Origin of the sequence: Pseudomonas sp. BIOMIG1BAC (genome assembly GCF_001705995.2) — a bacterium.
Lineage (GTDB): Bacteria > Pseudomonadota > Gammaproteobacteria > Pseudomonadales > Pseudomonadaceae > Aquipseudomonas > Aquipseudomonas sessilinigenes.
Window position 1 is genome coordinate 3,276,374 of sequence record NZ_CP049045.1, and the last position, 115,343, is coordinate 3,391,716.

Below are 115,343 nucleotides of genomic sequence, written 5' to 3' on the forward strand. Positions count from 1 at the left end.
CATACAAGTGATGCGCGAAATGTTCGGCAAACCGATAGCGACCGAAGTCCATCACCTGCAATTGCAATGGCGCGGTGCTGGACGGCCCGGCCAGTTGCACGTTGACGCCATCGATCAGCAGGGGCCTGTCCCCGTTATCCGCCAGCAGGCGTTGTAGCGTTTGGGCCACCTGGTCACTGACCGGCAGCGCTTGGTCATCGCGTCGTACCTGCAACTCGCCGTCCTCCCGGCAAACCAGGAAACGCACGGCGCCACAGCTGCTGGCGGTCAAGCCATAACGCCGCAGCAGCAGTTCGGCCTGCATCAGCGCCCCGGCCAGTTCGGCGCCTTGCCAGTAGCGTTGCCATTGGCACCGCGGGCGGGTACAGGGGCGGCGCAGTAGCAGCACCGCTGGCTCCGGCGGACGCCCGTCATGCCACAAGGCGTCGAAGCCCAGGTCGATCAGGGCATAGGCCGGCAGCGGTGTGATTGCGCCACCGGCATGCTTCATGGCGGCGAACACCAGGTGTTCCATCAGCACCTCGTGCACCGCTTCGGCCAGCGTCAACAAACCGTTGGAGTTAGGCAGCACGGGGGCTTCGTCCGGCGGTACGCCGATGCCCTTGATGTCGAACAGCACCTGTTCGCTGCCCGGCACGCACAGCACCGCGGCCCGGCCATAGCGAGGCGGGCGCCAGGCCGTGACTTGTCGATTATCGCGGGCGATTGGCGTGTTGATGCCTTGCGCCGACGCTTGGCTAGTGGAGACATAAGCGGCGTTGTGTAGCAGCCAGCGGTCGATGGCGGCGTGCTGGGAAAGGCCCGGAACGGGCTCCCAGAGGGCGTCAAAATCGGCGCGAATGGCCGGGTAGTTGGCGAACACTACGCGCGCATTGGCCACCCCGAGCACCTGTTCTGCCTCCAGCGCCTGGCCACTGCCGGCGTAGTCGGCCAGCTGGCGCACCCGGGGGCCGCCAGCGAAGGGCTGGTCCAGGTCGTGGGATGGTTCAAATGCGACGGGACTGTTCATCGAGAGTCTCCGGCCCAGGCATCAAGGTGCCCGGGGTGATCGAGGGCGGTGAGGGGGTCCAGCAGGACCCAGTTGCGGTGAAGCTCCAGGCTGGTTTGCGGTCCCTGGGCCACCTCGCCCCGGTTGCGCAGCATGGGCAGCTCGCGCAGCGCGGCCGAGGCCGGGGCACAGACACCCAGGGCGTCAGCATGGGGGCTGTAGCGCAGGCGTTCGAACAGCGGCAGCTCACGGGTGCGGATCGGGATGAACTGCCCGTTGAGCGTCGGTGATCCTTCCACGGCCCAGGGTTCCAGGCCGTAATCGCGCAAGCGCGCCAGCAGCCCGGGCATTTGCTGCCGCAGTCGCTGGCTGCGGGCTTGGGCCCGTGCGATGGCGGGCATCAACGCCGGCAAGGCATGAATCGACAAGGCTGGGCTCGACGCTGGAAAAGCGCGGGCTCGCTGGCCCGGCGACCAGACGTCGATATCGCCATCCACCGGTGTGTCACCGAACAGCGCGCCACCGCCGCCAATGTCCAGCGCCTTGCCATGGCCAAGGGAGGTGATCACCCGCGAGGCGCCGGGGCGGTCGAGGTCCCAGGCCCCGGCACTGTCTTCGATGATTGGTAGCTGCTCGCCCAGTAATCGGCGCAAGGCCGGGATGTCACAGGGCAAGCCGTATTGGTGGACCGCAATGACCGCGTCCAGGCCATTGACGTGGGGGGCCAGGGCCTCGCGGCTGAGCAACAGTTCGGCGGCGTTCTCGATAATTACTGGCACTGCGCCGACATTGAGAACGGCGGCGACCACCTGATGGCAGGTGGCCGCGGGAACCGCGACCCGCCAGGTGGTGGTGGCACCCAATTGGCGCAGTGCCAGTTCCAGCGCCGCGGTGCCGGACCCGAGCAAGGCGCCATGGCGTCGCCTATAAAACTGCGCGAGCCAGGACGAGCACGGCAGTCGATCGGCCTCCCGTGCCCGCCACAGGCCATCGGCAGGACCCTGGGCTACTTGCACTTGTCCATGGCGCAGGCGGTCATCGCCTCGACCTTGCATTTATCCATGGCGCAGGCGGTCAGGGCTTCGACCTTGCATTTGTCCATGGCGCACGCGGTCAGGGCTTCGACCTTGCATTTGTCCATAGCGCAGGCGGTGAGGGCTTCGACTTTGCACTTGTCCATGGCGCAGGCGGTCATCGCCTCGACCTTGCATTTGTCCATGGCGCAAGCCGTCAGGGCCTCGGCCCGGGGGCCACCGATGCGCCAGCTGGTGAATTTGCTTTCCGGCAGCGAGCCGCGCTTGACCACGTCCAAATGCAGGGTGCGGGCATCATGGTCGTTGCACTCGAGGAGAATCTCGTCCTCGGCGACCGCAAAGTGATCGTGCAGCAGGCAGAGTCCAAAGCGATCCAGGTTGCCGTGGCGCTCCAGTAGCTCGTGCAGGTCATTGATGAATTGCGCATCAGACGCCCCCAGTGGCATGGCTTCGTCAAAGGAGGGATTGGTGTGTCCGTTCATAAGGTGTACTCCAATATGTTTGATTTGAACTGGTCATCTTCATCAACAGTGCGCGCTAGGTTTGTGCCTCATGTACCTCCTTGTTCCGGTGGAACCTTGCTGGCCGATACCCCAAGGGGCTCAATGCTGAGCAGCGCTGGCCGGTTGTCCGATGCCATCGTGCCCAATGCCAGTTGCGATCATTGGCACTGAAGGCACGCAGGGTCAGGTCGACCCGGGCGTTGCCCTGTACCGAGGCGCTAGTAAAGGCCGGGGGACTGTTCAAAGTGGCCACCGGCAACAGCAGGGCCGCCGCCAGCCTGTCCTTTGCGTATGGGGCATGATTCAGTGGGCTAAACCGAGTGAGAGTCTAGGTCCGCTTCTTCGTCTGTCGAGGTGGGGGAGGAGGCGCCAAGCAGGTGTTTTCTCCACTCTGGTGATGCTCCTGTGGCCGTCTGCTCAGGGCTACAGATCACGTTATTTCAAGGCCTTAGGTCTGATCGCGCGACCAATGCCGAATGCCGCTAATAGCGTTTTGTAATCACCCTTGCGACAAAATGGTTGGTCACACCCGGATGTCACTGGGATCGGACGTGCCTTTCAAGGCATGCAGGTGTGCAGGCAAAGCAGCGCAGTGACAGGCGCAGAATCTCAAAGGGTAGGGGTTAGGAGGCTGCAGATTTGAGGGTTTTGATATAACTCAACTAAATGAATATTTAGTTGAGTTGTTTTTAATATTCAAATTATAGGGGCAGGGTAGTTCACTTGGTGATTCTTACAATGTACTGCAGTGGTTATAGTTGGCTCGGAAGTTGGCATTGAAATTCCATATACGCAGCCTGCAAGCATCTGCTGTCAACCAGCAAGGTGCGAGCTGAAATAAATTTGATAAAGGGCAGATCGAAGCTATCCTCACCAAGGATCATGTTCTTGATCATTTATGAATACGTGCAGGATATATAGGCAGGAGCCAAGGGATATGACAGGGGAAGATCTAATTAAAGCTATAGTCAATAACGATGTTCTCAAATGGTTGAATGATTGTTTTTCTGTGCCGGTTCAAATGGGCTGCGCGGTTTACGGGAAGCCGCAAAATGACAATGACGGGAAAGTGATTGAAAAAAACAATTCCATGGATAAGGCAATCAAAGAGGCGATCGTATTTCTTGGTGCGAACTCGGAGACAGCTGTTTGGCACTTTGCTGTCATGAAACCAAAGGTTCACCACTTTGTCGTTATCCCTTGGTACAAGCAGTCAGCTCCTAACCAGGGGATTGTCTATACGGTATTCATGGCCTACGAAAATGAGTACATGATGGTTAACTATGTCAAGCATAACAGCCCGGCCCCTGGTACTAAAAAAGGCTACAAGGAAGTTTGGACAGCAAACGACCTGAAAACCATGCTCTCTGATTTACTTGTTGAGGGTAACGCCTGGGAAGAGTATTTCGGCAATGTCGGGGCCTCCCAGGCACAAGAAATTAAGTACTACAAATATAAAGAAATAACGTTGAACTCAGCAGTTGCCAGCGTGCAGGAATTTAGAAAGCGTTGTAGCTGATAAGCTACCAGGCCGCCTCATGCTCGGCCTCGGTTACCCAAAGCCCACCTTCAGTAGTGCGATGTGCCGGTGGGTTTTGGCCAGCAGTTTCTTGAGCCAGTTGTTCTCCAGCTCGATCTTTGGCAACGGTTGCGAATGTCGAGAGATGCCGCGACGTGTTCAGCAACGGTCGGTGTCGGTACGGGCCAAGCAGTTGAAAAATTTCCGTCCAGTGCTGGTGGAGCTCCGGATTGGCGGTCACCAGAAACAAGGGGCTCGGGTTTCGTTTGTCCTGGTCACATCGTCTAGGTCCAGGCGTGAGCTGCAGCAGAGTGATCGAGGTGTGGCTTCAAAATCTGCCGCCATTGGCCCTCAAGCCGATATATAAATATGGTGATAATAGGCGAGTTCAGAATCTGTTGCGCTGCCAAAACATACAAATTACCTGTGGATTTATTATCATTACGTAAAATTTGTGTTGCTGGTTTAGACGGGTGGCTGCTGTTGCGTTAGATTTAATTCGAAGACGCAACAAAGACAGCGTGCGAGGAAAAATTGATCACTGCACGCAAATGTCTATCGTTGTGTGACGATTTAACGGAAGTTTGGAGGGTCTTGAGAGGCCCTTGGAAAATCAATGCCTCTGACACAACTACAGTAACACCGACCAGAGCATTGCATGCAGGTAATCAAAGATGTTTGAAAGAAGCTAGCGTGTCGGTTACGTTAGTAATTAAAGCGGCAGCTTAAATTTTATGATATCTAAGGGGTAGCGGCAAAAATCAAAAGGATTTGTGCCGAGTTTCCTCGGCACAGCCTGATTGCAGGTAGAGCTAGTTAAGATATAAAGCAGGGGCGTGAGAATAATTCATCTACTTTTAAATCTCTCAGGCATGCTCTCGTTGGTACTTTTAAATTGCGGCCAGCCTCATGACTTCTGGACTTTCGCTGATAAGCCTTTGCAGTTTCGCGGTTACTGTGCAATTTAATTTTGATGATGATGGTAGCTTTCCACAGATAACAGCTATGATGTATTCCGACAACATATTGCCCTGATCAAGATCGCCCATATCCTTGAGCAATACTTCAAGTGTTTTTTCTTTTTCTACTACTCCGAATTCGATGGCCGCAGTGTTTCTGATTAACGCAGATCTGATTAGTCCTTCTGAGTAACTTGTGAAGTTGGTCGATGCCAATACCTGAGTGTGTGGGAAGCCAGGCGCTAATCGGGCTTTGTCGTCTTGAATTGTCCTCAGCTGCTGTAACGCAGAGGCGACAGCCAAAATTACGCCGCAGATCTCTGTGTCTGTAGGTGCAAGCACTGACTCTGCTCCCAGCTTTACTGTTTCGTCGGTTGCATCAATATGAAAAATGGCATTAATGCCTTTAATCCCATCACTCAAGTTTGAAAGCTTTGATATGCGACGAAAGAAATTCCCTGAGTTCTTGAGTGCCGGCCGAAGGGAGCCTTTGATAGCGGCTAGTTCAAGACACCATGGGCACTCTTTAGGCCCTACATCTGGCAGAACAAGGCATTCAATGTAGTCAAATTGCCTGTGGACGTGAGGATCATTGTAAGCCAGGCTATTTCGGAGTTGATTATGAGTTTTCCATGATGATGTGGGCCTGAAAAGCCCAACCAAGAAAGTTATATCTTTAATTGCAGAGCTAAGCCTTGGGTCTTGCCTACAGAGATTATTGAATTTTGTGAATGCAGTGCCATTAATTGTGACCGAGTCATAAATTACTACTTTGTCTGCCTTGTGAATGGCCTCCAAAGTAGCTTCTTCAAGCATGCTTTCTGGTTTTTGGGTATATCTGCACTGGACTCCAATAGAAGCGGCTGCTAGCTTAATTGCGGGGTCATCTACTAGCGTGAGGATGACTGACTGAAGAGTGAGCTTTTGCGAAAGCCTTTCTTGAAGGCTTTCTTTAAAGTATGTGGTTTTAGAGATTTGATTGTAGTCTAAGAAGTAAGCGTAGTGCTTATTTCCTTTTGATGTGTCACCTTTATGAAAGGTTACTATATCATCTAAATGTGCATGGTATTTTCTAAAGAAGTCGTAACCCATGCGCGCTATTTTCGGTGGTAAGCTGATTCCCGAGTCCTTTGGGTCTTTTACATAATAAGCGCTCGGATGAATTTCAATAGCTTTGCTGCCGTCCTTACAGAATTCACAGTCTTCAAAATTATAGTTTACGATGTTGTAGTCAGCCACGCAGAGGCTGTACGTCTGCTCCGAGAAGGAGTACACCGAAATTGTCGACAGTGTTTTTGAGGAGTAGGCCTCATTGAATATTTCTTGAAATTTATCAACAAGACTACCGCTACTGACAACGCTAACTAGAAGAAGTGGGTTTTTAGCTGACTTGAGAGCTGGTGTTGGTGCGCAAACCACGCTTTTACAATCTACCATTTTTTTGGCTGGGTGCGCAGGTAGAGCATCAAACATTGTCTCCTTGCCGAGAATTTGCAATGCCCGAAGGGGAATTGCGGCAATAGACCAAGAGTCGATGAATATATAGTCAGCATGATCAATACCCAGCGAGTCAAACAGCTTCTCCAGACGCTCCAGGCGCATGCTCAGCAGCCAAAGCATGTCAGGATCGGCATGACTTTTCACCAGGCGCTGAACACAACTTTTGACGAAAGCGTAGGCCACACGCCAGTTGGGATGGTAGTTGGCGGCAGTCTGGGCACCATGATTTCTGGCCGTGATGAAAAACGTCTCAAGACATGCTTCAAGCTCATCGAATTTGAGCTCCGCAATCAAGCAATCAAGGCAGTCAGCCTGGTACAGCCGTCTGGCCGACTGGTACAGCTGTTCGATCACGGACAATTGGTTTCGTAGTGTGGACGGCGCCAAGCTCGCACCGTCCAGTGCAGACCAGACTGTCGACCAATAGCGCGGTCGTCCACGGTCATCGGTCAACAACCAACCAACGAGTCCGGAGGGCACGGAAATGTCTTTCAAATGAACAACAGGCATAAGCGCAACAGCTGAAGCTGCTCCTTATGGTAGGAAGCATTGCAGTTGAGCCTAGGTAATTTCCTGTGTAACGCAACACACACGAACATGCTCGTCTTTCGCATAATGTATATTATGTTAAATTATGTACTATGCCAGATATGTTCATGAGCCTTCTAAGGCACTTTGGAGATGTTTGATAACCTGGCTTCTGCGGCCTACCTCGCGACTTCGGAATTTCGGAACTTTTCCTATGAGACTCGCAAGCAATTGGAGTTTTTTAGCGGAAGTTTAGAACAGTCTCGCCCGAAAATGCTCAATTTCGAAATTCCCTCTCCACGCAGCCAGCCTTCAGCATCCGATCCTTGCGCTTTTAATCCAACTACAATGGACCTACACCCATTCCATCACTAACGTGACAAGTGAACCCTATGGTTTTTCCTCGTGCCAAGATGCCCATTTCACCTCGCGAATTTCGGAACCCAACGGATTGCCTGACTCAGATCAAAACTGAGGATTTGAGCCAGCTCAACATTTTCTTGTTGGTAAAAAATGGTTTCGCGCTGCAAGACGTACGTGCCATGGTCTCCATTTCCAAGCTCTACGCGTCGTCAAAGGTTATTGATCGAATTTTGGGCAAGTCGAAGCCACAAAAGACTGATGACGGCACGTTAAGACTCAACGCTTCACAGAGCGCAATAGCCTTTCAATTCGCCAAGGTTCTTGAGCAGGCTGCCAAGGTTTTCGGCAGTCTGCCGCTTGCCGAAGAATGGCTTCAGAAACCCTGCAGGCACTTGGCAGGTCTAGCTCCTCTCACCCTGGTGGATAACCCACTTGGATTTAGAGCAATTGAAGACTACCTAGGACGAGTCGAACTGGGGGTCTACCAATAGTCCTTTTCTTGCTCCACAGGCTTCAATCGGCTGGTGTGGCCGAACCTAACGGGGAACAGGCAAGGCTCGTCAACAGTGTATTCCGGCACACAAGATCTGGCGGTAGCCAACGATGTACTCCTGCCCTGCCCCTTTTCTGCTCACGCCGAACCTTCAAAGACCTCCATGCCAAGCGATAGCATGGCTCACACATCCCAGGCGCTAGCGCATCATGGAGAGAGGTTCTGGAAAGAGCTCATCTCGGCTAATTCATGTTTGATTTTCTGAAAAAGATCCTCAACGTCCAGGTCGGCGTCCCGCGCGACGTATGTGGCTACGAGGATGGTGAGCGGGTGCACGTCAAGCGTGCCTGCTAGCTGATTGATTTTCTCCAGCGTAGGGCTTTTCAGGCCTCGTTCCAGCGAGCTGAGATACGTGCGGCTGCTCACGGTAGAGAAATCCTCTTGTGTGAGATTTCTACTGTTTCGGACCTTTTTGAGCGCAAGGCCGAACGCGATACTGAGTTCCAAATTTACGTTCCCACAAAGGGAACGATGAAGCGCTATCGAATCCTATAGGGCTACAATCTATAGTGTTCATTTTCGAGGGCGGGCCATGTTTACGACTTACCCAAGGGCAGAGATCACCTTTGACACGCCCGACTACAAAAAAACGCACGCTGAGCAGAGGGTTTGGAGCTTCGTCGAGCAAGAGCTACTACTTCCCTGGATCTACCTTCAGGTCACCCGAAGGTCTGGCCAGGAGGACTATGTCAGCATGCTGATGATCTACCACGCCCATGAGCTGAAGGAGTTCATCGACGCACAGTCAATCCGTATGCGGGTCGAACAGGTTCACCTCGTTACACCTCCTCAGGTAAATGGCCACCCTACATGGCTCATGGAACCGCTTATGATGGCGGGAATCGTGACTGACCCACGAGATGGCTCGCATTTCATTGTCTATCAGGTCGAAGGCGGGATGAGATATTCCCTCAGGGACGATGCTGACGTGCACCTGGAGCCTTTTGAAATTCTGTTTTCCGATGAGCGCGACCTGAAAAATTATGATCCTCTGACTAGACGATCCGTCGGCTGACATTCTGCCGGGTAACCGCTGCTCGCATGTCGATAGCCTGATCATGCGCCGACGCAGCGCTTGATATCGTGTATTATCAATGTGCTTGCTCCGAGACTTGTTGGCAATCTGCCTCCCCTTGGAGACATTTGATAGCCCGCCTTTTAAGGCGGGCTTTATTTTTCAACCGCTGTGCAGGCGCTAAGGCTTGGCGCGAGCTCATACAATCGGAGCTTGCATTCGGCCCACATTACTCAGCAAATTAATCAGTGACCGCAACGTCAGTGCCCAATCAAGCACCCTTTTTGTCGCGTCAGGTCAGAAGCCGGGCCCTAGGTGGCTACTTGAAGTACATAAGCAGCGTTCACAACCTTCACTTTGGGCTGTTCCCCGGTCTTGATGAATTCTCTCTGAGCGAACGTATCGATAGTGCTATGAGGTCAGTACTGGCAACCGCTACGCAGTTGCCGGCTCAGGAGTTTTGGAGAATGCCATCCTGCAACACGTGATCTTTGATGCAGCTATCGACCTGTAAACGGCGGACGCCGAGGAGGTCCTGTGCGCCCTGCCTGCGCCGCCGAAGTAACTCGGGCTGTATCGATCTCTCCGCCCTGCCCCGTCAGGACGTTGAGCATCAAGCCAAGCATCAACTGGTTGAAATGGCCAGCTGCGCTGCCACAGCCGATTTGCTTAGCCTTCTGCCCGTATCACGGCCAAGATCTTCTCCAAAACAGCCGAACGTTCATATGGGGCTGCGCAGTCCAGTAGTTGAACTGTTTGAGTCGTCCCTGCTCTTCTGTAGAACCTCCAACTTCAACGAAGGCTGCTAAATTTGCGACCGGAACAGCCGGGTATGGTTGACCGCTTTCGGCCAGGAGCTGACCTTTGAGGTGCCTATAAAATCAGCAGCGATTCAAATACTTTTGCGGAGCTTCCTCCAGTTGCTCAAGTGAGAGCGGATCAAGCGTAGGATTTACGGTAATCGGGATGAGGCGCGTGACGAGGTGTTCGATTACATCGAGATGTTTTACAACCCCACACAGCGACATGGTTTCACCGAGAAGCTTTTACCGGTAGAGTTTGATCGATGTTATTTTCTGAAGCAGGACGGTCTCTAAAAATCCGGGGCTATTCAGCTGGGCGGTACGCGAAGGTTCAAAACCCTCGATGCTGTTGCTGCTTTGGTTGATTCGCTCCGGGCGGGCGAATTCCCAGTGAGTCTAAAATAGCTGCTTGCAAGCCCCTGTACATCCCATATGCAACGCTACTGACTCAGTCAGCAACGGTTTCCACCCTCTACCAGGCCGTCATTAACATGGAAGTTTTCCACCTCGTCATCGATACGAGCATGCTGCGCCGGATACATTTTAAGCATGCAGACTTCCAACGGCTCTTGCTGCCGTCCCAGATGGGCAAACTCAAGATTTACATTCCATATATTGCGCTCGAAGAAGAGCGGACTGCCTTGCTCAAAAAGCACATGCAGACTGTCGAAGACATGAAGGCGCAGCTCGATAAGCTGGGGCGGGGCATACAAGGCATGCTGGTGGAGGGGCTACCAGATCCACATCTGGAGCTATGGAGTGAAGAGGACGTCGAGCGGAACTCAAAGGATATCTTTGGGAAGTTCATTGCAGCCAACAAGATTGAGGTGATTGATATCTCTCTGGAGCATGCCGCCAAGGCGTGGAACAGATACTTCCAGGTGAAGCCGCCATTCAACCCAAGAGAGCAGCGTGAGGCGCGGCGCAAAGACATTCCCGACTCATGGATTTTGGAGGCTGGGATCGAGATCAAGCCTAGGAAGGGTAGGCACTGTGCCCTAGTCGGAGACACTAAACTTGCTGCTGCGTTTGAGGCAGAAGGCTGTTGCCGCTGACCGAAAACTGACCCAGTAAAGGCTGTTCTGCCGACTGAAAACTGACCCAGGTGTTCAACTGCTTCTGCTCACTTTTCGAGCAGGAGAACACAGGGTGATCAGCATGGAAATGTTGGGAAAAATCCGGCGGATGTACTTCCGCGACAAGCTCTCGCTGCATCAGATAGCCAAGCGTACCGGACTGTCGAGAAACACCATTCGAAAATGGGTCAGAGCACCCGAAGCCACCCAGCCGGCGTACCAACGGTGCGCAACCTTCAACAAACTCAGTCCATTTCACGAGACGCTGGAGCAGGCGCTCAAGGCCGATTCGTTTCGGGCAAAGCACAACCGCAGGAGTGCCAAAGCACTCTTCGAACAGATCAAGGCCGAGGGGTACGACGGCGGCTACAGCCAACTCACCGCCTTTATACGCTCGTGGCGCGGCGAGCAAGGCAAGTCTTTACGAGCCTTTGTGCCGCTGACCTTTGCACTCGGGGAGGCCTTTCAATTCGACTGGAGCGAAGAAGGTCTGCTGATCGGCGGCCTGTTCCGACGCATCCAGGTCTCCCATATGAAGCTGTGCGCCAGTCGCGCATTTTGGTTGGTTGCGTATCCCAGCCAAGGCCACGAGATGTTGTTCGATGCCCATACCCGCTCGTTTGGCGCGTTAGGTGGGGTGCCGCGTCGCGGCATCTACGACAACATGAAGACCGCTGTCGACAAGGTCAACAAGGGTAAGGGCCGCACGGTCAATGCTCGGTTTGCCGTGATGTGTGCGCACTACCTGTTCGACCCGGACTTCTGCAACGTCGCTTCCGGCTGGGAAAAAGGCATCGTTGAAAAGAACGTCCAAGACAGCCGACGGCGCATCTGGCTCGATGCTCAAAACTGCATGTTCCACACCTTCGAGGAATTGAATGCCTGGCTCGGCCAACGCTGCCGTGCGCTCTGGGGCGAACTGCTGCACCCGCAGTACAACGGGCTGACCGTGGCGGACGTCCTGGAGCTGGAACGCGCTGAATTGATGCCGATGCCGACTGCCTTTGATGGCTACGTCGAGCGCACCGTACGGGTCTCCAGCACCTGCCTGATCAGCGTGGCGCGAAATCGCTATTCGGTGCCGTGTGAGCGGGTCGGCCAGTGGGTCAGCAGCCGTTTGTATCCTTCCCGGGTGGTGGTCATCGCCGATGAAACGACGATTGCCAGCCACGAGCGTCTGTTTGATCGAGATCAGGTCAGTTTTGACTGGCAGCATTACATCCCGCTTATCGAGCGCAAGCCTGGAGCGCTGCGCAATGGCGCTCCGTTTGCTGATCTGCCGAAGCCGTTGCAGCTGCTAAAACGCGGTCTGAGGCGTCACGCCAATGGTGATCGAGTCATGACGCAGGTACTGGCGGCTGTTCCCATCGCCGGGCTCGACGCCATATTGGTGGCTGTGGAGTTGGTACTTGAATCAGGCAGCTTGAGTGCTGAGCACATCCTGAATGTCCTGGCTCGACTGACATCGACAGCAGCCCCTCCGTCCGCCGAAACCAGCCTTCAACTCAAGATAGCGCCTGTCGCCAATACGGCACGCTACGACCGGCTCCGTACCACCGATGAGGAGACTCGCAATGCGTGATCTTATGGCGGAACTCAAAGAACTGCGTCTGCATGGCATGGCCAGCGCCTGGGAAGAACTAGCCTCGCAAGGAGAAGCTTCGACGGCATCCTCGAAATGGCTACTTGAGCATCTTCTCCAACAAGAACATGCGGATCGAGCGGTGCGCTCAGTGAACCACCAGATGAACATGGCCAAACTCCCCATGCATCGTGATTTGGCCGGCTTCGACTTCAGCGCTTCCAGCGCAGATGCCCGCCTGATCAGGGATCTGTCCAACCTGGAGTTCACCGATACCGCGCAGAATGTCGTGTTCATCGGCGGGCCTGGAACAGGCAAAACACACCTCGCCACCGCCTTGGCTGTGTCCGGGATCACGACGCATCACAAACGCGTGCGCTTCTACTCCACGGTGGATCTGGTCAATCTGCTGGAACGCGAAAAGTACGACGGCAAGACGGGCCGCATCGCTCAAGGGCTGCTACGAACAGACCTGGTGATACTCGATGAACTGGGGTATTTGCCCTTCAGCCAGAGCGGTGGTGCCCTGTTATTTCACCTGCTGTCCAAGCTGTACGAGCACACCAGCGTGGTGATCACCACCAACCTCAGCTTCTCGGAATGGTCGAGCGTGTTTGGTGACGCCAAGATGACAACGGCGTTGCTGGATCGGCTGACACACCACTGCCACATCGTCGAAACGGGCAACGAGTCCTACCGCCTGCAACACAGCAGCTTGGTCGCCCAGACGAAGATCATGTCACGTGAACGAAAGCGCAAAGACAATGATGGTGCCGAGGACGATGAGCTGTTTTGATCCGCACCAAAAATACCCTGCCGCATGCCCACATGCGGTGGGGGCTTAATGCCTCTTCCACCGGGACACGACTGCTAAGCTTATCCACAATTGCTGATGCCAAAATCAGCAATCCGCCCTGGGTCAATTTTCAATCGGCAGGGTGGGTCAGTTTTCAATCAGCGCCGACAGCCTTACCGCAGGAGTGCTTGCGCAAGCCGGAAATGCTCCTGCCCTACCGCAGATTCTGCAACTTGCTGAACCTGTGCGCGACGCAGTCCGGCAATCCTTTGTTTGGCCTGCAACTCGGGCTTTATCAAGGTGTCGGGGTGTTCGGTGATCTGTTCTACCTGATACGCAACACCAAGACCCTGGGGGAAGCCCTGGCCGAGTTGCGGACGGGCTACTCGCTGTATTTCAACGATGCGGACATTGAACTGGATATTGAAGGTGAACGTGCGATCCTCAGCTACAAATTGAAAGAGCGCGACCTGCCCGGAGTGCAGCAGGTCGAGGAGTCCGCCTGTGGGGTCGCGTTGCAGTTGCTGCGAACCCTTGCCGGCAGCGATTGGCAAGCCAGGACCGTGCGCTTTCGCCATGCCCCGCTGCTGGATGAGTCGGTCTATCTGCAAGGGCTGGGTCTGCAACCCAGGTTCGGTGAAGCCTGTACCGCCCTGGAGTTCGACTCATCTGACCTTGCATTGGCCCTGAGCTCCAAGAATGAAACGCTGCATGGTCTGATTACCAGGCACATAAGCAAGGTCGAACGACTGTCGGCAGAAGAGTTATCCGCCTACATCCAGCAACTGCTGCGTTACCTGTTACCTTGCGGACGTGCAACAACAGAGAAAATAGCCAGCTGCCTGGCGGTTCATCCGCGCACCTTGCAGCATTGGCTCGCCCAGAAAGACACAACTTTCCAGCGGTTGCTCGATGAAACTCGCCAGGAACTGGCCGGCCAATACCTGCTGGACCCGTCCATCAGCATGGCCCAGATGTCGGGGCTGCTTGGCTACTCGAACCCCAGTGCCTTCAACCGTGCATTCATTCGCTGGTTTGGCATGACCCCATCGCAGTGGCAAAAAAGGCATGGCGTGAAAAAGCAGCCACGCCTCTTGCGTAGCGGTCCGTTCAGGGGGTAATGGCAAGCGCCCCTACCCTGCACCGCCCCCCCCCCCCGGCAAAGCCGCCCCGTAGGGCGGAAAAGAGTACGCCCAGGCCTGGCGTACATTCAGAACATGCACCTGTACGGAAGGCCTGAACAACTATTGAACATCGGGCTCTTGCAATCTTGTTGCCAAACCAGGCACAACCTTATCTGGCATTGAGCAGCGACCGGGAAGCTGCACTCTTCGAGCGGTGCAAGGCGTCACAGGCGTAATACAACTGCACAATCAAGTACGACCAGGTGAGAAAGGCAAAGGTCATGAAAATCAGTTTTGTATCATCCCCGGGAATCGGGAAGAAATCATACCGGAGTGCCACGGTCAGCCCCGCCACCGCGCCCAGGACGCTGGCCAGAGCGTGAAAGACGGCTCTTGCACGCAGCAACTGCCAGATGAAGTAGCAAAGGTACAAGGTGTAGACGCACCACATAAGCACATAGAAGTAAGGGAGCCAGGCCTTGGTGAAATCGGACAGGTGGTAGACGGCTGTGGCAGCAAAGCCGGCGACAAACAGGATGATGTCCTTGGCGCGAGATGGCTTGTAGCCGTGGGTGACCGCCATCAGGCCAAGGGTGGCGATGATCGGCACGCCAACCCCTCGGGAAAAGGCGTCGAGAAACAACGCAATGTTGTAGTTAACCTGCCAGCCAGTGGCGATGTAGGTGGTGAAGTTTGACGCGGAGATGCCTACGATCAGGAACTCCAGGCCCAGCAGATAGTTGTTTTTCCTGATAAATCCTATTCCATAGCCCAACCCGGTAAGCACCAGGACAATGCATGAGACCAGTGCCAAAATATCTCTCAATTCCACGATAACTGCCTCTGAAAATGTTCTAGCGCCGATGCCTTGCGGCACCTCTATCAAGGGTGTGGCGACATCCCGCGGTTAAGGCAATCGTCCTTGCCTTCAACCATTGAAGGCGCGCTCTTTGCGCACCTTGTTGTCGGTCCGCTCATCAAACAGCTTGGCCGCTGCAAAAGCCGTTTTCATCGCACACCACTGCAAGGGCTCGGGCAGCGTCGAGGGTACTCGGTGCTCCAATACCGCCAGGCGCGAAGGGTCGTTGCCGGCAATTCGTGCGGCAAGAGTCGCCCCCATGAACGACTGAGTGGCAAGACCATGCCCCGAACAGCCCGCCGAATAGAAGATGTTCTGTTTGACCCCTGTAGTGCCAACAACCGGCAACGCGTCATAGGCAGCGCTGATGTATCCGCTCCAGCAATGCTGGATGCCAAGGTTCTGCAGCGACGGAAAGCGTTCGCGCAGAACGCGCACCAATGCGGCGTAGGCTTGGTTGTCCGGCACATTGGGCGTCTTGGAACCGTAGACATAGCCGAGCTGTTTAACGGTCAAGACCATGGTGTCGTGAGCGGTCAGACGGTGGCTCTCCATGGTGTAATGCGGGGTGATGAGCCCTTCTCGCCCCTTCCAGCCCAGGGACGCCAATTGTTCTGCCGATAGCCGCTGGGTCTCGATCGCCGAAACCCGGATCGGCACCACCTTGTTGCGCAACAACCCCAGTTGCGGGGTATAGGCGTTGGTTGCCAGAACCATGACCGGCGCCGTCACACTTCCATGGGCCGTCTTGCAGGTGATCGCCGAGCCTTCGCTATAGGAAAGCAGTGGCGTGCGCTCGTAGAGCTTCACCCCGGCGCTGAGTGCCGCACGGCGCAAGCCATTTATGTACTTGCCGGGGTTCAGGGTGCCGCCCCGTTGCGCGCTGCCGAACAGAAATGCGGGGGGGATGCCACGGGCACGCATTTCCACCGAGTCGACAAAACGCGTAACCGAACCCAGCTTGTGCCCCAGCTCCATGTTTTCCCGCAGGCGCTTTTCCTGGCTTGGGTGAACCGCGGCGCGGATGACCCCCGAGGGGGTGTAATCGCAGTGGATACCCAGTGCAATCAGGCGCCCTTCCACATAAGTGACGGCCTCGTCGTAGAAACTGACGAATTTTCTGGCCTTCTCCAGGCCTACGCGCTTGACGAAAAGATCGAACTCGATGCCCATGCTGCCCAGCAGGTATCCGGCGTTGCGCCCACTGGCACCGAACCCGGCGAATTCCTGCTCCAGGACTATGACTTTGGCCCCGAGCGCGTTGAGCTCAAGGGCTGTCGACAACCCGGCAAAACCGGCACCCACCACTATGACATCGGCCTGTTCATGGCCTTTGAGTTCCGCTTGCAGATCGGCAGGGCGCTCCAGCCATCCACCAATACTGCGAAACTTCAATGGCTCGGAACTGCTGTAGTGAGCCGCGTTATTCGAAGCATTCATCTGTTTCACTCCCGGGTGCACACAAGTCATTTTTATGCGTATTCGGACATCAGGTCGGACATGACAGCGCTAAATCAGCCTGTCGCGAAGTTTCATGCTGGCCGGCGGCGCCCTGGTCACAGCCCCGGCCACTCTTGCTGCCCCGGGCCTGTGCGCCAGGCCCGTTCGTTTTGCTTAGAAGCCTTTTCCGGCTTCGCAAAAAGACTCCATCTGCAGAAGCTCTTGCGGGTCCCGCATCTGACCATCGACTTCCACCCATCCCAGCAAGGTGCTGCTGGCACTCCAGCCCAGCAGGCGTTGCATTTCATTGGGAAGCTGGCGAACTCGCTCAATGGGTATGGACAGAAAATGGTTCTCTTCCAATCGCAGGAACGCCAGGTCATAGGCCATTGTCAGGCCGGTTCGAGGCCGCTCGGTGGTGTTGGCACCACCGCCGTGGTACACCGACCCCAGCCACAGCAGTGCAGAACCGGCTTTCATTTCTGCCGCAACGGTTTCCTCTTGAGTGGGCATTCGTTCGTCATCCCACTTGTGGCTTTCAGGGATGACACGGGTTGCCCCGTTCTCTTGGGTGAAATCGGAAATCGCCAGCATCAGTTGCAGGCGTGCCTCGCGGCCGTATTGCGGATGACGCCAGAGCGAAGTGGCATCATCGCGGTGCAGGGGTTGTAAGCCTTGCCCTGGACCGATCTGGATCGCCTGAGTAATGCTGAGTTGAATATCGGGCTCAATCTCGACACGGTTGCTTCCCACCCAGACATGGGTTGGGGTCTGCAGGATTTTCCTGGCTGATTCGAGAAATAGCGGGCTCAGTGCAACCTCTATAGCCGTATCGCTGCGGCCGATGATTCGCGCGACGCGTCGAGTCTGGGTGCCGGCAAAATATGGGTCTACACCGCTAGGCGTTACATTCAGGTAACTGTCGAGTTCTGCTTTGAGGGACAGCAGCGTTTGCTCTGAGACGAAGTCCGAGATAATCACGCCGCCATCACGCTTGATGTTTTCAACTACTAGCTCAACCGAGTCGCTACTACTTAGCGTCTTGAGTTGTCGTGTTTCCATTTTCATTTCCTGCCTATCTACTTCAGGTAAGAGAACATGGGAAATCTATGACTGTTCAGGGGCAGATATTCAGGGGTTCATCGAGTCAACTTCCCCGCCGTGCAGCGGGCCATCTTTTCTGAAATCAGGCAAATTGCTATGGCAGGCGATAGACTTGAGAAACACCACTCAATGGGTAATTCGGCGAGCAAGGAGCTAATCAGCTTTCTTGACTCACTCGCTGTTCTAAATAGTCGGCCCCTATACAGAACCCTGTTCGAAAGAGTACAGATCAAACGACATGATCAATTGATCATGTCGTTTGATTAAAAGCAAGTCGTATGCCACCTTAATAGAGCGGCATAAACCGCTGGGTTCGAATAGCCTGCACACCGAAGGCGAATGCAAACGATACCAACCTACCCACTTCGCCCTCGGTTTCGTTTCAGAGCAACGTGACAGTTCGGGTATTTACGAAACACTCGTTATGCACAGGCAGGGGAATCATCGACGCACATGCATTCATGGATTGCCGGGCATCCATGCGTTAGCATCCATCACCGCCGATATTGAACCGGGTTACTGTTGGCAACACCGAAAAAAGGAGACTGGATCCATGGCTAGAATGGGCGCAGAAGTGCGTAGACAAGACTTTATCGAAGCTACCGTGAAGGTAATTGCGCAGTACGGAGTAGCTAACGCAACCACTCGCCGTATCGCTGCCGAGGCAAAATCTCCACTGGCTTCATTGCACTACACCTTTCACACCAAGGACGAGCTGTTCTACGCGGTCTACGAATCCCTGATCAGCACGCCGCAACAGGCTGTGGCCCATGTAACGCCAGGCGCCACTGCCGAGAAGACGGTGGCAGAGCTACTGCGCCAGGTAGCCAACTGGTTCATCACCCACCCCGACCTGGCCATCGCGCAGTCCGAACTCTTTGCCTGGACGCTACGCAACAACCCGGCCATGGCGACCCGGATCTATTCTTATGCCGGTCTTGCAACGGAGCAGGCCATTGAACGGGTGATCGGCTCTCGACTGGATAAGGCGGCACTGACAAAGGTCAGTCGCTTGCTCATCAATCTGCTCGACGGCTTGCTGATCTCCTGGTCCGCCCACCGCAATATCGAGCGTTTGAACGCGGAAACCGATACGGCCTGCCATGCACTGGAACTGCTGGTGACCAGCATTGAAAGCACTCCCGAAACGGCCCCCTCCTCGGCGAAATCCAGTACAGATGCCTGACAGTTTTTTCCAACAAGGAAGTTGCGCTTCTTATCTGTTCCCTACCCGCTTGACAGCAGTATCGCGCTCTTCGTGAACGGTCACGCGATAGAATTTGGCGACTTGCAAGGCGAGAATAAAAATATTAAAAGGCGCTGCAATAACAGTATTGCGCTATAGTTTTCAGCAAAACAGGCAAGCCAGCTGCTGCATGGTTCAAGTATGTAAAAAGAGGGGCGCACAATAGTGCGCCCCTAAAAGAGACAGGGTTTTTACAGCATATGCCCTGCCAAGAGAGACAGTAATGTAGCAGTCAGTACTTGCGGAAAGTCATGCCCCATGCCAGGCAGCAGAACAAACTTTGAGTTGGGAATAGCCGCCGCAGTGGCAAAGCCACCACTGGGGGCAACCATCAGATCTTTATCCCCATGAATGACCAAGGTACTGCATTGAATTTGCACCAACTCCTTGGTGCGATCCCCTGAATTGATAATGGCTCCAACTTGCCTTGATGTTCCTAGGTGATTTAACTCACTCCCTCCCCGCTCCCATGCCTGGGCGGCATAACAACGCAAGCCTTCTTCGTTCCATTCAAGCCTGGAGCCTATGAGACGCATGATGTCGACATAGTCGCGCACACTTTCATTCTGGTTTCTGGGCGGCCGACGCAGAACCTGCAGAATCGCCTTGAACGACGGCTGCCCCACGCGCAGCGACCCAGTGGTGGAGAATATCGAGGTCAGGGTCCTGACCCGCTGCGGGTAACGCGCGGCGAGCGTCTGAGCAATCATGCCGCCCATGGACATCCCGACCAGATGCGCCGATTCCAGCCGCAGGCCATCCATCAGGCCGAGCACATCATCAGCCATGTCGCCTATGTCGTAGCCTGGGGTGGGCTTGCGAAAGAACTGCTGCAAGGTCGTGGGCGGCACCACACCAGTGAAGAACGACCTGCCCGAATCGCGATTGTCCAGGGTGATCACCCGCAAGCCCTTGTTCACCAGGCCATCGATGAGCGATTGCGGCCAATAGGTCAATTGCAACCCCAGGCCCACCACGAAGATCACCGCAGGGTCTGCCTCAGACCCATAACTGCGGTAACAGAGCTCACCCTTGCCCGCCAATGTGCAGTACTGATCCTGGCTCATCGGCCGCTGCTCACGGGCTGCAGCGCAACGCTGTTCTCCAGGCGGACGCTGGGCGCCGCGCTGAACTTGAGACAGTCTTCGGCCACCGTTCCGCGGCGCAACAACTTGACGTCGCGGAAGTAGTCCATCGACATGACCCAGGGTTCGCAGGGCCCCTGGCGCGGCATGCCATCCAGGGCGCGTTGCACGTACCCTGCACCGAAGTCCAGGAGCGGGCGAGTCTCAATGCCCTCGGGCGCCTGTGGTTCGCAGACGCCATGGTTCTGCTCGTCCATGAGGCCCAGCAGGCGACAGAAGTGATCGCACAGCAGGCACACTTTCAGGGTCCAGGAAGAGTTGGTATACCCCAACGCAAAGGCGAAATTCGGCACGCCGGAAAGCATCATGCCCTTGTAGGCGAGGGTCTGGCTGAGGGTCACCGGCTTGCCATCCTTGTACAGGGCAATGCCGCCGAAGAGCTGCACGTTGAGCCCGGTGGCCGTGATGATGATATCGGCCTTGAGTTCCTTTCCGGATTTGAGCTGCACACCCGTCTCGGTAAATCGCTGCACGTGATCGGTCACCACGTTGGCTTTGCCCGAGCTGATCACCTTGAACAGATCCCCTTCGGGAACCGAGCACAGGCGTTGATCCCAGGGGTTGTATGGCGGGTTGAAATGCACATCCACCGGATAGCCCTTGGGCAATTCCTTGCGGGTCAGCCAGATGAGCAACTTGCGGGCAAGTTTCGGGAAACGCTGGCAGAAGGCCCAGAAGCCCAGGGTGATCTTGGCATTCTTGTAGCGCGTCAATGAATAGGCGGCCTGCGCGGGCAGTACCTTGCGCAGGAAGGCGGCAATCGAATCACTGGCAGGCTGATTGATGATGTAGGACGGCGTGCGCTGCAGCATGGTGATGCTGGCGACCTTGTCCGCCATGGCTGGAATCAGGGTCACCGCGGTTGCGCCACTGCCAATCACCACCACCCGTTTACCTGTGTAGTCCAGATCTTCCGGCCAGTGTTGCGGGTGGATGATCTGCCCCTTGAACTGCTCCGAACCTTCAAAGCGCGGGCTGAAGCCCTGGTCATAGCGATAGTAGCCGCCGGCGCTGAACAGCCAGCGGCAATGGACAGTGCGGATTTCGCCAAGCTTGCCGTCTTCGACTTGAACGGTCCACAAGCCTTTCTCGCTGTGCCAGTCTGCCGAAATCACCTTCTGCTGGTACTGGATAAAGGGTTCCAGGGCGTACTCGTCGACGGTCTCGCTGAGGTATTCGAGGATGTCCTTGGCGTCGGCCAGAGACTTGTCCTTGGTCCAGGGCTTGAAGTCGAATCCAAAGGTATAGAGGTCCGAATCAGAACGAATGCCAGGATAGCGAAACAAGTCCCACGTTCCTCCCGCTCGCTCACGGGATTCAAGAATCGCAAAGACCTTGCCAGGCTGGTGGCGCCGCAAATAGGCGGCCAGACCAATGCCCGATACACCAGCACCCATAATGAGAACATCCAGCGGCTCGGTCGGAAGAACTGCGCGAGAAGACATGTCGCCTCCTATTGTTGTGTTATAGAGACCTGATCAGGTGATTTGATCACTAGACCATGTTAAATCCGGCACTACCAGCCTAACAAGGTGCAAAATGCACCACGACCAAAGTGTTTTGAGTTGATTTGCACCTTGTCGCGATTGACCTGAGGCATGAATGCCTGGCGCGACGCAGCAACCCGCGGCCGCACTGCTCGACAGTTGCATCGGTGGGGAAATGAAATGGCTATTGACGCCACTGGCCGCTCGCCCAGCGAGCGTCATCGGCATTCGCCCCCGCTGCAGCAACCTGTTGCGGGTGCGCATCGAGGCACAAGGGGCAAGGTGTGTTTCGAGGAGAAGGCAGGCCGCGTGCCAGGCTGAACCCTTGACCCGCAGCCCTATCGACTTACAGCCGATTCAGAGCAGCCCCCACCAGGGGAATGCGCTTTCCGGTTTCCAGCATTTCCACCGCGTCCAGTTGCTCTTCAATCTGCAGAAAACGCATGGCGGTCACGGCCGACATCTTTTCAGAAACCTCATCAATATAACGGTTCAAAAGTATTTGCCGTTTTATCTGCAGTGCCTTGTACATCTTGATTATCTTAGAGGCATCCTCATTGGTGACCACTCCGGAGCCGTAGGCTCGCCCATACTCAAACAACAACTGGAACGTCTCTCTATTTAAACCATCCATTTCATTGCGATAGAGGGCATAGATTGGCCAGAAGGTTTCGGCCTGCTGACTATCGAGTCCCATGTTGGCTCCCACCACACGTTTGCGGTTGTAATTAATAGTCTCGATCTGGTTGTTGATTTTCTCCTTGTGCTCGCTCATCACCTGTTCCACTGAGGGTAGTGGTTCCTCGGCATGGGCGGCAAGGCCAAAGCCAGCGGCGAAAAGAGCAGCACACAACAGGCGCCTAGACATGGAGTAATTCCTCTTACATTGAGTTGAAAATAATGCGAGCTCACTGTGCGGGCTCCTTGAGCGAAATCTTCGGCGCCCATTGCAGCCACTGTTCGTCGACCGCATCGAACAAGGCGAAGGTCTGGCCCGGCTTGGCCGGTTCACCCATTTGCCCGTTGTTCGGGGTGGCGAACGCGATACCGCCAGCAACCATGGCTTCCAGGGACTCGGTGCGCACCGAAACGCCCTTGAACAAACCGGCCTCGATACCAACGCCGCTGGCATTCCAGAAACGCGTTCCGGTGTGCACCAGAGGCACATAACGCGGCTCGATAAGGATGCTGATCAGCACTCGGTCCGCCTGTTGCCCCAGGCTCATGTCGATGACCTTGCCCACCGGCATCTTGCGGTAGGTCACCGGGCTGCCGAGCTTGATCGAGCCCTTGTCCGCAGCACTCAGGGTCAATCGCAAGCCATTGCCGAGCCCGAGCAGGTTCGGGGCTTCTTCCAGGATCTGGAAGCGCGTCTGGCGGTCTCCCGGACGGCTCGCCGGCAAGGCCTCGATGTAGGGACCGCTGACCAGGGTGCCAAGATTTTCCGTGCGCAACAGCCCCAGTGCCGGCCGTACGACCCAGAAGCGCGTGCCGCTGCGGGCGAACTGCTCGCCGTTGGCCCCCAGGCGCGCCTTGAGCAACACCCCGGACAGGTCATTCTTCAAGCCGATGCCTTCGACCTTGCCGATCACCAACCCCTTGAACCGAATCGGCGTACCTTCGCGCAGGCCTTCGGCATCCTCGACACCCAGCTGGACCTCCACACCGCGGGCCATGGCGGCCTCCTCACTGTCGTAGAGGGCGAACCGGCGATCCTCGCCCGAGGACGACGCCTTGGGGTCCAGAGTGTCGAAGGCGATGCCGCCATTGATCAAGGTCTGCAGCGACTCGCTCTTGACCTTGACCCCGGTGAAGTCGCCGCTCAGGGTCACGCCACTGGCGTTCCAGAAGCGCGTGGAGCTGTTTACCAGGCGCGCGTACTCGGGCTCGACATGCACCCCGATCATCACTTGCTGGTTGTCCGCCGACAGCTGGTAGCTCTGCACGCTGCCGACACGGATCTGCCGGTAGAGCACCGGCGCCCCGACCTCCACCGAACCGCGCCGGTCACTGGTCAGCACCAGGTGCAGGCCCGGTACGTTCATGTCCATGGGCGGCGCCTTGGAGCGGGCGCTGAATTCCCGGCGCGGCGCCCCGCTCTTGGCAAAACGCACGGCGATGTAGTTGCCCTTGACCAGGGCATCCAGGCCAGTGATCCCGGCCAGCGAGATATTCGGTTTTACGGTCCAGAACTCGGTGCCCTCCAGCAGCAGGGCCTCGACCCGCGGGTCCATCGCCAGCTCGGCGGTGGCGCCACTGAAGTCCTGGTTCATGTCGACGGTCTTGACCAGGCCGACCTGCACGCCGTTGTACATGACCGGGGTGCGCCCGGGCTCGATTTCGCTCAGGTCCTTCATCTTCAGCTTCACCCGCAGGCCGACCTGGGCCGCGTCATAGTCCTCATACAGGCGAAACGGCTTGGTCGGATCGGTGGGTGGGCTGTCGCGATGGTTGTCCGCCGTGGCGAAGGAAATACCGCCCGCGGCCAGGGTCAGCAGCGACTCGCTGCGCACCTTGAAGCCCGACAGGCCACCGGAGATCGAGATGCCGCTGGCGTTCCAGAAGCGCGTGTGCTTGCGCACCAGGGCGGCGTAGGCCGGCTCGATATGCACCTTGATCTCGATGGTGCGCTGGTCCTCGCCGAGCTGGAAGCTTTTCACCTGGCCCACCAGGATCTGCTTGTAGAACACCGGGCTACCCTGCTCCAGGGAACCCAGGCGGTCGGCTTTGAGAGTGATGTGCAGTCCGGGCACCTTCTCGGACATCGGTGGCGGTTCAGCCAGGGCTGTATAGGAGCGCACGCCTTGATCGCCCTTGTCACCCTTGGCCGGATCCACCGCGATATAGACCCCGGAGACCAGGGTCTCCAGGCCCGTCACGCCCGCCAGAGACCCCCGTGGCTTGACCAACCAGAAATGGGTATCTTCATTGCCCGTGGGCTTTGTCGCGCAGCTGGGGGTCATCGCCCTAGTGGGCATGATCGTGCGCAACGCGATCATCCTGATCGAGGAGGTCGACATCAACATGCGGCTCGGCCAATCCCCTTCCGAGGCTATAGTGCACGCCTCGATGCACCGGGCCCGGCCGATTTTGTTGACCGCCTGCGCCGCTATCCTCGGCATGATCCCGATCGCCCCGCAGATATTCTGGGGCCCTATGGCTTATGCGGTGATTGGTGGATTGGCCGTGGCGACAATAGTGACCCTGACGGTCCTGCCCTGTGGCATTTCCTTGCTGCTTCAGTGGGAAAACCGACCAAGACATCCACAAGAGCCTTCCTCGGATCAGGCCCATAAAGGCCCAGCAATCGGTACATAAAGATTCCGCTGCTATGCACACTTCTGCATAGTTAAAGGTGGGGCGATAATGAGCATCGCATTGCCTTGATGAGGCAATGCGATGAATATCCCACCTACAGCCGCTCTAAAATATGTCTGAGCATCATTGGGATGTACACTCTTAGATCACTGGAGTTTTATCCGAAAGCGCAAGGGTAGGTATTGGCGACACCTGACCCAAAGCTGCATTTCGGACAAAACCTGCTCCTATCCAGAACTAGTTAGACTCAAGGGTGCAGTATTTCGATAAACTTTTGCAAATCAGCTCATGGGCGACTGCCAAAGTTCTTCTTAGCCTCCACTGCCAAGTCCGGCGGCAGAAAGTCCTTATCCGGATTATAATTAACCTTCAGATACCGCCCCAAGTCACGTAGATCCTGCGGACTCAAAGTGCCTGCCGCTTGTTTCAAACGCAAGTTGTCCAATATGTAGTCGTAGCGGCTATTATTATAATCACGTACAGATGCGTACAACTGGCGCTGAGCATCTAATACGTCAACAATATTACGAGTACCCACCTGATAACCAACTTCGGTTGCCTCCAAAGCACTCTGATTAGACACTATTGACTGTTTGCGCGCCTGAATTTGCTCGACATCAGTATTCACTGCACGATGCAGATTACGAGTACTCTCTACTACCTGACGGCGCAGACTCTCACGCTGCTGTTCGCTCTGGGTCAGCCGCGAGTACGCCTCACGAACCTGCGAACTGGTGAGGCCACCACTGTAGATCGGAATATTCAGTTGTAAGCCAACACTAGTCTGCTCAACATCTCCACCATAACGCACTCCAGTCTGCGAAGGGTTAGTAAAACCAAGACTGTCATTATCACCTTTCTGATACTTAACTACTGCGTCAAGGGTTGGTGCATGGCCAGCCTTTCGCTGTCGCACAGTCTCTTCGGCGGCTGTCACAGCATGGTTGCTAGCTAGCAAGTTGAGGTTCTGGCGTCCTGCAGCTTCGACCCAAGCCTTAGCATCGTTGGGTGTCGGCACCTGCACCGGGAGAGTATGAACAACACCCTGAATTGCAGTGTACTGGCGATTGGTTAGAGTAACTAAGGCTTCAAACGCATCTTGCACCTGACGCTCAGCAACAATTCGGTTGGCTCGGGCCGTGTCGTAACTGGCCTGTGATTGCAAGACATCTGTCTTGTCCGAGAGGCCAACGTCAAAACGCTCATTGGATTGCTCCAATTGATGTTTAAATGCCGACTCTTCAGCCTTGGTTGAAGCAAGATTATCTTGTGCACGTAGCACCGCGAAGTAGGTCTCAGCAGTCTGTCGAATCAAGCTTTGTTCAGTGGCTGAGAGTTGAAGTGCAGCCTGCTCATTGACCGCCTCTGCGGCCTGTAGCTGAAACCAGCGATCAGCACGAAAAATCGGCTGCGCTAAGGTAGCGCTCCAAGAATTACCACTACGATTAGAAGTAACCGAAGGCTCATCAAGCTTAGTACGGGTATTCATCATCTCGGCACCAGCCGAAAGGTTGGGCAGCAGCCCGGCGCGGGCCTGAGGCACGACTTCGCGACGAGCACTGTAGTCGGCGCGAGCAACCGCCAAATCTGCATTGTTATCAACCGCCTCCTCGTAGACGCTGACGAGGTCGTTATTGACTGTTGTGGGTGTGTTAGCAGCGCAGGCCGCACTACTGAATATATAAGAAACAGCCACAATCACTGAGTGTCTGCGCAACATAGAACTACCCTTGGTTATATTAATTTACTGTACTGTCAAGTATCAATAATGAGCCATCATAGCGCACTTGCTTGCATGGATACACCTGACTGAATCGCCCCTGGTTTTCTAGACACTCTCCAAGCTCAGAAAATGGCGTTTCTCATACTCTACTGGCGACAGCTGCATAGCACTGCCGTGTCGGCGTTTAGGGTTATAAAACATCTCGATGTAATCGAAAATATCACTCCGGGCTTCGTCACGTGTCGCGTAGGTCTTTCGTCGAATCCGTTCCCGCTTCAAAAGCTGGGAAAAACTCTCGGCTACGGCATTGTCATGGCAGTTTCCCCGTCGGCTCATGCTGCTGATCACATTGTTGCCTTTCAGAAAGCTTTGCCAATCCGAACTACTAAATTGACTGCCTTGGTCTGAATGTATCATCACTTGCTGCTGTGGCTTGCGGCGCCATAGGGCCATCAGCAATGCGTCAATAGCTAGGTCGCTGCACATCCTGGGCTTCATTGACCAACCAATCACTTGGCGGGAAAACAGATCCAGCACTACCGCCAGGTACAGCCATCCTTCATAGGTGCGAATGTATGTGATGTCTGTCACCCAGACCTTGTTCGGCTCACTCACCTTGAACTGCCGCGCAAGGTTATTCGGCGAGGCTACGGTCGGCTTCCCGCCATAAAATCCTGGGCGCCGCCGATAGCCCGTTTGTGAACGCAACCCCTCTGCCTGCATCAAGCGCCCCACCCGATTTCGCCCGCAGGTTTCTCCCAGCTCACGCAGGTCATCGTGAATTTTGCGATAGCCGTACACACCGCCACTCTCCAGCCAAGCGTGCTTGATCAAGCCAAGTAGCCGTTGGTCTTCTTGGGCTCGGGCAGACTGAGGCTCGGCCAGCCAGGCGTAGTAGCCGCTGGGATGCACCTTGAGGGTTTGGCAAAGGCAACGTACCGGGTAATCCGTCGATAAAGACGTACTTCAGCCGTACTCCTTGGCAAAGTACGCGGCGGCCTTCTTTAAGATGTCTCGCTCTTCCGTCACGCGTTTGAGTTCAGCGCGTAGCTTACACAGCTCAGCCTGCCGATCATCGTCTTGTTGACGCTGTTCTTGGGGCTTGCTGTAGAGCTTGATCCAGGCGTAAAGGCTGTGAACGGACATCCCCAGACGCTGGGCAACATCGGCGACAGGCTTGCCTTTCTCGGTCACTTGCTTGACCGCTTCGATCTTGAATTCTTCGGGATAACGCGGGTTGCTCATGGCACCTCCTGATTGGCCTCATTTTAAGGCATGGAGGTGTCTACGAAATCCGGGGCGATTCACTCCGTTCTCCTGGAAGGCCCTGTGGATGAAGTATCGATTCTGTCAGCAATGGACCGACTAACGTTCCTATCGAAGGAAAAATAATAGTTAGAGGTAACACTCAAAAAAATAAGAAAAGCCACCAGCTTTAGACCCCCTCAATAATCAATCTAAGCATATAAAAAATCATCTAACTGAGCCCTATATTTTCCTTCGAGCATTTTCACAAGGTGTTGTGGATCACGGGAATCAATGACTGCTTTGTATCCACACTCATGTCAATCAAATAGAAGGAACTGTCCTATGCAACTCGTTCAGAGACTCGCCCTGCTGCTGCTTCTCACCTTGGGAGCAGGCCACTTCTCGCTCGCCAATGCCGAACCCGTCATCGATGTGCTGATCACCAACCCGGAGCTGGTCAAGACTGGGCTGGACCTGCTTGACTTTTCAACCATTGTGTTTCTGCAAACGGGATACAACGTCTACAACCTGAAGCAAGCAGCACGACGGTCCTGGCGCATCGGGCAGAAACATCCAGTGCGCGTGATTTTTTTGGGCTATGCCGGCAGCTCGCAAATTACCTGCCTGCAGCTTATGGCCAAGAAGATCGCAGTAGCTCAAAGCACGTCAGGGGATGTGCCGGAATCAGGATTGGACTCTTTAAATCAAGATGGAGACTCGGTTGAAATGGCTCTAGCCAGACAATTCATTGCTGCATAATACAAGCCGCCTTCGGGTGGCTTTTTTAACAATCGACAAACCACTTTAAAATCATAATTTTGACTTTACGCTAAACCTATCACTTAAACTTTTCTCATGCTGCCAAAAACATATAAACCTGAAAACCCAACACTAAAACCCCGCAAAATTCAGCTCAAATAACATTAAATCTTATTGCCAGGTACCAGCACCAAAAGATCACCGAAAAGCAAAACCCTAACCACAAAATAAATCTAATCATATTTTATCATAAACTCTAAAGAAGTTTGAATAAGGTACATTGCTGGCCCAAGCAATGCAGCGATTTCCAACGCCATAACTGTTGGCTCCATATACCTGCAGCGCTGAATAAAAAGCTTATCCCCAAACCTACACCGTAACTCGCGAAGCGTATTACTTACTGCGGGCTGAGTAACACCTAATTGTTTTGCGGCACGCGAAACATTTTTTTCACGATACACCACCATGAATGTAACCAGCGAATTCAAGTCAACTTTCCGCAAAGCTTGCTCATCAAGCATCACTCCCAACCTCTTGTTCAATAAAAAACGTATTGAATCGCATCTCTTTGCAGTGGCTTGAAAACATCTGAATCAAATCAGCTAAATCTTTCTCAAAAAAATAGCTCCTCATGGATTCATTGCTTATCCAATGGCTATTTAACACCCAAACCCCACAATCATCTTTACTACGAGTAAAGCTAAAAGAAGTACAACCTGGTAATGCCCTAAGCCGGACAACTAGCTCGATGACTTCTCTCTTCTTTGCCAAATCGACAACAGAGGACATTAAGATTTTCACAGTACTGACAGCCTTACTCGAAAACATAATTTCACCTCAGGATACTTGGCTCATAGAAACCATGAGCAGCCTCAAAAGCCTTCCTCTGACCAGCAATACTTCATTGATTGGATAGGCGTCTAACTCCCCATCCAGATCAAACCCAATGAGCACATGAAGCCATAAAGATTCCAATGAGTCAACAATGACTCAAAAGAGGTGAAAATAAATCACAGATTGTGAATAATAACCATTTACATATATGGCATTCTTTCCCCCCTCAAGGGCACAAGAATGAAGGTCTTTATCAAATTTCAGGAAGATCCCAAACAGGGATCCAATAGGGTTTCAATCGCAGCAGTTTCGCTGGATACAAGTAGAAGGCAGCACTCGCATCATGTTCAGCGCGCAACCATGAAATACGCCACGGTGCATGACTTATCTAGTCACTGGCCGTCTGAATGCTGGAATTGGCAAGGTGTATTCTCGGAAGGTACAATCGAACAACCACTAGATGCATTCTTGAGGACATGTCTAGCGTGTACAGTGCTTGTTCGAGACGGACTGAAATGTACGGCGCTAACGATGACCTCTCTGTAGGAAACAGAGATACGATTTAGCAACATCCGACGACAGGAAGGCATATCGCAGAAGATGATGAGTCAAACTCTGCGAGCTATGGACGCGGTGGCTTGAGTGAACGCTATATGCACGATGAGCAATCATTAAGCGTGGAGTATGTGTTAAACCCATTGGGGACATACGTTATTGCCATTGGTTATTGCACTAATGGCTTGGGCGGGGGAGCACATACAAGACGATTGAAACACGTAATCATGACTCCACCGTAGTCGTAAAGCGCTCGCACCATCCTGTCAGCACAGAACAGATTTTCTGATGTTTTTCCTGAAACCGCGCAACATAACCCCAGCCCGAGCTACGATTAACAAAGCAGGCTAGTTGAAGCCTATTTGAGTCCACAGTGATGAGCGCTTAAAGATATTCGTCCTCAAGTGTGTCATCAAAGATGGGCTAGGATGGGTACTTCGAGTTCATCAGCGAAGCTAAGATCTTGACACCTAAACCAAAAATCTCTAGCCAATCTAATGCAAGAAAATTTGATTGCCAGCTTAAAATTACATCTTCAATAAGCAAACCCTACAAAAAACAATAGCCTGAAACTAATTAGCCTGCAGTTTCATATCAAGAGTGATATTCCTGTTAAAAACAAGCCGACAACAAGAAAAATTGTAGTCAGCCTCGCATTAACCCTCAAACTAGGTTGATGCTCGACAATTTTCCCGATGGCAAAGTACAGCCGACCAACTATTTGCTGCTCGTCGAGTTCCTTTGACTGAAAGATAGAGTCAATTACAGTTCCGGCAGTCGGAAATGGATCACGCAAAAATGGCGCCACATCAAAAGCACTTTGCTGCAGCGCTCGCGCCGAAAGTAAAGCCGACGTAACAAGTGCACCAAGCGCCATGACAGCACTTATTACCTCTAACAGAGTTATCACTTCAAAATTGGCGGGACTACTAAAGCGAAGTATGGCGCCATATAAAGTTACCACCCCCGCCAAAGTGCCAAGTGACAATGTAAACATCAAGCGAAGATAGACTGTAACTAGTCTTCTTGAAACCGAAACTTGCTCAAGATAGATTTTTACAAGCGTTTCTATCGTCAGACGGCGAGCCTCAAATGCTAATCGACGCTCATCTGTTTGGCTTGCAGACAACATACAAGGCTCCTCGCGAAAAATATTAATACGATTGGCTTCAAGAGGAAAGCAGGCCGCAAGCTAAAATTAACCTATAGGCTTACAAGCGATTCAGAGAGGCTCCAACCAGAGGAATACGCTGCCCGGTCTCCAGCATCTCTACGGCATCGAGTTGCTCTTCAATTTGTAGAAAACGCATAGCAAGCACCGAGGACATTTTTTCAGAAACCTCATCAATATAACGGTTCAAAAGTATTTGCCGTTTTATCTGCAGTGCCTTGTACATCTTGATTATCTTAGGGAAACTCTGAAAAAGACTTTCTGATTTGGCAAAATACCGCGACCCCACCCACCGAGTTTCCCGATGAAGCAGATGACCTTCGCCGACGCCGAGTACGCTGGCAAGCGCAAGCAAACCCGCAAGGAGTTGTTCCTGATCGAGATGGATCGGGTGGTGCCGTGGAAGGGCTTGATTGCTTTGATCGAGCCACATTATCCGAAAGGTGAAGGTGGCCGTCCGGCCTACCCGTTGATGGCGATGCTGCGTGTGCATCTGCTGCAGAACTGGTTCGGCTACAGCGATCCAGCGATGGAGGAAGCGCTGTACGAAACCACGATCCTGCGCCAGTTTGCCGGGCTGAACCTGGAGCGCATCCCCGACGAAACCACCATTCTCAACTTCCGCCGCTTGCTGGAGAAACACGAGCTGGCGGCCGGCATCCTCGCTGTCATCAATGGCTATCTGGGCGACCGCGGCCTGTCGCTGCGCCAGGGCACCATCGTCGATGCAACGCTGATCAATGCGCCCAGTTCGACCAAGAACAAGGACGGCAAGCGCGACCCGGAAATGCACCAGACCAAGAAGGGAAACCAGTATTATTTTGGCATGAAGGCCCACATCGGCGCCGATGACGAATCGGGTCTGGTGCACAGCGTAGTGGGCACGGCGGCCAATGTGGCGGATGTCACCCAGGTGGACAAATTGCTGCATGGCGACGAAAACGTGGTCTGCGCCGATGCAGGCTACACCGGTGTCGAAAAAGCGGCCCGAGCATGAAGGACGTGAAGTTATCTGGCAGGTGGCGGCACGCCGCAGCACCTACAAAACTCGATAAGGCGCAGCGTGCTGTACAAAGCCAAGCGCAAGATTGAAAAGGCCAAGGCTCAGGTGCGCGCCAAGGTCGAGCATCCGTTCCGGGTAATCAAGCGCCAGTTCGGTTACACCAAGGTGCGCTTTCGCGGCTTGGCCAAAAACACGGCGCAACTGGTGACACTGTTCGCTCTGTCGAACCTGTGGATGGCGCGCCGACATTTACTGACGAATGCAGGAGAGGTGCGCCTGTAATGCGGGAAATGGCCACCGGAGTGGGGTCCGGGTGGCGAAAACGTAAGAAATACTCGTCGAATTGATTGTTTTTTGATCATTTGGCGAGTTTAAAAGTTGCGCTAGGTGGTATGCCGGGGAAATACATGGCTACTTCAGACCATCCTTAGAGGCATCCTCATTGGTGACCACTCCGGAGCCGTAGGCTCGCCCATACTCAAACAACAACTGGAACGTCTCTCTATTTAAACCATCCATTTCATTGCGATAGAGGGCATAGATTGGCCAGAAGGTTTCGGCCTGCTGACTATCGAGTCCCATGTTGGCTCCCACCACACGTTTGCGGTTGTAATTAATAGTCTCGATCTGGTTGTTGATTTTCTCCTTGTGCTCGCTCATCACCTGTTCCACTGAGGGTAGTGGTTCCTCGGCATGGGCGGCAAGGCCAAAGCCAGCGGCGAAAAGAGCAGCACACAACAGGCGCCTAGACATGGAGTAATTCCTCTTACATTGAGTTGAAAATAATGCGAGCTCACTGTGCGGGCTCCTTGAGCGAAATCTTCGGCGCCCATTGCAGCCACTGTTCGTCGACCGCATCGAACAAGGCGAAGGTCTGGCCCGGCTTGGCCGGTTCGCCCATTTGCCCGTTGTCTGGCGTGGCGAACGCAATACCGCCGGCGACCATGGCTTCCAGGGACTCGGTGCGTACCGAAACGCCCTTGAACAAACCGGCCTCGATACCGACGCCGCTGGCATTCCAGAAGCGGCTACCGGTACGCACCAGCGGCATGTAGCGCGGCTCGATGAGAATACTGATCAGCACCCGGTCCGCCTGCTGGCCCAGGTTCAGGTCGATGACCTTGCCCACCGGCATCTTGCGATAGGTCACCGGGCTGCCGAGCTTGATCGAGCCCTTGTCCGGAGCGCTCAGGGTCAACCGCAGGCCGTTGCCGCTCCCGAGCAGGTTCGGCGCCTCGGCCAGGGTCTGGAAGCGCATCTGGCGCTCGCCCGGGCGACTGCTGGCCAGGGCCTCGATGTAGGGTCCGCTGACCAGGGTGCCGAGATTTTCCGTGCGCAACAGCCCCAGTGCCGGCCGTACGACCCAGAAGCGCGTGCCGCTGCGGGCGAACTGCTCGCCGTTGGCCCCCAGGCGTGCCTTGAGCAGCACACCGGACAGGTCGGCCTGCAAGTCGATGCCCTCGACCTTGCCGATCACCAGCCCCTTGAAACGAATCGGCGTCCCTTCGCGCAGGCCCTCGGCGTCTTCGACGCTCAGCTGGATCTCCACGCCCCGGGCCATGGCCGCCTCTTCGCTGTCATAGAGAGCGAAGCGGCGATCCTGCCCGAGGACGACGCCTTGGGGTCCAGGGTGTCAAAGGAGATACCGCCATTGATCAAGGTCTGCAGCGACTCGCTCTTGACCTTGAGCCCGGTGAAGTCACCGCTCAGGGTCACGCCGCTGGCGTTCCAGAAGCGCGTGGAGCTGTTCACCAGGCGCGCATACTCGGGCTCGACATGCACGCCGATCAGCACCTGCCGGTTGTCCGCCGACAGTTGGTAGCTCTGCACGCTACCGACGCGGATCTGCCGGTAGAGCACCGGTGCGCCGACCTCCACCGAACCCCGGCGGTCGCTGGTCAGCACCAGGTGCAGGCCCGGCACATTCAGATCCATCGGCGGCGCCTTGGCGCGTGCGCTGAACTCGCGCCGGGGCGCCCTGTTCTTGGCGAAGCGCACGGCAATGTAGTTGCCCTTGACCAGGGCATCTAGGCCGGTGATCCCGGCCAGCGAGATATTCGGCTTCACGGTCCAGAACTCGGTGCCCTCCAGCAACAGGGCTCGACCCGTGGATCCATCGCCAGCTCGGCGGTGGCGCCACTGAAGTCCTGGTTCATGTCGACGGTCTTGACCAGGCCGACCTGCACCCCGTTGTATATCACCGGCGTCTGCCCGGGCTGAATGTCGCTCAGGTCCTTCATCTTCAGCTTCACCCGCAAGCCGACCTGAGCCGCGTCGTAGTCCTCGTACAGGCGGAACGGCTTGGTCGGGTCGGTGGGCGGGCTTTCGCTATAGTTATCTGGAGTGGCGAAAGCAATACCGCCAGCGGCCAGGGTCAGCAACGACTCGCTGCGCACCTTGAAGCCAGACAGACCGCCGGAGATCGAGATGCCGCTAGCGTTCCAAAAACGCGTTTTCTTGCGCACCAGGTCGGCATAGGCCGGCTCGATGTGCACCTTGATCTCGATGGTGCGCTGGTCCTCGCCGAGCTGGAAGCTTTTCACCTGGCCCACCAGGATCTGCTTGTAGAACACCGGGCTGCCCTGCTCCAGGGAACCCAGGCGGTCGGCCTTGAGGGTGATGTGCAGGCCTGGCACCTTCTCGGACATCGATGGAGGCTCCGTCAGGGCGGTATACGCCCTCACCCCTTGGTCACCCTTGTCACCCTTGGCCGGGTCCACGGCGATGTAGACCCCGGACACCAGGGTCTCCAGGCCCGTCACCCCCGCCAGAGACACCCGTGGCTTGACCAACCAGAAATGGGTATCTTCATTTAGGTACTTCTGGGTGTCCTTGCTCAACTCGATGGAGGCGACCACCCCCTTGATGTCCTCGCTGACGCTCAGGTCCACCACCTTGCCGACCGAAATGCCCTTGTACAGCACCTCAGTCTTCTTGGCCTGGATGCCGTCGCCACTCTCGAAGCGCACCTGGATGATCGGGCCAGCCTCGTCGTAGGCGCGCCAGGCCAACCAGGCACCGATCACCAGGGCCAGCAATGGCAGGATCCAGATCGCCGACCAGTTACTGGTCTGGCGTTTTTTCGGGGCAGGCAAGTCACTCATTTTCATTATCCAAGTTAGTGTTGTCCCATATCAGCCGAGGATCGAAAGTCACAGCGGCCAGCATGGTCAGCACCACCACGCTGGCGAAGGCGGCGGCGCCGAGGTTGGCCTCGATGCGCGCCAGGTTGCCGAAGTTCACCAACGCCACCAGGATGGCGATGACGAAGATGTCGAGCATCGACCAGCGCCCTACCCATTCGATGAAGCGGTACATGATGATCCGCTGGCGTGCCGACATCGGTTGGTGGCGCTGCACCGAATAAAGCAGCAGCGCAATGCCCACCAGCTTGAAGGTCGGCACCACGATGCTGGCCACGAACACCACCAGGGCGATGGGGATCATCCCCAGCTGCAGCAGGCTGATCACCCCGCTCATGATGGTGGCCGGCGCGCCCTTGCCGAAAATGCTGACGGTCATGATCGGCAGCAGGTTGGCGGGGATGTACAAAATCATCGCCGTGATCAGTAAGGCCCAAGTGCGCCTGATACTGTTCGGACGGCGCGCATGTAATACCGCACTGCATCGGCTGCAGCGCGCTGATTGCTCCTGGCTGGCCGGGTTGAGTTGATGACATTCACCGCAGACCCAAATACCTGCATCAATTGCCCGCATCGTTACCTTCCTCAAGTGACGCTCGCTGAATTTACCTCGGCAGCATCAACCTCTTATTCAGAGCCGGTCCTGGCGTTGCGCCAGTTGCTGGTCCTGATTGTCCTTCCAGCCACCACCCAGGGAGCGGAACAGGTCTACCAGGGCGATCTGCCGTTGAGTGCTGACTTCGATGAACGCCGTCTCGTTGGCGAAGTTGTTGCGCTGGGCGTCCAGGTAACGCAGATGGCTATCGATACCGCCTTCATAACGAGCCTTGGCCAGCTTCAGCGATTCGTTGCTGGTGTTGGCCAGGGCCCGGCGTGCCTGCTCCTCGCGGCGCAGGGTATCGGTGGCCGCCAGGGCGTCCGCCACTTCGCGGAACGCGGTCTGGATCGTGCCCTCGTAGGCTGCCACCGCCGAGTCCTTGCGCGCCTCGGCCAGGCTCAGCCCGGCGCGGTTGCGCCCGCCATCGAAGATCGGTAGCGACAGGGTCGGAATGAAGCTCCAGGAGCGCGAGCCGCCATCGAACAGGCCGGACATTTGCGCGCTGGACGTGCCGAAGCTGCCGGTCAAGGTGATCCGCGGGAAGAACGCTGCCCGCGCAGCGCCGATATCGGCATTGCGCGCTTGCAGGCGATGTTCGGCGGCGAGGATGTCCGGACGGCGCTCGATCAGCGACGACGGTGAGCCCGCGGCGATGTCTTGCACCAGTAGCGGCTGCTCCGACGGCTTATCGGGAATCGACTTGGCGGCATCGGCGGTGCCCAGCAACAGCACCAGGGCATTGAACGCCTGTTGCTTCTGGCGCAGGGCGGCCTCCTCGTCGGCCCGGGACTGTTCCACCAGGCCCAGGGCTTCCTGGTAGTCCGGCGCGGTGGCGTTACCTACCGCACGGTGCCGGCTGATCAGGGCGAAGGAGTATTCGCGGCTGACCAGTGTCTGCTGGGTCAGGGCCAGGCGGCGCTGGGCGCCGTCATGGGCCAGGTAGGCCTGGGTGACCTCGGCGATCAGTGCAATGCGTGCCGAGCGCCCGGCCTCCTCGGTGGCCAGGTACTGCTGCAATGCGGCATCGCTGAGGCTCTTGACCCGTCCGAACAGGTCGACTTCGTACTCAGGCAGCGACAGGCCGACCTGGTAGGTACTGGCCACGCTGGATTGCCCCTTGCTGGACAGGTCCGCCGGCAGGCGCTGGCGGTTACCCGAAGCCCCGGCGTTCAACCCGGGGATCCGGTCCGCCCGCTGGATGCGGTACTGCGCCCGGGCTTGGTCGATGTCCAGCAAGGTCTGGCGCAACGAACGGTTATTGTCCAGGGCGGTGCCGACCAGGCGGCGCAGCTCGGGATCGACGATGAACGCCTGCCAGTCCAGTTCGCTGGCCTGGCGTCCCTGCTGGGCGGGCGAGTCGCTCCAGCTGTCGGCTACGGGCGCCGTCGGACGCTCGTAGGTCGGAGCCATGGAGCAACCACCCAGGGCCAGGGCGATCAGCAGCGCCGATACGGTAAAAGCTGGGGTACGCATGCTGATCACTCCTGGGCCAGGGCTGGTTGTTCGGTGGCAGGCCGCTTGGTACGCAGCACCGACAGCAACCAGACGAAGCAGATCGGCACGAAAATCACCCCCAGTAAGGTGGCGCTGAGCATCCCGCCGATCACCCCGGTACCGATGGCGCGCTGACTGGCCGCACCGGCGCCGGTGGCGATGGCCAGGGGGACCACGCCGAGGATGAAGGCCATGGACGTCATGATGATCGGGCGAAAGCGCAGGCGAGCGGCCTCGATAGCGGCATCACGCAGGCTATACCCCTTCTCCCACAGTTCCTTGGCGAACTCGACGATGAGGATCGCGTTCTTCGCCGACAGGCCAATGATGGTAATCAGGCCGACCTTGAAGTACACGTCGTTGGGCATGCCCACGACCATTACCGCCAGTACCGCACCCACCGCGCCGATCGGTACGATCAGCATCACCGACAGCGGGATCGACCAGCTCTCGTAGAGGGCCACCAGCAACAGGAACACCACCAGGATCGCCAGGGCGAACAAGCCCGATGCCTGGCCGGCAGAGACCTTCTCCTGGTAGGACAGGCCGGTCCACTCGTAGCCGATGCCCTTGGGCAGTTGCGATGCCAGTTGCTCCAGCTCGGCCATGGCCTGGCCGGTGCTGTAGCCCGGGCCTGCGTCACCGACGATACGGATCGACGGATAGCCGTTGTAGCGCACCAGTTGCACCGGCCCCTCTTCCCACTTGCTGGTCACGAAGGCACTGAGGGGGACCTGATTACCTTTGTTGTTGGGCACGTACAGTTTGAGCACGCTTTCCGGGGTCATCCGCGCGCCCTGCTCGGCCTGGATCACCACCCGTTGCTGGCGACCAGCGTTGGTGAAGTCATTGACCACGTTGGAACCGAAGGCCGAGGACAGGGTGGAGCTAATGCTCTCGAAGTTGACGCCTTGGGCCCGGGCTTTTTCGCGGTCGATCACCAGGCGTAATTGCGGCGCCTCGGCCAGGCCTTCCATCATCCCGTAGAGGAATTTCGGATTGCCGTTGACCTGGCTCAGCAGCGTGTCCCGTGCTTGCAGCAGGGCCTCGCGCCCCAAGCCGCCACGGTCCATCAAGCGCAGGGCGAAACCACCGGAATTGCCCAAGCCATTGATCGGTGGTGGCGAGACCGCCATGACGGTACCGTCGTCGGAGATGGCGAAATGCTCGTTCAGTGCCGCTACTTCAGCCATAGCCGATTGATGCGCATCGCGTTCGGACCAATCCCTAAATGTCGGGAAAGCCAACGCCGCATTATCACCTTGACCAGAAAAAGCTGAAGCCCGAAATCACGAATGCCGAGGAGACGGCCTCGCGGGACTTGAGATAGGTTTCCAGCTGTTCACCGGTGGCGTTTGTGCGCGCACGGCTGGCGCCGGGTGGCAGTTGCACATCAACCAACATGTAACCCAGATCTTCAGTGGGCACAAAAGCTTCCGGTAATCGAAGGTAACTGTAGCCGAGCAGAGCGACAATACCGCCGTAGATCAGCATAAAACGCCCAGCACGTTTGACCAACGCACCGTTGAGCACCGAGTAGCGCTCGGTCACGCGGGTAAAACCACGGTTGAAGGCACCGAAGAAACCACGTTTTTCGTGATGCCCTTCGGGGACCGGCTTGAGCAGCGTGGCGCACAGCGCCGGGGTGAAGGTCAGGGCCAGGAAGCCGGAGAACAGGATCGAGATCGCCAGGGATACCGAGAACTGCTGGTAGATGACGCCCACCGAGCCGCTCATGAAGGCGAGCGGCATGAACACCGCGGACAGTACCAGGGTGATACCGACGATGGCGCCGGATACCTGTTTCATCGCCTTGATCGTCGCGTCGGTCGGGGACAGCCCTCCTCGGCCATGATCCGCTCGACGTTCTCCACCACCACGATGGCGTCGTCCACCAGGATGCCGATGGCCAGCACCATGCCGAACATGGTCATCATGTTCACCGAGAAGCCCAGCAGGTACATCACGGCCAGGGTACCGAGCAGGCACACGGGCACTACGATGGATGGAATCAGGGTATAGCGCACGTTCTGCAGGAACAGGAACATCACCAGGAACACCAGGACCATGGCTTCGATCAGGGTGTGGATCACCTTCTCGATGGCCACGTCGACGAAACGCGAGGTGTCGTAGGGTACGGAGTACTGCACATCACTAGGGAAAAACTGCGACAGTTCGGCCAGGCGCTCCTTGACCAGCGTCGCGGTCTGGATGGCGTTGGCGCCCGGCGATAACTGAATCGCTCCACCGACTGCCGGAGTACCATCCAGACGTGAGGAAATGTTGTAATTTTCCTGGCCTAACTCCAGACGTGCGACGTCGGCAAGCTTGACCATGGAGCCGTCCTGATTGGCCCGCAGGACAATCTCACCAAACTCCTGCGGATTGTCCAGAACCCCCTTGACCGCCAAGGTTGCAGTCAATTCCTGGGCACTGTTGCCCGGTGTGCTGCCGAAGGCGCCGGCCGGAACCTGCACGTTCTGTCCACGGATGGCGCTGCTCACGTCTTCGATGGACAGACCATAGCCCACCAGCTTCTGCGGATCGATCCAGACCCGCATCGCCGCTTCAGAAGAGAAGAACTGCAACTTGCCAACGCCGGGCAAGCGGCGCAGTTCATTGTTGATGTTACGCGCGGCGTAATCACCGAGAGCAATGGTATCGCCGCGCTCGGCACCTTCCTTGTAATTCAGGGCGTAGATCAACAGGAAGCCGGCGCTGGTCTGCTCGACCTGCAAGCCCTGGGTGAGTACGGCCTGGGGCATGCGCGCCTCGGCTTTCTTCAGGCGGTTCTGCACATCAACCTGGGCCAGGTCAGGATCGGTACCAGGTTCAAATGTAACGACGATCTCAGCGGTACCGTTGGAGTTGTTGGTCGATTCGAAATAGAGCAAACCCTTAGTGCCGTTGAGTGACTCCTCAAGAATGCTGGTCACCGACTCAACCAGTACCTTTGCCGAAGCACCCGGATACGTAGCTGTAACTGTGATCTGCGGTGGTGCAACGTTAGGGAACTCTGAAAAAGACTTTCTGATTTGGCAAAATACCGCGACCCCACCCACCGAGTTTCCCGATGAAGCAGATGACCTTCGCCGACGCCGAGTACGCTGGCAAGCGCAAAAAAACCCGCAAGGAGTTGTTCCTGATCGAGATGGATCGGGTGGTGCCGTGGAAGGGCTTGATTGCTTTGATCGAGCCACATTATCCGAAAGGTGAAGGTGGCCGTCCGGCCTACCCGTTGATGGCGATGCTGCGTGTGCATCTGCTGCAGAACTGGTTCGGCTACAGCGATCCAGCGATGGAGGAAGCGCTGTACGAAACCACGATCCTGCGCCAGTTTGCCGGGCTGAACCTGGAGCGCATCCCCGACGAAACCACCATTCTCAACTTCCGCCGCTTGCTGGAGAAACACGAGCTGGCGGCCGGCATCCACGTCCTGTCATCAATGGCTATCTGGGCGACCGCGGCCTGTCGCTGCGCCAGGGCACCATCGTCGATGCAACGCTGATCAATGCGCCCAGTTCGACCAAGGTGTAGCAATTTGCGCAGACCACGTGACAAGGACGGCAAGCGCGACCCGGAAATGCACCAGACCAAGAAGGGAAACCAGTATTATTTTGGCATGAAGGCCCACATCGGCGCCGATGACGAATCGGGTCTGGTGCACAGCGTAGTGGGCACGGCGGCCAATGTGGCGGATGTCACCCAGGTGGACAAATTGCTGCATGGCGACGAAAACGTGGTCTGCGCCGATGCAGGCTACACCGGTGTCGAAAAAGCGGCCCGAGCATGAAGGACGAAGTTATCTGGCAGGTGGCGGCACGCCGCAGCACCTACAAAAACTCGATAAGCGCAGCGTGCTGTACAAAGCCAAGCGCAAGATTGAAAAGGCCAAGGCTCAGGTGCGCGCCAAGGTCGAGCATCCGTTCCGGGTAATCAAGCGCCAGTTCGGTTACACCAAGGTGCGCTTTCGCGGCTTGGCCAAAAACACGGCGCAACTGGTGACACTGTTCGCTCTGTCGAACCTGTGGATGGCGCGCCGACATTTACTGACGAATGCAGGAGAGGTGCGCCTGTAATGCGGGAAATGGCCACCGGAGTGGGGTCCGGGTGGCGAAAACGTAAGAAATACTCGTCGAATTGATTGTTTTTGATCATTTGGCGAGTTTAAAAGTTGCGCTAGGTGGTATGCCGGGGAAATACATGGCTACTTCAGACCATCCTTAGGGTATTGGGCCACCGGTAACTTGGAGATAACTAGCAACCCGAACAGTGAGATAAACAGCGCGACCACCCAAGCAAAGTTAGGACGCCTGATGAAAAAATTCGACATCGAAAAATCCTCGCGGCAATTACGCCCTTACTTCTGCGGCTCTGGGGGTGGCAGTGACACTCTTGGGCTCGACCTTGGCTCCAGGCTGCAGGCCAGCCAAGCCACTTGTGATCACCCGGTCACCGGCTTTCAAGCCATCACGAATCTGCCAACGTGCTCCCTGCATAACACCGGTCTGCACTTGACGTGACTGAGCACGGCCGTCGTCGCCCATCAACAACACGAAGGCACTGCCATCCGGACTACGTTGCACAGCCCGCTGCGGCACTAAAACAGCCTGGCTATCGGTCCCCTGTGGAGTGCTGACACGTACATACATACCTGGCAGCAGATTACCGTCGCGGTTATCAAACTGACCGCGTAGAGTCACTTGGCCCGTACCAGGGTCCACCGCAACATCTGTGAAAAGCAGCTTCCCTCTACGCTCATACGAAGTGCCTTCAATTCTTACAGACAGGCTCTGCTGCGAATCAGTGGCCAAGGTCCCATTCTTAAGGGCTTCACGTAGACGCAACGCATCGGCGGCGGTCTGGGTGAAATCTGCGTAGATCGGGTCCAACTGCTGGATGCGCGCCATCAGGGTCGCTTCGCCCTGGCCAACCAGGGCGCCTTCGGTTACCAGTGCACGTCCGACTCGGCCAGAGATCGGCGCGATGACCGAGGTGTACCCCAGGTTCAGGCGCGCGGTTTCCAGGTCGGCCTGGGCCGAGCGGGTCGCTGCCTGGGCGCTGTGCAAGTCGGCACTGGCTTTGTCGTAGTCCTGCTGGCTGACCGCTTCAATCTTCACCAGTGTCTCATAGCGTTTGGCCCGTGCCTGGGCCTCCTTCATCCCGGCCTGGGCCCGGGCCAGGTCGCCCTCGGCACGGGACACCGCTGCCTTGAGCGGCGCGGGATCGATCTGGAACAACAGATCGCCGGCCTTGACGTCGGCGCCTTCCTCGAAGCGCTTATTCAGCACGATCCCCGCCACCCGTGCCCGCACCTCGGCTACACGCATTGGCTCAACTCGCCCCGGCAATTCCGAAACAAGTGCTAAAGGCTCGCTTACCACCGCCAGCACTTCCACAGGACGCGCCGTTTCCACAACAGGGCTCTGCTCGCTCGCCGGACCACACCCTGCCAATGCGATGGCTACTGCCAATGCCCCTGCCGTTCTTACTGCACGAAAATTGCCCATGACTCACCTAAGGCTTGATTGAAAACGGCCGGGATGGTACTTTTCAATCCACTTTGAGTCAACATTGATTCATATTAACCTGGCAAATAAATAGGGCATATTAGATAATCTGTCTCCATGAAAATAGATGCCCGTAAACTCAGCCCCCAAGAACAACGTGAAAAGCGCTCCACGGCCCTACGCATGCGTGAGCAGGGTTACACCTACAAGGCTATTGGCGAAGCGGTTGGTGTTCACCCCCGCACTATTGCTCACTGGGCGCAGGTCGCAGAACATAAAGGCGAAAAGGCTGCCATTGCCGGCGGCCAGCGTGGTGTGCGCCAGGGTGATCGCCGCAGTTTGAGCTCCAGCCAGGAAGTGCTGATTCGCACCTTGATGACCGATAAGATGCCCGACCAACTCAAGCTCGGCTTTGCGCTCTGGACGCGTGATGCGGTGCGAGAACTGATCCGCCAGCGCTGTGGTTTTCTCATGCCGGTTCGAACGGTTGGTGAATACCTCAAGCGTTGGGGCTACACCCCCGCAGCGCCCACTGCATCGGGCTTATCAGCAGAAACCTGAAGTGGTTCAGCACTGGCTGGATAATGAATATCCACGCATCGCACAGCGGGCCAGGGCTGAGAATGGTGAGATTCAGTGGGGCGACGAAACCGGTATGCGCAGTGACAGCCATGCTGGCCGCAGCTACGCCCCTATTGGCGAAACGCCGGTGCGCCTGGTCAGCGGCAGTCGTTTTTCCACCAACATGATTTCCACCGTGACCAATCGGGGCAAACTGCGCTTCATGCTGTATCGGGAAACGCTGACAGCCCCAGTGCTGATTCGCTTCCTGAGTCGCCTGATTCGCGATGCTCAGGGCCGCAAGGTGTTCCTGATTCTCGACAACCTGCGCGTACACCACAGCAAAAGGTGAGCGCCTGGGTTGGCGACCGCAAAGAGCAAATCGAACTGTTCTTCTTGCCGGCCTACGCCCCGGAGTTGAACCCTGACGAGTATTTGAATTGTGATTTGAAACATCAGGTTCGCACGGGCTTGCCGGCGCGTAATCAGGACGAACTGGAAAGGCGTGTTCGCTCGGTCATGAGACGATTGCAATTACGCCCTCAAAGAATCCGTTCTTATTTCCGGCATCCACGTATCGCCTACGCAGCATGATTTGGTGTATTTGATTGCCGGGTTAATATGATCAAAATAAGATCCAACCTTCATCCTTCCGGAAACCAATCGGCCCTATGCAAGCATCTGGAAAGTTCACTCAAGAAAGGGCAACTTCCCTGTCCCCACAGGAGGAGCGCCTGTTACGCCTGCTAACCACCGCGATAGTTCATCACCCAAGAGCTTCCATGTCCGAACTGGCGCAGGTAGTTGGGGTGAGCAGAGCCACTCTGCATCGCTTCTGTGGCACTCGGGACAACCTTCTGAAAAAACTAGAAAGCCGTGCTAAGGAGGTACTTACGAAGATCATCGACAATGCTCGTTTGCAGCAAGATGAATTTCTCTCTGCCCTTGAGCGCTTAATCAACGAGCACCTGGCACACCGCGAACTGCTAGCATTTTTAGTAGTTCAATATCGGCCCGATTTCCTCGATGAAAGCCCTAACGCCGCGCCTTGGTATTCCTACTTGTATGCTTTGGATACTTTCTTTCTCCGTGGCCAGCAGCAAGGCGTACTACGTATTGATATCACCGCGTCGATTCTTACCGAAATGTTCATCAGTCTGGTGTATGGCATGGTCGATGCTGAGCAACGTGGTCGCGCAGCCAGCGCTAACACCGCCCATATCCTGCCGCAGATGTTCCTTTACGGCGCAGGCTCTCATATTCGGATGGAAACCTAGACTAGGCTCCCTCAGGCCCTATTAAATGCCTAATACCAACCTCAACAATCTGGCGGCCCTTCCCTTGGAGGCATTGGTCGCTTGCCATGAATGCGATCTTTTGATGCGCCGTGAGCAGCTGGAAGCCGGCGAAAAAAGCTGCTGCCCGCGTTGCGGCTTTGAACTGGCCGTGCATCACCACCAATGGCAACGCCGCTGCTTCGCATTGGTGCTAACTGCCTTGCTGCTCTACATCCCGGCCAATTTCTTGCCGATCATGCACCTCACCCTGCTCGGCCAAACCCGCAGCGAAACAGTCTGGAGTGGTGTGCTCGGGCTGTTCGACAGCGGCATGCAGGGAGTGGCCGTGGTGGTGCTGCTCAGCAGCATGGCAATTCCGCTGCTCAAGCTCCTGTGCCAGTTGCTGGTATTGCTGAGCGTGAGGTTCAAGGTGGCGCGCCGCGCCGGCATGCTGCTCTACCGCAGTTATCACCATCTGCGCGAATGGGGCATGCTCGAGGTCTATCTGTTCGGAATCCTGGTGTCCATCGTCAAGCTGATCGACATCGCCGAGCTGAACCTGGGCGTCGGCTTGGCCTGCTTCGTGGCGCTGCTACTGACCCAGATTTGGCTGGAAATGAGTATGCCAGCGCACCAAGTTTGGGAAGCACTGTCAGATGAGTAGTTTCATCCCTCAGTTTTTCTACTAGGTTTGCAATGAGCTATTTGAAACTCAGTCGGAGCATTTCAATTTTATAAATACTCTCCGCAATGCTTCGATCATTGCCTAGAATTTTTATTGCTTGCTTCGCCGCTAAGAATTTTAACTCTGTAATAAGAAGTGTTTCTACTGAAAAGCGAACACATTGACTTGCGTGTGCTATTTGATCGAGGGAAAGATAAAATGAAAGTGCTTATGGCGTTACGGATATGCGGCTATATTTTCGGCTTCAGCCTATTCCTTACTGGCTGCCAGGAGGAGAAGCGATCGGAAGAGGCACCGCGCCCCGTTCGAGTAGTCATCGCAGAGCCTGCTGTTATTGGCGAAGAAGTTGCGCAAACAGGGGAGATTCGCGCGCACATCGAGACCGATCTCGCTTTTCGTATCCCGGGTCGCATTGCGACTCGTAGCGTAGATGTAGGAGCCAATGTTGCCAAGGGCCAAGTTTTAGCAGTCCTCGATCCAAACGATGTGCAAAATGAGGTACGGATTGCCGAAGCAGAAGTGCGTAGTGCAGAAGCGGCAGAAGAGTTTGCCAGGTCGGGACTTGAGCGACAGCGCATGCTATTCGATAAGCAGTTCGTGGCCCGTGCCCGGGTGGATGAGGCCGCGGCCAACTGGCGGGCAGCCAATGCTCGGCTCAATGTTGCGAAGACTGGACTGCTGACTGCGCGCAACAAGTTGAGCTACACCGAGTTGCGGGCACCCGACGCCGCCATCGTCAGCGCGGTGATGGTCAATAACGGCCAGGTGGTCGATGCCGGTCAGTTGGCGTTCAAGCTCGCCTCGACCCAGGAGCGTGACGCAGTCTTCAACGTCTCTGAGCGCCTCTACACATCGGTGGTCTCTGACGTAAAAGTCGAAGTCGCCCTTGTGTCAGACCCCAAGATCAAGGTCATTGGCTCTATTCGTGATGTCAGCCCAACTGCAGATGCCGCCACCCGTACCTATCGGGTGCGCATTGCGCTGCCGCAAACCCCACCCGCCATGACCTTGGGCGCCACCGTGACAGGCCGTCTGCTATTGCCTGGCAAAGCCTTATTCATTCTCCCCGCCTCGTCCTTGACTAGTGAGGATGGCAAGCCGGCAGTCTTCATCGTGCAGCCTTCCGATCACACGCTTATCCGTAAACCTGTCGTTGTCACACGCTTTACAGCGACACAGGCACTGGTAGAGTCCGGATTGACCGAAGGCGATGCCGTGGTAACAGCTGGGGTCAGCAAACTCCGGACAGGACAGAAAGTTGTCTACGATGCCGCCGAGGTGAGCCAATGAAGCCGAACACAACACCTCCAGAAGATCAGCGCGGGTTCAACCTATCCGCCTGGTCGATCGGCCAGATGCCACTGATGTTCTTTCTCATGCTGGTGACCCTAGTGGGGGGGGCGATCAGCTATTCCAAACTGAGTCGCAACGAAGACCCGGCCTTCACCATCAAGACTATGGTTGTATCAGCACGATGGCCTGGGGCAACCATCGATGATACAACAAAACTATTGACTGATCGTCTCGAGAAAAAACTTGAAGAGACGCCTTACCTCGATAGGCTAGATAGTTATACGCGCCCGGGCGAGACCGTGATCATGGTCAATCTGCGCGATGATGCTCCGGCAGGAATAGTCCCTGATGCCTGGTATCAGGTTCGCAAGAAGATGGCTGATGTGAGCACCACTCTGCCCAGTGGCGTGCAGGGCCCGTTTTTCGACGACGAATTCGGCGACACCTACGGGCAGATCTTCGGCTTCACCGCCGAGGGTTTCTCCGACCGTGAACTGCGTGACTACCTCGAAGGCGTGCGTGCGGAGCTGCTACGGATTCCTGGAATCGGCAAGGTTCAGTTGCTAGGGGTACAGGAAGAGCAGATCGTCATTGAGTTCTCCCCTGGCCGGCTGGCAGCCTTCGGGCTTGATGAAGAAGCCGTCCTACGGGCCTTGAAAGCACAGAACGCGGTTATACCGTCTGGCACGGTGCGACTAGCCGAAGACAAGATAGCACTGCGCGTCAGCGGCGGCTTCGCCTCCGAAGAGAGCCTGCGCAATGTGACGCTGCGGGCAAACGAGCGTTTCGTGCCCCTCACCGAGCTGGCCACTGTCCAGCGAATTCCTGCCGACCCGCCAGCCCCGCTGTTCCGGGTCAATGGCGAGAAAGCCCTCGGCCTTGCCATCTCGATGGCCTCGGGCGGCAACCTACTCAATTTCGGCGAAGCGGTTCGCACCCGCATGGATGAGGTCAAGGCCTCCCTGCCCCACGGTATCGAGATGATCCAGGTCGCCGACCAGTCGACAGTCGTGAAGCAGGCTGTCAGTGGTTTTCTGACGGTCCTAGCCGAAGCGGTGGCGATCGTACTGGCCGTATCGTTTGTCTCACTCGGTGTTCGTGCGGGCTTGGTGGTCAGCCTCTCGATCCCTCTGGTTCTGGCCATGACCTTCATCGGTATGGAGTTGACAGGCATCGGCCTGCAACGCATCTCACTTGGCGCGCTGATCATCGCCCTCGGCCTGTTGGTGGATGACGCGATGATCACCGTCGAGGCCATGGTCGGCAAACTCGAAGAAGGCTGGAGCCTCAGACGGGCCGCGAGCTTCGCCTATGAGTCAACCGCATTCCCGATGCTGACAGGTACCCTGGTGATGATCGCCGGGTTCATCCCGGTGGGGTTCGCCGCCTCGAGCGCGGGTGAATACTGCTACTCGATGTTCATGGTTGTACTGATCTCGCTGTCGGCTTCCTGGGTGGTCGCGGTACTGTTCTCTCCTTTGCTCGGAACCCTGATCCTGCCCAAGTCGCTGCCCCATCACGGGCATGACGGCGGACGCCTGATGAACGCCTACGAGCGGGCGCTGGCCTGGGCCCTCAAGCATCGGGCGCTGACCCTGGGCTTTGCCGGCGCGGCCTTCGTGGCGTCGCTCGGCGGGGCAAGCTACCTCGAACAGCAGTTCTTCCCGCCCTCCGACCGCCCCGAGCTGCTAGTCAGCTTGACGCTGCCGCAGAATGCCTCGCTGGATGCAACCATACGCCAGGCCTCAAAACTCGAGGAGTTGCTGAAGAATGACCCGGATGTCGAGCGCTTCTCCACCTACATCGGCTCCGGTGCCATTCGCTTCTATCTGCCCATGGAGGTGCTGCTGCAGAACGAGAACGTCACCCAAACTGTAGTGGTAGCCAAGGGGGTCAAGGAGCGTGATGCGTTGCAGGCCAGGCTGGCTGCGGCATTCAAGACCCAATTCTCCGGGCTTATCGCGCGTGCGACGCCACTGGAACTAGGCCCACCGGTGGGCTGGCCACTTAAGTACCGGGTCACCGGCCCCGACCAGGACAAGGTACGTGATATTGCCGCACGCCTGGCCAATGTGATCTCCACCAACCACGACACCCGAGAGGTGCATCTGCTGTCCGGTGAGCCACAACGCAGCGTCCGGGTCGAAGTCGACCAGACTCAGGCGCGTGCACTGGGGCTTTCCTCGGAAGACATCGCCAGTGCCATGGCAACGATCTTTTCCGGCTCGGCGGTCACCACGGTACGCGACCAGGAGCGGCTCATCGATGTAGTGATCCGCGCACAAATCGGCGAGCGCACTAACTTGGCCACCCTCGCCAATCTCCAGCTGCGCACGGCCGACGGTCATAGCGTTCCCTTGACGCAGATCGCCAAGCTCAGTTTCGGCGTGGAAGACCCCATCGTCTGGCGCCGCCAGCGCCTGCCGCTGATCACCGTACAGAGTGACATTCGCGAAGGGCTCGAGGCGGCCACTGTGGTCCAGGCACTGGCGCCCGCCGTGGCACGGTTCTCTGCCGAGCTGCCCAAGGGCTACAAGGTTGAAGTCGGCGGCGCGGTCGAGGAAGCGGCCAAGGGCAGCAAATCTCTCGCCGCAGTGCTGCCGCTCACAGCACTGGTGATGTGCGTACTGCTGATGGTGCAACTGCGCAGTTTCTCGCGCATGTTTCTGGCGTTGGCAATGGCTCCATTCGGGCTCATCGGTGTGGTTCTGGCCATGTTGCCGACGGCAACGCCCATGGGCTTTGTCGCGCAGCTGGGGGTCATCGCCCTAGTGGGCATGATCGTGCGCAACGCGATCATCCTGATCGAGGAGGTCGACATCAACATGCGGCTCGGCCAATCCCCTTCCGAGGCTATAGTGCACGCCTCGATGCACCGGGCCCGGCCGATTTTGTTGACCGCCTGCGCCGCTATCCTCGGCATGATCCCGATCGCCCCGCAGATATTCTGGGGCCCTATGGCTTATGCGGTGATTGGTGGATTGGCCGTGGCGACAATAGTGACCCTGACGGTCCTGCCCTGTGGCATTTCCTTGCTGCTTCAGTGGGAAAACCGGACCAGGCGAGCACAAGAGCCCCCCCCCGGATACTGTTCATGAAGAACCCGCCACCGGCGCATGAACCTTCCACTGTAGACCCACTGCTGTATGGATGATGGCGCTGGGTCGATCATGAACATCGCATTGCCTTGATGAGGCAATGCGATGAATGTCCCCCTGCTCCTGTGAACCCGATGCAGATTCACAGCCCCCAAAAGCAGCGGTGACGCTCCCCAGGTATCGGCCAGAGCTGGTCAGTGCGCCCCACCAGGGAGCGCTTGTCTCATCCAGCGCGTGCGCGGCAGCGTCACGCAGCCCAGGTAGATCGACCGCGGTACAGGCGTCAGTTACTGCTCTGCTCTTGCAAGGGAGCACTCGTTGCGAACACCTGGGTGGCGGCCGCGATGTCCTGATCACCGTAGCCCATCAATACCCCGCGTTGCGCTACCTGGCACACAGCGTCGAATACCGGCGTCCAAGCGCCTTGTGCCTGTAGGGATTGGGCTATGTAGGCAAAGGCACCCGCATGCACGTCGAACCTGGCCTGATCGCCCGCAAAATCCCCTGTTTCGAGCCGGCGTACTGCTTCCTCGAGTGCGTCGGCGATGAAAAAGCGCGACGTATCGAGCAGGCGTCGGGGCGTCGCCGTGCTGCACAGGCCAAATCGCGCGCTCGCCGCCACGGCCTCGAAAAACGTGACCATGGCGGCGAATGCATGTGCGTGAAGCACGGTTGCAAAGGCGAAGGCCTCTTCCCAGGGAAGGAAGCTTGCATGGCCGGCGAGGACTTCAAGCAGCGCCCGATGCTGTTCGAAGGCTTCACGGTCGCCGGTATGGATGCAGTGACTTTCACGATGACCGACATTGCGCGGGTAGGCCACGATCATCCCTTTGAGATAGTGACCGCCCGCCTGACTGATGAGTGCCTGAAGCTCCCGGCTCTCTTCTTCGGCGCTGGTGGTGTAGTCGACGATCGTGCGCTTGGCCAGTGCACGCGTCACCCCCGCCATCCCCAGCACCTCAAGTGTTGCCTGGTGGTCCAGCAGCACGAAGACCGCCACCGGGCTGGCGTCGAGCGCGGCCTCGACAGAGTCGTAGAGGTGCGCACCAGCGGCCACCAATGCCGTTACCTTGCCGGGTGATCGATTGTAGAGCGCTACGCGTTTGCCTTGCTTGAGAAAAGCTTGCGCCATGATCGTGCCCATGGCGCCCAGTCCGACCACGGAAACCTCAAAGTCGAAGCTTGCTGCATTTTGTTCGTGCACAGCCAGATCCTCATGGTTGTTGTTTTATCTGATCAGTGGAGTTGTCCGGGCAGCCAACGGGGTGGCTGTACAGACCTTGGATCAAAGCAGGTTCTGTGAGCGCGCCCAGTCCGTTGCGTCACTCAAGGTCCGCTCGAATGCGCTGAAGATGGCGTCGACATCGTCCTCTGTCGTAATCAGCGGCGGGCAGAAAGCGACGGTGTCGTATATGGAGCGAATGATCAGCCCATGCTTGTGGGCCTGCTTGAAGATGTAGCTGCCCAGGATTCCCGGCTGGCTGAACGGTTGTTTCTGCGCCTTGTCCGCCACCAGCTCGATCCCGCCCACCAGCCCTACTCCGCGCACATCGCCCACCAGGGGATGGTCTGCGAAGGCTCGCAGCCGACTCTGGAACGCAGGAGCCAAGCGCTGGACATGACCGACCAGATCGCGCTCTTCGATGATGCGGATGTTTTCCAGCGCCACGGCAGTGGCGATCGGATGACCGCTGGTGGTCAAGCCGTGCACGAACGAGCCCAGCCGACCGCTGTGGCTCAGCAGAATGTCGTGGATGGCATCGGACACCAGCAAGGCCGCCAACGGCTGATAGGAGGATGTCAACTGCTTGGAGAGCACCATGATATCGGGCTGGATGCCATACAGTTCGGAGCCGAACATCCTGCCCAGCCGGCCAAAGCCGGTGACGATCTCGTCGATCACCACGAGGATGTCGTAGCGCTTGCACACCGCCTGGATCGCCGCCCAGTAACCCTTGGGAGGGGGCAGCACGCCGCCTGCCGCAATAACCGGCTCGCCAATGAATGCGGCTATGGTTTCCGGCCCTTCAGCCAGGATGTAGCGCTCCAGTTCATCCGCCAGGCGCATCGAGAACGCCTCTTCGCTTTCCCCTGGCCTGGCAAGGCGGTAATAGTTCGGGCAGGTCAGATGGTGTACGGGAATCGCCGGCAGATCGAAGTCGCGATGAATCGACGGAATGCCGGTCAGGCTTGCGGAGGCGACGGTGGTGCCGTGGTAGGCCTGCTGGCGAGAGATGAATTTCTTCTTGGCCGGCCTGCCCAGTGCGTTGTTCAGGTACCAGACCACCTTCACCACCGAATCATTGGCTTCGGAACCTGAGTTGGTGAAGAACACATGGTTCAAGTCACCGGGGGCGAGTTCGGCCAGCTTGGCCGCCAGCGCCGCGGCCGAAGCATGGGTCTTGTGGCTGAAATTGTGATAGTACGGCAGCTGTTTGAACTGCTCCATGGCCGCATCGATCAGGCGTTGTTCGCTGAACCCCAATGCCGTGCTCCAGAGACCCGACATGGCTTCGATATAGGCGTCGCCCTGGTCATCGATGACCCGTATGCCATCCCCCTTGGCAATGACAAAAGGCCCTGTCTCTTGGTGTTGTGCCAAGTTGGTATAGGGATGGATCAGTGAAGACAGATCGTTCTGCACCGTTGCAGTGACATTTTTCATTGGCTCATTTTCCTCCTGCGAGCGATTGGCGATTGAACAGCCCTCATCGCAGCACGGGCATCGGCACGTGCTGCCCTGAGGTCCCGCCCCCTTATTGGCCCAGTGCAGCGGCGACCGATTCGGCGAAAATCCTCAAGCCTTCTGCAAGCTGATCCGCGGGGGTGTTGATCGGTGGCATCAGCTTGATGATTTCGCCGTTCGGGCCGCAGCGGTCCGCCAGGAGGCCGGCCCGAAGCGCACGCTGCTGGGCATCCTTGGTCAGCGCAACCTTGCCACGGCCGAAGTCGATACCGGCCACCATGCCGCGGCAGCGCGCACCGGCAACGCCAGGAATCTCGGCGATATCGGCAACCCCTCGTGCCATGAGCGCGACGTTGTCGGAAAGTGACTTGAGGAATGTTTCATCGTGCCAGTAGCCGAGCGCGATCTGCGCGGTCAGAAACGCCAGCTGGTTGCCGCGGAAGGTGCCGATGTGATCGCCCGGCTGCCACACATCCAGTGCCGAGCGAATCAGTACTATGGCCATCGGCAGCCCGAAGCCGCCGATGGATTTGGCACAGGTCACCAGGTCCGGCTGGATGCCGGAGCGCTCGAAACCGAAGAAATCTCCAGTGCGCCCGCACCCGGCCTGCACCTCATCGCAGATCAGGATCACCCCGTGGTCGGTGGTCCACTGGCGCAGTCGTTGCAACCAACTGTCCGAGGCCGCATATACACCCGCCTGGATCTGGACCGATTCCACGATCACCGCCGCGGGCAGTTCCGATCCGCTGCCCTGGTCATTGGCCAGGCGCTCGAGGAAACCGATGCTGTCGAATTCGCCATACGGGCTGTCTTCGTAGGGAACGAAGATCACCTCGGAGGACAAACCGGCGCCGCGCCGAGTGCGATTTCCGGTGACCGCCAGGGCCCCGGCGGTCATGCCGTGGTAAGCGCCATAGAAGGAGACGACCTTGGTCCGCCCGGTGGCCTTGCGCGCCAGTTTCAGCGCGGCCTCAACGGCATCCGCACCGGTTGGGCCGGTGAACTGGACCTTGTAGTCCCAGCCTCGTGGCACGAACAGGTCGCGCTTGATCGACTCCAGGAAGCGCCGCTTCATGCTGGTGTGCAGGTCCAGGGCATGGGTCACCCCATTGGCCGTCAGGTATTCGATCAAGGCATCGCGCATCCGCGGGTCGTTGTGGCCGTAATTCAAGGCCCCGGCGCCGGCGAAGAAGTCCAGGTATTCGCGGCCATCCTCAGCGTGGACCTTGCTCCCCAGGGCCGTATCGAACACCAGCGGCAAGTCACGGCAATACATCCGGACGTTGGACTCGAGTTCTTCAAAGGTCTCAATGTTGTTCATGCATAGCCTCTTGCAGTTGTCCGGGCGCAGCCGGCAGGCGGCTTGCCCGGGGGTTCACGATGTCTTGGGTCAGTCAGTGCTTGAACATCACATGCCGCACCAGGGTGTAGTCTTCTAGGCCGTACATGGACAGGTCCTTGCCGTATCCGGACAGCTTCACACCGCCATGGGGCATCTCGCTGACCAGCATGAAGTGGGTGTTGACCCAGGTGCAGCCGTACTGCAGGCGAGCGGCCAGCCGATGAGCCCGACCGATATCCGCGGTCCATACCGAAGACGCCAGGCCGTAGTCCGACTCATTGGCCCAGGCCAACGCCTGAGCTTCATCCTCGAACTCGGAAACCGTCACCACCGGGCCGAATATTTCACGACGCACCACCTCATCTTCCTGGGTCGCACCGGCCAACACCGTAGGCTCGAAGAAGAACCCGGCACCCGCTGCGCGCTGGCCGCCGGTCACCACCTCGATATGCGGCAGCTCCAGGGCACGCCTGACAAAGCCCTCGACACGCTCCAGGTGTTCTTGAGTGATCAGCGGGCCCATCTCGGTTGCCGGGTCGTCCTGCAGCCCCGTCTTGATGCTGGAGACTGCTTCCCCGAGCTTGCGCACGAACTGCGGGTACACCGCCTTCTGTACATAGATGCGACAAGCCGCAGTGCAGTCCTGCCCGACGTTGTAGAAACCGAAGGCGCGGATGCCCTCGACGGCGGCATCGATGTCGGCATCATCGAAGATCAGCACCGGTGCCTTGCCGCCCAGCTCCATATGCAGGCGCTTGACGCTGTCGGCCGTGCCTTCGATGATCCGGCTGCCGGTGCTGACCGAACCGGTCAGGGACACCATGCGCACCTGCGGGTGATGGGTCAGCGGCTCGCCCACCGAGGCACCGCGTCCGTGAAGGATATTGACGACGCCAGCGGGGAAGATTTCGGCGAGCAGTTCTCCCAGCTTCAGGCTGGTCAGTGGCGTCTGTTCCGAGGGCTTGAGCACCACGGTATTCCCCGCAGCCAGTGCCGGGCCGAGCTTCCAGGCCGCCATCATCAACGGGTAGTTCCACGGTGCGATGGAGGCCACCACGCCCACCGGATCGCGGCGGATCATCGAGGTGTGGCCCGGCAGGTACTCGCCTGCCGCCGAACCCTGCAGGCAGCGAACCGCACCTGCGAAGAAGCGGAATACGTCGGAGACGGCCGGAAGTTCGTCTTGCAGCACCGCGTTGAACGGCTTGCCGCAGTTGTCCGACTCCAAGCGCGCGAATTCCTGCGCGTGGGCATCGATGCTGTCGGCCAGCTTGAGCAGCAAGGCCGCACGGTCTTTGGGGGGTGTTTGCGACCAGCCGGCAAAAGCGGCGCTGGCACTTTGCACCGCTGCATCGACCTGGGCGCGACTGGCCTCGCGGGTTTGCACCAGCACCTGGCCCAGGGATGGGTTGTACACGGCCAGGCTTTCACCTTCGCCGACCACCAGAGCGCCATTGATCAAAAGTTTGGTTTGCATATCCATTCTCACTATTGAACGGCAAGGCCAGTGGCTGGCCTTGGGTTGATTGATGGTGGGTTCGATGGCAGCGCAGTCCGCAATGCTGCAACTGCGCCATCCACCCGTTCTCTAGGCCAGGGCATCCGGTACGGGGCTGCGGAAAAAGCTGGTGCGACACGCCAGGTAAACCACGCCCACGCCGAGCCAGATGCACCCCATGATCAACGCGTCCTTATCCAGGCTGACCAACATCCAGCCTGTGGTGATCGCACCGATGATCGGCAAGATCACACCGCGAAGAAGCCCGGCGCCGTCCTTGACTGCTGCATCGAAGGTCAGCCGCAGGGCACACAGGTTCACCGCGGTAAAGGCGACGAAAGCCCCGAAGTTCACCAGGGACGTTGCGGTGGCAATCGTCAGCGCGAAACCTACGGTGCCGAAAGCACCGGAAAGCAGGATGTTGAACACCGGTGTCCGGTAGCGAGGGTGCAAGACGCCGAAGAACTTGCGTGGCAGCTGGTTATCCCGACCGAGGGCATACAGCAGTCGGCCCACACTGGCCTGGAACGACAGCCCTGCGGCGAAGTGGGCGATGATGATGCCCGCCAATACCACCGCGAAGAACAGATCCCCGCCGATCATCCGGGCGATCTCGAACGCCGCGCCGTCCACGTTCGCAAACGCCATGGCGGGATGTGCCAGGTACATGAAGTACGAGGAGCCGACGTACAGCACGCCGCCGATCAGGGCGACCAGCAGGATGGCCCACGGAATCGTCCGGCTCGGGTCCCTGGTTTCCTCGCTCAAGGTGGACAGCGCGTCGAAGCCCAGGAAGGAATAGGCGGCAATCGCGGCGCCGGCCATGGTCGTGGTAAAGGGTACGTCCTGATTGAAGAACGGCTTGACCGACAGCAGTCCGCCAGGGCCATTGGCGGCGACGATGTAGTGCCAGCAAAGACTGATGAATACGGCAATGATCGCCAGCTGGATCACCATCAACAGAATGTTGAACCGGTTCGCCACCTGGATGCCCAGCACATTCAGCACCGTGCTGAAGACAATGAACCCAAGGATCCAGACCCACTGCGGCACATCGACAAAGGCCATGCTCAGGTAGCTGGCCCCCAGCAACCAGATCAGCATCGGGATGAAAAAGTAGTCAAGCAAGGCCGCCCAGCCCACCATGAAGCCGAGATTCGGACTCAACATCTTGCGGGTGTAGGTGTAGGCCGAGCCGGCTGCCGGGAACACCTTGACCAGGCGCCCGTAGCTCAACGCAGTGACAATCACGCCGATCGAGGCTATGGCATAGGACAAGGCCGTGGTGTTGCCGCTGGCTTGGGAAATCACGCCATAGGTGCCAAAGACGATCAATGGCGCCAGGAACGCCAATCCGAAGAGCAGAACGGAAAACGGGCCCAGGGTGCGCTTCAACGAGGCGCCGGAGTGTGCTTCGCTCATGATCGACACTCCTCAACCGGCAAAGTCGTAAGCGGCAGTGATGATTGCGTGATAGGTCTCCACGCTCATTTCCTTGGCATTGTTGGCATCCGAGAAATTCTTCTTCGACTTGTCGGCGATTGTCAGGAAGTCTTCTTCACGCACCCCTTTCACCTCGGCAAAGCGAGGAATGCCCAGGGTCTTGCTCATCTGGAACAGGTAGTCGACAGCCGCTTTGGCGGCATTGGCGGGCGAGAGGTTGGGGTCGATGCCGAGCGCGTAGGCGACCTGGGCATGGCGCAGAACATCTGCATCCAGGTTGTGGCCGAATACGAAGGGCAGGAAGATCGCATTGCCCACGCCGTGCGGCGTGTCGTACATGCCGCCTATGGCCTCGGAAATACAGTGCACGCTGCCAACGTCGGCATTGCCGAATGCCATGCCGGCAATCAGGCTGGCCACCAGCATCTGCTCGCGGGCTTGCAGGTTGTCCGGCTCCTGGACGGCCGGCTGCAGGTACTGGCTGATCAGGCGGATGGCATGCAGGGCCAGGCCGTCGCTGATCGGATTCGACACGCGGCAGGTGTAGGCCTCGATGGCGTGAGTCAGGGCGTCCATACCGGTCGCAGCCGCGATCGACGGCGGCAGCGTGTTGGTGATGTGCGAGTCGAGCAGGGCCAGTACCGGGCCGATCCGATAGTCCAGCAGGTTCATCTTGAAGTGGCGCGCGGTATCGGTGATCACCGAGAAGCACGTCACCTCGCTACCGGTGCCCGCGGTGGTAGGGATCGCCACGATGGGCAGCACCCAGTGCTGGAGCTTGAAGGAGCCCTCGTAGTCTTCGATCCGGCCCTCGTGGGTCAGGAGCACACTCAAGGCCTTGGCGGCGTCCATCGCGCTGCCTCCGCCGATGGCCAGCAGGCCATCGATGCCTTTTCCCCGGTAGGCCTCGGCCTGGTGATTGATGTCTTCGCTGCGAGGGTTGGCCTTGACGTCCGAGATCTCCTCGAAGGCGATGCCCGACTGGTCCAGGCTGGCATAGATGCTGGTCAACAACCCTGCGGCTTTGACCCCGGCATCCGTGACGATCAGGATGCGCTCCAGACCGAGTTCACGCAGGTGCTCGCCAGTGCGCTCGCGCAGGCCAGGTTCCATGACGACTTTGGTGGGGAGTAGGAATTGGAATTTCATACAGACCTCTTGCCGGTAAGGCTCAGTTTTTGTCGTTTTTAAAGGTTCTCGGCAGCAACAGCGGTGGGCCATGCAGCTAGCCCAAGCCCCCAGCGATAGCAGCGCTGGGGGCACGTCCTGGGTGATGTCTGCGGCCCGTCAACGCAGACCGGGCAGCCGTTGCACCGCTCACCAAAAGGCATCCGGCTGCTTCTGTGCAACGGCTTGAACATGAACCACTTCGGACGACGTACTTGTTGTTATTCAATGTGCAGGGGTGACGCATCATCAGGGTTCGGCGTCAGCGGTCGTGGCCTCCTGTCGGGCCTGCTCGCGCAGGACGAATTTCTGGATCTTGCCGGTGGCCGTCTTGGGCAGCGCCATCAGCGACACATGTCGGGGGGCCTTGAAGTGCGCCAGATGCTCGCGGCACCAGCGGATCAGGTCATCGCCACTGGTGCTGGCCAGGGCGTCTTCGCGCAGGGTGACGAACGCCTGCGGGGTTTCGCCCCAGCGCGCATCGGGGCGTGCCACCACGGCGGCCTCGACCACCGCGGGGTGCAGGTAGAGCACTTCCTCGATTTCCAGCGAGCTGATGTTCTCGCCGCCGGAAATGATGATGTCCTTGGCCCGGTCCTTGATTTCCACATAGCCGTCCGGGTGCAGCACGGCCAGGTCGCCGGTGTGCAGCCAGCCGTCGGCCAGAGCGCTGCGCGTGGCCTCCGGGTTATGCAGGTAGCCCTTCATCACGGTGTTGCCGCGCACCACCAGCTCGCCCAGGGTGGCGCCATCGGCCGGGACCGCACGGCCCGTGTCCAGGTCCAGCACGCTGGCCTCCTCGAGCATCGGGTGGGCCACGCCCTGGCGGCTCATGAAGCGAGCGCGGGCTTCCAGGGGCAGCTCGTCGATACCCGGTTGCCACAGGCACAGGGTGCTGGGGCCGTAGCTTTCGGTCATGCCGTAGGCATGGGTGATGCTGAAGCCCCGCGCCTCCATCGCGGCGATCACCGCGCTGGGTGGCGCGGCACCACCGGTGATCACCGACACGCTCGCCGCCTTGGGCGCAGTGCCGCCATGCTCGGCGTGGATCAGCATCGACATCACCACCGGTGCCGCGCTCAGGTGGGTCACCGCATGCTCGGCGATGGCCCCGTGGATAGCTTCGGCTTGCACCTTGCGCAGACACACATGCGTGCCACCGGACAAGGTCACCGCCCAGGTGTGGCTCCAGCCATTGCAGTGGAACATCGGCAAGGTCCATAGGTAGACGCTGCGTGGGCCGAGCTGGAAGATCAGCGCCCCGGCACAGGCATTGAGGTAGGCCCCGCGGTGATGCAGGACCACGCCCTTGGGATCGCCGGTGGTGCCAGAGGTGTAGTTGATGGCGATCGATTGCCACTCGTTCTGCGGCGCACTCAGCGGCCGACCGGGGTCGCCCTGGGCCAGGAACGCTTCATAGTCTAGGTCGTGGGCCAGGTCGGCCGATTCGGCCTGATCATCGTCGATCCCCACCAGCAATGGCGGCGACTCGAGCATGGCCAGTACCTGGTGGACCACCGCGCCGAACTCGCGATCGCAGATCAGCACCTTGGCCGCGCAATGACGCAGGATGAAGGCGATGCTGCGCGCCTCCAGGCGGATATTGATGCACACCAGCACGGCCCCGGCGCCCGGCACGCCATAGTGCGCCTCGAGCATCTCGGGAATGTTCGGCGCCAGGATCGCCACCCGCTCTCCCGGCTGCACCCCCACCTGCTCCAGGGCACTGGCCAGGGCGCGGCTGCGCTGGTGCAACTGGCGGTAGCTGTAACGGCGCGCACCGTAGACCACGGCATCGCGCTGCGGGTACACCTGCGCGGCGCGCTTGAGGAACGACAGCGGCGACAGTGGCACATGGTTGGCTTGGTTGGGGGCAAGCTCGTGCTCGAAGGTCGAGGTCATCATGACCGCCACTCCATCGAGACATTGCCCAGGCATCGCACACACATACACACCTCCTGACCGTTGCGGGTTCTTGTTGTCCTGGCGCCCGGGCGCCTCACAGGCTGCTGCACAGGTGGCCAGCGTCGACCACGATCTCGGCGCCGCTCATGCCACGGCCGGCATCGCTGGCGAGCAGCAGCAAGGCACCGTCCAGGTCTTGCGGCTGGCTGAAGCGCCGGCCGGGAATGCGCGAGCGCAGCCTGTCCCCGGCCTCGCTGGCGAGGAACGCCTGGTTCAAATCGGTGATCACGTACCCCGGCGCCAGGGCGTTCACGCGGATGCCGTGACGCGCCAGTTCCAGCGCCATGGCGCGAGTCAAATGGGCCAGGCCGGCCTTGGCCGCAAGGTAAGGCGCAACGGCGCCCGCCACCCGGCTGGCGAGGATCGAGGTGACATTGATCAGGCTGCCGCCCTGCCCCGCGGCGATCATCCGCCGGGCGCTTTCCTGGGCCACGATCCAGGCGCCCTTGAGGTTGGTGTCGAGCACCCGGTCCCAGTCTTGATCGTTGCAATCCAGCAAGGGCTGGCTATCACTCACCCCGGCGTTGTTCACCAGCACATCCAGCGGGCCGGCAGCGTCCAGCACCCGGCAGACATCGTCGCGGCTGGTCACCTCGAGGGCGAAGGCGCGGGCGCTGCCGCCGGCCACCTCGATCTCCTCCACCAGGGTCTGCAGCGGCTGCGGGCGCCTGGCGGTCACCAGCACTTCGGCGCCGGCGGCGGCCAGGGTCATCGCAAAGTGACGGCCAAGGCCGCTGGAGGCCCCGGTCACCAGGGCTCGGCGCCCATCAAGGGCGAACATTCGGGCAAGCAGCGGCTGCATCAGTGGGCCCCCAGGCGCTGGTCGAGGATTTTCTTCGCCAGGCTCATGCGGTGCACTTCGCTCGGGCCGTCGTAGATACGGAACGGGCGAATGTCGCGGAAGATGCGTTCCACCACGGTCTCACCGGTCACGCCACGCCCGCCCAGCACCTGCACGCTACGATCCACCACCCGCCATAGCGCCTCGGCGCTGATCACCTTGGCCATGCTCGAATCCACATTGGCCCGCTGCCCCTGATCGAGCACCCAGGCGCAATGCCACACCGCCAGGCGTACCAGGTGCAGGTCCATCTGGTTGTCGGCCAGCATGAAACCCACGCCCTGGTGCTCGCCCAACGGCTTGCCGAAGGCGTCGCGAGTGCGCGCATAGTCGCAGGCAATATCGTGGGCGCGGCGCGCGGCCCCGAGCCAGCGCATGCAGTGCGTCAGGCGTGCCGGCGCCAGGCGCACCTGGGCATAGCGGAAGCCCTTGCCGATTTCCCCCAGCACATCGCTCGCCGGCAGCCGCAGGTTGTCGAAGCGCAACTGCCCGTGGCCACCGGTGAAACAACTGTCCAGGGAGTCCAGTTGCCGCTCGTGGATGATCCCGTCGCGCTGCATGTCGGACAGGAACATGGTTGCCGTGCCGTCCTCCATGCGCGCCATGATGATGACGAACCCGGCGCCCTGGGCCCCGGTGATCAGCCATTTGTGGCCATTGATCAGGTAGTCGTCGCCATCGCGGGTGGCAGTGGTGCGCAGCATCGAGGGATCGGAGCCCGAACCCGGGGCCGGTTCGGTCATGGCGAAACAGGAGCGCACATGCCCCTGGACCAGTGGCCTCAGCCAGCGATCCTTCTGTGCTTCGGTGGCCACCACGTCCATCAGGTGGATGTTGCCCTCGTCCGGGGCGTGGATGTTCAGGGCAACCGGGCCCAGTGGGGAATATCCGGCTTCCTCGAAGACTATAGCCTTGGCCACATGACTCAGGCCCAACCCGCCCATTTCGCGGCTGGCGTGGGGGGTCAGCAGGCCGGCAGCCCGGGCGCGGGCCAGCAGCTCCTGGCGCAGGGCGTCGCTAGGACCGTGGGCATCCTGACGGCAGTCGTTCTCGAACGGAATGACCTGTTCAGCGATGAAATCGCGGGTTTTGGCCTGCAATGCAAGCAGCTCGTCCGGCAGGGTGAAATTCATGTTTGTCCTTCTTTCTTCAGTCGGTCCGGGGAAAAGGTACGGGGCGGCGCTCAGGGCACGGCCTTGGGGTTGCTGATCGCCAGTCGGGCGACAGTCACCTGGCGCAGCGCCTTGACCAGGGCGAGCTGCTGATGCGTTGCATCGTGGCGGCCCTGGCGAATCTCTTGGGCGAGTTGCCGTCGGGTGTCGGGCAACGACGACCCAGCCCCCTCGATCAGGCCCCCCAGCAGTTCTTGTTCCTGACTGCAGACGCGGGCTTGCAGGCGACTTTCACGGTCCGCAATGGCCATGGCATTGGCGATCATCAGCGCCGAGTAGCGCAATTCAGTGGACAGCGCAGGCAGCAGTTGCTTGAGCAAGGTCTGGCGTGCGATCTCCAGAAGTTCATGAGCGTTCGGCTGGGTCATGGCGCTTCTCCGCCGGTCAGATTGAGGATGTCGAGCTCCAGTTCTGGCAACAGGCGGGCGGTCAGCGCCAGTTCGAGGGACGGTTCTTCGCCGGACAGGTGGCGCTGCCCCTGCTGCAGGGCGATCACTGCCCAGCGGAGGGTTGCCATGACCTGCCAGTAATGCAGTTGGCTGCGCTCGATGCGCAATGACGAGACCTCGTGGTACCCGCGCAGGAAATCCTCCAGCAGGCCGATACCGCCCGCCTCGAGATCCGGACGGGTGAAACGCCAGCAGCGGGCGGTGAACCAGCCAAGGTCCTCGCAAGGATCGCCCCAGCCGCTGAATTCCCAGTCGAGCACCGCTTCTAGGCCCTGCTCGCTGGCCATGTAGTTGCCCGTGCGGTAATCGCGATGCAGCAGGCACTGGTCGTTGCTGGATGGCGCGTGCAGTTCACACCAGCGCAGGCCCCACTCCAGGGCTGGGTAAGCTTCGGCCAGGGTGTCGAGGTAGCGGCGATAGGCACTGATGGTATTCAGGGCCGGTGCACGGTCCGGCATGGGCAGGAAATCCAGCGCTGCGCACGGTGGACGGATTTGATGCAGGCGCGCCAGGTTGGCCCCCAGTTGCGCCGCTAGCCGCGCCTGGCCGCGGGCGCCGGCTCCTGCGCTGAGCAGGCGTCCTGCAGCCACCCCCGAAACGAACTCCATGAGGAAGAACACCCGTCCGTGAACACTCGGGTCACGGCACAGCCAGAGCGGCCGCGGTACTTTTCCCCCGGCCTGGTGGACCACCTGCAACACGGCAAATTCCTGTTCGCGATCGAGGCTCGCCGGCAGCGCGGAAAGCGCATCGCTGCGCAGTACCCAGTGTCGGGTACCAGCCCATGGGCCGCCTTCGATCTGCAGTTCGAGCAGCCAGTTTTCCTGGATCGCGCCACCGCTCAGGCGCTTGCGGGCATCGATGACCACTCGCGTGGCGGCGGCATGCTCGCGGATGAAGTCGACCAGGCGCTGATCGTCGGTCGGGCTTGCGGGCGCGTTGCCAGTGGTGGGTCTCATAGGGGAACTGCTCATGGATCGATGGTCCCTGCCTTCAGTTTTGAATTAGCAGGTCAGCAGGAGCAATGCCTGTGCCAACTCTTCGCTGATCGCCCGCAAGCCACGCCAATCCTGGCGTCTGCTGTCTCAGTGAGAAGCGATGCAACAGCGCCGCGTTTCATACTTGAAAGAAATACTGCACTATCGAGGCATTTCATTTATGAACAGGTCTAGTCATGCACTCCCCCGCCTCCCAGGTCGTCGTGCTCATCAGCCACCTGCAACGTCCCCGGCAACGCAGCCGCCTTGCCCTGGTGGTGGCCGGGCTCGCCGCGGACTACCCTCACACCCATATCGAAGTGCTCGACACCTCGGTGTCCGAAGCGTTGCAGACCGCCCGCGAGCTGGAACAGCGCGGTGACGCCGACGTGTTCGTCTGCGCCGGCGCCACCGCTGCCTACCTGCGCAAGCACCTAGCACGACCGGTGCTGTCCATGCAGGTGGGCGGCGCTGACCTGCTGCGTGCGCTGGGGCACGCCCGGGAGCACTCCTCGCAAGTGGCCTTGCTCAGCTACAGCAGCATCAATCACGACCTACAGGCGATGAATGCACTGTTCACCGTGCCGGTTCACCAGGCCGCCTACAACTCCCTGGAAGAAGCCCGCCAGGCAGTCGAACAGGCCGCCCGGCTGGGCTATCTCAGCATAATAGGGTCGTCGACGGTGGTGGAGCTGGCGGAACAGGCAGGGCTGTATGGGGTGCTGTCGCTCAGTGAGGACACAGTACGCAAGGCGCTCGAGGAGGCCCTGGGCATCCTCGATAGCCAGCGCGTAGAGATCGCCAAGCGCCGCCATTTGAACGCCGTGCTGCAACACATTCCCACTGGCGTGGCGGCGGTCGATAACCAGGGCCTGGTGCAATCCCTGAATCCGGCCCTGGCGCACCTGCTGGAGCTGCCAGCCAGTGCAGCCCTGGGCCGGCCACTGCAGCAGCTGTGCCCGGAGCTGGACTTGCAACAGGCATTGCTGGATGGCAGCGGCGAAGAAAACCGGGTGATCCGTCTCGGCTCCCATGCGGTGGTTAGCAATTTGCTGCCGATCCTCGAAAACGGCGAGCGTACTGGCCTGGTCTTGACCTGCCAGGACATCACCGCCGTACAGCGGGCGGACCAGCGCATCCGCTCCACCCGCCGCCCGGGTGCATTCACCGCCCGCTACCGGCTTGAGCAACTCAGCGGCAACAGCCGCTCCAGCCGCGAACTGCTGCAGATGGCCAAGCGTTTCGCCGCCAGCCACTCGACCATCCTGATCACCGGCGAAAGCGGCACCGGCAAGGAGTTGTTGGCCCAGGGCATCCATAACGAGAGCCCTCGCCAGCAGGGGCCTTTCGTCGGCATCAACTGCGCGGCGTTTCCCGAGTCGCTATTGGAAAGCGAACTGTTCGGCTACGAGGAAGGCGCCTTCAGCGGCTCGCGCAAGGGCGGCAAGCCCGGACTGCTCGAAGCGGCCCACCGCGGCACGCTGTTTCTCGATGAAATCGGCGATATGCCCGTATCGTTGCAAACCCGCCTACTGCGAGTGCTGCAGGAGCGAGAGGTGCTGCGCCTGGGTGGCACCGAGCCGACTTCCATCGATGTACGGATCATCGCAGCAACTCACCAGGACCTGCACGCCGCCATGAATGATGGAGATTTTCGCAGCGACCTGTATTACCGGCTTAACATCCTACGGCTGCAGACCACCCCGCTGCGCGAGCGACCAGAGGATATTGCCCTGATCTGCCGGGGCATTAGCCAGCGCCTGCTGGTCCAGGGCCAGCCGCCGGGGGCAGCTGAGATACCGGCCGCCCTGCTGCCGTACCTGACCCGCTATGCCTGGCCAGGCAACGTCCGGGAACTGGAGAACGTGATCGAGAGGGCGATGCTCTCGGCCCGCGAACTGCTAAGCGAGCAGGGGCTGGATGAGTATTACCTGATCCGCGTGCTGCCCGAACTGTGCGAAGGCTCCCCTCTGCCACAGGTACGGAAAAAGTCGCCACGGGATACGGATCTGCACCGCGTTGGTAAGGCCGCGCAATTACGTCACGTACAAGAGACGCTTGAAAGCTGTCAGGGCAACCTCGACGAAGCGGCACATCGCCTGGGCATCAGCCGGACCACATTGTGGCGCCGGCTGCGCTCCGAGCGTTGAATACATAATAAGCATACACAAGGCAGCCCTTTACTCCGCACTCTTCAACTGTATCGCGCTGAAACAGCAGTGCACGCGAGCAGCAGCTTCGCCAAATGCTTGTCAGCGCCGCTCGGATCTTTGCGTTGCTTAAGTTGTTCCAGCCTACCTATTGCTACGGCATTTTTTGATTGTCACTTCCCCAACCTTCGGCATGGCCGATCGCCAGGTTTTCTCGGTTTCTCTTGGTATTGATCGCCAATGCCAAGCGCTCGGAAAATGCGGTCCGACCCAGCAGATCATCTTGCTGTAGCGTGATCGGTCGGTTATCGACGAACTGTAAATTGTCGTTCGTCATTGATTGCCTCCCTGAATAGCCTGCTCAACCTACACGAAGTAACGTACCCGCAACGAGCCTATCAAGGGTGCTGACGCCGTTTGTTGTACAGGGTTTCCGCAGCAGCACTAATTGCGCCTTCTGGTTCTCCGCGCACGCACGGTGTGTCAAGGCAGTTTCGCTGCGTTTCTGCCGGCTTATCTTGGTCCAGTCGATCTTGCAGCGCGTAGAACTGATCGCCAGCCTGCACTGCAGCGAGGCGTGCCTGGTCCAGTTGGTCAGATAGCATCAGCGTTTGTGCCAAGTAGGCCTTTACTCTCGTCCCGGGCCTTATCAATCTCACGATACATCCTTTCTTCGAGATCTGGGTGTAGCGCTGCTGCTCGCTACGCACATGCTCGGACTGTGCAAGGCTTCCCTGCCACTGCTGACGAACCTAGATAAATTGTGCATGCGCCTCGTCACGTTACGCCGGCAGACCGCAGCGCTGCCTGCACAGGTCGTCGATTTGCACCTGATATTGAGTTAGCAAGTGCTCCAGATTGGCCAGGCCGGCATCCAGTGCGCCTAGCGCCTCGCGCTCTTATGTCAGTACTTGGCGCTGACCGGCTAACGCCTGCTCCGTGACGCTCTGGGCCAGGGTGACGGCCCGCTGCTAGATGGTCAAAAAGGCCTGCGCCACCTCCCTCGGCAGATCGGGCAGCCGTGTCTCACCACGCAAGCGCCCGGCCAACTGTTGCCATCATTGATCCAGCAACGCACCAACCCGCGCCGGACTACCCCGTCCGAGCTGCAAGTGCACCCGCTCCACCGTCGACCGCTCGCCGCGAGCCAATACAGCATCCGCGGGGGCAAACACGTCAGTTCCGGCACCCTACTGCCATGGCCCGTCTCCAGCTATATTAGATCTGATAAGCAAAGGTTATCCGAACCTATTGCAGCGGTGAGCGAAATGAAATTGACAGAGCCGGTGAAGATCCCCTCCTCTCAGTTGTTGGTGCTGGCGGAGTTGACCGACAGCACCCGCGCCGCGGCCGAGGCATTCATTGCGGCCGGCACCGCAACCAATACTGTGCGCAGTTACCAGAGTGCCCTCACCTACTGGTCGGCCTGGCTGCGGCTGCGCTACGGACACGTGCTGGGCGATGCGCCACTCCCCGCGACCGTGGCCGTGCAGTTCGTCCTTGATCATTTGGCCCGGCCGTTGGCCGACGGTACCTGGGCGCACCTGCTGCCGCCGGCGATCGACGTGGCGCTGGTGACCGCCCGGGTCAAGGGCGGACTGGGGGCGCTGGCCTTCAATACCGTCAGTCACCGCCTTTCGGTGCTCGGCAAATGGCATCGGCTCAACGGCTGGGCCAATCCGTGCGAAGAACCGGCGCTGAAGACCTTGCTCCGCGACGCGCGCAAGGCGCAATCGCGCCAGGGTGTGACGGTGCGCAAGAAAACCGCGATCGTGCTGGAGCCGTTGCAGGCGCTACTCGCCACTTGCACCGACGGCGTGCGCGGGGTACGTGATCGCGCTCTCCTCCTGCTGGCATGGAGTGGCGGTGGCCGTCGGCGGTCCGAGGTGGTCGGCCTGCAGGTCGGCGACGTGCGCCAACTGGATGCTGACACCTGGCTGTACGCTCTCGGCACCACCAAGACAGACACCGGCGGGGTGCACCGTGAGAAGCCGCTGCGCGGCCCAGCAGCGCAGGCCCTCGCTGCCTGGCTGGTGGCGGCACCTGCTGACAGTGGCCCGCTGTTCCGCCGGCTTTACAAAGGTGACAAGGTCGGCACTACAGCGCTGTCAGCGGACCAAGTCGCACGCATTGTCCAGCGCCGAGCGCAACTGGCGGGTCTCGACGGCGATTGGGCGGCGCACAGTTTAAGGTCGGGGTTTATAACCGAGGCCGGGCGCCAGGGCGTGCCGCTCGGCGAAGTGATGGCCATGACTGAACATCGCAGTGTCACCACGGTGATGGGTTACTTTCAGGCAGGCTCCCTGCTCGACAGTCGGGCCAGTCAGCTCCTCGGACCGACACCGATAGCGAGCGAAGCTGCGCCAGAACCAGCAGCCGGGTCAAAGGGGGCGAGCGTCTTCTGCGCGTCAGCCATGACGAACGCGGGAGACTGAGGCGGTTGCGTCGCTGATCGATAGGTCTGGTGGAGAGATAAAGCCACTTAGGCAGAGGCTGCGTACACCTGAAGTTACATGGGGAACAAGTCGATGGCAAAAATGCTTTTGCTGGGAGTACTGCTGTGGTAAGCCGCTCGCGGCACCAGCGAATTCGCTGGTAGGCTACAGGTGAGGTGTCGTTCGACGGAGGCATAGACTGAGAGGAAAAACCGCTCCAACGCATTGATCGCGGTGCCTTCATGATCCTCGTAGAAGTACGACAGATAGCCCATACCATCGCGATCGTGGATGACCATGCCTTTCTGCAAATGGTAGGAGTGGTCCAGACCGGTGATTTCGTCCGGGAGGAGCTGGAAAGTATCGTGATCGAACTCCTGATAGCTCTCTGGGTGCCGAAATGAGTGAAAGTGCTTGCTGACAGTCCCCAACGTCGGAGCGTTGAACATGAACAAGTATGTCCTCGCCGCGAGTCGCAGGTTTTGGAAACTCTGGAAATAGTGAATGACCTCATGAAACCCGGCCCGGTTGATCGAGGTTTTTACTTCGATAATGGCAATCACCGCCTCCGCCGGCCCCCCCCTACTCGATAGAACGGGGCATATCGGTGCGAGTCGTAAATCAGAATGTCGCACTGCTTGGATAAACCGCCCACGCTGTCGATGATGAAGCCCTGCTCCACACTGACCGCCCCCGGCAGGTGGTCTTTGAGGAACTGGCGAAGCACCGCTTCGGCCAGTGCGCTAGTGGTCGGTTTGTGGCGGGTGATGTACACCTTGGCCTGGGCGATCTTGCTGTACAGTTCCTGACTCGCATGATCAAAGTAGTGACTCATGCCTTCTCCCTTTAAAGGTAAGCCGCAATGCTGATGGCTGCCGCCGGCCAAGCCCCATCGATTGTCGGTATGACGCACCATCTCGACAAGACGCCGCCGCGCTGGCAGTTGAACACCCGCAGCGGTTCACCCTGCAGCACCAACGCAGTGGCCTCCAAAAAATTACTAATGTACCAGTGCATCGTTGCTTATCGCTTGAAAATGACGTGACAGCGGGCTGCTTGCACGTTGCGTGATTTCTTCCGTTTGCTAGGCTGGAAACAGATCTCCGTCAGGCGCAACGGAGGGATCTGCATGAGCGCCAACGCACTCAATGATCACCACTTGGCGCATCGTGCGCCGCTGCCCCAGGGTATCTATGGCAGCAGATCCTAGGAGGCTTGGGGGCTTCTGGGCCGCAACCACAGCCCTGTGGGCATGACCGTTCATAAGTCCTTGGCTCCAGGAAACCCTGCAGCAAGACGTTTCGCTCGATCCGCGAAGTGCGAATCTGTGCAACTGAAAGCCACCTCATGCACGATTCATCAGTGATGATTGCCTGTCGGAGCAGCCCATGGCACTACTGCAAACTATCTATTTCATCCCCGGTCTCGGTCAGGAAATCACCGATTTTCTGTTGCACACCGTGCCCCTGCGTAGACGGCGTAAAGTGGCGCGCTACCTTCAGCATGTCGACCTATGGTTGCGCCACACACAGTACAAATCGCTCAGTGAGAGCCTGCTGCCGCTAGGGAAACTCTGAAAAAGACTTTCTGATTTGGCAAAATACCGCGACCCCACCCACCGAGTTTCCCGATGAAGCAGATGACCTTCGCCGACGCCGAGTACGCTGGCAAGCGCAAGCAAACCCGCAAGGAGTTGTTCCTGATCGAGATGGATCGGGTGGTGCCGTGGAAGGGCTTGATTGCTTTGATCGAGCCACATTATCCGAAAGGTGAAGGTGGCCGTCCGGCCTACCCGTTGATGGCGATGCTGCGTGTGCATCTGCTGCAGAACTGGTTCGGCTACAGCGATCCAGCGATGGAGGAAGCGCTGTACGAAACCACGATCCTGCGCCAGTTTGCCGGGCTGAACCTGGAGCGCATCCCCGACGAAACCACCATTCTCAACTTCCGCCGCTTGCTGGAGAAACACGAGCTGGCGGCCGGCATCCTCGCTGTCATCAATGGCTATCTGGGCGACCGCGGCCTGTCGCTGCGCCAGGGCACCATCGTCGATGCAACGCTGATCAATGCGCCCAGTTCGACCAAGAACAAGGACGGCAAGCGCGACCCGGAAATGCACCAGACCAAGAAGGGAAACCAGTATTATTTTGGCATGAAGGCCCACATCGGCGCCGATGACGAATCGGGTCTGGTGCACAGCGTAGTGGGCACGGCGGCCAATGTGGCGGATGTCACCCAGGTGGACAAATTGCTGCATGGCGACGAAAACGTGGTCTGCGCCGATGCAGGCTACACCGGTGTCGAAAAGCGGCCCGAGCATGAAGGACGTGAAGTTATCTGGCAGGTGGCGGCACGCCGCAGCACCTACAAAAAACTCGATAAGCGCAGCGTGCTGTACAAAGCCAAGCGCAAGATTGAAAAGGCCAAGGCTCAGGTGCGCGCCAAGGTCGAGCATCCGTTCCGGGTAATCAAGCGCCAGTTCGGTTACACCAAGGTGCGCTTTCGCGGCTTGGCCAAAAACACGGCGCAACTGGTGACACTGTTCGCTCTGTCGAACCTGTGGATGGCGCGCCGACATTTACTGACGAATGCAGGAGAGGTGCGCCTGTAATGCGGGAAATGGCCACCGGAGTGGGGTCCGGGTGGCGAAAACGTAAGAAATACTCGTCGAATTGATTGTTTTTTGATCATTTGGCGAGTTTAAAAGTTGCGCTAGGTGGTATGCCGGGGAAATACATGGCTACTTCAGACCATCCCTAGAGGCCTATGTATATTTTTATATTTCACATATCTCTGTATACCCCGGACCGGCAGAGCCCACAGAACCCAGGAATTACTACCTTCCAGTGTACATTGATGACTTGCTCATCCAGCGTAAACTGAAGGGCTTGGGTCGACTGAGCAATCGCCAGGCCACTTCCAGAATCGCCGCCGCTATGAACTGGCAGGAACATCGCTTCGGCAAAAATCTGGACCCCCTGCGCTCCCAGATGAAGAAGCTCTACCGTCAAGCCACTCACTTTGTCCATGCCGTTGAACTCACAGCACACACTAAATTGTACTCAGGCGAAAGCCTGGAACTGATAAGCGGAAGTTGCAGAGGTGTGGAGCACTGGGTGAGGGATCTCGCGATGCTTCGTTTGTTACAAGAAACGGGATGCACCACATCGGATCTGGCCAAAGCAAAATTCGCCGATCTTCTTTACGGATACAATGATGCGTGGTATTTCCAATTCGGCAATGATAAGGAGATCTGCCTCACCGAAGGGAGCGCCACCCTCTTGCAGGCGTTACTGGGCCGACATCATCATTTGGCGAAACATCGCGTTAATCACCAAAAGCTGTTCAGCATGGGAGACGCTGGAGTCGAATTCGAGATGAGTGCCGACGAGATAGAAGTCGTATTAGAACGCCGCTACCGCTTTGCGCTAATGCTAAGCAGCGTGAACTGCCCATCGGTTGTCAATCTTTACGATCCTGACGCCACACCCTTTCCGGAAGGATTTGTCAGTGAGTGTGAGGCGCTCATTCCACCCCTTGGAAAAACCCACAAGGTCGTCAACCTCCAATTTACGGCCGACTTTGATAGAGCACTTGAGCGCCCTACCTCCGCTGCCTCAGAAGACCAATATTTTTACGAAGATTGGGACGCTGCGATTCGCAACTCCAGACTGGCATTGGCAGAATCGGAGGTTTTACACGCCAATGAAACACCTGCCGAAACACAGAATGCCAATCTGCGACAGAAGCACGTGCTGATTGCCGGCGAAAGCATCGATGAAACGGCCTGGGTCAATTGGGGCGTAGACTAATTGTTTATCACTGTGACAGCGACGCATACGTCTCTCGCTGCGCCGGTTTGCTCACCTTCCACCGACCGAGCTCACCGAAAACGGAGCGGGCTGTAAAATGGAATTCACAAGCGGCTTGCTGGGGAAGGATAATCAGCGCCCATGCAGCGGGTCCTACCCACCGGCGATAGATCACTTGATTGGGGTTCGCCCTATAGCAGGTTAGATCCGATTGAGGTAGCCGGCGTATCTGCCTGGTGATGAAAAAAATAATTTCATGAGCTAGTATTTTCGTCATCAGCCATTTTCTTTCGCGTTCCCCTTTGAGTGAAGCAAATACTTCGTGCGTCCGTTTCGATTCAAGCCAAGCTCCCAGTTTTCTGTTGACACATGACCTTGCCTTCGAGCACAAGTCAGATGGCGTTTTAACCCCGTACCAAAAACATAACCAGTCAAGATAGCCGACGAGTTGGTACCCTTGCTTGGGCACCTCACACTCCTCAATACTCCGCCAAATTCCGGCAAGCTTTTGCTTACTCAGTTTGATTTCAGGAAGAAAGCGCTTTCTAATTTTCCGGAAAATACACTTCAAAATCGGAACAAGGTCTTTGACTGTCAGCTCTATTACCGATCTTTCAACTGGCGAGCAACGACTGATGTTACTGACTCTGTAAAAACCCACATTTTTATCACCCTGACCTGATGCAGCCCTAGTCTGAACCTCATTGAACAGCGCACGCTGATGCACCGCAAAATCAGTGATGGCCGAGGAAAACTGAGCGGCATTATCAAAGTAAATATTGGTCGGCTGATTTATATCAAAAAACACCTGACTGTCCCTGCCGCGCTCAAAAATTCGATGGGCCAAAATTAGGCGGTTTAGCCCGGATTTATTCAAATAGGACCGGCCACTTTGACAGCCCTTGAGTCGCAGTAGATGGCCACAATGGTTGCAGCCGTATGGTTCACGGAACAACCTGCTGTTTAACGAGTAGTCCATCGCCCCTCCGCAGGTCTGACACGCTTGGCTCAACTCGACCTGATGGATCGGGCACTGCTTGATGAGTAAGTATTGAAATAGGGAGTAGTGCATGCCACGCACCATGCATACTGGACACACTCTTAAAGTGGCTGCAATGTGATCATTGCTCGGTACAGCTGACGGCACTAAAAAAAGTGCATTTTGCTGCGCTCTATCGAGGGTAAAGCACTCGTGGATCGCTACAGGGTTCACAGCCGTGATGTGGGCGAGGTTTGGGAATCGGCTAAGTTTGCCGTTACCCTCGCTCTTTGATGGCGCAAAGATTTTAACCAGCGCAGCCCCATGGATGACGTTATAAAGTGCAAACCGGCTTAGAATCGAATATGCAGATTCGTAAGCCATGTACAGTGGGGCCACCGGACAGTACCTAGGGTTGATGCTCAGCGTCTTAGTATCCGGGACGATTATCATCATCAAGCGTTCGGATCAGCAGCTTTACTATTGCGCGTTGCGGCCTGAAACCAAGATTCACGTATAGATCGCAAACTGAACTCCCTGGTAATGGTGTAGCTTGGGTGATCCATGTCGACACTATCGCGCAAAATAATCTCTATCGTTTTACTGAAATACTGCATCGGTATTTCCATTTTGCTTTTCAGCTTCAACTCCTTATAAGCATCACAAAAGGCATCCCACAGTATGTCTTTCACTTGCGCCAGCCTAAAGCCATTGGCATATGCCTGTGGGACAAAGAATTTGGTGAACGTCCATGTGGAATTGGCCGGATAAGGGGTACTGTCAAAAAAGCCAAGGCAGGTCGCGAAATCTTCTTTTTCGCGTATTCCGCGGAAAGGGTGCTCGTAAAGCATGAACCTATTAACAATAGCCTCTCCCTCCACCCCGGTATTGAGGAAGGTTTTCTTCTGTTCCAGCAGTTGCTGCTGCCCTACCAGGATGGGAAGCAATATCACGCCCTTTAGCCGCAGGTCATTGTAGATATCCTTGACCCAGTCAAAATGCTGCTGCTGAAGCCGCTGAGCTTCATCAATGAACAGAATAAAGACCTGCCGTGAATCCTTGCACGCCGCCTGCTCCATGAAATTCACTAACCGAAGATGTTTTTTTGAGAGGCTAACATTGTCATTCCACTGCTTGTGACCGACCACCGCCAGCAGTGAGTTATAAAAATTACCTTTCGTGGCTGATATTCCCGCTTCGCGTTGTAAATAACAACAGGAAAATCCGGAAAATCTTGCGTAAGGCATTGCTGGCAATAAAGCATTGCCCAGGTCTTACCGTAACGGGTATGCCCCCAGATGACTAAACCAGAATCTCTGCGACGAATAACCTTAAGCACAAGCGCGTAAGTCTCACCGATCGAAAATGTCGGAATCAAATACCGCTGATTGCAGACAGGATGAAGATCAACCTCGACGGGTCTCGTATCCTGGATATCCATTTGCACCCTCTATTTCAAAAAGTGAAAACTTTAAACAGCTTTACTCTGTCGACTTGTGATTCCGATGCCGGGGGAGGCGTTTCTTCCTCGACAGACGAACCTGATGAAACCATGCCAGTGTTTTTGTAGAGGTTCGTCGCGCTCTCTCGAGTCATTTTGTTACCTTTCAATTGAAACCTACGGACAGCTTCAATGAATGACTCACTTTCCGTAAAGCGGAATTGTCCGTCCTTCACGGCCTTTGAAATCTCGGTCTGCAATTTGTAGCTGTGTGGCGTGATTGAGTAAGGTGGCGGCGGTGTCAGCACACCAATAAACGCACCAGACTCATCAAGCAAATTGATCGAAGAGACATCTCTACGAGAGTACTCAATGATCATTTTCCGCCCCGCCGAATTACTTCGCAATACGTCCGGATTTCGGTATTTCTGGTAAGCAAAGTTAATGAACGCGCCCCCATATTTGGCATTTGACTGCACGATCTTTGGCTCGCGAATTCTCGTAAACGCTGCCTCATTTTGATAACGAATAGGCAGTGTGTTCGGCGGCAACGCCCTTGCCTTCATACGCATGAGGAACAAGTCCAATGGGGTGTGGCCTTGGATTGACGCGTGCGGCCGACCGTTATAGTCAGAGATCACTATGTCCACGGCACTTTCCAACTCTTCTAGAGACAGCAACATCTTCAAAGGGTTTTTGGATTTTGGCGATAAACGTGCCTTGATCTCGTCTGCGGACTCACTACCCGTGGTACCAATTATTTTGTGAGAAAAATTTTGCACTAAATAGAGAAAAAAACGCTCCACAACAGGGCGATCATTGGGCGTGTGCGGTCTGCCGAACTCCACCACACAGCCAAGCCTATCATTTAGCACCTCAATCACATGCTTCGCCTTATGCGCCCAAGCATTATCCAGTTTTAGTGTGGACCACGTTTGCCACGCGCCCGAACTTTCTGAGGGGAACCCCCCTTCATCGCAATAACGGGTATCAGGAATATTCAGCGGTGGACGAGCGTGTGGGCTCAGGGCTCGATAAATCGCCGTTAGCAAGTCGACTTGATCATAGTTGTGACCCAGTGCCAATGAATAGCCCAACACGCACCTTGAAAATTTTTCGATCAGACAAATTAGCCAGACCCTAAGAATTTCATATTCAACAGGCTCCCCATAGGCATCCCTTTCGCGAATAACCAAGCGAATATCCAATTTGTGTCCATCTGCTTCAACTTGCTCCAAGATATCCGATGGATCAATATCTCGGACGCTCTCGTTAGCTTGTGAGGACTTCAACTCCTGCTCTGCTTTCAATTCTCGGTGTTTATCCTGCAACCACCTCCTAAGCCCGCTTATACCTTCGGTTTTTTGATTTAATGGGTATTCATTTTTGGTAACTCCAACCTCAATGCACTTGCGCACGAACGCTTTATGAACCGCTATAAAGTAGTCGCCGCCAGATTTCCGAGGTTTATATCTACGGGCTTGCGCTTTCAGCCAATCATCCACATCTGGATGTTGCTCAACGAAGTGCGTAAAAACGCCGGAATATCCTTGCGTTGCGGATGAACTGGGCTGCGCTGTCCGATTATATTTTCTTTCACCGCTGCGCTTATAAGGTATTGCGGCCACCCAGCCAATGGGACTTCCGGATTTGTCCAGCGCTTCGCACTTGTCGATGACTCGATAAAGCGTTGAGCGGGGTATCCCGTATTTTTCTTGAATTTCCTCTAGCGATGCGCCTTCCTTCAAGAACGCCCGGATAGCTTTAATACGATTCTCCGTCGGACCTCGAAGGCCATCCGGCAGGACCGTTAAGTCAACAGCGCGCCATTTATCACAGTCGTAACCTTCTCGTTCGCGTTCGGACCTAGAAAATCGTTGATCACTCATCCTGGGCATCTCCATGGCCTAATTGGGATGTCCCACTTAATTTTGTCGAACTCAAACTCTTGACGTTCAATCGGCCCTTTCTGACTAACTCGAACACCAAAGCTGCGCCCTTTTCGCCAAAATCCTGCTCAACCGCGTGCATAGCGCTGCTCACCGTAAGTCCATGCCTTGGGAGGAGTCTCATTACTTCGCGAAGATTGCGCTCAGTCAGTGCATCTCTCTGCTTGTTGATATAGGAAAGCATGAGTAGGTAGTTTTCGTAGCGGGTACGTTCTGATTTCAGGAAGTCAGTATCTAAAATTTCGCAGAGAAAGCCGTTATCGTCGGCATAATTCTGGACTTCAACGGTCGTGCTGGTTCCCAGGCACGACTTGGACACCACAATGATTGAAGCGTGGCTATTCTCGAACGCAAGCGCAACCGGAATTCTAACTTTGTCCAATTCGATGAAACGCTGGTTCACGGTTAAATCGCTCACCCAAGGATCAAACTCCACCTCGGCGAATCGCCACAGCGTGGGTCGGCAGAACAAGCTGACCTTTTCGTTTTGCTTATGACTGAACACCACGAATTCTGGAGCGCCCGCTGGTCGTGAAGGATGGGAGAGTGGGTCCATTGCTTTCCTTTTGACTAATACCCGCAAAATCATTAACTTATGAAGTTGCAAAATTGCACATGCACTCAAAAGTTTCATAATTAGAGAGGAAGTATGGGTGACAGATGGTCAATCGTTATATTTTATAAGAATATAAAATATATTCTTTATTTCTGGAGGGGGGTGGACAGTCTAGGGGGTATATAGATCGACTTCGATTTATAACTGGATTTCCATTAGAAATACTTAAGTGAGGTCGTCAAAGACGATGGATGCATTTCAAATGCTGAGTTTCAAATTTTGAAAGTCTCGAATTTTCGAAGTCGCAAGCCTACCCCCTAGGTGGTTTTTCACGGATGAATATGCTTTTTGCGGACCTGGATGACTCAGGCCTGCCAAGCTACTTCAGCCACCCGCTGAAGTGGATTTTGTAATTGCCAAAGTGCTCCGCACTCAACTCAAGAGCTCCAATCCGCGCTCGTCGATGACTGGCACGGCTTCGAGCAAGTAACGCTTGAAACTCTCCAGCGTTGCATTGCTAGGGATGGTCTGAAGTAGCCATGTATTTCCCCGGCATACCACCTAGCGCAACTTTTAAACTCGCCAAATGATCAAAAAACAATCAATTCGACGAGTATTTCTTACGTTTTCGCCACCCGGACCCCACTCCGGTGGCCATTTCCCGCATTACAGGCGCACCTCTCCTGCATTCGTCAGTAAATGTCGGCGCGCCATCCACAGGTTCGACAGAGCGAACAGTGTCACCAGTTGCGCCGTGTTTTTGGCCAAGCCGCGAAAGCGCACCTTGGTGTAACCGAACTGGCGCTTGATTACCCGGAACGGATGCTCGACCTTGGCGCGCACCTGAGCCTTGGCCTTTTCAATCTTGCGCTTGGCTTTGTACAGCACGCTGCGCTTATCGAGTTTTTTGTAGGTGCTGCGGCGTGCCGCCACCTGCCAGATAACTTCACGTCCTTCATGCTCGGGCCGCTTTTCGACACCGGTGTAGCCTGCATCGGCGCAGACCACGTTTTCGTCGCCATGCAGCAATTTGTCCACCTGGGTGACATCCGCCACATTGGCCGCCGTGCCCACTACGCTGTGCACCAGACCCGATTCGTCATCGGCGCCGATGTGGGCCTTCATGCCAAAATAATACTGGTTTCCCTTCTTGGTCTGGTGCATTTCCGGGTCGCGCTTGCCGTCCTTGTTCTTGGTCGAACTGGGCGCATTGATCAGCGTTGCATCGACGATGGTGCCCTGGCGCAGCGACAGGCCGCGGTCGCCCAGATAGCCATTGATGACAGCGAGGATGCCGGCCGCCAGCTCGTGTTTCTCCAGCAAGCGGCGGAAGTTGAGAATGGTGGTTTCGTCGGGGATGCGCTCCAGGTTCAGCCCGGCAAACTGGCGCAGGATCGTGGTTTCGTACAGCGCTTCCTCCATCGCTGGATCGCTGTAGCCGAACCAGTTCTGCAGCAGATGCACACGCAGCATCGCCATCAACGGGTAGGCCGGACGGCCACCTTCACCTTTCGGATAATGTGGCTCGATCAAAGCAATCAAGCCCTTCCACGGCACCACCCGATCCATCTCGATCAGGAACAACTCCTTGCGGGTTTGCTTGCGCTTGCCAGCGTACTCGGCGTCGGCGAAGGTCATCTGCTTCATCGGGAAACTCGGTGGGTGGGGTCGCGGTATTTTGCCAAATCAGAAAGTCTTTTTCAGAGTTTCCCTAGTGCTGCGCGCCGGCCAGACCCAATAGACGGTGTTGAACTCATCCACCACATGCAGCAACCAGCGCATTGTCAACGTCGACCAAGCAATCGCCTGGCATGAGTGCGGGAAATTTTCGGCCCCTCGCGGTCGAACAGCGCGTAACCAAAATGCTCTTCGAGGGTTTTAACGTGCCGGCTCACGGCACTTTGGATGATGAACAGGTTTTCTGCGGCCTGGGTAAATGAGCTGAAACGCGCGGCGCAATTCAAGGGCGCGTAATGCGTTTTGATCCTGAGTACCATGATTTTTACTCATCGTTACCTGGCTTTTTTTCTGCTTTTAAATACAGAGCGCTTGCCAAATAATGAGCCATATAAACAAGCGATCGAACTTATAAAGCACTCGAGCGAAACAGCAACTTACCTCCAGCTATCATTGCGTGCGGCATGCACCCTCCTCGCTGTGGTCTTCATCATGCTTAAACACACAGAAGACGACTGGTGATGCCAGATTTCAATCAATTCCTGTCCCCCAGTATCCAGCAAACCCGACTCGATCAAGTGGTGGAATCCGATATGTTGAAGGACATCGCGCTCGAACTTGTGAGGCCACACGCCGAGGCAGCCCTGGCATTTGAGCAGGAGCAAGGACGGCTACAGCAGGCGTGCGGATTTTGAGCCCGCACATCCTCATCGACCAGGCCATCGAGGGCGTTGCCGATCCCGACAGTGAGCCCGGCATCGATATCCTGGTGCAAGGCCTGATCACCCGCCTTTTCACTGATGGGGCAATCACCACTGCTGAATTCAACCACTACTGCAAGCGCTTGATGGACGTCTGTCAAAAGCGCAAGGAGGCAGAATGATCCCTTCCCCAGTCAAGTCGCTCATCGACGAGCAGTTGGCAGACATCTCCGCCCACAACCTGCGCGATGCCTACTGAATTTCCGCTTTTTCGGTAATAAGAAAGGCTTCCTGCATTTGAAAAACCTGCCAATCGGTACGGTGCCTCCGCCCCCAGCGATCACGCCGGGCTGAATAAAATAAGCCGCCCTGCTGTTGGTTCTGCCCTCTCCACTTCTGCCATTAACTTCCCACTCTAAAGGCCCTGTAAAATGACAGAGATATCGGGGACATCCGGTGTCTGCGTCAATAGCGATAACGGCCACCTTTCTTCAAGCTAAGCATGCTCTCTAGTTGCTCGGGCAGCGCTTGTTTCAGCGCCTGTTCGGTGTAACTTATTTTTCACTTTCGACTGTCATTCAGCCCTCTCTGCGGCCCACTGCTTACTGTCTGAATATAGTCGCTGTCATGGATTAAACACCCTCTCTTGTTCCATCAACTTTCCAGCGCTGCGTTTGCCGCAGCCGATGAGTGCATGACCATGGAAGAGCTAAGTTATTTGAAGAAAGTCGAATCCAACGCACGCACCTATGCCGCCAATTTCCAGCGCCTGTTCGTCAGCGGCAACGGGGTGTGGCTCAGGGATGCGCAAGGCAAGGAATACCTCGACTGCCTGGCCAACGCCGGTACCCTGGCGCTGGGCCATAACCCGCCGGAAGTCAAAGACGCGGTGCTGGAGTTCCTGGGCTCCGACCAGTTGCAGCAAGCACTGGACCTCTCCACTCCGGCCAAACATGCCTTTGTGCAGGAGCTGTTTTCACAACTGCCGGCAGGCATGCGCGATACCAGCAAGATCCTGTTCTGCGGCCCCAGCGGCTCGGATGCGGTGGAAGCGGCGATCAAGCTGGCGCGCCACTACACCAAACGTGCGGCATTGATGGCGTTTCACGGTGGCTATCACGGCATGACGGCTGGCGCCCTCTCGGCCATGGGCAACCTCAACCCCAAGGGCATCCCCAGCGTTACTGCACAAAACACCCATTTCCTGCCATTTCCGTACCGCTTCCGCTGCCCGTTCGGTACCGACGGTGAGCAAACCGATCAACTGTCGCTCGAGTACATCCGCACCGTGCTGTCGGACCCTGAAGGTGGCGTCACCCGCCCGGCCGCCGTGCTCGTCGAAGTGGTGCAAGGCGAAGGCGGCTGCATTCCTGCCTCGAACGCCTGGCTGCGCGGGCTGCGCGAGATCACCCATGAGCTGGGTATCGTGCTGATCATCGACGAAGTCCAGACCGGCCTGGGCCGCACCGGCAGCACCTTTGCCATCGAACACGCAGGGATCGTCCCCGATATTCTGGTGCTGTCCAAGGCCATCGGTGGCGGCTATCCGTTGTCGGTCATTGTCTACGCCGAACACCTCGACACCTGGGGCCCGGGCATGCACGCCGGTACCTTCCGTGGCAATCAGATCGCTATGGTCGCCGGGCGCGCAACCATGCGCCACATTCGCCAGGCGGGCCTGGTGGAACACGCCGCCGCACGCGGAGCGCAACTGCTCGCCGGCCTGCAGGACATTGCCCTGCGCCATGATGCGATTGCCGACGTGCGTGGCCGTGGCCTGATGATCGGCGTCGAGGTCACCAAGCCGCGTACGGAGAGCCGCACCGGCCTGGGCGACGGCACACTGGCCAAGGCGATCAAGCTCAACTGCTTCGACAACGGCCTCGTCATCGAGACCGGTGGGCGCCACGGTTCGGTATTGCGCTTCCTGCCCGCCCTGACCATCACCGAAGCCCAGGTTGGCAGCGTACTTGATCGTTTCGAAGACGCCATCAGCAGCGCCACCGCGCACCGTTTGCAGGTGGTCGGCTAAGCCCATGAAAACAGCAGCAGCGCCGAGCTGCTGTTGTGCCATGCCAAACCTGATGCAATGAAAAGCCCGCCAACCGACACCGGTTGGCGGGCTTTTTGGTATGCGCTTCAGTCCCGGGCAAGCGACTCGATCGGATCCAGCCGCGCAGCATTACGCGCAGGTACAAACCCGAAGATGATGCCGATCAGGCTGGAGCACACGAAGGCGGTGATAATCGATTCCAGCGAAAACACCATCTGCCATTCCGTGATCACCAGGGAGAACACGAACCCGATACCAAACGACAACGCAATCCCGATCACCCCGCCAATCAGACAAACCATCACCGCCTCCACCAGAAACTGTTGGCGAATGTCCGACTGCCGCGCCCCGACCGCCATGCGAATACCGATTTCGCGTGTACGCTCGGTCACCGACACCAGCATGATGTTCATCACCCCGATGCCACCCACCACCAGTGAGATCAGCGCAATCAACGACAGCAGCAATGCCAGCGACTGGCTGGTTTTCTGCACGGTTTGCATGATGCTATCGAGGTTGTAGGTGAAAAAGTCCTTGGTCCCGTGGCGCTGTTGCAACAGCTTGACCACGTTATCCTCCACCACCTTGCTCGGCTGGCCATCCTTGATCCGCACCGTGATGCTGTCCAGGTAGCGTTGACCCAACAGGCGCCCGGCGGCGGTTTCGTAAGGCACCCAGACGTTGAGTGCCTTGCTGGTGTTGAAGATATTCTTATTGTCCGCCGCCACCCCAATCACCGTGCACGGCAGGTTGCCCACCAAAATGATCTGGCCCAGCGCCTCGACGTCCGGGCCGAACAGGCGATTACGGGTGTTGTGGTCAATCACCACCACTTGGGCCTGGTGGGTGTCGTCGTCCTGGCTGAAGGTGATGCCTTCGGCGATCTTGATCCCGCGGACCTGGAACGAGCTGGCACTCACGCCATTCACCGTGGCGTTCACATCGATATTGCCAAAGCGCAACAGCAGGTTGCGTCCGGCGTTAGGGGTGGCACTGTCGATGTAATGCAACTCGCTGAGGGCGGTCACATCGGACAACACCAGGGTTTCAATCGCCGACGCATGGCTGTCGCCAAAGTCGGTGCCCGGGTAGATGTCGATGGTGTTGCTGCCGATCGCCTGAATATCATTCAAGACATAGCGCTTGGCGCCCTCCCCGATGGCCACGATCGACACCACCGACGTGATGCCGATCACGATGCCGAGCATGGTTAACAAGGTTCGCATGCGGTGGGAAATCAGCGCGACCCAGGCCATCACGAAGGCTTCCTTGAACAACCCCAGGCTCGCCACCAGACGCCGCCCCGGCGTAGCCCGGCCCTGGGTGGGAACCGGGGCCTCGACCTCCGGTGCGGCGCGCTCGTTGAGGCGGTCACTGAGCACTTCGCCGTCGCGCATCTCGATGATGCGCTCGGCGTGGGCCGCAACCTTGGCGTCGTGGGTCACGATAATCACGGTATGCCCCGCCGCATGCAGCTCCAGCAGGATGTTCATCACTTCCTTGCCGCTGGCGGTATCGAGGGCGCCGGTCGGCTCATCCGCGAGGATCACCTCGCCACCGTTCATCAATGCCCGGGCGATACTCACCCGCTGCTGCTGCCCACCGGACAACTGGCTCGGCCGGTTGACCAAGTGATTGGCCAGGCCCAGCCGGGCCAGCAGTTCCTTGGCGCGGCTATGGCGCTGGCCTTCCGGCACGCCGGCATAAATCGCCGGCATCTCGACGTTATGCATGGCGCTCAAGTGCGGCAGCAAATGATAACGCTGGAAGATAAAACCAAAATGGTCGCGGCGCAGTTCCGCCAGCTCCTGGTCCGCCAGGTCACGGGTTTCGCGACCGCTGATGGTGTAGCTGCCGTCAGTGGCGTAGTCCAGGCAACCGAGAATGTTCATCAGGGTCGACTTGCCTGAGCCCGACGCCCCGGTGATCGCCACCATTTCCCCGGTGTTGATGGTGAGGCTGACATTCTTGAGTGCCATGAAGGCTTTTTCACCGGCCATAAAGCTGCGGCTGATGCCTTTGAGTTCCAACAATGCTTGGGTCATTGTCAGCTCCCCGCCACGGCCGGCGTCGGATCACCGATGACGACCTGGTCGCCCTCCTCCAGGCCATCCTTGATCTGGGCCTTGACCTTGTTGTTGATCCCCACCTGCACGTTGCGCTCCTGAGCGTGGCCGGTCTCATCCACCACCCGCACTACGTACGAACCGTCGTCATTGCGCTTGCCCAGGGCCGCAACCGGCATCATCAGGACATCCTTGGCGGTGTCGCGCACGATGCGCACTTGGGCGGTCATCGAGATGCGCAGGCGATGATCAGGGTTTGGCACATCAAACAGGGCGTTGTAGAACACCGCGGTGTTCTGTTTGGTCGTACCGGCGGCCTGGGTGTCCAGGTAGTTCTGCGGTGCCGGTTCAGTGCCGCGCAGTTTGCCGTAGTAGCGTTTATTGGACTCGCCAAGGATGGTGAAGTACACCTCCTGGCCTGGCTGGATGTGAATCACATCGGCTTCCGAGACCTGGGCCTTGATGGTCATGGTGTCCAGGTCCGCCAATTTCAGCAGCACCGGCGCCAGCTGCTCGGCGATCACGGTCTGGCCTTCCTGGGTGACGATGCCCACCACGTCACCGTCCATCGGTGCAACGATACGCGTATAGCCGAGGTTGACTTTGGCGGTGTCGATCTGGATTCGCGCATTTTTCAGCTGCGCATCCAGGGCTACCAGGTTGGCGCTCTGCACCAGGTAATTGGATTCGGCGGTCTCGAAATCCTGGCGGGAGATGGCCGCGTCCGATTGCAGGCGGTTGTAACGCTCCCACACCGATTTGGTCTGGACCACTTGTGCTGCCGTGGCCTTGCGTTGTGCTTCGAGGTTTTCCTCGTTGACCTGCGCCTGGCGCAGGGCGTTCTGCAGCACCAGCGGATCGATTTCCGCCAGCCATTGGCCCTTCTTGACCTTGTCGCCGAGCTTGACCTTCAGCGATTTCAATTGACCGGAGATCTGGGCGCCGACGTCGACCTGTTTGATCCCCTGCAAGATCCCGGTGGCAAGCACCGAGTTCTCGATCTCGCCCCGCTCGACCCTGGCGGTCAAATACTGGGGTGGCTCAGCCGGTGACTGCACCGAATAGACAATCAGGCCGGCAACAACGGTCAGGCCTACGCCCCAGACAACCTTGCGAAACTTCGACTTTTCCATAGATGACCACTAATACGTTGAAAGGTAGACCCGGCCACAGGCCGGGCTTGCGCTAAGTTGCTCGAATGTTCGCTTCAGGTAGGGGCGCAAGCGCCCGTGCCGGCTCCCCCTGTATCACGCGTCATGAGGTCACCTTGCCGGGCGGCACGATCAGGCCGTCGTGCCACCAGGACGCCAGGCTGTAGACGTGCGGCGCCTTGAGCAGGGTGAAATGGTTGCCTGGCCCGTACCAGGTCTGCAGGTGATCCGTGTGTCGGCTCCAGCCCTCGATCATGCTGGTCTGCTCACGTTGATTGCCCTGTGCATCCAGCGTCGGATCATCGGCCAACACCAGGCGCACCGGACCGTTGTAGCGCTGGCGCGGCTGGTAGACCGTGCGCAGCGCAGCACCAAAGGCACGCGCCGGCCCTTGCATCACATCAGGTGTGGAGCGCGCCGAAAGCATGCCGACGCGCACCATGGCGGCGTGCAAGGTTGCCAGTTGTGCCGATTCATCCAGATCAACAAAGGCCTGCTGATCAATCCCGAACGGTTTTCCAGCCGCCAGTTGCAGGGTTTCGATCAGGCGCAGTAGCACGCCGGTTGCGGTGTACGGCTTGCCGACCACGCCCGAACTGCCCGGTGATTCACTGTCGATCAGGGTCAGCGACAACACTTCGCGCCCCTGGGCCTGCAGGCGCAGAGCCATCTCGAAGGCTACCCAGCCACCAAAAGAATGCCCCAGCAGATGCACCGGCCCATGCGGGCATTGCTGTTCCAGTGCCTGCAGATAGGCCTGCGCCGCCGTTTCCACGCGGCTGTGGGGCAACGCCTTGGCGTCCAGCCCGCGGGGTTGCAGGCCATGGATCGGCCAGGCCGGCCCGAACGCATCACTCAGGCCGATAAACCCTGTGACGCTATCGCCGGCCCCCGGTATGCAGAAGATCGGTGCCTGCCCGGCCTGCCCGCTCTGAATCGTCAGCACCGGTTGGTAGGGTGTGTTGGCCGACGTTGCCGGCAAGGCATTCAAGGCATCGCCGATGGCCTGACCCAACGCCGCGATGTGCGGCGCCTGCATCATGCTCTGGTGGTCGCCTGGCACCCTGATACGCTGCAGCAGGGCCGTCGGCAGAACCTCATCCCAACCCAGCGTGTCACTGCTGCGCGAAGCCTCATCCATGCGTTCTTCGGCCGTGAACAAATGCACCGGCATGGTCAGCGGCAACAAGCTGTAATGGGCTTGCCCATGGCCATGGGCGACTTCACGGTCCAGGTAGGCCCACAAGGCGTCACGGGACAGCGCCGCCAGCTGCGGTTGCAGCAAGCCGGCGTCGCAGCAGCGTTGCCACAGGGTGTCAAAGTCCATCTGTGCCGCGTCACCCTCCAACTGCGTGAGGGTGGCCAGCGCCTGTCCATCCACGGGCCGTTGAGCCTGGCAGAAGGCGCGGCACTGTTCGAGCAGGTGCAGGCTGTGGGCATGGGCCACCGACCAGCGCGCCTTGCCTTGATCGACCAGACGCGGCACGTGGGTGTCCAACAGGCCGAGGAAACTCACCTCCTCGTCCATGCCGATCAGCTGCGCGGCGATTTCATACGCCAGCAACCCGCCGAACGACCAGCCGGCCAAACGGTAGGGGCCGTGGGGCTGCACGCTGCGCATCATGTCGATGTGCCGGGCGGCCATGCATTCCAGGGTCCGCAACTGCGGCTCGCCCCAGGCCACGCCTTCCAGGCCGTAGACCGGAATGTCCGCATCCACATGCCGGGCCAGCGCTGGGAAATACACATTCAGCCCGCTGAACTCATGCACCAGGAACAATGGCGCCTGGGTGCCGCCGGCACGTACCGTGACCAGGCCTTGCTCGAGTGCCGGCGCATCGCTGCGCAAGCGCAGCAGCGCGGCCATCGACGCGACGCTGGCGTGCTGGAACAACTGCGCCAGGGTGACCGGCAGGCCGTCCTGGGTCAGCAGGCTGACCAGGCGAATCGCCAGCAGCGAATGCCCGCCCATTTCAAAGAAGCTGTCGTGGCGCCCTACCCTTGCCAGCTTCAACACGTGGGCCCAGTGGCCCGCCAGGCGTTCTTCCAGCGCCCCGACCGGCGCTGCATAGTCGCGGCTAAGCGCCGCCTGCTCAGGCGCCGGCAACGCCTTGCGGTCGAGTTTGCCGTTCGGTGTCACCGGCAAGCTGTCCAGCTGGACATACGCGCTCGGCAGCATGTACTGCGGCAAGTGGCTCAGCAGTTCTTCACGCAGTTGCTCGATTGAGACCGTCGAACCGCACAGGTAAGCCACCAATTGCTTGCCGGCGACCTGCCCTTCACTGTCGTCGCGAGCCATGACCACGGCCTCCCGTACGCCTTCACAGGCCAACAGCGCGCTTTCGACTTCGCCCAATTCGATACGGAAACCACGGATTTTCACCTGATCGTCGTTACGCCCCAGGTATTCCAGGGTGCCGTCCGGCAACCAGCGACCCAGGTCGCCGGTCTTGTACAGACGGCCCGGGCTGTCGCTGAACGGGTCGGCCAGGAAGCGCTCACTGCTCAGTTGCGGCTGGTTGAGGTACCCGCGGGCGATCCCGATACCGGCCAGGTGAATCTCACCGGCCACCCCCAGGCCCGTCGGATGCCCATGGGCGTCCAACACATACACTCGGGTGTTGGCGATCGGACGCCCAATGGCCCGAGGATGCGGGTTGGCGGCAAACACTTCATTGGCGGTCGCAATGATCGTCGCTTCAGTCGGGCCATAGGTATTGAGCAAGCGCGGCGTGTGGCCGCTGCGCAGGAACCAATGCTGCACCGCCTCCGGGCTCAGTTCTTCGCCCCCCACCACAATGACCCGCACAGACGCCGGAATGACAGTGCTGTGATCGTCCGCCAGGCCTTGCCAGAAGCGAGTCGGCAAGCTGATCACCGACAGCCGTGCCTGCGCCGCCAGGCTCCAGAATTGCGCGGCATCGGTCAACCAGTCGGCACTGCGCAGCACCAGGGTGGCGCCGCAAGTCAGCGCGCCAAAAATCTCTTCGATGGACGCGTCGAAGTTGATGGTCGCAAATTGCAGCGCACGATCCCCCGCCCCCAAGCCGGTCAAGCCACGAATCGCCTGGATTTCATTGCACAGGCCGGCATGCTCGATCATCACGCCCTTCGGCGTGCCGGTCGAACCGGAGGTATAGAGCACATAGGCCAGGTGTTCGCTGACTAGCCCCAACTGCGCAGGCTGCGGGTTGTGCGTGCCCAGCTCGCGCCAGGGTTGCAGCGCGCTGTTCAAGGTCACCACCTGCATGGCCTGTGGCAGCGTGCCGAGCAGCGGCAGCACCGCGTACTCGCTGAGCAACACCCGTGGCGCACTGTCGCCGAGCATGAAAGCCAGGCGTTGCGGCGGGTAAGCCGGGTCGAGCGGTACGTACGCAGCACCGGATTTGAGGGTGGCGAGCAAGGCCACCACCATCTGCATCCCGCGCTCCAGCGCGATAGCGACACGGTCGTCAGGCTGCACGCCGAGGGTAATCAAATGATGGGCCAACTGGTTGGCCTGGGCATTCAGTTCGGCGTAGCTCAGCGCCTGGCCGTCGAACTCCAGCGCGATCGCGCCGGGGGTACGCAGTACCTGGGCCTCGAACAGGCCATGGATCAGTTGATCCTGGGCTTCGTCGGTATGAGTCTGGTTAAAGTCCAGCAGTACCTGCTGACGTTCGGCCAGCGGCAGGATCTCCAGGCTGCTCAGCGACGCGTCCGGAGTACGTTCCAGGGCATCCACCAGGCTGTCGAGTGCGCCGTGCATATAGCCGCAGACCCGTTGTGCGCCAACTTCCGGGCTGACCTGAACGGTCAGGGCGAAGGCCTGGCCAAAGTCGTCGACGTCCAGCGACAGTGGGTAGTTGCTGCGTTCTTCACCGCCCAGCGCGTGGATGCCGGTCCATACCGCGATGTCTTCACTGGAGGCGGCACCTGCACTGTGACGGTAGTTGAGCAAGGCACTGAACAACGGTGCCGGGGCGGCAACACCGCTGCAACGCTGGGCCAGGGCCAGAGACGCGTGTTCATGACCGAGCAACGTGCTCAAGCGCGCATGGGTGGCCTTGACCCCGGCCTGTGCACCCTCGGCGCCCACGCTGACGCGCAACGGCAAGGTGTTGAGGAACAGCCCCAAGGCGCGTTCACCGCCCTGCAGCCCTCCCATCAGCACCGTGCCGAACACCACCTCATCCTGGCCGCAGACATGCGCCAGTACTTGCGCCCAAGCCACATGCATCAGGCTCGCGGCGCTGACGCCCAGTTGCCGTGCGGCGCTGCGCAGACGCTGGCCAAGGTCCTCGTCCACAAGCAGTTGCGCCGCTTCCAGCGTGCCGCCGGCTTGCACATCGTGCAGGCCAAACGGCAAGGTCGGCTCGTCGATGTCTGCCAGCATCGCGCTGAAAAACGCTTCATGCTCCTGCTCCGTCAGGCCCAGGCGCGCCTGGGCCACATAGTTGCGGTACGGCACGGGCGCGCTCAAGCGGTCTTGCTGACCGGTGAGGAACGCCTGCAACTCGTACTGCAAGAGATCCATGGCGACGTGATCGAACAGCATGTGGTGGAACATCAGCAGCGCACACCACTGCTGTTGCCCAACGTCATAGGCACCCACCAGGCGCATCAGCGGCGCGTCGCGCAGGTCCATGCGGAAATGCTGCGGGTTGAAACGCTCACGCAGTTGCGCACCGGCATCGCCTTCGCCGTCCAGGTTCAACTCTTCCAGGGCAAACGGCACGTGGCGCAACACCACCTGCACCGGCTCGCCCAAGCCTTCCCAGCGCATGGTGGAGCGCAGGATGTCGTTACGCTCGACCACGCCTTGCAGGGCTTGGGTAAAGGCATCGAGGCGCTCGCGGCTGTCGAAACTGAACGACGCCTGCTCCAGGTACAAATCGCCCTCATCCGCCAACAGGTGGTGATACAGGATGCCTTCCTGCAACGGCGTCATGCCGTAGATGTCCTGTACGTTGGCCAGTTGGCCCGGCACGCTGGCAACGATGCTGTCGATCTCGTCCTGGCTGAGGCTGGCCAGCGGCAGCAACTCAGGCGTGATGCGTGGGCAATCAGCCTCAATGGCATTGGCCGGAATCACCAGCGCGCGGCTGCTGCCGACGACTTTGGCCAACCCGGCAAGGGTCGGATGGGTAAACAAGGCACCGACGTCGACCCGCAGGTCTTCCTGGCGCATGCGCTCCACCAGCTTGACCGCCAGCAACGAATGGCCGCCGAGCTCGAAGAAGTTGTCATGCCGACCCACTTGTTCCAGCTGCAGCACTTGCTCCCAGACTAGCGCCAGGCGGCGTTCGATACGCCCTTGCGGTGCCTGGTAATCACGGCTCGCCACCGCCGACTGATCCGGGGCCGGCAAGGCTTTGCGGTCCAGTTTGCGGTTCGGCGTGAGCGGCAGCGCTTGCAGGGTGACGAAGGCTGACGGAATCATGTATTCCGCCAGCAACGGCGCCAGGTAGCTGCGCAATCCGGCGGCGCTCAGCTCGACCCCGGCATGCGGCACCACGTAGGCCACCAGGCGCTTCTCGCCGGGGCGGTCTTCGCGTGCAATCACTGCAACTTCCTTGACGCCGGCGCAGTTGCCCAGGCGCGATTCGATTTCGCCCAGTTCGATGCGGAAACCACGCACCTTGACCTGGAAGTCATTACGGCCCAGGTACTCGATCGAGCCATCCGCCAGGTAACGTGCCAAGTCACCGGTCTTGTACATCCGCGCACCCGGTACCGGGCTGAACGGGTCGGCAATAAAGCGCTCGGTGCTGATCTGTTCAAGGTTCAGATAACCGCGTGCCACGCCGTCGCCACCAATGAAAATCTCCCCCGCCACACCCAATGGCACCGGCTGCTGCCGGCTGTCGAGCAGGTAGATACGGGTGTTGGCCATCGGTTTGCCGATGGTGGTGTTGCCATTGATGTCGCCGGTGTAACTCACGTAAGCGGTGGTGCAGGACACCGTCGCTTCGGTCGGGCCGTAGGTGTTGATCAGCCGTACATGGGCCGGGCGCGCCTCGTCCCAGAGCTTGAGTTTTTGCGCTGACAACGCATCCCCCGTCACGTTGATCAAGCGCACATCACGCAGATGGGCCTGGGCCTGCTGCGGATCGTGATGCCATTCAGCGGCCAGGGTGTGCCAGTGAGCGGCCGTCAGGTGCAGGAAGGTCGGCGTAATGGCCGGGTCCCGCGCGGCTTCGGTGCCGAACACATGGCGGCTTGGCGCCAGGGTCGCGCCCGCCAACAGGGCCGGGAAGATCTCCTCCACCGACAGGTCGAAGTTCAGCGTGTTCTGTTGCAACACGGTGTCCTGCGGCGTCAAGCCGAACAGGCGCGCGGCGTCGAGGCTGTAGTTGACCAGCCCGCGGTGCTCGATCATCACCCCTTTGGGGTTGCCGGTGGAGCCGGAGGTGTAGATCACATACGCCAGGTGACGGGCATTGAGGCCCGGCACCACCGGGTTGTGGTCGGCACCCTCGACCGGTTCATCCAGCAACACACTCGGGATCGCCAGGGCCGGCAGACGGTCCTGCAACGGACGCTGGGTCAGCACCGCCGAAGGTGTACTGTCGGCAATCATGTAAGCCAGGCGCTCCGGCGGGTAATTGGGGTCCAGCGGCACATAAGCAGCGCCGGCCTTGAGCACCCCGAGCAGGCCCACCAGCACCTCATCGCCGCGCTCGGCGCAGATCGCCACGCGCTCGTCCGGGCCAATGCCCAGGCCGATCAGGTGATGCGCCAGGCGGTTGGCCCGGCGGTTGAGCTCGGCATAACTGATGCGCCCAGCTTCGAACGCCACCGCGATGGCCTGCGGCGTGGCCTCGACCTGGGCTTCAAACAACTGGTGAATAGTGGCCTCGTGCGGGTAAGCGACTTCGGTTTTGTTGAGTGCGTGCAGCAGGTAATCGCGCTCCTCCTCATCCACCAGCGCGATATGCGCCAACTGCGCCTGGTCATCGGCGACCATCGCGTGCAGCAGTCGCTTGAAATACCCCAGGTACCGTTGCAGGGTGGATTCCTCAAACAGCGCCGTGGCGTACTCCAGGTTACCGGCGATGTGGCCTTGCACTTCCCCCAGGTCCAGGGACAGGTCGAATTTGGCGAAGTTGCTGGTCTCGCCGACCGCTTCGAACTGCAGGTCACCCATCACCAGGCTTGGGCCGTCGCTGTTCTGCCAGGTCAGCAGGGTCTGGAACACCGGGCTATGGGCCAGGCTGCGCGCCGGCTTGACCACTTCCACCACTTGCTCGAACGGCAAGTCCTGATGGGCTTGCGCTGCCAGCGTGCGGTCCCTGGCATGCGCCAGCAAAGCGGCGACGGTCAGGTCCTCGCCCGCACCAATACGCACGGCGAGGGTGTTGACGAACAGGCCGATCAGGCCTTCGACTTCGGCACGCATGCGGTTGGCGGCCGGCGAACCGATCACCACCTCATCCTGGCCGGACAGACGGCAGAGCAACGCGCCCCACGCGGCCATCATGGTCATGTACAGCGTGGTGCCGTGGCGTTGACTCAAGGCCTTGAGCCCGGCGGTAAGGTCGACGTCGAGCAACAGGGTCAAGGTCGCGCCGCTGTAGTCCTGGCGCGCCGGGCGTGGACGGTCGGTGGGCAGCATCAGCAAGGCGGGTGCATCCGCCAGCGCTTGCTGCCAGTACTGGCTCTGTTGCTGCAACACCTCGCCACTCAACCAGCGGCGCTGCCACACGGCAAAATCGCCGTACTGCAGGGCCAGCGGCGGCAGCGGGTCCGGCTGGCCGTGGCGGAAGGCCTCGTACAGCGCCATCAGTTCACGGGTCAGCACACCCATCGACCAGCCATCGGAGACGATGTGGTGCATGGTCAACAACAGCACGTGATGGTCGTCGGCACGCTGCAACAGCTGTGCACGAATCAGCGGCCCCTGCTCCAGGTCGAACGGTTGCAGCGCGTCGGCGCTGATGTGCGCTTGCACAGCGGCCTCGCTGTCGACGTCCAGACGCCGCAGCGCAAAGGCCCGCTCGGCCGGGTCGATACGCACCAGCGCCTCGCTGTTGTGCTGCACGAAACGACTGCGCAGGGCTTCGTGGCGCGCCACGATGGCCGTGAGCGCGCGTTCCAGCGCGTCGGCATCCAGGTGACCGCGCAGCCTGAGGGCAATCGGCATGTTGTAGGCGGTGCTGGCGCCCTCCATCTGCGCCAGGAACCACAAGCGCTGCTGGGCAAACGACAGCGGCAAATCCTGGTCGCGCGATACCGGCAAAATCGCCGGCAAGGTACTGCGGGACGCCTGTGCCAGCACCTGGGCCAATGCGGCCAGTTGCGGGTGGGCAAACAGATCGGCCAGGGCCAGTTCCACACCCAGACGCTGGCGCACCTGGGAAATCAGGCGCATCGCCAACAGCGAATGACCGCCCAAATCAAAGAAATGCCCTTGCCGGCTAATCTGTTCCAGCCCCAGCAGGTCCTGCCAGATATGCGCGAGGGTGGCTTCAATCTCGCCCTCGGGCGCTTCATACACACCGCTGACCACTGCATCGAGGCCCGGCGCCGGCAGCGCCTTGCGATCCAGCTTGCCGTTGGGGTTCAGGGGCAATGCGTCAAGTTGCACATAGGCCGACGGCACCATGTACTCCGGCAGTGCGCTTTGCAGGTAGGCGCGCAGCTCTTCGATCTGCGGCGCGAGGCCGGTGAAGTAGGCCACCAGCCGCTCATCACGTACCAGTACCGCAGCCTCGGTGACTTCCGGGTGGGCCGCGAGCAGCGCTTCGATTTCGCCCAGCTCGATGCGCAGGCCGCGGATCTTGACCTGGTCGTCGTTGCGGCCCAAGTAGTCGAGCGTGCCGTCGGCGCGGTAACGCGCCAGGTCACCGGTTCGGTACATGCGCCCGCCCGGCGTGAACGGATCGTCGAGGAAGCGTTCGGCAGTCAGTGCTTCACGGTTGAGGTAACCACGGGCCACGCCGGCGCCGCCGATGTAGAGCTCACCCACGCTGCCGGTCGGCACCAGTTGCCCGTAGGCGTCCAGCACGTAGAGCGTGAGGTTGCGCAATGGCCGGCCCAGCGGAATATCTGTGGCACCGTAGCTGTCCAGGTCAGCGTCGACCGCATGCCAGGCAACCACGTCGCTGCATTCGGTCGGGCCATAACTGTTGATGAATTGCGGACGCGGCACCTGCAGTTTTTCCAATTGCGACAGCTTGATCGGCTCGCCACCCAGCACCACGCGGCGCAACTGGCTCAGGGCGGACTGCTGGTCGGCCTCGATCAGCGCATAAAACGCGCTGGGAGCCAGGTTGATGTGGGTGATCGCCTGGTCGCTGATCTGGCGCACGATGCTCGAAGGATCAAACGGGCTGTCCGCCAGGTGTAAGGTGGCCCCCACGGCCAGGCTGGCGAAGATGTTTTTCTGGGTCAGGTCAAAGCTGTGGGAGGTCAGCAGCAACACTGCATCGCTGGCATTAAGACCCACGTCGTCAAGGTACCAGCCAAGCATGTTGACCACGCCCTGATGCTCGACCATGACGCCCTTGGGCTGGCCGGTGGAGCCTGAGGTGTAGATCACATAGGTCAAGTGTGTGGCCGTCAGTTCGGCCACCTGCGGGTTATGCAGGTTCGGGGTGTACGCGTCATTACGGTCGAGGTCGACCACCGGCAGGCCCGGTTCGCCGGCCAGGTGCGCGGTGGCACTGTGCACCAGCAGCGCCGCCGGGGCGCTGTCGTGCAACATGTAGTGAATGCGCTCCAGCGGGTAGTTCGGGTCGATCGGCACATAGGCGCCGCCGGCCTTGAGAATCGCCAGCAAGCCGACAATCAGCTCGGCGCTGCGCTCCACACAGATCGCCACGCGGGCATCGGGCTGTACGCCAAGCTCGCGCAGGTGGTGGGCCAGTCGGTTGGCACGCTCGTTTAGCTCGCGGTAGGTCAGTGAACCGTTGCCGGCCTGCACGGCACGGGCATCCGGTGTGCGCAGTGCCTGAGCCTCGAACAGGCTGTGCACCGTGGCGCCCGGCAATGCAGTGCGCAGGCCGCCAAGACCGGCCAGCTGCTGTTGACGCTCGTCATCATCGAGCAGCGGCACACGGGCAAGCAGTGCCTGATCGTCGGCGACCATGGCGCGCAACATGCGCTCAAGGTAGCCGAGGTGACGGGTCAGGGTCGGTGCATCAAACAACGCCGTGGCGTAGCTCAGGGAGCCGATGATATGGCCCTGGGCCTCGCACAGCTCCAGCGACAGGTCGAATTTCGCCGCGCTGTTGATCTGGCCGCTGCCTTCCAGCACCAGGTCACCGAGTACCGGTGCCACACTTTCGTTGTTCTGCCACGTCAGCATGGTCTGGAAAATCGGGCTGTAGGCCATGCTGCGCACAGGTTTGATGATATCCACCACCTGTTCGAACGGCAGGTCCTGATGGGCCTGCGCGCCCAGCGTCTGGGCCTTGACCCGCGCCAGCAGGGTTTGCACGGTCGGCTCACCCGAGGCGTCGATACGCACGGCCAGGGTGTTGACGAACAGACCGATCAGGCCTTCGACCTCGACACGGTTGCGGTTGGCCACCGGTGAACCGATCACCACTTCATCCTGCCCGGCCAGACGGCTGAGCAACGCGCCCCAGGCCGCCAGCAGCGTCATGTACAGCGTGGTGCCATGGCGTTGGCTGAGGGTCTTGAGGCCCTGGGTCAGCTCGGTATCCAGTTGCAGGTTCAGCACCGCACCGGCGAAGTCCTGCTGCGCGGGACGCGGGCGGTCAGTGGGCAACGTCAACATGGCCGGCGCACCGGCCAGAGCCTGTTGCCAATACAGGTTTTGCTGTTGCAACACCTCGCCACTCAACCAGCGGCGCTGCCACACGGCGAAGTCGGCGTATTGCAGGGCCAGCGGCGGCAACGGGTCGGCCAGGCCCTGGCTGAAGGCGCCATACAGCGCCATCAGCTCGCGGGTCAGCACGCCCATCGACCACCCGTCAGAAGCGATATGGTGCAGGGTCAACAGCAGCACGTGGTGTTCGTCACCCATGCGCACCAGGCGCGCACGCAGCAACGGCCCGTTGACCAGGTCAAACGGGGCCAGCGCCTCGTGCTCGGTCAAAGCCTGCAACTGCTGCGCTGCATCGGCCAGCTCGCGCAGGTCGTTGTGCTCAAGCACAAAGGCGCCTTCGACCGGGGTGATGACCAACTGCGGCTCATCGTTATCGACCACAAACACACTGCGCAGCACTTCATGCCGGCTGACGATCTGCGCCAGGGCGCGCTCCAGCGCCAGCGCATCAAGGGCGCCACGCAGGCCCAGGCCAATCGGCATGTTGTAGGCGGCGCCGACATTGTCCATCTGCGCCAGGAACCACAGGCGCTGCTGGGCAAACGACAGTGGCAGCGCCTCTTCACGGGACACCGGCACGATCGGCGGCAGACTGCTGCGCCCCGCCTTGGCCACCGCCTGGGCGAGGGCCGAGAGTTGCGGGTGGGCAAACAGCGCTGCAAGGTCCAGTTCCACCCCCAGGTGCACACGCACCTGGGAAATCAAACGCATGGCCAACAACGAATGCCCGCCCAGCTCGAAGAAGTGATCTTCACGCCCGACCTGCTCGACCTTGAGCAATTGGCTCCAGATCTGCGCCAGCGCCACTTCCACCTCGCCCTGCGGCGCTTCATAGCCACGGCTGAGCAAGGCTTCCTGATCCGGGATCGGCAGCGCTTTGCGGTCCACCTTGCCGTTATTGGTCAACGGCAGGCTGTCGAGGCGCACATAGGCACGCGGCACCATGTACTCCGGCAGCTGCTCTTGCAGCCAGGTGCGCAGGGCCTGGATGTCCAACGCCTGGTGCTCGGTGAAGTAGGCCACCAGGCGCTTGCTGCCCGGCTCGTCCTCACGGGCCAGCACCACGACCTCGTTGATCTGCGGGTGTTCGCCGAGGCGGTTTTCGATCTCCCCGAGTTCAATGCGGAAACCACGGATCTTCACTTGGTCGTCATTACGGCCCAGGCAATCCAGTTCGCCCTTGGCCAACCAGCGGCCAAGGTCGCCCGTGCGGTACATCAACGCGCCCGGCTCGTGGCTGAACGGGTCCAGAATAAACTTCTCGGCGGTCAGCTCGGGCCGGTTCAGGTAACCCTTGGCGACGCCTTTGCCGCCAATGTAGATCTCCCCGACAACGCCCAACGGTACCGGCTGCTGGCGTTGGTCGAGCAGGTAAATGCGCGTATTGGAAATCGGCCCGCCGATCGGCACGCTCTCGGCATCGTCGGCCAGCGCACGCACTTCAAAGGTGGTGGCGTAGGTGGTGCTTTCGGTCGGGCCGTAGCAATGCACCAGACGCAGCTTGGGCGCATGCTCAAGCAGGCTGCGGAACGCCGCCGGGTCCGCGCGTTCGCCACCACACAGCAGCATGCGCAAGCCCTTGAGGGCGTCGGGAATCAGCTGTACGTACTGGTTGAACAGCGCCGTGGTGGTGAACAGGATCGTGACCGCCGATTCGCTCAACACAGCGCCAAAACGCAGCGGGTCAAGCAGCGTGTCGTGGTCGATCACCACCACTTGGCCGCCATTGAGCAAGGCGCCCCAGACGTCCATGGTGCTGGCGTCGAACGCCGGGTTGGAGGCAAAGGCAATACGGTCATGGGTATTGAAATCGGCATAACCACCGTTGATCACCAGCCGCGTGATGCCCCGGTGCGGCACCAGCACGCCCTTGGGCACGCCGGTGGAACCGGAGGTGTACATGATGTAGGCGACCGACTCGGCAGACTGTTCAATGGCCGGGTCGTGGACCGGAGCATCGCTCAGGTCGAGGCTGTCCAGGTCCAGGCGCTCGCCGCCTTCGGGGGCTTGATGGGCGCTGGTGGTGAGCAGCCATCGCGCGCCGCTGTCCTGGCGCATGAAGGTTTGACGGTCGGCGGGAGCGTTGACATCCAGCGGCACATACACCGCGGCTGCCTTGCTGATTGCCAGTTGGCTGGCCAGCAAGTCTACGGAACGCTCCAGCAGGATGGCGACACTGTCACCCGCCTGCACGCCCAGGCCGATCAGGTGGTGGGCCAGGCGGTTGGCGCGCCGGTTCAATTGCGCATAGCTCAGCGACTGTTCAGCGTGAACCACCGCTACAGCGTCCGGCCGGATGCGTACCTGAGCCTCGAACAACGCGTGCACGGTCGAGGTCTGCGGGAACGGACGCTCGCTGTCGTTGAAGGCTTCCAGCAGTTCCTGGCGCTCAGCCTCGGGCAAGACCGACAGGTCCTGCAACGGTGTACCGGGCGCATGTTCCAGGGCATCGACCAATTGCGCCAGCGCCGCCTGCATATAGACGCACACACGCAGTGCACCAATCCCCACCAGCGCCTGGGCATTGAGTTGAAAGCCGCTGCCGAAGTCATCGACGTTAAGCACCAGCGGGTAGTTGGTGCGCTCTTCCATGCTCAGCGCCTGAATGCCGTCCCAGGCGGCAATGTCTGCGGTGGACACAGGCGCGGCCGCACTGTGGCGGTAGTTGAGCAAGGTGTTGAACAACGCCTGCGCCGCCGGCATGCCGCTGCAATGCTGGGCCAGCGACAAGGACGCATGTTCGTGGGCCAGCAGTTGCGCCAGTTGCGTGTGAGTGGCACGCACTGCTTCGCGGGCCCCGTGGGCGCCGATGCTGACACGCAACGGCAATGTGTTGATGAACAAGCCCAGCGCACGCCCTGCCCCTTCACCGCCTTGCAAGCGGCCCAACAGCACCGTGCCGAACACCACGTCCTCACGGCCACTGACCTGCGCCAGCACCTGGCCCCACGCCAGGTGCATCAGGCTCGCAGCGCTGACCCCAAGCACCCGCGCCTGCTCACGCAGCCGCCCGCCCAGTACGCTGTCGAGCATCAGGTGCGATTCCTCGACCCCCCTGCCGTCGCCCTGCACATTCTGCAGGCCGAACGCCAGGGTCGGTTCATCGATATCACCCAGCATCTCGCCGAAGAACGCTTCATGGGCCCGGCGATCGGCGCCCAGGCGCGACTGCGCCACATGCTCGCGATACGGAATCGACGGCGGCAACTGTGCGCTCTGGCCTTTGAGGCTGGCCTGGACCTCCTCGATCAGCACCTCCAGCGCGGTATGGTCGAGCACCATGTGGTGGAACAAAAGGATGCCGACCCAGCGCTGGTTGGCACTGTCCTCGGTGTAGGCCAAATGCATCAGCGGAGCACGGGTCATGTCCAGGCGGTAGTGGCGCGGGTCGAACCGACTGTGCAGTTGCGCCAGTACGTCACCCTCGGTCGGGTCGATGGCCACTTGCTCCAGGCCCAGCGAAGCTTGGCGCCATACCACTTGCACAGGCTCCACGAGCCCTTCCCAGGCGATGCTGCTGCGCAGGATGTCGTGACGGTCGATCACGCTTTGCAGGGCCTTGGCGAACAGGTTGAGCGGTTCGGGCCCGGTAAACGAAAACAGCATGTGCAGCAGATAGGCATCACCCTGATCCGCTGCCAGGTGGTGGTAGAACATACCGTCCTGCAGCGGTGCGAGGCTGTAGATATCCTGCACATTGCGCACGCCGCCGGGCACGCTGGCGACGATGCGATCGATGCTGCTTTGGTCCAGTTCGGCCAGGGGCAGCAGGTCGGGAGTGATCTGCTCGCAGCCAGGCTCGATCAGGTTGGCCGGCACCTGCAGCTGCGCATGGCCGCCCACGGCAGCCGCCAGGGCCGCCAAAGTGGGCTGGCCAAAAAGGACACGCACATCGGCGCTCAGTTCGAGCTGGCGCATGCGTTCGATCAATTTCACCGCCAGCAGCGAATGGCCGCCCAGTTCGAAGAAGTTGTCGTGCCGCCCCACCCGTTCCACGCCCAGCAACTCTTGCCACAGCGCGGCGAGGGTCTGCTCCACCTCCCCCTCCGGACACTCGTATTCGCGCCGCGCCAGGGCATCGCCATCCGGCGCCGGCAAGGCTTTGCGATCAAGCTTGCCGTTGGTGGTCAACGGCAAGCGCTCAAGCATCACGAATGCGCTGGGCACCATGTAATCGGCCAAGGACACCAGCAACTGCTGGCGCAGGTCGGCCGCCACAAGTTCGGCGCCATCGGCCGCGATGACGTAGGCCACCAGGCGCTTGTTGCCGGGCTGGTCCTCGCGAGCAATCACCACCGCGTCACGTACGCCGTCACAGGCCGCGAGGTGCGCCTCGATTTCCCCGAGTTCGATACGGAAACCACGGATCTTCACCTGGTCGTCATTGCGTCCCAGGTAGTCGATGCTGCCATCTGGCAACCAGCGGCCCAGGTCACCGGTCTTGTACAGGCGGGCATCGGCACGCCCGCTGAACGGGTCGGCGATAAAGCGCTCGGCATTGAGTTCCGGGCGGTTCAAGTAACCACGTGCCACCCCGGCACCGCCGACGTACAACTCACCCACGACGCCCACCGGCACCGGTTCGCGTGCGCTGTCGAGCACGTAGAGCTGCAAGTCCGGAATACGCCCGCCAATCGGGCTGGCCCCCACCAACTGCGCATCCGCCGCTTCAAGGGCGCGGTAAGTCACATGCACCGTGGTTTCGGTGATGCCGTACATGTTTACCAGTTGCGTACCGGCGTTGGCCGTACGCGCATACCAAGGCTTGAGCATCCCCGGTTCCAGGGCTTCGCCACCGAAAATCACCTGGCGCAGGGAATGCTTCAAGGCACTCTGGCCCTGGGCGGCGATCAATGAACGGAAGGCACTCGGGGTCTGGTTGAGGATGGTCACACCGGCACTGCACAGCAGCGCATAGCACTCGTCCGGCGAGCGGCTGGTGAGTTGCGGCACTACCAGCAACTGCCCGCCGTGGATCAGCGCGCCCCAGATTTCCCAGACCGAGAAGTCGAAGGCGAACGAGTGGAACAGCGCCCACACGTCCTTGTCATTGAAGTTGAACCACCCTTCGGTGGCGGAGAACAGCCGCGCCACGTTGCGGTGCTCGATCATCACACCTTTGGGCAGGCCGGTGGAGCCTGAGGTGTAGATCACGTAAGCCAGGTTGGCCGAGGTCAGGCCAGGCACTTGCGGGTTCTGCATCGGCTGCAGTTGCAGGTCCGTCGCGTCCAGGTCAATCACCGGCACCGCAAGTTCGGCAATCCGCGCCTGAGTCGCCGCCTGCACCAGCACCGCCACCGGCGCACTGTCCTGCAGGGTGTAACTGATGCGTTCCTGCGGGTAGGCAGGGTCGATCGGCACGTAACCGGCACCCGCCTTGAGGATGCCGAGCAAGCCGATGATCATTTCCAGCCCGCGCTCCACGCAGATCGCCACCCGCTCATCCGGGCTTACGCCCAGGCTCAGCAGGCGGTGCGCGACCCTGTTCGCGCGCGTGTTCAGCTCGGCGTAGCTCAGGTGACTGTCTTCAAACACCACCGCGATGGCATCGGGCTGTTCGGCCGCCTGGCGCTCGATCTGGTGATGAATCAACGCGGCATCGGCATACAGGCTGTCCGTGGCGTTCCAGTGTTGCAACAGTTGCTCACGCTCAAGCGCCGGCAACATGCCCAGGCTTGGCAGCGCCGCTTGTGGAGTCTGTTCCAGCGCCTGCACGAGGTTTTCCAGCACACATTGCATATAGCCGCAGATGCGTGCGGCACCAATGGTGCCGTCGGCCATGACCGACAGGCTGAAGGCATCGCCCATGTCGTTGACCGACAGGGTCAGTGGGTAGTTGGTGCGTTCCTTGCTGTCGAGGATGCCGATACCTTCCCAGGCGGCCTGCGCGGCCTGGGACACATCCCCACCGCCAAGCTGACGGTAGTTGAGCAGCGAGCTGAACAGCGGCGTAGAGGGCGCAACCTTGCTGCAGCGCTGCGCCAGCACCAGCGACGCGTGCTCATGGCTGAGCAAACCGGTCAGGCGCGCATGGGTCGTTTTGACCAGGCTGCGTACGCCCGCCTCACTTAGGCTGATGCGCAACGGCAGCGTGTTGATGAACATCCCCAGGGCGCGGTCGGCGCCTTCGCCGCCTTGCAGGCGCCCCAGCAAGACCGTACCGAACACCACGTCATCGCGGCCGGAAACACCGCCCAGCACCCGGGCCCAGGCCAGGTGATACAGGCTCGCCGGGGTCACGCCCAACTGCCGAGCCTGCTTGCGCAGGCGCGTGTTGAGGGTGTCATCGAGTTGCAGCAGCACCTCTTCCACCCCGTGGCCATCGCCTTGCACATCCTGCAGGCCAAACGGCAGGGTTGGCTCGTCGATATCGCCCAGCATTTCACTGAAGAACGCTTCGTGTTCTTCGCGGCTCACGCCCAGGCGTGCCTGCGCCACGTAGTTGCGATACGGCACCGAAGCCGGCAATTGTGCTTCTTCACCGCGGGTATGGGCTTCGACTTCGGTGATCAGCATGCGCAGGGAGGTGGCGTCGTCCACCAGGTGGTGCAATAGCAACACGGCCACCCAGCGTTCGTTGGGGGCGTCCTCGCTGTAGCCGATGCGCATCAGCGGGGCCTGGCGAATGTCCAGGCGATGGTGGCGCGGGTTGAGGCAGGCGGTCAGTTGTTCAGCGATATCACCGGCGGCCGGATCCAGGGGGATTTCATCAAGGCCCAGCTGTGCCTCGCGCCAGACCACTTGCACCGGCTCGTCCAGGCGCTCCCAGACCACCGCCGTACGCAGAATGTCGTGTCGCGAAATCACGCCTTGCAGTGCGTCGGCGAAACGTGTCAGCCGCTCGCGGCTGGTGAAGCTGAAGGTCACGTATTGCAGATAGGGGTCGCCCTGGGCGGCCGCCAAATGGTGGTACAGGATGCCCTCTTGCAGGGGCGCCAGGCTGTAGATTTCCTGGACGTTGCGCGCCCCGCCCGGCACCGTCGCCACGATGCGCTCGATGGCGTCCTGATCGAGGTCCGCCAGGGGCAGCATGTCCGGGGTGATGTGATCGCAACCCTCGGGCACACGATTGGCGGGCACCTCCACGTCCTTGCTCGCACCGGCGACAGCCGAGGCCAGGGCCGCGAGGGTCGGCTGGCCGAACAGCACACGCACATCGGCACCGAGCCCGACCTGGCGCATGCGCTCGATCAACTTGACCGCCAGCAACGAGTGGCCACCCAACTCGAAAAAGTGATCCTGGCGCCCAACCTGCTCAACATTGAGCAAGTCCTGCCAGATCGTCGCGATTGCAGTTTCGACCGCACCTTGAGGTGCTTCGTACTGACGCCGCGCCAGTGCGTCGGCGTCCGGTGCCGGCAAGGCCTTGCGGTCGAGCTTGCCGTTGGTGGTCAACGGGAAGCTGTCGAGCATGACAAACGCGGCAGGCACCATGTACTCGGCCAGATGCACCAGCAACTGGGTCCGCAGGTCGGCGGCGTTCGGCGCCATGCCCTCTTCACCAATCACATAGGCCACCAGGCGTTTGTCCCCCGGCGTGTCTTCACGGGCAATCACCACGGCTTCGCGCACGCCGTCACAGGCTGCCAGGCGCGCTTCGATTTCGCCCAATTCAATGCGGAAACCGCGAATTTTCACCTGGTCGTCGTTACGCCCCAGGTAGTCGATGCTGCCGTCTGCCAGGCGACGGCCCAGATCGCCAGTCTTGTACAGGCGAGCGCCGGGGCGGCCGCTGAACGGGTCGGCGATAAAGCGCTCGGCATTGAGTTCCGGGCGGTTCAGGTAACCACGGGCCACGCCCGCGCCACCGACGTACAGCTCGCCCACCACCCCGACCGGCACGGGTTCGCGCCGATCATCGAGCACATACAACTGCAAGTCCGGAATGCCCCCGCCAATCGGGCTGGCGCCCACCAGCTGCGCATCCGCCGCTTCAAGGGCGCGATAAGTCACATGCACTGTGGTTTCAGTGATGCCGTACATGTTCACCAGTTGCGTACCGCTATTGGCGGTGTGCGCGTACCACGGCTTGAGAATCCCCGGTTCCAGCGCTTCGCCGCCAAAAATCACCTGGCGCAGGGCGTGCTTGAGGGTGCTTTGGCCCTGGGCAACGATCAGTGCGCGGAAGGCGCTCGGGGTCTGGTTGAGAATGGTCACACCGGCGCTGCACAGCAGCGCATAGCATTCATCGGGCGAGCGGCTGGTCAGCTGCGGCACCACCAGCAACTGCCCGCCGTGCATCAGCGCGCCCCAGATTTCCCAGACCGAGAAGTCGAAGGCGAACGAGTGGAACAAAGCCCATACGTCGTGATCGTTGAAGTGGAACCAGTCCTCGGTGGCGGTGAACAGGCGCGCCACGTTGCGGTGTTCGATCATCACGCCCTTGGGCAACCCGGTGGAACCGGAGGTGTAGATCACATAGGCCAGGTTCGCCGGCGTCAGGCCCGCGACCTGGGGGTTGCCGGTTGATTCGTCCTGGCAGTCCCCCGCATCCAGCGTGATCACCGGCACCGACAATTCGGCCACCCGGGTGTGGGTGGCCTGTTGCACCAGCACGGCCACCGGCGCGCTGTCTTGCAAGGTGTAGCTGATGCGTTCCTGGGGGTAGGCCGGATCGATGGGGACGTAACCGGCACCAGCCTTGAGAATACCCAACAGGCCAATGATCATTTCCAGACCGCGCTCGACGCAGATCGCTACGCGATCATCCGGGCGCACGCCCAACGCCAGCAGGCGATGCGCGACCTGGTTGGCGCGCTTGTTGAGCGCGCCGTAGCTCAGGCGCTGGTCATCAAACACCACCGCGACAGCGTCAGGCCGCGCCGCCGCACGGGCTTCGACCTGGCTGTGGATCAGTGCGCTGTCGGCATACACCGTTTCGTTGCTGTTCCAGGCGTGCAGCAGATGCTCACGCTCGGTTGCAGGCAGGATACCCAGGGTTTGCAGCGGCGCCTGCGGGGTGTGTTCCAGCGCATCGACCTGACTCTGCAAGGCGGCATTGAGGTAGCGCGCGACACGCTCGGCACCTATGTCGGGGCCCGCGAGTACCGTGATATGGAAATCCTCACCCAGGTCATCGAAGTTGACGGTCAAGGGGTAGTTGGTACGCTCCTGTGCCCCGAGCGCTTGCATGCCGGCCCAGGCGACCTGCGCTTCGGTGGTGGCGCCGATGGCACTGTGGCGGTAATTGAGCATCGCGCTGAACAGCGGCGTGGGCGTGGCCACGGCGCTGCAGCGCTGGGCCAGAGCCAGCGAGGCGTGCTCATGCGCAAGCAGCGCGGTCAGGCGCTGATGGGTCAGCTTCAGGCCACTGCGCACGCTTTGCGCGCCGACGCTGACACGCAGCGGCAAGGTGTTGATGAACATGCCCAGGGCGCGGTCAGAGCCCTCGCCCGCGTGCATGCGACCCAGCAGGACCGTACCGAAGACGACTTCCTCGCGCCCGGATACCTTGCCCAGCACTTGCGCCAGCGCCAGGTGCACCATGCTGGCGGCACTCACGCCTATCTGGCGCGCCTGGGCACGCAGGCGCTTGCTCAAACCGCTGTCGAGCATCAGGTGGCTTTCGTCGATACCGTGACCATCCCCCTGAACATCCTGCGCGCCGAAAGGCAGGGTCGGCTCGTCGATGTCGCCCAGCATCTCGCGAAAGAACGCTTCATGCTGCTGTTCCGTCACACCCAGCAGAGCCTGGGCCACGTAGTTACGGTACGGCACCGGCTCGCCGAGGTGCTCGACCTGCCCCAGCAGGAAGGCCTGCATTTCGTGCTGCACCACCTCCATCGCGGTATGGTCCAGCGCCATGTGGTGAAACATCAACACCGCCACCCAACGCTGATTCGCTGAATCCAGCGCAAAAGCCATGCGCATCATCGGCGCCTGGCGAATATCCAGGCGATAATGACGGGCATCGAAGCGACCTTGCAGTTGGGTCAGCACGTCACCGTCGCGCGGGTCCAGGTGCACTTCCTCACTGACCAGCGCGGCCTTGCGCAGCACCACCTGGACCGGTTCATCGAGGCTCTCCCACAACACCGTGGTGCGCAGAATATCGTGACGCTTGATCACGTACTGCAAGGCTTCGGTGAATTGCTCCAGGCGCTCGCGGCTGTCGAACGCGTACTGCGATTGCAGCAGATACGGGTCACCCTGCTCGGCGGACAAGTGGTGGTACAGCATGCCTTGCTGCAACGGCGCCAGCGGGTAGATGTCTTTCACGTTTGCCAGGCCACCGGGCACGGCCTCGACAATCTGGTCGATGGTCGCCTGGTCCAGCGTCGTCAATGGCAGCATCTGCGGGGTAATGCGATAGGCCGGGCTCAGCCAGTCGCCACCGTTGCGGGCGATCAACTCAAGCAATTGCGCCTTGTGCCTGCGCAGGCTGTCGATCACCCCGTCATCGAGCCCCTCATCGTCGCCCAGGATGATCAGGTCATCCTCTTCACGTTGAAGATGGATCGGGTGGGTCGAAAGAACTGCCATCAATTCGCTGAAGTGCATGGTGTGCCCTGCTTAAGATTCGAAAACAATGACGAAAAAGCCCGAATTCGCGTGTAACCGAAAAACCGGGCATCGAACGCCGGCGCATGCCTTCCATGGACAGAGGCGCCGCCGCCGACAGGTTCAAAAAGTGATGGGTTGAATGCCCGCCACAGGGCTCCCCACAGGGCAGGAAAACTAAAACATCCGCACTGAGGTGTATGTCATGGGAAGCCGGGACAATGGGGATGCCCAGCGGATAAACATGCGGGAGCCGGCTTGCCCGGCTCCCACGGTTAAAGGTTTATGCCTGCCAGATTGGCCACACCCAAGCGCCAAGGCGGGAGTCGCCCTGCCAAAGCACAACAGCTCCCACAGGGGAGCTGTTGTGCATCGCGTCAAATGCGCCGCTTGCGCTCAAGGGTCGGCACGCTGGATTGCGGCACCACCACGTGCTCCACCTGCCCCACCGCTGCCGCCATGGCTGCCAGCGTCGGTTGGGCAAGCAGCACGCGCAAGTCAGCGTCCAGCCCTTGCTTGCGCATCTGCTCAACCAGGCTGACCGCCAGCAACGAATGCCCACCCAGCTCGAAGAAGTGGTCATGACGCCCCACCCGTTCAACCTTGAGCACCGTTTGCCACAGCTGCGCCAATGCCACTTCCACCGGCCCCTCGGGCGCCTCGTAGGCACGGCTGAGCACCGCGTCCTGGTCCGGCGCCGGCAAGGCCTTACGGTCGACTTTACCGTTGCCGGTCAGCGGCAGGCTGTCCAGGCGTACATAGGCGGCTGGCACCATGTACTCCGGCAACTGCCCCTGCAGGCGGGCGCGCAGAGCCTCGATATCCAGGCTTTCGCGTTCGGTAAAATAGGCCACCAGACGCTTGTGCCCTGGCTCGTCCTGGCGGGCCAGCACCACGGCATCCTTGACGCCAGGGCAGCCGGCCAAGCGGGTTTCGATCTCGCCCAGCTCGATACGGAAGCCACGGATCTTCACCTGTTGGTCGTTGCGCCCCTGATACTGCAACGTACCGTCGGCGCGCCAGGCCACCAGGTCGCCCGTGCGGTACATCAAGCCGCCGTCGCTGAACGGGTCGACGAGGAATTTCTCTGCCGTCAATTCAGGCCGGTTGAGGTACCCCAGCGCCACACCCTGCCCACCGATGTACAGCTCACCGGTCACCCCGACCGGCACGGGCTGCTGATGCGCATCAAGCACATAAGCGCGGCTGTTGCCGACCGGTTTGCCAATTGGAATGCTGCCCTCATCCGCCCGGGTGATCTCATGGGTGGTCGAGAAGGTCGTGGCTTCGGTCGGGCCATACCCGTTCAGCAGATGCCTAGGAGCACCGCCTTTGAGTACCCGGGCAATCACGCTCGGGTCCAGCACATCGCCGCCGACGATCAGGTAGCGCAGGCGCGCAAAGGCCTCCAGCAAACCCTCGGCGTATTGATGGAACAACCCGGCAGTCATCCACACCACGCTGACGTCCTGCTGCTGCAACAGGGCGGCAAACGCATGTTGCGTCAACAGCGTGTCCTGGTCGATCACCACCACCGCGCCGCCATTGAGCAACGGCGCCCAGACTTCCAGGGTGCTGGCATCAAACGCCGGGTTGGACGCGAACGCCACGCGGTCGTGCTGATTGAAATCGGCATAACCGTTATTGATCACCAGTCGTGTGATGGCTCGATGGGGCACCCGCACACCCTTGGGTGTACCGGTAGAGCCGGAGGTGTACATGATGTACGCCGCCGCCTCGCTGCTGACCACCACCGCCGGCTGGTCATCAGGCAGTTGGCCCAAGTGGGCCTGATCCAGATCGAGCCGCTGCACCTGCAACGCCTTGCCCAGCCCGGCGTGGCTCAACAGCAACGTCGCCTGGCTGTCGCTGAGCATGAAGGCCTGGCGTTCGACGGGTGCATTGACGTCCAGCGGCACATACACCAGCGCGCATTTGCTCAGGGCCAGTTGGCTCACGAGCAGGTCAATCGAACGCTCCAGCAGCACGGCCACGCTTGACCCTTCCGGCATTCCCAGGCTGATCAGGTGATGGGCCAGACGGTTAGCACGGGCGTTCAGTTCGGCATAGCTCACCTGTTGCTCGCCATGCACCGCCGCCACGGCCTGCGGCTGCGCCTGTGCCCACGACTCGAACACCTGGTGCACCGGCATGCTCGCCGGATAGTCACGTACGGTGGCATTGAATCCGTGCAGCACATGCCTGCGCTCCTCTGCGGGCAGGATCGACGGGTGCTGGAAAGCAGCATGGGGAGCCTGCTCCAGGGCATCGAGCAGATCGCCCAGCACCGTGGTCATGTACCCCAGCACGCGCTCTGCACCGACCGACTGCGGCGCCAGGGCATTGACCCGGAAGTCCTCGCCCACATCGTCCACCGAAAGAATCAACGGATAGCTGTCGACCCCTTCCCCGCCGATCATTTCGATCCCTTCCCAGGCCGCCCGGCTGGCGTCGCTGGCGCTGGCCGAACCATGACGGTAATTGAGCAAGGCACTGAACAACGGCGCCGGCGCGGCAACCCCACTGCAGCGTTGAGCCAGGGTCAATGACGCATGCTCATGGGCGAGCAACTGGCTCAAGGCGGCATGGTTACGCTTGACGGCCACCGACACACTGTCATCGGTCAGGCGCACACGCAGCGGCAACGTATTGATGAACATGCCCAGGGAGCGGTCGGCGCCTTCGCCGGCCTGCAAGCGACCGAGCAACACCGTGCCGAACACCACGTCGTCGCGCGACGACACCGCACCGACCACCTGCGCCCATGCCCAGTGATACAGGCTGGCCGCACTGACGCCCAGTTGCCGCGCCTGCTGGCGCAGGCGCTGGCTGAACGCCGCGCCCAGCCAGTATTCGGCTTCTTCGCTAGGGTCCCGCGCGCTGTCGATGCGTTGCACGCCAAACGGCAGCGTCGGCTCGTCGACATCGCCGAGCATCTGGGTAAAGAACGCCTCGTGGGCCGCGCGGTCCTTGCCCTGCATGGCCTGAGCGACATAATTGCGGTACGGCACCGAAGCCCCGAGTTGCGCCTCACAACCACTCATGTGCGCTTCGATTTCCGCCACCAGCACGCCCATGGACGTGGCGTCATTGACCAGGTGGTGGAAGCTGAGCATGCCAATCCAGCGCTGATGCTGCGGATCATGGGCGAAGCCCAGATGCATCATCGGTGCCTGGCGGATGTCCATGCGGTGACGCCCCAGGCTGAAGTGCTCGCGCAGTTGCGCCAGCACCTCGCCCGCTTGCGGGATGAACTCCTCAACCGTCAGCGGGGCCTCGCGCCAGACCACTTGCACCGGTGCTTCCAGTTGCGCCCAGAACAGGCTGGTACGCAGGATGTCATGGCGTGCGATCACCCGTTGCAGGGCCTGGGCAAACCCTTCCAGGCGCTGGCGGCTGTCGAATGCGAACAGCGCATGTTGCTGGTACGGGTCGCCCTGCTCGGCGCTGATATGGTGGTACAACAAGCCCTCCTGCAGCGGTGCCAGGGCATAGATGTCCTGCACGTTGGCCACGCCGCCCGGGACACTGGCGACAATTCGCTCGATACTCGCCTGATCCAGTGTGGCCAGGGGCAGCAGGTCCGGGGTGATCTGCGTGCAATCCGGCTCGATCCGATTGCGCGGCACCGCCACTTCGTGACCGGCACCCACGGAAGCAGCGAGCGCTGCCAGGGTTGGCTGACTGAACAGCACGCGTACATCGGCCTGCAAACCGGCCTGGCGCATGCGTTCCACCAGGCCCACCGCCAGCAATGAATGCCCGCCCAGTTCGAAGAAGTTGTCGTGACGGCCCACCTGCTCCAGCTTCAGCACTTCGGCCCAGATCTGCGCCAGGGTGGTTTCCACTTCCCCTTCAGGTGCCTCATAGCCACGGCTGATCAGCGCATCCAGCCCCGGTTCCGGCAGCGCCCGGCGGTCGAGCTTGCCATTGGCGGTGAGCGGCATATGGTCGAGCCGCACATAGGCGCTCGGCACCATGTACTCGGGCAATTGCGCCTGCAACCAACTGCGCAAGTCTTCGATCGACACGGCTTGCGTCTCGGTGAAGTAAGCGACCAGGCGCGCCTCCCGCGCCAGTACCACGGCTTCGCGAACCTGGGCATGCTCGCCCAGGCGGGTTTCGATTTCGCCCAGCTCGATACGCACACCGCGGATCTTCACCTGGTCATCGTTACGCCCCAGGTAATCCAGTGTGCCGTCCGGCAACCAGCGCGCCAGGTCGCCGGTGCGGTACATACGCGCCTGCGGGTCGTGGCTGAACGGATCCTTGAGGAAGCGCTCGGCGGTCATTTGCGCACGGTTCAGGTAACCGCGCGCCACCCCGGCCCCGGCCACGTACAGCTCGCCGGCAACACCGACGGGCACCGGCTGTTGATGCGCGTCCAGCAGGTACACCTGGGTGTTGGCCACCGGCCTGCCGATATGCAGCGCCTGGCCGGCCTCGACCACACCGGAGGTGGCGACAACCGTGGCCTCGGTCGGGCCATAGTTGTTGACCAGTTTGAAGCGCTGTGGCGTGTGGAACTGACGCAGGCGGTCGCCACCGACCAACAGGGTCTTGAGGGTCGGGTGTTGCAGGTTCTGGCTGAAGGCGTACTCCGCCACCGGCGTGGGCAGGAAGCTCACGTCCAGCGGCTGCGCCAGCCACCACTTGAGCAGCGCATCAATGTCTTCGCCGCCCTCCCGGGCCGGTGGCAAGTGCAGGGTGGCGCCCACGCACAGGGCTGGCCAGATTTCCCAAGCCATGGCGTCAAAACCGAACCCGGCAACGCTGGAGGTGTGGCTCCCGTGCCGCAGCTCAAACGTGTCGCAGTGCCAGTTCACCAGGTTTTCCAGGGTCTGGTGCTCAACCATCACGCCCTTGGGCAGCCCGGTCGATCCGGAGGTGTAGATCACGTACGCCAGGTGCGCAGGGGTGAGCCCGCTGACCTGCGGGTTACCCTTCGACGGCCCTTGCCACAGGCGACTGTCCAGCTCCAGCACTGGCGCGGTCACGGTGGGCAAGCGCTGCGCCAGGGCGGGCTGCATCAGCACGGCCACGGGTGTGCTGTCCTCCAGCAGGTAACTCAAGCGTTCGGCCGGGTGCGCCGGGTCGATCGGCACATAGCACGCGCCCGCCTTGAGAATCGCTACCAGCCCGACCAGCATTTCCAGGCTGCGCCGCGCGCAGATGGCCACGCGGTCGTCGGGCTGCACGCCCAGTTCGATCAACTGGTGCGCCAGCTGATTGGCCTGCCGGTTCAACTCGCTGTACGTCAGGCTTTGGCCCTGGTACACCACGGCCAGCGCGTGGGGGTACAGCTCGACCTGGGTTTCAAAGCGCTGGTGAAGGGTGTGCCCGACGGGGAAGTCGATCTGCGTGGCGTTGAAACCGCTCAACAATTGCTGGCGTTCATGAGCCGGCAGGATCGACAGGTGATGCATCGGCGTGTCCGCCGCGTGCTCCAGAGCCTGTACCAGGCCCTCGACCACACCCACGACATAGTCGCAGATGCGCTGCGCGCCCACCGAGGCCACCACCAGCGCGCTGAGGCTGAACGCTTGGCCTTGATCGTTGACGCTCAAGGTCAGCGGGTAGTTGCTGTGTTCCTGTGCCTGCAACAGTTGCATGCCTTGCCAGGCCTCGGCTTCGGCACCGGACACCGGTGCGCCATGGCTGTGGCGATAGTTGAGCAAGGCACTGAACAGCGCCGTGGATTGCGCGACGCTGCTGCAGCGTTGCGCCAGGGCCAGCGAGGCATGCTCGTGGGCCAGCAGGCCGTTGAGCCGTGCATGGGTGGCCTTGAGCGCAGCCTGCACGCCGACACCTCCCAGGTCGACACGCAACGGCAGGGTATTGATAAACATCCCCAGCGCCCGCTCCGCCCCCTCGCCGCCTTGCATGCGGCCCATCAACACCGTGCCGAACACCACGCGCTCGGTACTCGACACCACACCCAGCACCTGAGCCCACGCCAGGTGGAACAGGCTGGCGGGGCTGACGCCCAGTTGCCGCGTCTGCACGCGCAGGCGCCGACTCAGCTCGGCGTCAAGCGGCATATAGGCTTCCTCTACCGGCTCGTCATCGGCAATCCCTTGCAGACCAAAGGCCAGGGTTGGCTCCTCAATGTCCGCCAGCTGTTCGCGGAAGAACCGCTCGTGCGCCTGCTCGCCCTGCCCCAGGCGGGTTTGCGCCACATAGTTGCGGTACGGCACCGGGGCCTGCAGCTGTGCCGTCTCGCCCATGAGGAAGGCTTGCATTTCCTGCTGCACCACCTCCATGGCCACGTGATCGAGGATCATGTGATGGAACAACAGCGTGGCGACCACGCGGCCATCGGTGGCCTCTTCGGCATACAGCAGCTGCATCATCGGCGCCTGGGTCAGGTCCAGGCGTGGCTGCCGGATATCCGGCGACGCACGCTGCACCGACAGCCGCGCAGTGCGCCACACCACCTGCATCGGTTGTTGCAGGCCCTCCCAAACCACGCTGGTGCGCAGGATGTCATGGCGTTCGATCACCTGTTGCAGCGCTGCGCTGAACGCGTGCAAGCGCTCGATGTGCTCGAAGGCGTAGCGCAATTGCATGACGTAAGGGTCGCCGTGCACCGCGCTGAGGTGGTGATAGAGGATGCCTTCCTGCAACGGTGCCAACGGGTAGATGTCCTGCACGTTGGCCGCGCCACCGCTGACTGTGGCGACGATGCGCTCGATGCTCACCTGGTCAAGGGTGGCCAGCGGCAACATCGACGGCGTAATGCGGGTGCAGTCGGCCGGGATCAGGTTGGCCGGTACCGCCTGCTCTTCGCTCGCCCCCACCGATGCGGCCAGCGCCGCCAGGGTCGGCTGATTGAACAAGGTGCGCACGTCCGCCTTCAAGCCGGCTTCACGCATGCGTCCCATCAGGTTGACCATCAACAGCGAATGGCCGCCCAGTTCAAAGAAGTGGTCGTGACGCCCGACTTGTTCCACCTCGAGCAGTTCGCACCAGAGCCGTGCCAGGGCGATTTCCGTCTCGCCCACCGGTGCCTCGTACTCGCGCACCAGTACCGACGTGCTGTCCGGGTCCGGCAGCGCCTGGCGATCCACCTTGCCGTTGGGGCTCAGGGGCAGCGCGTCCAGCAGCACATACGCCTGGGGCACCATGTAGCTCGGCAACTGTGCTTGGACCTGCGCTCGCAAGGCCTGGATGTCCAGGCTCGATGGCGCGCGGCAATAAGCGATCAAACGCTCGTTGCGCACCAGCACCACGGCCTCCTGCACCTCGGCATGGGCGACCAGGCACGCCTCGATTTCACCCAGTTCGATGCGCAAGCCGCGCAGCTTGATCTGGTCGTCGTTACGGCCCAGGTATTCGATATTGCCGTCGGCCAGGTAACGCACCAGGTCGCCGGTTTTGTACAAGCGCCCGCCCGGGTTGAACGGGTCGGCCAGGAAGCGTTCGGCGGTCAGGTCATCGCGCCCCAGGTAACCGCGAGCCACCCCGGCACCACCGATGTACAGCTCACCGGCAACCCCCAGCGGCAGCAGCTGCAGGTGCGCATCGAGGACATAAGCGCGGGCGTTGGCGATGGGTTTGCCAATCGGCACTGCATCGAGTGGGCCTGGGTCATTGAAGGTCCAGGACGTGCTGTCGATGGTTGCTTCCGTCGGCCCGTACAGGTTGACGATGCCGTGGGTGGTCAGTGCACGGGCCTGCATGGCCAACTGCGGGTCAAGGGCTTCACCGCCGCTGAACAGGTAGCGGCAGCGCACGCCCGTCTCGGGCAATTGCACCAGCAGGCGCAACAGGCTCGGCACGAACTGGGCAATACTCACGCCCTGCTCCACCAGCGTACGTGCCATGTGCTCGACATCCCGCGAAGCCTCGGCCGGCAGCAAGACCAGGCGCGCGCCGATGGCCAACGGCGTCCAGATTTCCCAGACCGAAGCGTCGAACGCCACCGAGGTCCGTTGCAGGAAGCGGTCTGTGGCATCAAAACCAAAGGCATGGGTTTGCCAGCTGATGTGGTTGACCAGAGAGCCGTGTTCCACCATCACGCCTTTGGGGCGACCGGTGGAGCCTGAGGTGAAGATCACATAGGCCAGGTCGTGGGCTGTGGCCAGGGCGGGTGGGTTGGCGCGTGGCTGCTCGGCCACCCCGGCATCCGCCAGGTCAATCAACGGCATGGCCGTATCGCCCAGCACGCCACGGGTGGCCTCCTGCACCAGCACTGCCAGCGGCTGGCTGTCCTGCAGGGCGAACGCCAGGCGTTGCGCCGGGTATTCGGGGTCCAGCGGCACATAGGCAGCGCCGGATTTGAGGATGCCCAGCAAGCCGACAATCAGCTCCAGGCTGCGTGGCATGCAGATCGCCACGCAGCTATCGGCGCCTGCGCCAAGGCTGCGCAAATAATGGGCGACGCGGTTGGCCTGCTCGTTCAGGTCGCGGTAGCTCAACTGCTGGTCGCCCAGCACCACCGCAATCGCCGCCGGGGCCCGAGCGGCCTGGGCTTCGATCATCTGCACCACGGTGGTATCGCGCGGGTAATCGGCGTCGGTGGCGTTAAACCCGAGCAGGGTCTCGCGCTCGGCGGCAGGCAATACCGACAGTTGCGGCAAGGCCGTGCGAGGCGCCATTTCCAGTGCATTGGCCAGGTTATCCAGGCTGATCAGCAGGTAGTCCAGCAGGCGCTGCGCACCGATTGCCCGCGGTGCGCGCGCGGTCAGGCGGAACTCACTGCCCAGGTCATCGACTTCCAGCACCAGCGGGTAGCTGACGATGCTGTCGCTTTCCAGCCCGACGATACCTTCCCAGGCCTGTTGGCTGTGTTCATCAGCGGCCGTGATATGGCGGTAATTGAGCAGGCTGTTGAACAACGGCGTTGGCGCGGCCACCGCGCTGCAGCGTTGCGCCAGGCTTAACGGCGCGTGCTCATGGGCCAGCAATGCCGACAACCCGGCGTGGGTGTGCTTGAGTGCTGCCTTGACCTGCAGGCCGGCCATTTTCACGCGTAACGGCAAGGTGTTGATAAACATGCCCAAGGCCCGGTCGGCGCCCTCACCGGCTTGCAGACGGCCCAGCAGTACGGTGCCGAAAACCACGTCATCCTGGCCCGACACGGCGCCCAGGATTTGTGCCCACGCCAGGTGATACAGGCTGGCCGCACTCACCCCGGCCAAACGTGCCTGGGCCCGGATACGCAGCCCCAGCGCTGCCGGCACGTTGCCGAGCACTTGCTCGCTGCTCGCGGCGTCCATGGTGTCGAGCAAGCCGAACGCCAGGGTCGGCTGGTCAAAGTCGCCGAGCATGTCGCGGAAAAACGCTTCATGGGCGGCGCGATCCTTGCCTTGACGGGTTTGCGCCACGTAGTTGCGATACGGCACGCTGGCGGGCAACCGGTGCTGCTGGTCGAGCATATGCGCTTCGATTTCCGCCGTCAGCACACCCAGCGAAGCGGCGTCATTGACCAGGTGATGGAAGACCAGCATGCCGATCCAGCGTTGCTGGCGGGGGTCATGGGCGACCCCAAGGTGCATCATCGGCGCGCGGCGCAGGTCCAGCGGGAAACGGCTCGGGTCGAGTTGTTCACGCACTTGCGCAGCCACGTCGCCGTCTTCATCCACATTCAATGATGTGAGCCCCAGCGGCGCCTCGCGCCAGACCACCTGCACCGGCGTTTCCAGGCCGTCCCAGAC

At 59.4% G+C, this 115,343-nt stretch carries 64 protein-coding genes and 12 pseudogenes (2 of these 76 running past the window's edge); 26 read left to right on the top strand and 50 right to left on the bottom strand.

Annotated features, from left to right (window positions below; genetic code table 11):
- The 3 genes in view from ATY02_RS15600 to ATY02_RS15610 are tightly spaced (each overlapping or abutting the next) and all read right to left on the bottom strand, a layout consistent with a single transcriptional unit that may run on beyond the window.
- A protein-coding gene (locus tag ATY02_RS15600; RefSeq protein WP_068579990.1) for a hypothetical protein crosses the window boundary here: on the bottom strand, positions 1-1,009 show its 5' portion. Its footprint begins 248 nt before the window's first position; 1,009 of the gene's 1,257 nt are visible here — the first part of the coding sequence; the start codon lies at positions 1,007-1,009; its stop codon lies beyond the left edge, outside the window.
- Positions 1,006-2,043, bottom strand: a complete 1,038-nt coding sequence (locus ATY02_RS15605) for a DegT/DnrJ/EryC1/StrS family aminotransferase (RefSeq protein ID WP_068579988.1) — start codon at positions 2,041-2,043, stop codon at positions 1,006-1,008. Before ATY02_RS15605 ends, ATY02_RS15600 begins: the two co-directional genes overlap by 4 nt.
- On the bottom strand, positions 1,995-2,504 hold the full coding sequence (locus ATY02_RS15610; protein WP_068579986.1) for a hypothetical protein: 510 nt from the start codon (positions 2,502-2,504) through the stop codon (positions 1,995-1,997). Before ATY02_RS15610 ends, ATY02_RS15605 begins: the two co-directional genes overlap by 49 nt.
- A 958-nt stretch (positions 2,505-3,462) precedes the next feature.
- Between ATY02_RS15610 and ATY02_RS15615 the strand changes: the two genes are divergently transcribed.
- On the top strand, positions 3,463-4,044 hold the full coding sequence (locus tag ATY02_RS15615; protein WP_068579985.1) for a hypothetical protein: 582 nt from the start codon (positions 3,463-3,465) through the stop codon (positions 4,042-4,044).
- 890 nt (positions 4,045-4,934) lie between these two features.
- Here the strand turns inward: ATY02_RS15615 and ATY02_RS35830 are convergent.
- Positions 4,935-6,857, bottom strand: a complete 1,923-nt coding sequence (locus ATY02_RS35830; protein ID WP_176719747.1) for a hypothetical protein — start codon at positions 6,855-6,857, stop codon at positions 4,935-4,937.
- Between the two features lie 566 nt (positions 6,858-7,423).
- Between ATY02_RS35830 and ATY02_RS15625 the strand changes: the two genes are divergently transcribed.
- The gene (locus tag ATY02_RS15625) at positions 7,424-7,885 is read left to right on the top strand and encodes an MbcA/ParS/Xre antitoxin family protein (protein WP_068579983.1); all 462 of its coding nucleotides are present in this window, start codon (positions 7,424-7,426) and stop codon (positions 7,883-7,885) included.
- Positions 7,886-8,094: 209 nt separating this feature from the next.
- Here ATY02_RS15625 and ATY02_RS15630 read toward each other — a convergent pair whose 3' ends face one another.
- Complete coding sequence (locus tag ATY02_RS15630) at positions 8,095-8,394, bottom strand: helix-turn-helix domain-containing protein (protein ID WP_068579981.1); 300 nt, start codon at positions 8,392-8,394, stop codon at positions 8,095-8,097.
- Positions 8,395-8,479: 85 nt separating this feature from the next.
- Here ATY02_RS15630 and ATY02_RS15635 point away from each other — a divergent pair, with 85 nt between their 5' ends.
- The 6 genes and pseudogenes from ATY02_RS15635 to ATY02_RS15660 all read left to right on the top strand — a co-directional run bounded on the left by ATY02_RS15635 (position 8,480) and on the right by ATY02_RS15660 (position 14,340).
- Entirely contained in the window at positions 8,480-8,962 is a 483-nt protein-coding gene (locus ATY02_RS15635; protein WP_068579979.1) for a hypothetical protein, read from the top strand.
- 908 nt (positions 8,963-9,870) lie between these two features.
- Positions 9,871-10,059, top strand: a pseudogene (locus tag ATY02_RS15640) (IS3 family transposase); the annotation flags it as partial.
- A gap of 197 nt (positions 10,060-10,256) precedes the next feature.
- On the top strand, positions 10,257-10,820 hold the full coding sequence (locus ATY02_RS15645) for a PIN domain-containing protein (RefSeq protein WP_164823669.1): 564 nt from the start codon (positions 10,257-10,259) through the stop codon (positions 10,818-10,820).
- A gap of 103 nt (positions 10,821-10,923) precedes the next feature.
- Positions 10,924-12,423, top strand: a complete 1,500-nt coding sequence (gene istA, locus ATY02_RS15650) for an IS21-like element ISPpu27 family transposase (RefSeq protein ID WP_115284415.1) — start codon at positions 10,924-10,926, stop codon at positions 12,421-12,423.
- Positions 12,416-13,219, top strand: a complete 804-nt coding sequence (gene istB, locus ATY02_RS15655; protein WP_020300922.1) for an IS21-like element helper ATPase IstB — start codon at positions 12,416-12,418, stop codon at positions 13,217-13,219. Before istA ends, istB begins: the two co-directional genes overlap by 8 nt.
- Positions 13,216-14,340 (top strand): AraC family transcriptional regulator, encoded by a 1,125-nt coding sequence (locus tag ATY02_RS15660; protein ID WP_228022290.1) that lies wholly within the window; start codon positions 13,216-13,218, stop codon positions 14,338-14,340. The genes istB and ATY02_RS15660 overlap by 4 nt, the downstream gene beginning before the upstream one ends.
- A 172-nt stretch (positions 14,341-14,512) precedes the next feature.
- Here the strand turns inward: ATY02_RS15660 and ATY02_RS15665 are convergent, their stop codons facing one another.
- From ATY02_RS15665 to ATY02_RS15675, 3 genes are all read right to left on the bottom strand, one after another.
- Complete coding sequence (locus tag ATY02_RS15665) at positions 14,513-15,175, bottom strand: hypothetical protein (RefSeq protein ID WP_416220662.1); 663 nt, start codon at positions 15,173-15,175, stop codon at positions 14,513-14,515.
- A gap of 96 nt (positions 15,176-15,271) precedes the next feature.
- On the bottom strand, positions 15,272-16,642 hold the full coding sequence (locus ATY02_RS15670) for an NAD(P)/FAD-dependent oxidoreductase (protein WP_068586283.1): 1,371 nt from the start codon (positions 16,640-16,642) through the stop codon (positions 15,272-15,274).
- A 174-nt stretch (positions 16,643-16,816) separates the two neighbouring features.
- The gene (locus ATY02_RS15675) at positions 16,817-17,704 is read right to left on the bottom strand and encodes a phytanoyl-CoA dioxygenase family protein (RefSeq protein WP_068586281.1); all 888 of its coding nucleotides are present in this window, start codon (positions 17,702-17,704) and stop codon (positions 16,817-16,819) included.
- Positions 17,705-18,299: 595 nt separating this feature from the next.
- On the opposite strand from ATY02_RS15675, the gene ATY02_RS15680 reads away from it, so the two are divergent.
- Positions 18,300-18,932: a TetR/AcrR family transcriptional regulator gene (locus ATY02_RS15680; protein WP_083236042.1), complete on the top strand. Its 633-nt coding sequence runs from the start codon at positions 18,300-18,302 to the stop codon at positions 18,930-18,932.
- Positions 18,933-19,183: 251 nt separating this feature from the next.
- Here the strand turns inward: ATY02_RS15680 and ATY02_RS15685 are convergent, their stop codons facing one another.
- The 4 genes and pseudogenes from ATY02_RS15685 to ATY02_RS15700 all read right to left on the bottom strand — a co-directional run.
- A complete protein-coding gene (locus ATY02_RS15685; protein WP_068586275.1) occupies positions 19,184-20,059 on the bottom strand; it encodes an alpha/beta fold hydrolase in 876 nt (291 codons plus the stop codon).
- Positions 20,056-21,582: a flavin-containing monooxygenase gene (locus ATY02_RS15690; RefSeq protein WP_068586273.1), complete on the bottom strand. Its 1,527-nt coding sequence runs from the start codon at positions 21,580-21,582 to the stop codon at positions 20,056-20,058. The genes ATY02_RS15685 and ATY02_RS15690 overlap by 4 nt, the downstream gene beginning before the upstream one ends.
- Before the next feature lie 388 nt (positions 21,583-21,970).
- The gene (locus ATY02_RS15695; protein ID WP_164823670.1) at positions 21,971-22,492 is read right to left on the bottom strand and encodes a transcriptional regulator; all 522 of its coding nucleotides are present in this window, start codon (positions 22,490-22,492) and stop codon (positions 21,971-21,973) included.
- Between the two features lie 40 nt (positions 22,493-22,532).
- Positions 22,533-24,554 (bottom strand): annotated as a pseudogene (locus ATY02_RS15700) (MlaD family protein); the annotation flags it as partial.
- 46 nt (positions 24,555-24,600) lie between these two features.
- Between ATY02_RS15700 and ATY02_RS36065 the strand changes: the two are divergent.
- Positions 24,601-24,942 (top strand): efflux RND transporter permease subunit, encoded by a 342-nt coding sequence (locus tag ATY02_RS36065; protein ID WP_265582647.1) that lies wholly within the window; start codon positions 24,601-24,603, stop codon positions 24,940-24,942.
- A gap of 286 nt (positions 24,943-25,228) precedes the next feature.
- Here ATY02_RS36065 and ATY02_RS15705 read toward each other — a convergent pair whose 3' ends face one another.
- Positions 25,229-26,662, bottom strand: a complete 1,434-nt coding sequence (locus tag ATY02_RS15705) for a TolC family outer membrane protein (protein WP_068583080.1) — start codon at positions 26,660-26,662, stop codon at positions 25,229-25,231.
- Positions 26,663-26,770: 108 nt separating this feature from the next.
- A pseudogene (locus ATY02_RS15710) lies at positions 26,771-27,910 on the bottom strand (IS3 family transposase).
- Between the two features lie 429 nt (positions 27,911-28,339).
- Here ATY02_RS15710 and ATY02_RS15715 point away from each other — a divergent pair.
- A pseudogene (locus tag ATY02_RS15715) lies at positions 28,340-28,672 on the top strand (DEAD/DEAH box helicase); the annotation flags it as partial.
- Between the two features lie 233 nt (positions 28,673-28,905).
- Here the strand turns inward: ATY02_RS15715 and ATY02_RS15720 are convergent.
- The 4 genes from ATY02_RS15720 to ATY02_RS15735 form a co-directional block, all read right to left on the bottom strand.
- Positions 28,906-29,193 carry a LysR family transcriptional regulator gene (locus tag ATY02_RS15720; RefSeq protein ID WP_141698261.1) on the bottom strand — a complete coding sequence of 96 codons (288 nt, stop codon included), beginning with the start codon at positions 29,191-29,193 and terminating at the stop codon, positions 28,906-28,908.
- The gene (locus tag ATY02_RS15725) at positions 29,186-29,461 is read right to left on the bottom strand and encodes an antibiotic biosynthesis monooxygenase (RefSeq protein WP_141698260.1); all 276 of its coding nucleotides are present in this window, start codon (positions 29,459-29,461) and stop codon (positions 29,186-29,188) included. Before ATY02_RS15725 ends, ATY02_RS15720 begins: the two co-directional genes overlap by 8 nt.
- A 1,189-nt stretch (positions 29,462-30,650) precedes the next feature.
- Entirely contained in the window at positions 30,651-31,193 is a 543-nt protein-coding gene (locus ATY02_RS15730; protein WP_083235687.1) for a hypothetical protein, read from the bottom strand.
- A 79-nt stretch (positions 31,194-31,272) separates the two neighbouring features.
- Positions 31,273-31,458 (bottom strand): hypothetical protein, encoded by a 186-nt coding sequence (locus ATY02_RS15735; protein WP_164823672.1) that lies wholly within the window; start codon positions 31,456-31,458, stop codon positions 31,273-31,275.
- Positions 31,459-31,536: 78 nt separating this feature from the next.
- On the opposite strand from ATY02_RS15735, the pseudogene ATY02_RS15740 reads away from it, so the two are divergent.
- Positions 31,537-32,517, top strand: a pseudogene (locus ATY02_RS15740) (IS5-like element IS1384 family transposase).
- 129 nt (positions 32,518-32,646) lie between these two features.
- On the opposite strand, the gene ATY02_RS15745 reads toward ATY02_RS15740, so the two are convergent.
- The 5 genes and pseudogenes from ATY02_RS15745 to ATY02_RS15765 all read right to left on the bottom strand — a co-directional run.
- Positions 32,647-32,988 (bottom strand): hypothetical protein, encoded by a 342-nt coding sequence (locus tag ATY02_RS15745; protein WP_164823673.1) that lies wholly within the window; start codon positions 32,986-32,988, stop codon positions 32,647-32,649.
- Positions 32,989-33,028: 40 nt separating this feature from the next.
- Positions 33,029-35,339: pseudogene (locus ATY02_RS15750) on the bottom strand (MlaD family protein).
- Complete coding sequence (locus ATY02_RS15755) at positions 35,332-35,952, bottom strand: paraquat-inducible protein A (RefSeq protein ID WP_068589616.1); 621 nt, start codon at positions 35,950-35,952, stop codon at positions 35,332-35,334. Before ATY02_RS15755 ends, ATY02_RS15750 begins: the two are co-directional and overlap by 8 nt.
- Before the next feature lie 57 nt (positions 35,953-36,009).
- The gene (locus ATY02_RS15760) at positions 36,010-37,449 is read right to left on the bottom strand and encodes an efflux transporter outer membrane subunit (RefSeq protein WP_068607955.1); all 1,440 of its coding nucleotides are present in this window, start codon (positions 37,447-37,449) and stop codon (positions 36,010-36,012) included.
- Positions 37,450-37,454: 5 nt separating this feature from the next.
- Positions 37,455-40,484 (bottom strand): annotated as a pseudogene (locus tag ATY02_RS15765) (multidrug efflux RND transporter permease subunit); the annotation flags it as partial.
- A gap of 59 nt (positions 40,485-40,543) precedes the next feature.
- Here ATY02_RS15765 and ATY02_RS15770 point away from each other — a divergent pair.
- A pseudogene (locus ATY02_RS15770) lies at positions 40,544-41,549 on the top strand (IS5 family transposase).
- A gap of 146 nt (positions 41,550-41,695) precedes the next feature.
- On the opposite strand, the pseudogene ATY02_RS36625 reads toward ATY02_RS15770, so the two are convergent.
- Positions 41,696-41,803, bottom strand: a pseudogene (locus ATY02_RS36625) (efflux RND transporter permease subunit); the annotation flags it as partial.
- Between the two features lie 19 nt (positions 41,804-41,822).
- Positions 41,823-42,980 carry a MexC family multidrug efflux RND transporter periplasmic adaptor subunit gene (locus ATY02_RS15780; RefSeq protein ID WP_164823675.1) on the bottom strand — a complete coding sequence of 386 codons (1,158 nt, stop codon included), beginning with the start codon at positions 42,978-42,980 and terminating at the stop codon, positions 41,823-41,825.
- Positions 42,981-43,097: 117 nt separating this feature from the next.
- Here ATY02_RS15780 and ATY02_RS15785 point away from each other — a divergent pair.
- The 5 genes and pseudogenes from ATY02_RS15785 to ATY02_RS15805 all read left to right on the top strand — a co-directional run bounded on the left by ATY02_RS15785 (position 43,098) and on the right by ATY02_RS15805 (position 49,894).
- Positions 43,098-44,135, top strand: a pseudogene (locus ATY02_RS15785) (IS630-like element ISPa47 family transposase).
- 77 nt (positions 44,136-44,212) lie between these two features.
- Positions 44,213-44,818: a TetR/AcrR family transcriptional regulator gene (locus tag ATY02_RS15790; protein ID WP_068583060.1), complete on the top strand. Its 606-nt coding sequence runs from the start codon at positions 44,213-44,215 to the stop codon at positions 44,816-44,818.
- 25 nt (positions 44,819-44,843) lie between these two features.
- The gene (locus tag ATY02_RS15795) at positions 44,844-45,482 is read left to right on the top strand and encodes a paraquat-inducible protein A (protein ID WP_068583057.1); all 639 of its coding nucleotides are present in this window, start codon (positions 44,844-44,846) and stop codon (positions 45,480-45,482) included.
- Between the two features lie 219 nt (positions 45,483-45,701).
- The gene (locus ATY02_RS15800) at positions 45,702-46,793 is read left to right on the top strand and encodes an efflux RND transporter periplasmic adaptor subunit (protein WP_068583054.1); all 1,092 of its coding nucleotides are present in this window, start codon (positions 45,702-45,704) and stop codon (positions 46,791-46,793) included.
- A complete protein-coding gene (locus ATY02_RS15805; RefSeq protein ID WP_164823676.1) occupies positions 46,790-49,894 on the top strand; it encodes an efflux RND transporter permease subunit in 3,105 nt (1,034 codons plus the stop codon). The genes ATY02_RS15800 and ATY02_RS15805 overlap by 4 nt, the downstream gene beginning before the upstream one ends.
- Positions 49,895-50,177: 283 nt before the next feature.
- On the opposite strand, the gene ATY02_RS15810 is transcribed toward ATY02_RS15805, so the two are convergent.
- The 11 genes from ATY02_RS15810 to ATY02_RS15860 form a co-directional block, all read right to left on the bottom strand.
- A complete protein-coding gene (locus ATY02_RS15810; protein ID WP_322708471.1) occupies positions 50,178-51,038 on the bottom strand; it encodes an NAD(P)-dependent oxidoreductase in 861 nt (286 codons plus the stop codon).
- 141 nt (positions 51,039-51,179) lie between these two features.
- Positions 51,180-52,559, bottom strand: a complete 1,380-nt coding sequence (locus ATY02_RS15815) for an aspartate aminotransferase family protein (protein ID WP_068589291.1) — start codon at positions 52,557-52,559, stop codon at positions 51,180-51,182.
- Positions 52,560-52,650: 91 nt separating this feature from the next.
- A complete protein-coding gene (locus ATY02_RS15820) occupies positions 52,651-53,904 on the bottom strand; it encodes a diaminobutyrate--2-oxoglutarate transaminase (RefSeq protein ID WP_068589288.1) in 1,254 nt (417 codons plus the stop codon).
- A 73-nt stretch (positions 53,905-53,977) separates the two neighbouring features.
- Positions 53,978-55,402 (bottom strand): gamma-aminobutyraldehyde dehydrogenase, encoded by a 1,425-nt coding sequence (locus ATY02_RS15825; protein ID WP_068589285.1) that lies wholly within the window; start codon positions 55,400-55,402, stop codon positions 53,978-53,980.
- Between the two features lie 111 nt (positions 55,403-55,513).
- The gene (locus tag ATY02_RS15830) at positions 55,514-56,845 is read right to left on the bottom strand and encodes an APC family permease (protein ID WP_068589282.1); all 1,332 of its coding nucleotides are present in this window, start codon (positions 56,843-56,845) and stop codon (positions 55,514-55,516) included.
- Positions 56,846-56,857: 12 nt separating this feature from the next.
- Positions 56,858-58,015: an iron-containing alcohol dehydrogenase gene (locus ATY02_RS15835; protein WP_068589279.1), complete on the bottom strand. Its 1,158-nt coding sequence runs from the start codon at positions 58,013-58,015 to the stop codon at positions 56,858-56,860.
- 267 nt (positions 58,016-58,282) lie between these two features.
- The gene (locus ATY02_RS15840) at positions 58,283-59,938 is read right to left on the bottom strand and encodes a long-chain-fatty-acid--CoA ligase (protein ID WP_068589275.1); all 1,656 of its coding nucleotides are present in this window, start codon (positions 59,936-59,938) and stop codon (positions 58,283-58,285) included.
- A 94-nt stretch (positions 59,939-60,032) separates the two neighbouring features.
- Positions 60,033-60,800 carry an SDR family NAD(P)-dependent oxidoreductase gene (locus tag ATY02_RS15845; protein ID WP_068589271.1) on the bottom strand — a complete coding sequence of 256 codons (768 nt, stop codon included), beginning with the start codon at positions 60,798-60,800 and terminating at the stop codon, positions 60,033-60,035.
- The gene (locus ATY02_RS15850) at positions 60,800-61,972 is read right to left on the bottom strand and encodes an acyl-CoA dehydrogenase family protein (RefSeq protein WP_068589269.1); all 1,173 of its coding nucleotides are present in this window, start codon (positions 61,970-61,972) and stop codon (positions 60,800-60,802) included. Before ATY02_RS15850 ends, ATY02_RS15845 begins: the two co-directional genes overlap by 1 nt.
- 50 nt (positions 61,973-62,022) lie before the next feature.
- The gene (locus ATY02_RS15855) at positions 62,023-62,379 is read right to left on the bottom strand and encodes a DUF6285 domain-containing protein (protein ID WP_068589265.1); all 357 of its coding nucleotides are present in this window, start codon (positions 62,377-62,379) and stop codon (positions 62,023-62,025) included.
- A complete protein-coding gene (locus ATY02_RS15860) occupies positions 62,376-63,434 on the bottom strand; it encodes a phosphotransferase family protein (protein WP_068589262.1) in 1,059 nt (352 codons plus the stop codon). Before ATY02_RS15860 ends, ATY02_RS15855 begins: the two co-directional genes overlap by 4 nt.
- A gap of 200 nt (positions 63,435-63,634) precedes the next feature.
- Here ATY02_RS15860 and ATY02_RS15865 point away from each other — a divergent pair, with 200 nt between their 5' ends.
- The gene (locus tag ATY02_RS15865) at positions 63,635-65,587 is read left to right on the top strand and encodes a sigma-54-dependent Fis family transcriptional regulator (protein WP_164823677.1); all 1,953 of its coding nucleotides are present in this window, start codon (positions 63,635-63,637) and stop codon (positions 65,585-65,587) included.
- 154 nt (positions 65,588-65,741) lie between these two features.
- Here the strand turns inward: ATY02_RS15865 and ATY02_RS15870 are convergent, their stop codons facing one another.
- Both ATY02_RS15870 and ATY02_RS36630 read right to left on the bottom strand, forming a co-directional pair.
- The gene (locus ATY02_RS15870) at positions 65,742-65,924 is read right to left on the bottom strand and encodes a hypothetical protein (protein WP_068583067.1); all 183 of its coding nucleotides are present in this window, start codon (positions 65,922-65,924) and stop codon (positions 65,742-65,744) included.
- A 463-nt stretch (positions 65,925-66,387) separates the two neighbouring features.
- Positions 66,388-66,762, bottom strand: a pseudogene (locus ATY02_RS36630) (DNA-binding protein); the annotation flags it as partial.
- Positions 66,763-66,855: 93 nt separating this feature from the next.
- Between ATY02_RS36630 and ATY02_RS15880 the strand changes: the two are divergent.
- Positions 66,856-68,022, top strand: a complete 1,167-nt coding sequence (locus ATY02_RS15880) for a site-specific integrase (RefSeq protein WP_083235686.1) — start codon at positions 66,856-66,858, stop codon at positions 68,020-68,022.
- Positions 68,023-68,096: 74 nt separating this feature from the next.
- On the opposite strand, the gene ATY02_RS36075 is transcribed toward ATY02_RS15880, so the two are convergent.
- Together ATY02_RS36075 and ATY02_RS36080 are read right to left on the bottom strand one after the other, a co-directional pair.
- Positions 68,097-68,585: a hypothetical protein gene (locus ATY02_RS36075; RefSeq protein WP_068583070.1), complete on the bottom strand. Its 489-nt coding sequence runs from the start codon at positions 68,583-68,585 to the stop codon at positions 68,097-68,099.
- Positions 68,582-68,857 carry a DUF6602 domain-containing protein gene (locus ATY02_RS36080; protein WP_068583072.1) on the bottom strand — a complete coding sequence of 92 codons (276 nt, stop codon included), beginning with the start codon at positions 68,855-68,857 and terminating at the stop codon, positions 68,582-68,584. Before ATY02_RS36080 ends, ATY02_RS36075 begins: the two co-directional genes overlap by 4 nt.
- 27 nt (positions 68,858-68,884) lie before the next feature.
- Here ATY02_RS36080 and ATY02_RS15890 point away from each other — a divergent pair, with 27 nt between their 5' ends.
- From ATY02_RS15890 to ATY02_RS15905, 4 genes are all read left to right on the top strand, one after another.
- The gene (locus ATY02_RS15890; RefSeq protein ID WP_068583074.1) at positions 68,885-69,067 is read left to right on the top strand and encodes a hypothetical protein; all 183 of its coding nucleotides are present in this window, start codon (positions 68,885-68,887) and stop codon (positions 69,065-69,067) included.
- A gap of 343 nt (positions 69,068-69,410) precedes the next feature.
- Positions 69,411-69,599, top strand: coding sequence for a hypothetical protein (locus tag ATY02_RS15895; RefSeq protein WP_068583077.1), 189 nt, complete (start codon positions 69,411-69,413; stop codon positions 69,597-69,599).
- A 53-nt stretch (positions 69,600-69,652) separates the two neighbouring features.
- Positions 69,653-70,633: an IS5-like element IS1384 family transposase gene (locus ATY02_RS15900; RefSeq protein ID WP_010466230.1), complete on the top strand. Its 981-nt coding sequence runs from the start codon at positions 69,653-69,655 to the stop codon at positions 70,631-70,633.
- Positions 70,634-70,868: 235 nt separating this feature from the next.
- Positions 70,869-71,834, top strand: coding sequence for a hypothetical protein (locus ATY02_RS15905; protein WP_068581068.1), 966 nt, complete (start codon positions 70,869-70,871; stop codon positions 71,832-71,834).
- Positions 71,835-71,841: 7 nt separating this feature from the next.
- Here ATY02_RS15905 and ATY02_RS15910 read toward each other — a convergent pair whose 3' ends face one another.
- The 6 genes and pseudogenes from ATY02_RS15910 to ATY02_RS36085 form a co-directional block, all read right to left on the bottom strand.
- The gene (locus ATY02_RS15910; RefSeq protein WP_164823678.1) at positions 71,842-73,197 is read right to left on the bottom strand and encodes a TniQ family protein; all 1,356 of its coding nucleotides are present in this window, start codon (positions 73,195-73,197) and stop codon (positions 71,842-71,844) included.
- 71 nt (positions 73,198-73,268) lie between these two features.
- The gene (locus ATY02_RS15915; RefSeq protein ID WP_228022294.1) at positions 73,269-74,060 is read right to left on the bottom strand and encodes an ATP-binding protein; all 792 of its coding nucleotides are present in this window, start codon (positions 74,058-74,060) and stop codon (positions 73,269-73,271) included.
- Positions 74,061-74,268: 208 nt separating this feature from the next.
- On the bottom strand, positions 74,269-76,143 hold the full coding sequence (locus ATY02_RS15920; protein ID WP_068581063.1) for a helix-turn-helix domain-containing protein: 1,875 nt from the start codon (positions 76,141-76,143) through the stop codon (positions 74,269-74,271).
- Positions 76,136-76,759, bottom strand: coding sequence for a hypothetical protein (locus ATY02_RS15925; RefSeq protein WP_068581059.1), 624 nt, complete (start codon positions 76,757-76,759; stop codon positions 76,136-76,138). The genes ATY02_RS15920 and ATY02_RS15925 overlap by 8 nt, the downstream gene beginning before the upstream one ends.
- Positions 76,760-77,425: 666 nt before the next feature.
- A complete protein-coding gene (locus ATY02_RS15930; RefSeq protein ID WP_010466230.1) occupies positions 77,426-78,406 on the bottom strand; it encodes an IS5-like element IS1384 family transposase in 981 nt (326 codons plus the stop codon).
- A 149-nt stretch (positions 78,407-78,555) separates the two neighbouring features.
- Positions 78,556-78,756 (bottom strand): annotated as a pseudogene (locus tag ATY02_RS36085) (helix-turn-helix domain-containing protein); the annotation flags it as partial.
- Positions 78,757-79,127: 371 nt separating this feature from the next.
- On the opposite strand from ATY02_RS36085, the gene ATY02_RS15940 reads away from it, so the two are divergent.
- A complete protein-coding gene (locus ATY02_RS15940; RefSeq protein WP_068588131.1) occupies positions 79,128-79,319 on the top strand; it encodes a hypothetical protein in 192 nt (63 codons plus the stop codon).
- Positions 79,320-79,837: 518 nt separating this feature from the next.
- The gene (locus ATY02_RS15945; RefSeq protein ID WP_068588129.1) at positions 79,838-81,169 is read left to right on the top strand and encodes a diaminobutyrate--2-oxoglutarate transaminase family protein; all 1,332 of its coding nucleotides are present in this window, start codon (positions 79,838-79,840) and stop codon (positions 81,167-81,169) included.
- 107 nt (positions 81,170-81,276) lie between these two features.
- On the opposite strand, the gene ATY02_RS15950 is transcribed toward ATY02_RS15945, so the two are convergent.
- The 4 genes from ATY02_RS15950 to ATY02_RS15965 form a co-directional block, all read right to left on the bottom strand.
- Positions 81,277-83,235 (bottom strand): MacB family efflux pump subunit, encoded by a 1,959-nt coding sequence (locus tag ATY02_RS15950; RefSeq protein WP_068588126.1) that lies wholly within the window; start codon positions 83,233-83,235, stop codon positions 81,277-81,279.
- A 2-nt stretch (positions 83,236-83,237) separates the two neighbouring features.
- Positions 83,238-84,389, bottom strand: a complete 1,152-nt coding sequence (gene macA, locus ATY02_RS15955; protein ID WP_068588124.1) for a macrolide transporter subunit MacA — start codon at positions 84,387-84,389, stop codon at positions 83,238-83,240.
- 121 nt (positions 84,390-84,510) lie between these two features.
- Positions 84,511-105,684, bottom strand: coding sequence for a non-ribosomal peptide synthetase (locus tag ATY02_RS15960; protein WP_068605495.1), 21,174 nt, complete (start codon positions 105,682-105,684; stop codon positions 84,511-84,513).
- A gap of 377 nt (positions 105,685-106,061) precedes the next feature.
- A protein-coding gene (locus ATY02_RS15965) for a non-ribosomal peptide synthetase (protein ID WP_164823679.1) crosses the window boundary here: on the bottom strand, positions 106,062-115,343 show its 3' end. 10,119 nt of this gene lie beyond the right edge of the window; the window shows 9,282 of its 19,401 coding nt (coding positions 10,120-19,401); its start codon lies off the right edge, out of view — the gene reads right to left on this strand; the stop codon is at positions 106,062-106,064.

Coding starts and splice junctions, on each gene's coding strand:
- ATY02_RS15870 (WP_068583067.1), bottom strand. CDS start 65,924: ATGACGAACGACAATTTACAGTTCGTCGATAACCGACCGATCACGCTA.
- ATY02_RS15910 (WP_164823678.1), bottom strand. CDS start 73,197: ATGGCTTACGAATCTGCATATTCGATTCTAAGCCGGTTTGCACTTTAT.
- ATY02_RS15815 (WP_068589291.1), bottom strand. CDS start 52,559: ATGAAAAATGTCACTGCAACGGTGCAGAACGATCTGTCTTCACTGATC.
- ATY02_RS15720 (WP_141698261.1), bottom strand. CDS start 29,193: ATGCTTGATGAGCAAGCTTTGCGGAAAGTTGACTTGAATTCGCTGGTT.
- ATY02_RS15680 (WP_083236042.1), top strand. CDS start 18,300: ATGGCTAGAATGGGCGCAGAAGTGCGTAGACAAGACTTTATCGAAGCT.
- ATY02_RS15915 (WP_228022294.1), bottom strand. CDS start 74,060: ATGCCTTACGCAAGATTTTCCGGATTTTCCTGTTGTTATTTACAACGC.
- ATY02_RS15880 (WP_083235686.1), top strand. CDS start 66,856: ATGAAATTGACAGAGCCGGTGAAGATCCCCTCCTCTCAGTTGTTGGTG.
- ATY02_RS15615 (WP_068579985.1), top strand. CDS start 3,463: ATGACAGGGGAAGATCTAATTAAAGCTATAGTCAATAACGATGTTCTC.
- ATY02_RS15810 (WP_322708471.1), bottom strand. CDS start 51,038: ATGGGCACGATCATGGCGCAAGCTTTTCTCAAGCAAGGCAAACGCGTA.
- ATY02_RS15865 (WP_164823677.1), top strand. CDS start 63,635: ATGCACTCCCCCGCCTCCCAGGTCGTCGTGCTCATCAGCCACCTGCAA.
- ATY02_RS36080 (WP_068583072.1), bottom strand. CDS start 68,857: ATGAGTCACTACTTTGATCATGCGAGTCAGGAACTGTACAGCAAGATC.
- ATY02_RS15690 (WP_068586273.1), bottom strand. CDS start 21,582: ATGTCTTCTCGCGCAGTTCTTCCGACCGAGCCGCTGGATGTTCTCATT.
- ATY02_RS15945 (WP_068588129.1), top strand. CDS start 79,838: ATGGAAGAGCTAAGTTATTTGAAGAAAGTCGAATCCAACGCACGCACC.
- ATY02_RS15645 (WP_164823669.1), top strand. CDS start 10,257: ATGGAAGTTTTCCACCTCGTCATCGATACGAGCATGCTGCGCCGGATA.
- ATY02_RS15625 (WP_068579983.1), top strand. CDS start 7,424: ATGGTTTTTCCTCGTGCCAAGATGCCCATTTCACCTCGCGAATTTCGG.
- ATY02_RS15790 (WP_068583060.1), top strand. CDS start 44,213: ATGCAAGCATCTGGAAAGTTCACTCAAGAAAGGGCAACTTCCCTGTCC.
- ATY02_RS15920 (WP_068581063.1), bottom strand. CDS start 76,143: ATGAGTGATCAACGATTTTCTAGGTCCGAACGCGAACGAGAAGGTTAC.
- ATY02_RS15705 (WP_068583080.1), bottom strand. CDS start 26,662: ATGTTGCGCAGACACTCAGTGATTGTGGCTGTTTCTTATATATTCAGT.
- istB (WP_020300922.1), top strand. CDS start 12,416: ATGCGTGATCTTATGGCGGAACTCAAAGAACTGCGTCTGCATGGCATG.
- ATY02_RS15825 (WP_068589285.1), bottom strand. CDS start 55,402: ATGCAAACCAAACTTTTGATCAATGGCGCTCTGGTGGTCGGCGAAGGT.
- ATY02_RS15685 (WP_068586275.1), bottom strand. CDS start 20,059: ATGAGCCAGGATCAGTACTGCACATTGGCGGGCAAGGGTGAGCTCTGT.
- ATY02_RS15675 (WP_068586281.1), bottom strand. CDS start 17,704: ATGGAAACACGACAACTCAAGACGCTAAGTAGTAGCGACTCGGTTGAG.
- ATY02_RS15830 (WP_068589282.1), bottom strand. CDS start 56,845: ATGAGCGAAGCACACTCCGGCGCCTCGTTGAAGCGCACCCTGGGCCCG.
- ATY02_RS15755 (WP_068589616.1), bottom strand. CDS start 35,952: ATGCGGGCAATTGATGCAGGTATTTGGGTCTGCGGTGAATGTCATCAA.
- ATY02_RS15725 (WP_141698260.1), bottom strand. CDS start 29,461: ATGTCCTCTGTTGTCGATTTGGCAAAGAAGAGAGAAGTCATCGAGCTA.
- ATY02_RS15845 (WP_068589271.1), bottom strand. CDS start 60,800: ATGCAGCCGCTGCTTGCCCGAATGTTCGCCCTTGATGGGCGCCGAGCC.
- ATY02_RS15805 (WP_164823676.1), top strand. CDS start 46,790: ATGAAGCCGAACACAACACCTCCAGAAGATCAGCGCGGGTTCAACCTA.
- ATY02_RS15670 (WP_068586283.1), bottom strand. CDS start 16,642: ATGAATGCTTCGAATAACGCGGCTCACTACAGCAGTTCCGAGCCATTG.
- ATY02_RS15895 (WP_068583077.1), top strand. CDS start 69,411: ATGGCACTACTGCAAACTATCTATTTCATCCCCGGTCTCGGTCAGGAA.
- ATY02_RS15900 (WP_010466230.1), top strand. CDS start 69,653: ATGAAGCAGATGACCTTCGCCGACGCCGAGTACGCTGGCAAGCGCAAG.
- istA (WP_115284415.1), top strand. CDS start 10,924: ATGGAAATGTTGGGAAAAATCCGGCGGATGTACTTCCGCGACAAGCTC.
- ATY02_RS15950 (WP_068588126.1), bottom strand. CDS start 83,235: ATGACCCAAGCATTGTTGGAACTCAAAGGCATCAGCCGCAGCTTTATG.
- ATY02_RS15820 (WP_068589288.1), bottom strand. CDS start 53,904: ATGAACAACATTGAGACCTTTGAAGAACTCGAGTCCAACGTCCGGATG.
- ATY02_RS15835 (WP_068589279.1), bottom strand. CDS start 58,015: ATGAAATTCCAATTCCTACTCCCCACCAAAGTCGTCATGGAACCTGGC.
- ATY02_RS15960 (WP_068605495.1), bottom strand. CDS start 105,684: ATGCACTTCAGCGAATTGATGGCAGTTCTTTCGACCCACCCGATCCAT.
- ATY02_RS15860 (WP_068589262.1), bottom strand. CDS start 63,434: ATGAGCAGTTCCCCTATGAGACCCACCACTGGCAACGCGCCCGCAAGC.
- macA (WP_068588124.1), bottom strand. CDS start 84,389: ATGGAAAAGTCGAAGTTTCGCAAGGTTGTCTGGGGCGTAGGCCTGACC.
- ATY02_RS15890 (WP_068583074.1), top strand. CDS start 68,885: ATGCTGATGGCTGCCGCCGGCCAAGCCCCATCGATTGTCGGTATGACG.
- ATY02_RS15840 (WP_068589275.1), bottom strand. CDS start 59,938: ATGATGACCTCGACCTTCGAGCACGAGCTTGCCCCCAACCAAGCCAAC.
- ATY02_RS15760 (WP_068607955.1), bottom strand. CDS start 37,449: ATGCGTACCCCAGCTTTTACCGTATCGGCGCTGCTGATCGCCCTGGCC.
- ATY02_RS15855 (WP_068589265.1), bottom strand. CDS start 62,379: ATGACCCAGCCGAACGCTCATGAACTTCTGGAGATCGCACGCCAGACC.
- ATY02_RS15735 (WP_164823672.1), bottom strand. CDS start 31,458: ATGTACAAGGCACTGCAGATAAAACGGCAAATACTTTTGAACCGTTAT.
- ATY02_RS15800 (WP_068583054.1), top strand. CDS start 45,702: ATGAAAGTGCTTATGGCGTTACGGATATGCGGCTATATTTTCGGCTTC.
- ATY02_RS15780 (WP_164823675.1), bottom strand. CDS start 42,980: ATGGGCAATTTTCGTGCAGTAAGAACGGCAGGGGCATTGGCAGTAGCC.
- ATY02_RS15925 (WP_068581059.1), bottom strand. CDS start 76,759: ATGGACCCACTCTCCCATCCTTCACGACCAGCGGGCGCTCCAGAATTC.
- ATY02_RS15695 (WP_164823670.1), bottom strand. CDS start 22,492: ATGTCTAGGCGCCTGTTGTGTGCTGCTCTTTTCGCCGCTGGCTTTGGC.
- ATY02_RS15605 (WP_068579988.1), bottom strand. CDS start 2,043: ATGCAAGGTCGAGGCGATGACCGCCTGCGCCATGGACAAGTGCAAGTA.
- ATY02_RS15610 (WP_068579986.1), bottom strand. CDS start 2,504: ATGAACGGACACACCAATCCCTCCTTTGACGAAGCCATGCCACTGGGG.
- ATY02_RS15730 (WP_083235687.1), bottom strand. CDS start 31,193: ATGTTGTCTGCAAGCCAAACAGATGAGCGTCGATTAGCATTTGAGGCT.
- ATY02_RS36065 (WP_265582647.1), top strand. CDS start 24,601: ATGATCGTGCGCAACGCGATCATCCTGATCGAGGAGGTCGACATCAAC.
- ATY02_RS15635 (WP_068579979.1), top strand. CDS start 8,480: ATGTTTACGACTTACCCAAGGGCAGAGATCACCTTTGACACGCCCGAC.
- ATY02_RS15745 (WP_164823673.1), bottom strand. CDS start 32,988: ATGTCTAGGCGCCTGTTGTGTGCTGCTCTTTTCGCCGCTGGCTTTGGC.
- ATY02_RS15850 (WP_068589269.1), bottom strand. CDS start 61,972: ATGAATTTCACCCTGCCGGACGAGCTGCTTGCATTGCAGGCCAAAACC.
- ATY02_RS15930 (WP_010466230.1), bottom strand. CDS start 78,406: ATGAAGCAGATGACCTTCGCCGACGCCGAGTACGCTGGCAAGCGCAAG.
- ATY02_RS15795 (WP_068583057.1), top strand. CDS start 44,844: ATGCCTAATACCAACCTCAACAATCTGGCGGCCCTTCCCTTGGAGGCA.